At 42.9% G+C, this 115,343-nt stretch carries 106 protein-coding genes and 2 pseudogenes (2 of these 108 cut by a window edge); 57 read left to right on the top strand and 51 right to left on the bottom strand.

From position 1 onward, the window contains the following. The 7 genes from GQR89_RS16660 to GQR89_RS16630 form a co-directional block, all read right to left on the bottom strand. On the bottom strand, positions 1 to 994 hold the 5' portion of the coding sequence (locus GQR89_RS16660) for a methyl-accepting chemotaxis protein (protein ID WP_158771084.1). It extends 1,031 nt beyond the left edge of the window; 994 of the gene's 2,025 nt are visible here — the first part of the coding sequence; the start codon lies at positions 992 to 994; its stop codon lies off the left edge, out of view. A 372-nt stretch (positions 995 to 1,366) separates the two neighbouring features. Next, the gene (locus GQR89_RS16655) at positions 1,367 to 2,167 is read right to left on the bottom strand and encodes a symmetrical bis(5'-nucleosyl)-tetraphosphatase (RefSeq protein ID WP_158771083.1); all 801 of its coding nucleotides are present in this window, start codon (positions 2,165 to 2,167) and stop codon (positions 1,367 to 1,369) included. 14 nt (positions 2,168 to 2,181) lie between these two features. Continuing rightward, complete coding sequence (gene apaG, locus GQR89_RS16650) at positions 2,182 to 2,583, bottom strand: Co2+/Mg2+ efflux protein ApaG (protein WP_158771082.1); 402 nt, start codon at positions 2,581 to 2,583, stop codon at positions 2,182 to 2,184. Then, a complete protein-coding gene (rsmA, locus tag GQR89_RS16645; RefSeq protein WP_158771081.1) occupies positions 2,584 to 3,390 on the bottom strand; it encodes a 16S rRNA (adenine(1518)-N(6)/adenine(1519)-N(6))-dimethyltransferase RsmA in 807 nt (268 codons plus the stop codon). Continuing rightward, positions 3,387 to 4,367 carry a 4-hydroxythreonine-4-phosphate dehydrogenase PdxA gene (gene pdxA / locus GQR89_RS16640; RefSeq protein WP_158771080.1) on the bottom strand — a complete coding sequence of 327 codons (981 nt, stop codon included), beginning with the start codon at positions 4,365 to 4,367 and terminating at the stop codon, positions 3,387 to 3,389. The genes rsmA and pdxA overlap by 4 nt, the downstream gene beginning before the upstream one ends. Before the next feature lie 3 nt (positions 4,368 to 4,370). After that, complete coding sequence (surA, locus tag GQR89_RS16635; RefSeq protein WP_158771079.1) at positions 4,371 to 5,666, bottom strand: peptidylprolyl isomerase SurA; 1,296 nt, start codon at positions 5,664 to 5,666, stop codon at positions 4,371 to 4,373. Between the two features lie 68 nt (positions 5,667 to 5,734). Beyond that, on the bottom strand, positions 5,735 to 7,999 hold the full coding sequence (locus GQR89_RS16630; protein ID WP_158771078.1) for an LPS assembly protein LptD: 2,265 nt from the start codon (positions 7,997 to 7,999) through the stop codon (positions 5,735 to 5,737). Positions 8,000 to 8,096: 97 nt separating this feature from the next. Between GQR89_RS16630 and GQR89_RS16625 the strand changes: the two genes are divergently transcribed. From GQR89_RS16625 to GQR89_RS16600, 6 genes are all read left to right on the top strand, one after another. Beyond that, positions 8,097 to 9,134, top strand: coding sequence for an aminoglycoside phosphotransferase family protein (locus GQR89_RS16625; protein WP_158771077.1), 1,038 nt, complete (start codon positions 8,097 to 8,099; stop codon positions 9,132 to 9,134). A gap of 34 nt (positions 9,135 to 9,168) precedes the next feature. Then, a complete protein-coding gene (gene murU, locus GQR89_RS16620) occupies positions 9,169 to 9,882 on the top strand; it encodes an N-acetylmuramate alpha-1-phosphate uridylyltransferase MurU (RefSeq protein WP_233269004.1) in 714 nt (237 codons plus the stop codon). Positions 9,883 to 9,934: 52 nt separating this feature from the next. Continuing rightward, positions 9,935 to 10,798 carry a co-chaperone DjlA gene (gene djlA, locus GQR89_RS16615; protein WP_158771076.1) on the top strand — a complete coding sequence of 288 codons (864 nt, stop codon included), beginning with the start codon at positions 9,935 to 9,937 and terminating at the stop codon, positions 10,796 to 10,798. 327 nt (positions 10,799 to 11,125) lie between these two features. Next, entirely contained in the window at positions 11,126 to 13,471 is a 2,346-nt protein-coding gene (locus tag GQR89_RS16610; RefSeq protein WP_158771075.1) for a TonB-dependent receptor domain-containing protein, read from the top strand. Positions 13,472 to 13,561: 90 nt separating this feature from the next. Continuing rightward, on the top strand, positions 13,562 to 14,731 hold the full coding sequence (locus GQR89_RS16605) for an alkaline phosphatase family protein (protein ID WP_158771074.1): 1,170 nt from the start codon (positions 13,562 to 13,564) through the stop codon (positions 14,729 to 14,731). Positions 14,732 to 14,736: 5 nt separating this feature from the next. Then, complete coding sequence (locus GQR89_RS16600; protein ID WP_233269003.1) at positions 14,737 to 15,840, top strand: alkaline phosphatase D family protein; 1,104 nt, start codon at positions 14,737 to 14,739, stop codon at positions 15,838 to 15,840. Positions 15,841 to 15,936: 96 nt separating this feature from the next. Here GQR89_RS16600 and GQR89_RS16595 read toward each other — a convergent pair whose 3' ends face one another. Together GQR89_RS16595 and GQR89_RS16590 are read right to left on the bottom strand one after the other, a co-directional pair. Further along, positions 15,937 to 16,323 (bottom strand): DUF2306 domain-containing protein, encoded by a 387-nt coding sequence (locus GQR89_RS16595; RefSeq protein ID WP_158771073.1) that lies wholly within the window; start codon positions 16,321 to 16,323, stop codon positions 15,937 to 15,939. 194 nt (positions 16,324 to 16,517) lie between these two features. After that, positions 16,518 to 17,789, bottom strand: a complete 1,272-nt coding sequence (locus GQR89_RS16590) for an O-acetylhomoserine aminocarboxypropyltransferase/cysteine synthase family protein (protein WP_158771072.1) — start codon at positions 17,787 to 17,789, stop codon at positions 16,518 to 16,520. A gap of 245 nt (positions 17,790 to 18,034) precedes the next feature. On the opposite strand from GQR89_RS16590, the gene GQR89_RS16585 reads away from it, so the two are divergent. The 5 genes from GQR89_RS16585 to GQR89_RS16565 all read left to right on the top strand — a co-directional run bounded on the left by GQR89_RS16585 (position 18,035) and on the right by GQR89_RS16565 (position 22,443). Further along, the gene (locus GQR89_RS16585; RefSeq protein ID WP_158771071.1) at positions 18,035 to 18,559 is read left to right on the top strand and encodes a DUF1439 domain-containing protein; all 525 of its coding nucleotides are present in this window, start codon (positions 18,035 to 18,037) and stop codon (positions 18,557 to 18,559) included. 175 nt (positions 18,560 to 18,734) lie between these two features. Further along, on the top strand, positions 18,735 to 19,577 hold the full coding sequence (locus GQR89_RS16580) for a MipA/OmpV family protein (protein ID WP_158771070.1): 843 nt from the start codon (positions 18,735 to 18,737) through the stop codon (positions 19,575 to 19,577). A gap of 419 nt (positions 19,578 to 19,996) precedes the next feature. Further along, positions 19,997 to 20,359, top strand: coding sequence for a hypothetical protein (locus GQR89_RS16575; RefSeq protein WP_158771069.1), 363 nt, complete (start codon positions 19,997 to 19,999; stop codon positions 20,357 to 20,359). A 107-nt stretch (positions 20,360 to 20,466) separates the two neighbouring features. Continuing rightward, positions 20,467 to 20,862 carry a hypothetical protein gene (locus GQR89_RS16570; protein ID WP_158771068.1) on the top strand — a complete coding sequence of 132 codons (396 nt, stop codon included), beginning with the start codon at positions 20,467 to 20,469 and terminating at the stop codon, positions 20,860 to 20,862. Between the two features lie 489 nt (positions 20,863 to 21,351). After that, positions 21,352 to 22,443, top strand: coding sequence for an acyltransferase (locus tag GQR89_RS16565; RefSeq protein WP_158771067.1), 1,092 nt, complete (start codon positions 21,352 to 21,354; stop codon positions 22,441 to 22,443). Positions 22,444 to 22,725: 282 nt separating this feature from the next. On the opposite strand, the gene GQR89_RS16560 is transcribed toward GQR89_RS16565, so the two are convergent. After that, positions 22,726 to 23,223, bottom strand: a complete 498-nt coding sequence (locus GQR89_RS16560) for a YcxB family protein (RefSeq protein WP_158771066.1) — start codon at positions 23,221 to 23,223, stop codon at positions 22,726 to 22,728. A gap of 164 nt (positions 23,224 to 23,387) precedes the next feature. Between GQR89_RS16560 and GQR89_RS16555 the strand changes: the two genes are divergently transcribed. Beyond that, on the top strand, positions 23,388 to 23,876 hold the full coding sequence (locus GQR89_RS16555; protein WP_158771065.1) for a ribonuclease HI: 489 nt from the start codon (positions 23,388 to 23,390) through the stop codon (positions 23,874 to 23,876). A gap of 180 nt (positions 23,877 to 24,056) precedes the next feature. Here the strand turns inward: GQR89_RS16555 and GQR89_RS16550 are convergent, their stop codons facing one another. Further along, entirely contained in the window at positions 24,057 to 25,094 is a 1,038-nt protein-coding gene (locus GQR89_RS16550; protein WP_158771064.1) for a mechanosensitive ion channel family protein, read from the bottom strand. A gap of 211 nt (positions 25,095 to 25,305) precedes the next feature. Between GQR89_RS16550 and GQR89_RS16545 the strand changes: the two genes are divergently transcribed. From GQR89_RS16545 to arsB, 4 genes are all read left to right on the top strand, one after another. Further along, positions 25,306 to 25,653, top strand: a complete 348-nt coding sequence (locus GQR89_RS16545; protein WP_158771063.1) for a metalloregulator ArsR/SmtB family transcription factor — start codon at positions 25,306 to 25,308, stop codon at positions 25,651 to 25,653. Between the two features lie 88 nt (positions 25,654 to 25,741). Continuing rightward, positions 25,742 to 26,215, top strand: a complete 474-nt coding sequence (locus GQR89_RS16540; protein WP_158771062.1) for an arsenate reductase ArsC — start codon at positions 25,742 to 25,744, stop codon at positions 26,213 to 26,215. Then, the gene (gene arsH, locus GQR89_RS16535) at positions 26,215 to 26,961 is read left to right on the top strand and encodes an arsenical resistance protein ArsH (RefSeq protein ID WP_158771061.1); all 747 of its coding nucleotides are present in this window, start codon (positions 26,215 to 26,217) and stop codon (positions 26,959 to 26,961) included. Before GQR89_RS16540 ends, arsH begins: the two co-directional genes overlap by 1 nt. A gap of 26 nt (positions 26,962 to 26,987) precedes the next feature. Continuing rightward, a complete protein-coding gene (gene arsB, locus GQR89_RS16530; RefSeq protein ID WP_158771060.1) occupies positions 26,988 to 28,025 on the top strand; it encodes an ACR3 family arsenite efflux transporter in 1,038 nt (345 codons plus the stop codon). A 141-nt stretch (positions 28,026 to 28,166) separates the two neighbouring features. Here arsB and GQR89_RS16525 read toward each other — a convergent pair whose 3' ends face one another. Further along, positions 28,167 to 29,063 (bottom strand): DapH/DapD/GlmU-related protein, encoded by an 897-nt coding sequence (locus GQR89_RS16525; RefSeq protein ID WP_158771059.1) that lies wholly within the window; start codon positions 29,061 to 29,063, stop codon positions 28,167 to 28,169. Between the two features lie 132 nt (positions 29,064 to 29,195). Beyond that, positions 29,196 to 30,035 (bottom strand): hypothetical protein, encoded by an 840-nt coding sequence (locus GQR89_RS16520; protein WP_199271335.1) that lies wholly within the window; start codon positions 30,033 to 30,035, stop codon positions 29,196 to 29,198. 430 nt (positions 30,036 to 30,465) lie between these two features. Here GQR89_RS16520 and GQR89_RS16515 point away from each other — a divergent pair, with 430 nt between their 5' ends. Then, on the top strand, positions 30,466 to 31,323 hold the full coding sequence (locus GQR89_RS16515; protein WP_158771058.1) for a PA4780 family RIO1-like protein kinase: 858 nt from the start codon (positions 30,466 to 30,468) through the stop codon (positions 31,321 to 31,323). 98 nt (positions 31,324 to 31,421) lie between these two features. On the opposite strand, the gene GQR89_RS16510 is transcribed toward GQR89_RS16515, so the two are convergent. The 4 genes from GQR89_RS16510 to GQR89_RS16495 all read right to left on the bottom strand — a co-directional run bounded on the left by GQR89_RS16510 (position 31,422) and on the right by GQR89_RS16495 (position 34,682). Beyond that, the gene (locus GQR89_RS16510) at positions 31,422 to 32,606 is read right to left on the bottom strand and encodes a TIGR02281 family clan AA aspartic protease (protein ID WP_158771057.1); all 1,185 of its coding nucleotides are present in this window, start codon (positions 32,604 to 32,606) and stop codon (positions 31,422 to 31,424) included. 81 nt (positions 32,607 to 32,687) lie between these two features. Beyond that, positions 32,688 to 33,152 carry a thioesterase family protein gene (locus GQR89_RS16505; protein WP_158771056.1) on the bottom strand — a complete coding sequence of 155 codons (465 nt, stop codon included), beginning with the start codon at positions 33,150 to 33,152 and terminating at the stop codon, positions 32,688 to 32,690. Positions 33,153 to 33,158: 6 nt separating this feature from the next. Continuing rightward, positions 33,159 to 33,899: a hypothetical protein gene (locus tag GQR89_RS16500; RefSeq protein WP_158771055.1), complete on the bottom strand. Its 741-nt coding sequence runs from the start codon at positions 33,897 to 33,899 to the stop codon at positions 33,159 to 33,161. 51 nt (positions 33,900 to 33,950) lie between these two features. Then, a complete protein-coding gene (locus GQR89_RS16495) occupies positions 33,951 to 34,682 on the bottom strand; it encodes a sugar-binding protein (RefSeq protein WP_158771054.1) in 732 nt (243 codons plus the stop codon). Positions 34,683 to 34,808: 126 nt separating this feature from the next. On the opposite strand from GQR89_RS16495, the gene GQR89_RS16490 reads away from it, so the two are divergent. The 3 genes from GQR89_RS16490 (at position 34,809) to GQR89_RS16480 (ending at position 36,939) form a co-directional block, all read left to right on the top strand. After that, entirely contained in the window at positions 34,809 to 35,432 is a 624-nt protein-coding gene (locus GQR89_RS16490) for an elongation factor P hydroxylase (RefSeq protein WP_158771053.1), read from the top strand. Continuing rightward, positions 35,429 to 36,568 carry an ATP-NAD kinase family protein gene (locus GQR89_RS16485; RefSeq protein ID WP_158771052.1) on the top strand — a complete coding sequence of 380 codons (1,140 nt, stop codon included), beginning with the start codon at positions 35,429 to 35,431 and terminating at the stop codon, positions 36,566 to 36,568. The genes GQR89_RS16490 and GQR89_RS16485 overlap by 4 nt, the downstream gene beginning before the upstream one ends. A gap of 62 nt (positions 36,569 to 36,630) precedes the next feature. After that, entirely contained in the window at positions 36,631 to 36,939 is a 309-nt protein-coding gene (locus GQR89_RS16480) for a YfcL family protein (RefSeq protein ID WP_158771051.1), read from the top strand. A gap of 144 nt (positions 36,940 to 37,083) precedes the next feature. Here GQR89_RS16480 and mnmC read toward each other — a convergent pair whose 3' ends face one another. Next, the gene (mnmC, locus tag GQR89_RS16475; protein WP_158771050.1) at positions 37,084 to 39,135 is read right to left on the bottom strand and encodes a bifunctional tRNA (5-methylaminomethyl-2-thiouridine)(34)-methyltransferase MnmD/FAD-dependent 5-carboxymethylaminomethyl-2-thiouridine(34) oxidoreductase MnmC; all 2,052 of its coding nucleotides are present in this window, start codon (positions 39,133 to 39,135) and stop codon (positions 37,084 to 37,086) included. A gap of 246 nt (positions 39,136 to 39,381) precedes the next feature. On the opposite strand from mnmC, the gene fabB reads away from it, so the two are divergent. Beyond that, positions 39,382 to 40,596, top strand: a complete 1,215-nt coding sequence (gene fabB, locus GQR89_RS16470; RefSeq protein ID WP_158771049.1) for a beta-ketoacyl-ACP synthase I — start codon at positions 39,382 to 39,384, stop codon at positions 40,594 to 40,596. A 72-nt stretch (positions 40,597 to 40,668) separates the two neighbouring features. Here the strand turns inward: fabB and GQR89_RS16465 are convergent, their stop codons facing one another. Further along, positions 40,669 to 41,589 (bottom strand): alpha-E domain-containing protein, encoded by a 921-nt coding sequence (locus tag GQR89_RS16465; protein ID WP_158771048.1) that lies wholly within the window; start codon positions 41,587 to 41,589, stop codon positions 40,669 to 40,671. A gap of 1 nt (position 41,590) precedes the next feature. Further along, positions 41,591 to 43,045 carry a circularly permuted type 2 ATP-grasp protein gene (locus GQR89_RS16460; protein WP_158771047.1) on the bottom strand — a complete coding sequence of 485 codons (1,455 nt, stop codon included), beginning with the start codon at positions 43,043 to 43,045 and terminating at the stop codon, positions 41,591 to 41,593. A 159-nt stretch (positions 43,046 to 43,204) separates the two neighbouring features. Here GQR89_RS16460 and GQR89_RS16455 point away from each other — a divergent pair, with 159 nt between their 5' ends. Continuing rightward, positions 43,205 to 43,948: a 20S proteasome subunit A/B gene (locus tag GQR89_RS16455; protein ID WP_158771046.1), complete on the top strand. Its 744-nt coding sequence runs from the start codon at positions 43,205 to 43,207 to the stop codon at positions 43,946 to 43,948. Here GQR89_RS16455 and GQR89_RS16450 read toward each other — a convergent pair. After that, entirely contained in the window at positions 43,945 to 45,027 is a 1,083-nt protein-coding gene (locus tag GQR89_RS16450) for a putative zinc-binding metallopeptidase (protein ID WP_158771045.1), read from the bottom strand. The two genes, GQR89_RS16455 and GQR89_RS16450, sit on opposite strands and share 4 nt — an antisense overlap. Before the next feature lie 360 nt (positions 45,028 to 45,387). Here GQR89_RS16450 and GQR89_RS16445 point away from each other — a divergent pair, with 360 nt between their 5' ends. Then, positions 45,388 to 46,575: a sugar MFS transporter gene (locus tag GQR89_RS16445; protein WP_158771044.1), complete on the top strand. Its 1,188-nt coding sequence runs from the start codon at positions 45,388 to 45,390 to the stop codon at positions 46,573 to 46,575. Positions 46,576 to 46,827: 252 nt separating this feature from the next. Here GQR89_RS16445 and GQR89_RS16440 read toward each other — a convergent pair whose 3' ends face one another. Continuing rightward, positions 46,828 to 47,670 carry a transglutaminase family protein gene (locus GQR89_RS16440; protein WP_158771043.1) on the bottom strand — a complete coding sequence of 281 codons (843 nt, stop codon included), beginning with the start codon at positions 47,668 to 47,670 and terminating at the stop codon, positions 46,828 to 46,830. A gap of 552 nt (positions 47,671 to 48,222) precedes the next feature. Here GQR89_RS16440 and GQR89_RS16435 point away from each other — a divergent pair. Next, positions 48,223 to 49,089, top strand: a complete 867-nt coding sequence (locus GQR89_RS16435) for a putative RNA methyltransferase (protein WP_158771042.1) — start codon at positions 48,223 to 48,225, stop codon at positions 49,087 to 49,089. Positions 49,090 to 49,210: 121 nt separating this feature from the next. Here GQR89_RS16435 and GQR89_RS16430 read toward each other — a convergent pair whose 3' ends face one another. Next, on the bottom strand, positions 49,211 to 50,740 hold the full coding sequence (locus GQR89_RS16430; RefSeq protein WP_158771041.1) for a DUF3413 domain-containing protein: 1,530 nt from the start codon (positions 50,738 to 50,740) through the stop codon (positions 49,211 to 49,213). A gap of 8 nt (positions 50,741 to 50,748) precedes the next feature. Next, the gene (locus GQR89_RS16425) at positions 50,749 to 50,967 is read right to left on the bottom strand and encodes a DUF1414 domain-containing protein (RefSeq protein WP_158771040.1); all 219 of its coding nucleotides are present in this window, start codon (positions 50,965 to 50,967) and stop codon (positions 50,749 to 50,751) included. A gap of 174 nt (positions 50,968 to 51,141) precedes the next feature. On the opposite strand from GQR89_RS16425, the gene yejK reads away from it, so the two are divergent. The 4 genes from yejK to GQR89_RS16405 all read left to right on the top strand — a co-directional run bounded on the left by yejK (position 51,142) and on the right by GQR89_RS16405 (position 54,702). After that, positions 51,142 to 52,191: a nucleoid-associated protein YejK gene (gene yejK, locus GQR89_RS16420; RefSeq protein ID WP_158771039.1), complete on the top strand. Its 1,050-nt coding sequence runs from the start codon at positions 51,142 to 51,144 to the stop codon at positions 52,189 to 52,191. Positions 52,192 to 52,310: 119 nt separating this feature from the next. Beyond that, entirely contained in the window at positions 52,311 to 53,186 is an 876-nt protein-coding gene (locus GQR89_RS16415) for a 6-carboxytetrahydropterin synthase (protein WP_158771038.1), read from the top strand. Next, positions 53,179 to 53,988: a M23 family metallopeptidase gene (locus GQR89_RS16410; RefSeq protein ID WP_158771037.1), complete on the top strand. Its 810-nt coding sequence runs from the start codon at positions 53,179 to 53,181 to the stop codon at positions 53,986 to 53,988. The genes GQR89_RS16415 and GQR89_RS16410 overlap by 8 nt, the downstream gene beginning before the upstream one ends. Before the next feature lie 177 nt (positions 53,989 to 54,165). Further along, on the top strand, positions 54,166 to 54,702 hold the full coding sequence (locus tag GQR89_RS16405; RefSeq protein ID WP_233269002.1) for a VC2046/SO_2500 family protein: 537 nt from the start codon (positions 54,166 to 54,168) through the stop codon (positions 54,700 to 54,702). 56 nt (positions 54,703 to 54,758) lie between these two features. On the opposite strand, the gene GQR89_RS16400 is transcribed toward GQR89_RS16405, so the two are convergent. The 4 genes from GQR89_RS16400 to GQR89_RS16385 form a co-directional block, all read right to left on the bottom strand. Beyond that, complete coding sequence (locus GQR89_RS16400) at positions 54,759 to 55,688, bottom strand: exopolyphosphatase (RefSeq protein WP_158771036.1); 930 nt, start codon at positions 55,686 to 55,688, stop codon at positions 54,759 to 54,761. 425 nt (positions 55,689 to 56,113) lie between these two features. Then, positions 56,114 to 58,114, bottom strand: a complete 2,001-nt coding sequence (locus GQR89_RS16395; protein WP_158771035.1) for a bifunctional diguanylate cyclase/phosphodiesterase — start codon at positions 58,112 to 58,114, stop codon at positions 56,114 to 56,116. Positions 58,115 to 58,125: 11 nt separating this feature from the next. Continuing rightward, entirely contained in the window at positions 58,126 to 58,713 is a 588-nt protein-coding gene (locus GQR89_RS16390; RefSeq protein WP_233269001.1) for a hypothetical protein, read from the bottom strand. Between the two features lie 41 nt (positions 58,714 to 58,754). After that, positions 58,755 to 59,771 carry a hypothetical protein gene (locus GQR89_RS16385; protein ID WP_158771033.1) on the bottom strand — a complete coding sequence of 339 codons (1,017 nt, stop codon included), beginning with the start codon at positions 59,769 to 59,771 and terminating at the stop codon, positions 58,755 to 58,757. Positions 59,772 to 60,099: 328 nt separating this feature from the next. On the opposite strand from GQR89_RS16385, the gene GQR89_RS16380 reads away from it, so the two are divergent. Beyond that, on the top strand, positions 60,100 to 60,468 hold the full coding sequence (locus GQR89_RS16380) for a DUF1294 domain-containing protein (protein WP_233269000.1): 369 nt from the start codon (positions 60,100 to 60,102) through the stop codon (positions 60,466 to 60,468). Between the two features lie 3 nt (positions 60,469 to 60,471). Here the strand turns inward: GQR89_RS16380 and GQR89_RS16375 are convergent, their stop codons facing one another. The 4 genes from GQR89_RS16375 to GQR89_RS16360 form a co-directional block, all read right to left on the bottom strand. Further along, entirely contained in the window at positions 60,472 to 60,999 is a 528-nt protein-coding gene (locus GQR89_RS16375; RefSeq protein ID WP_158771031.1) for a response regulator transcription factor, read from the bottom strand. After that, positions 60,992 to 62,065 carry an ATP-binding protein gene (locus GQR89_RS16370; protein WP_158771030.1) on the bottom strand — a complete coding sequence of 358 codons (1,074 nt, stop codon included), beginning with the start codon at positions 62,063 to 62,065 and terminating at the stop codon, positions 60,992 to 60,994. The genes GQR89_RS16375 and GQR89_RS16370 overlap by 8 nt, the downstream gene beginning before the upstream one ends. 35 nt (positions 62,066 to 62,100) lie before the next feature. Next, positions 62,101 to 64,263: a TonB-dependent receptor gene (locus tag GQR89_RS16365; protein ID WP_158771029.1), complete on the bottom strand. Its 2,163-nt coding sequence runs from the start codon at positions 64,261 to 64,263 to the stop codon at positions 62,101 to 62,103. Positions 64,264 to 64,412: 149 nt separating this feature from the next. Continuing rightward, positions 64,413 to 65,105 (bottom strand): Crp/Fnr family transcriptional regulator, encoded by a 693-nt coding sequence (locus GQR89_RS16360; protein ID WP_158771028.1) that lies wholly within the window; start codon positions 65,103 to 65,105, stop codon positions 64,413 to 64,415. A gap of 96 nt (positions 65,106 to 65,201) precedes the next feature. Here GQR89_RS16360 and GQR89_RS16355 point away from each other — a divergent pair, with 96 nt between their 5' ends. The 9 genes and pseudogenes from GQR89_RS16355 to GQR89_RS16325 all read left to right on the top strand — a co-directional run bounded on the left by GQR89_RS16355 (position 65,202) and on the right by GQR89_RS16325 (position 76,131). After that, the gene (locus GQR89_RS16355; RefSeq protein WP_158771027.1) at positions 65,202 to 65,954 is read left to right on the top strand and encodes a class II aldolase/adducin family protein; all 753 of its coding nucleotides are present in this window, start codon (positions 65,202 to 65,204) and stop codon (positions 65,952 to 65,954) included. After that, the gene (locus GQR89_RS16350) at positions 65,954 to 66,847 is read left to right on the top strand and encodes an alpha/beta fold hydrolase (protein WP_158771026.1); all 894 of its coding nucleotides are present in this window, start codon (positions 65,954 to 65,956) and stop codon (positions 66,845 to 66,847) included. The genes GQR89_RS16355 and GQR89_RS16350 overlap by 1 nt, the downstream gene beginning before the upstream one ends. Before the next feature lie 226 nt (positions 66,848 to 67,073). Further along, positions 67,074 to 68,198, top strand: coding sequence for a 4-phosphoerythronate dehydrogenase (locus tag GQR89_RS16345; protein ID WP_158771025.1), 1,125 nt, complete (start codon positions 67,074 to 67,076; stop codon positions 68,196 to 68,198). Positions 68,199 to 68,236: 38 nt separating this feature from the next. Next, positions 68,237 to 69,253: an aspartate-semialdehyde dehydrogenase gene (locus tag GQR89_RS16340; RefSeq protein ID WP_158771024.1), complete on the top strand. Its 1,017-nt coding sequence runs from the start codon at positions 68,237 to 68,239 to the stop codon at positions 69,251 to 69,253. A gap of 372 nt (positions 69,254 to 69,625) precedes the next feature. Further along, positions 69,626 to 69,946, top strand: a pseudogene (locus GQR89_RS21775) (FimV/HubP family polar landmark protein); the annotation flags it as partial. After that, positions 69,940 to 69,987: pseudogene (locus GQR89_RS21770) on the top strand (hypothetical protein); the annotation flags it as partial. The pseudogenes GQR89_RS21775 and GQR89_RS21770, both read left to right, overlap by 7 nt. Before the next feature lie 304 nt (positions 69,988 to 70,291). Further along, positions 70,292 to 73,762 (top strand): FimV/HubP family polar landmark protein, encoded by a 3,471-nt coding sequence (locus GQR89_RS16335; protein WP_370461084.1) that lies wholly within the window; start codon positions 70,292 to 70,294, stop codon positions 73,760 to 73,762. A gap of 49 nt (positions 73,763 to 73,811) precedes the next feature. Beyond that, a complete protein-coding gene (locus GQR89_RS16330; protein ID WP_233268999.1) occupies positions 73,812 to 74,456 on the top strand; it encodes a methylamine utilization protein in 645 nt (214 codons plus the stop codon). Positions 74,457 to 74,928: 472 nt separating this feature from the next. Continuing rightward, positions 74,929 to 76,131 carry a hypothetical protein gene (locus tag GQR89_RS16325; protein ID WP_233269163.1) on the top strand — a complete coding sequence of 401 codons (1,203 nt, stop codon included), beginning with the start codon at positions 74,929 to 74,931 and terminating at the stop codon, positions 76,129 to 76,131. A gap of 64 nt (positions 76,132 to 76,195) precedes the next feature. Here GQR89_RS16325 and GQR89_RS16320 read toward each other — a convergent pair whose 3' ends face one another. The 3 genes from GQR89_RS16320 to GQR89_RS16310 form a co-directional block, all read right to left on the bottom strand. After that, positions 76,196 to 76,933, bottom strand: coding sequence for a YdiY family protein (locus GQR89_RS16320; protein WP_158771021.1), 738 nt, complete (start codon positions 76,931 to 76,933; stop codon positions 76,196 to 76,198). A gap of 47 nt (positions 76,934 to 76,980) precedes the next feature. Beyond that, positions 76,981 to 77,694 (bottom strand): DUF481 domain-containing protein, encoded by a 714-nt coding sequence (locus GQR89_RS16315; RefSeq protein ID WP_158772299.1) that lies wholly within the window; start codon positions 77,692 to 77,694, stop codon positions 76,981 to 76,983. Between the two features lie 193 nt (positions 77,695 to 77,887). Next, positions 77,888 to 78,715, bottom strand: a complete 828-nt coding sequence (locus GQR89_RS16310; protein ID WP_158771020.1) for an HDOD domain-containing protein — start codon at positions 78,713 to 78,715, stop codon at positions 77,888 to 77,890. Positions 78,716 to 78,887: 172 nt separating this feature from the next. Between GQR89_RS16310 and GQR89_RS16305 the strand changes: the two genes are divergently transcribed. Together GQR89_RS16305 and GQR89_RS21590 are read left to right on the top strand one after the other, a co-directional pair. Continuing rightward, a complete protein-coding gene (locus GQR89_RS16305; protein ID WP_233268997.1) occupies positions 78,888 to 79,595 on the top strand; it encodes an alpha/beta fold hydrolase in 708 nt (235 codons plus the stop codon). A 12-nt stretch (positions 79,596 to 79,607) separates the two neighbouring features. Beyond that, positions 79,608 to 79,829 carry an alpha/beta fold hydrolase gene (locus GQR89_RS21590; protein WP_233268996.1) on the top strand — a complete coding sequence of 74 codons (222 nt, stop codon included), beginning with the start codon at positions 79,608 to 79,610 and terminating at the stop codon, positions 79,827 to 79,829. Here GQR89_RS21590 and GQR89_RS16300 read toward each other — a convergent pair. From GQR89_RS16300 to ampD, 8 genes are all read right to left on the bottom strand, one after another. Continuing rightward, positions 79,826 to 80,074 carry a DUF1289 domain-containing protein gene (locus tag GQR89_RS16300; RefSeq protein ID WP_158771019.1) on the bottom strand — a complete coding sequence of 83 codons (249 nt, stop codon included), beginning with the start codon at positions 80,072 to 80,074 and terminating at the stop codon, positions 79,826 to 79,828. The genes GQR89_RS21590 and GQR89_RS16300 overlap by 4 nt on opposite strands. Positions 80,075 to 80,258: 184 nt before the next feature. Continuing rightward, a complete protein-coding gene (locus GQR89_RS16295; protein ID WP_158771018.1) occupies positions 80,259 to 82,340 on the bottom strand; it encodes a M13 family metallopeptidase in 2,082 nt (693 codons plus the stop codon). 295 nt (positions 82,341 to 82,635) lie between these two features. Continuing rightward, positions 82,636 to 84,060: a dihydrolipoyl dehydrogenase gene (gene lpdA / locus GQR89_RS16290; RefSeq protein WP_158771017.1), complete on the bottom strand. Its 1,425-nt coding sequence runs from the start codon at positions 84,058 to 84,060 to the stop codon at positions 82,636 to 82,638. A gap of 112 nt (positions 84,061 to 84,172) precedes the next feature. Further along, positions 84,173 to 86,176 carry a dihydrolipoyllysine-residue acetyltransferase gene (gene aceF, locus GQR89_RS16285; protein WP_158771016.1) on the bottom strand — a complete coding sequence of 668 codons (2,004 nt, stop codon included), beginning with the start codon at positions 86,174 to 86,176 and terminating at the stop codon, positions 84,173 to 84,175. 21 nt (positions 86,177 to 86,197) lie between these two features. After that, positions 86,198 to 88,870: a pyruvate dehydrogenase (acetyl-transferring), homodimeric type gene (aceE, locus tag GQR89_RS16280; RefSeq protein WP_158771015.1), complete on the bottom strand. Its 2,673-nt coding sequence runs from the start codon at positions 88,868 to 88,870 to the stop codon at positions 86,198 to 86,200. Positions 88,871 to 88,977: 107 nt separating this feature from the next. Next, the gene (locus GQR89_RS16275; RefSeq protein ID WP_158771014.1) at positions 88,978 to 89,733 is read right to left on the bottom strand and encodes a GntR family transcriptional regulator; all 756 of its coding nucleotides are present in this window, start codon (positions 89,731 to 89,733) and stop codon (positions 88,978 to 88,980) included. A 216-nt stretch (positions 89,734 to 89,949) separates the two neighbouring features. Continuing rightward, on the bottom strand, positions 89,950 to 90,762 hold the full coding sequence (gene ampE, locus GQR89_RS16270) for a beta-lactamase regulator AmpE (RefSeq protein WP_158771013.1): 813 nt from the start codon (positions 90,760 to 90,762) through the stop codon (positions 89,950 to 89,952). A gap of 28 nt (positions 90,763 to 90,790) precedes the next feature. Continuing rightward, the gene (gene ampD / locus GQR89_RS16265) at positions 90,791 to 91,387 is read right to left on the bottom strand and encodes a 1,6-anhydro-N-acetylmuramyl-L-alanine amidase AmpD (RefSeq protein WP_158771012.1); all 597 of its coding nucleotides are present in this window, start codon (positions 91,385 to 91,387) and stop codon (positions 90,791 to 90,793) included. Between the two features lie 67 nt (positions 91,388 to 91,454). Here ampD and GQR89_RS16260 point away from each other — a divergent pair, with 67 nt between their 5' ends. The 11 genes from GQR89_RS16260 to GQR89_RS16210 all read left to right on the top strand — a co-directional run bounded on the left by GQR89_RS16260 (position 91,455) and on the right by GQR89_RS16210 (position 100,869). Beyond that, entirely contained in the window at positions 91,455 to 91,991 is a 537-nt protein-coding gene (locus GQR89_RS16260) for a TIGR02281 family clan AA aspartic protease (protein WP_233268995.1), read from the top strand. A 48-nt stretch (positions 91,992 to 92,039) separates the two neighbouring features. Continuing rightward, positions 92,040 to 92,882, top strand: a complete 843-nt coding sequence (gene nadC, locus GQR89_RS16255) for a carboxylating nicotinate-nucleotide diphosphorylase (protein WP_158771011.1) — start codon at positions 92,040 to 92,042, stop codon at positions 92,880 to 92,882. Between the two features lie 209 nt (positions 92,883 to 93,091). Continuing rightward, the gene (locus GQR89_RS16250) at positions 93,092 to 93,538 is read left to right on the top strand and encodes a prepilin-type N-terminal cleavage/methylation domain-containing protein (protein ID WP_158771010.1); all 447 of its coding nucleotides are present in this window, start codon (positions 93,092 to 93,094) and stop codon (positions 93,536 to 93,538) included. 68 nt (positions 93,539 to 93,606) lie between these two features. Beyond that, on the top strand, positions 93,607 to 94,812 hold the full coding sequence (locus tag GQR89_RS16245) for a type II secretion system F family protein (protein WP_158771009.1): 1,206 nt from the start codon (positions 93,607 to 93,609) through the stop codon (positions 94,810 to 94,812). A 105-nt stretch (positions 94,813 to 94,917) separates the two neighbouring features. Next, a complete protein-coding gene (locus tag GQR89_RS16240; RefSeq protein WP_158771008.1) occupies positions 94,918 to 95,793 on the top strand; it encodes an A24 family peptidase in 876 nt (291 codons plus the stop codon). A 9-nt stretch (positions 95,794 to 95,802) separates the two neighbouring features. Continuing rightward, positions 95,803 to 96,411, top strand: a complete 609-nt coding sequence (coaE, locus tag GQR89_RS16235; RefSeq protein ID WP_158771007.1) for a dephospho-CoA kinase — start codon at positions 95,803 to 95,805, stop codon at positions 96,409 to 96,411. A gap of 143 nt (positions 96,412 to 96,554) precedes the next feature. Then, positions 96,555 to 97,307: a cell division protein ZapD gene (zapD, locus tag GQR89_RS16230; RefSeq protein WP_158771006.1), complete on the top strand. Its 753-nt coding sequence runs from the start codon at positions 96,555 to 96,557 to the stop codon at positions 97,305 to 97,307. Positions 97,308 to 97,335: 28 nt separating this feature from the next. Further along, positions 97,336 to 97,566, top strand: a complete 231-nt coding sequence (yacG, locus tag GQR89_RS16225) for a DNA gyrase inhibitor YacG (RefSeq protein WP_158771005.1) — start codon at positions 97,336 to 97,338, stop codon at positions 97,564 to 97,566. A gap of 158 nt (positions 97,567 to 97,724) precedes the next feature. Beyond that, the gene (locus GQR89_RS16220; protein WP_158771004.1) at positions 97,725 to 98,468 is read left to right on the top strand and encodes a glutathione peroxidase; all 744 of its coding nucleotides are present in this window, start codon (positions 97,725 to 97,727) and stop codon (positions 98,466 to 98,468) included. A 152-nt stretch (positions 98,469 to 98,620) separates the two neighbouring features. Continuing rightward, a complete protein-coding gene (locus GQR89_RS16215; RefSeq protein WP_158771003.1) occupies positions 98,621 to 99,643 on the top strand; it encodes a carboxylesterase in 1,023 nt (340 codons plus the stop codon). Between the two features lie 137 nt (positions 99,644 to 99,780). Beyond that, positions 99,781 to 100,869 carry a glutathione S-transferase family protein gene (locus GQR89_RS16210; RefSeq protein ID WP_158771002.1) on the top strand — a complete coding sequence of 363 codons (1,089 nt, stop codon included), beginning with the start codon at positions 99,781 to 99,783 and terminating at the stop codon, positions 100,867 to 100,869. A 128-nt stretch (positions 100,870 to 100,997) separates the two neighbouring features. Here the strand turns inward: GQR89_RS16210 and GQR89_RS16205 are convergent, their stop codons facing one another. Beyond that, positions 100,998 to 101,726 carry a 16S rRNA (uracil(1498)-N(3))-methyltransferase gene (locus GQR89_RS16205; protein ID WP_158771001.1) on the bottom strand — a complete coding sequence of 243 codons (729 nt, stop codon included), beginning with the start codon at positions 101,724 to 101,726 and terminating at the stop codon, positions 100,998 to 101,000. Positions 101,727 to 101,860: 134 nt separating this feature from the next. Further along, positions 101,861 to 102,019 carry a hypothetical protein gene (locus GQR89_RS21375; protein ID WP_166424774.1) on the bottom strand — a complete coding sequence of 53 codons (159 nt, stop codon included), beginning with the start codon at positions 102,017 to 102,019 and terminating at the stop codon, positions 101,861 to 101,863. A 319-nt stretch (positions 102,020 to 102,338) separates the two neighbouring features. On the opposite strand from GQR89_RS21375, the gene GQR89_RS16200 reads away from it, so the two are divergent. Continuing rightward, a complete protein-coding gene (locus tag GQR89_RS16200; protein ID WP_158771000.1) occupies positions 102,339 to 103,166 on the top strand; it encodes a mechanosensitive ion channel family protein in 828 nt (275 codons plus the stop codon). Positions 103,167 to 103,232: 66 nt separating this feature from the next. On the opposite strand, the gene GQR89_RS16195 is transcribed toward GQR89_RS16200, so the two are convergent. Then, positions 103,233 to 104,039 carry a M48 family metallopeptidase gene (locus GQR89_RS16195; RefSeq protein WP_158770999.1) on the bottom strand — a complete coding sequence of 269 codons (807 nt, stop codon included), beginning with the start codon at positions 104,037 to 104,039 and terminating at the stop codon, positions 103,233 to 103,235. A 172-nt stretch (positions 104,040 to 104,211) separates the two neighbouring features. After that, positions 104,212 to 105,360: a methionine adenosyltransferase gene (metK, locus tag GQR89_RS16190; RefSeq protein WP_158770998.1), complete on the bottom strand. Its 1,149-nt coding sequence runs from the start codon at positions 105,358 to 105,360 to the stop codon at positions 104,212 to 104,214. A gap of 279 nt (positions 105,361 to 105,639) precedes the next feature. Here metK and tkt point away from each other — a divergent pair, with 279 nt between their 5' ends. The 5 genes from tkt (at position 105,640) to GQR89_RS16165 (ending at position 111,614) form a co-directional block, all read left to right on the top strand. Next, on the top strand, positions 105,640 to 107,640 hold the full coding sequence (gene tkt, locus GQR89_RS16185; RefSeq protein ID WP_158770997.1) for a transketolase: 2,001 nt from the start codon (positions 105,640 to 105,642) through the stop codon (positions 107,638 to 107,640). A gap of 109 nt (positions 107,641 to 107,749) precedes the next feature. Beyond that, a complete protein-coding gene (gene epd / locus GQR89_RS16180; RefSeq protein ID WP_158770996.1) occupies positions 107,750 to 108,778 on the top strand; it encodes an erythrose-4-phosphate dehydrogenase in 1,029 nt (342 codons plus the stop codon). A 103-nt stretch (positions 108,779 to 108,881) separates the two neighbouring features. Continuing rightward, the gene (locus tag GQR89_RS16175) at positions 108,882 to 110,057 is read left to right on the top strand and encodes a phosphoglycerate kinase (RefSeq protein WP_158770995.1); all 1,176 of its coding nucleotides are present in this window, start codon (positions 108,882 to 108,884) and stop codon (positions 110,055 to 110,057) included. 106 nt (positions 110,058 to 110,163) lie between these two features. Then, positions 110,164 to 111,063, top strand: coding sequence for a fructose bisphosphate aldolase (locus GQR89_RS16170; RefSeq protein WP_158770994.1), 900 nt, complete (start codon positions 110,164 to 110,166; stop codon positions 111,061 to 111,063). Between the two features lie 212 nt (positions 111,064 to 111,275). Then, entirely contained in the window at positions 111,276 to 111,614 is a 339-nt protein-coding gene (locus GQR89_RS16165) for a hypothetical protein (protein ID WP_158770993.1), read from the top strand. Positions 111,615 to 111,637: 23 nt separating this feature from the next. Here the strand turns inward: GQR89_RS16165 and GQR89_RS16160 are convergent, their stop codons facing one another. The 4 genes from GQR89_RS16160 to ppk1 form a co-directional block, all read right to left on the bottom strand. Next, on the bottom strand, positions 111,638 to 112,231 hold the full coding sequence (locus GQR89_RS16160) for an HD family hydrolase (RefSeq protein WP_158770992.1): 594 nt from the start codon (positions 112,229 to 112,231) through the stop codon (positions 111,638 to 111,640). 73 nt (positions 112,232 to 112,304) lie between these two features. Further along, complete coding sequence (locus tag GQR89_RS16155) at positions 112,305 to 112,568, bottom strand: DUF4282 domain-containing protein (protein WP_158770991.1); 264 nt, start codon at positions 112,566 to 112,568, stop codon at positions 112,305 to 112,307. Positions 112,569 to 112,748: 180 nt separating this feature from the next. Continuing rightward, entirely contained in the window at positions 112,749 to 114,278 is a 1,530-nt protein-coding gene (gene ppx / locus GQR89_RS16150) for an exopolyphosphatase (protein WP_158770990.1), read from the bottom strand. Next, positions 114,268 to 115,343, bottom strand: partial view of a polyphosphate kinase 1 gene (gene ppk1, locus GQR89_RS16145; RefSeq protein WP_158770989.1) — the 3' portion only. 1,009 nt of this gene lie beyond the right edge of the window; 1,076 of the gene's 2,085 nt are visible here — the last part of the coding sequence; its start codon lies off the right edge, out of view — the gene reads right to left on this strand; the stop codon is at positions 114,268 to 114,270. The genes ppx and ppk1 overlap by 11 nt, the downstream gene beginning before the upstream one ends.

The raw sequence follows: 115,343 nt of genomic DNA, 5'->3' as shown, positions 1-115,343 counted from the left end.
ATATTAGGGCAATAAAGATGGTTTTCATATTACCTGAATCGATTGATTCTTTAACCAACTCTTTGGCCACAGAGGCCTTATGATCGGCTAAAGTAGATAGGGTATTTAGTTTTTGAATCGCGAGTTCTATGTTGGCATCGGAAGCTCTATAAGCATCAGTGGCTTCATTTTGTTTGTTAATTTTCTTTATTTGATTTTGCAATAAGCCCGTTGAAGAGCTGATCAAATCTAATACTGACCCGGTCATTTGATATATTTCAGAAAGGGAACCTTCTGGATCATTGCCCCCAGCTGCTTTTTGGATCTCATCCAAGGTTTCACGTATCTGGTTGACCACGAGTTTAACTTCGTTACCTAGGGTGTCGGCTCTGACGAGGTTTTGGGTTTTAGCATATTCCCCGCCTACCGTTAATAGAGACATCAGATTGGTTTCAAGGCGATTTGTTAATTCAGCTGCTTTTTTCAGCTGCGGACTATCTTGAACTTCGTCGAGGTCTGCAAAATCAAGAATAAGTGAGGATGTATCGTCTGCGTTGTCTTCAATATCCCCCAGCTGTCTATTTAGCGCGCTGCGCATGCTCAGATCAGCTTGGCGGCTATCAAATAATTTCATTACGTTTATTTTGTAATCTTCATAAATGGTATCGACTTCAGCTAAAGAAGCGTTTAAATCAGGCTCTTGGCTGACGACGCGTTTGAGTGTGTTGAACTCACTTTCAAAGATACTTTGACTACTGTTAAACGCTGTATTTTTTTCATCGAGTGCTTTTAATTCATTGCCATAATAGGCTTCTGCGGTAAGACGTCCCATGTTCAAAAATGACACTTTAAGCTGGCTACTGCCACTGACTGTGGGAAAGGCGAGATTGCTAACTTCTTCGGTTGCTTCGTCAATATTACTCAAGGTGGTGAGTGAAAATATTCCCATGACGATAAGCAGCGAAGTTATAACGGCAAAGCCACCCACTACGCGCGTAGCTACAGTCATTTTCATTTATGATCTCCAAATAAGCGTATTGATTATTATTATGGTTAGTCGATTATGTTGTTTTCAGCTATTTAAAAAGCTATGCATTAGTTTTGCATACTATTGGTGGCTATCCTATCGGGATAAATTATGTTATTCGCTGGTTACTTATTAAAAACGATACCATCTTGTTTTGTTGTATCGACATTTATTCACGTAACATTAACGAACATTATGCGGTTATGGTAAATATATTTCTAGGGTTGATGACTGCAATAGCATATTGGCAGCGTTTTGTTAAATCATGGGATGCGGCAAGCGAGAAAGCAAAATGGAATTCGCCAATGCGATCAAAGTTGTCGAAAGGTAAAAGCTAAGCCAATGAGCTTGCCAAACAGCCTAATTTTGCAGCCGTTTCATGGTCTTTGTGCAGAGTAATGTCATACAGCCACCCCAAACAAAACCCGTATCCAAAGCAAGAAATTGTTCGTTATTTGTCTCACCATTTAACGCAGCCCAATGACCAAACACTACTTTTTGTGTAGAAGTAATATTGGGGTTTTGCATGCTAAACCACGGCAACAGGGATTTTGGTGCTTCACTGGGCTTGGTTTTACAGTTAAATTCTAGTCGTGCGTCTTTTTCTAAAAAACGCATTCTGGTAAATGCGTTAATGATAAAACGCTTTCTGTCATCGCCACTTAGCTCTTCGTTCCAGCTGTTTGGGTTATCGCCGTACATACTATTTACGATAAGTTGCCATTGTTGTGATTGCAGCACGTCGCTTATTTCAGCACTTAGGGCCAGTGCTTTATCAAAACTCCAAGCGGGATATAAACCAGCGTGAGTGAGCAAAATATCTGACCCGACCAGCATCGCCAGAGGTTTTTGTCGTAACCAATCACAATATTTAGCGAAATCAGGCGAGGAAATAACCCCATCGAGTTTATCGGCTTTTTTTGCACGTCTAGCCCCGCAATGTATTGCGAGCAAATTCAGGTCATGATTTCCCAAGACTGTTTTAAAATTATCGCCCAAGGAGTTGAGATAAGCGAGGGTATCGAGTGCTTCAGGCCCGCGGCCTATTAGATCACCTACTGCGTATAACGTGTCGGTATGGGTGTTGAAATCAACTTTGCTTAACAAGGCTTTTAAACCACTTAGGCAGCCTTGAATATCGCCAACAATATAATCAGCCATAATAAACCTAAGATTTAGTTGATAAGATGGGGAACCGCAAGACGGAAGATATCGATAGGTACACGAAATGTCGCGCCGTCTTTATCTTGCATTTCATAGTAGCCTTGCATGGAGCCGACAGGTGTATCTAGCACTGCGCCGCTACTGTATTGAAAGCTGCTGCCGTTTTCAATATGTGGTTGCTCGCCGACTACGCCAGCGCCTTCGACTTCTGTTTGTTTGCCATTGCCGTCAATTATCAGCCAATAACGATTAATTAATTGCACGTTTTCATCGCTGTTATTGGCAATGTTAATTTCGTAGGCGAAGGCATATTTGTCTACATCATTGGCCGGATGGTCTACCAAGTATTGCGTGTTAACAGTAATATTAATTTTATCGCTGAGCTCGTGACCAGTGCTAAGAGACGTTGTCATCTATTCCTCCTGAAGGTTAACGGCAAGATCCGCTATTTGGCCAAACTGTGCTAACGAAAGGTTCTCGGCTCTTAAGTCAGGATTAATGTCCAAAGATATGAGCTGTGCTTCGCTTAGGCTCTCTTTCAAACTGTTACGAATCGTTTTACGGCGTTGATTAAACGCTTGAGCACAAACCTTATTCAAAGATTCTTCACTTATAACGCTGACCGGCTTTACCTTATGGGGCATAAGACGAACGACCGCTGAATCAACCTTTGGCGGTGGGTTGAAGGCGCTAGGTGGAACATGAATAACAGGCATGATATGGCAATGGTATTGGGCCATAACTGAAAGGCGACCGTAGCTTTTGTTGCCAGGCGAAGCGGCTAGTCTGTTAACCACCTCTTTTTGCAACATAAAATGCATGTCTTGCACTTTATGCGCAAACGAAAATAAGTGAAACATTAACGGTGTTGAAATATTATATGGCAAGTTACCAAAAACACGTAACGGTTGGTCTTCACTGAATAATTCAGAAAAATCATACTTCAGTGCATCTTGTTCAATGATATTAAGCTTGTTGGCAATAAAAGGGTGAGTGCGAAGGCGCTGGGCCAAATCTCTATCCAATTCAACCACGGTCAGTTTGTCAATAATTTCGCAAACAGGTTCGGTTAATGCGCCTAATCCTGGGCCAATTTCAACGACATTTTGCCCAACTTGCGGGTTGATCGCTGAAACAATTTGATCAATAACGTATGCATCGTGAAGAAAGTTCTGTCCGAAGCGTTTTCTGGCTGTATGGCCTAAGTGTTGTTTGCTCATTGTTTACTTTTTGCCAATGAAATGGCTTCCTTGATAGCGATGCCGAAACTACCAGCATCGGCTTTGCCTGATGCGGCTAAATCGAGCGCGGTTCCGTGGTCAACGGAAGTGCGAATAAAAGGTAATCCCAACGTGATGTTCACGGCTTGACCGAACCCTTTGTACTTTAACACGGGTAACCCTTGATCGTGATACATAGCGAGTACTGTATCGGCTTGTGCTAAATACTTAGGGTTAAAAATAGTGTCCGCAGGTAAAGGGCCGGTTAATGTAAAGCCTTCTTGTCGAAGCGAATTTAGCGCTGGAATAATAGTGTCTATTTCTTCTCGGCCAATATGTCCGTCTTCGCCTGCATGGGGATTTAACCCACATACAAAAATGTGCGGTTGGTCGATACCAAATTTGGTTTTTAAATCGTGATCAATAATACGGATAACCTTGTTTAGGCGCGATTCGGTTATTGCGGCTGATACCGCAGTGACAGGAATATGCGTGGTCACCAAAGTGACTCTTAAGCCAGTGGTCGCTAGCATCATTACCACGTCAGGGGTATTTGATTGTTCAGCAAAAAACTCAGTATGACCACTAAATGGGATCCCTGCTTGATTAATAATACCTTTATGCACTGGTCCAGTGACCAATGCATCAAACTCACCGTCTAAATTCTTTTGGCATGCTTGGTAGAGGGTGTCTAATACATAATGGCTGTTATCTTGATTTAATTCCCCAGGCTTTACCTCAGCGCGCAAAGGAATGTCTACTATGTAGAGCGCTCCGGCTTGCTGAATATCCTGACAGGATGAATCGTAAGGTAACAATATAAGCGGCAAACCCAAAGCTTCAGCCCGCGTGCGCATAAGCTTTTCATTGGCAAAAACCACCAGCATGACCGACCATTGGTGCTGAGCCAAGGATATAATCAAATCTGGGCCAACCCCTGCAGGTTCGCCCGGTGTAATCGCAAGTTTAATGGTCATGAATTAGCTATTATCTTTTTTATCAAGCAATTCAACATAAGCACTATCGCGCATTTCTTTTAACCAAGCTTCGGTTTCTTCAGCGAATTTACGTTGGAACAACAACTGATAGGCTTTATCTTCTTTAAGGTTTTCTGTGGCGTCTTTTACGCGTTTGCCCGTAAGCTGCATTAAATGCCAGCCGTGAACAGAGCGCACCGGTTGACTTATTTCGTCTACTTGCAGTGTCTGCAATGTATCTCTAAATTCAGGTACATATTTGTTAGGATCTGACCAACCTAAGTCACCGCCGCGCAAGGCTGAACCAGGATCTGCAGAGTGTTCTTTGGCTAATTCTGCGAAGTCTGCGTCACCAGCAAGAATTTCTTTTCTGAATTCTATGAGCATTTTTTCTGCTTTCTCGTCACTCAATATCACCGAAGGTTTAATCAGAATATGACGTGCGTTAAGCTCTGTGACTTCAACTTTTTCGATCCCACGAACATCTAGAATTTTTAATACGTGAAAACCAGCGCCGCTGCGAATAGGACCTATAAGCTCATCTTTGCTCTTACCTTGAACCGCTTCAGCAAAAAGAGTTGGCATTGAGTTGATGTTCATCCATCCTAAATCACCGCCTTCAAGGGCTTTGGAGCCAGATGAAGAAGCCGTCGCTATTTTACCAAATTCAGAACCATTATTGAGTAACTCCAATACCTTGGTGGCTGTTTCTTTGGATTTATTAACGTCTTCATCCGTTGGGTCGGGCGGGAATCCAATAAGGATATGGCCTAAATGGTATTCAGCTTGTTGACCGCCTTGTTCATCAATGAGCTTAACTAAATTACTAATTTCTTGCGGCGTAATATAAACACGACGACGAACATTGGCACGGCGCACCTCACCCGATATGAGCTCTTTGCGCACTTGCTCACGATAAACTTCATAACTAACGCCTTCAGATGCGAGCTTTTGACGCATTTGGTCAACACTCATGCCGTCTTCTTTAGCAATGTTATCAATAGTTTGATCAAGTTGAGGATCACTAATTTGAATGCCCATACGTTCAGCCATTTGGTTTTGTAGGCTATCAACAATCAAACGCTCAATGGCTTGAGTACGTAGCACTCGGTCTGAAGGCAGAGTTTGATTGTTGGTTAAGGCGTTACGTTTTACGGTACTGACTAATTCATCAATTTGACTTTCAAGAACCACGCCTTGATCGACAATGACTGCGACGTTGTCCAAGCGAGTTTGCTTAGCGAACGTGTTTAACGAAATAAATGCCAAAAGGGCAAAGGTGACTACAGTTAATTTCATATTTATGGTTACTTATTAATTTAAATTTACACCTAGGTGTTTGGGTTATATTTTTATTGTACTTGGGGCTAATCTAACAGATAAGGCTGTCGATAGCCGAACAATCCATCTTCTAACATATCGCGCCCTGAACTATCGCCACCAATTCCTTTAAACAAGAATTGCACAGCGATACCTGAATCAAATTCATCAGTGCTTTGCAAACCATTATCATCAAAACGACTCGTTAACTGACGCTGAGCGACTATGCGCAGTGCCCAACAACAAGACTCATATTGCAATCCTGTATAGCTTTCAATTGTGCGGTGACGGTCCATATCTCTGTACCAACGCCCAACCCAATACCAATCCTGTGTTATTGGCCAACTTGCCGTTAACCCCATCTGACTGATTTTTTCACCAGATAAATCGCGAACATAACGATGGCTAATTTGCACCATTTTGTCATGTGCGAGTCGATATTCAAGGCCAACACTGCTGCGCTCAATTTTGTCAGTTTGAGTTGATACTTGTGCTTCAGTGTGGGCTGACCACTTACTGCCAATACGCCAATCTAACTCTGCGGCTAAGGCAGAACGGTCGTCTTCTTTACTTGCTGCAGTCACTTTGTTGTCTTCAAGATAGAAAATCTGACCTAAGCTAAGTTTAAATTGTTCCCTATTATCTTTATCTATTATTCGCGTAGTGACCCCGAAGGTCACTTGATTCTTGTCACTTATGCGGTCTAGCCCAGTAAACTCCTGGCCTCTGAATAAACCTGCGAAGTCATTAAATAAGCGAGTAGTATCATATAAACCAATGTCAGATTGGTCTTCAAAGCTGGTATACAGATATTGAACTCGTGGTTCTAGCGTTTGTGTCACATCGTTACCTAGCCAATTTGCGTCCCGTTCAAATATCAACGCGCCATACAACTTAGCCTGACCCAAGGTACGTGACGCATTACGCGCTAATGCCGTTCCCTCAATATCTTCCTGACGATAAACCGTGTGCATGATAGACGTTTCGGCTAAAAATTCACCCCAACTGTTTTCATAAGGAAAACTAAGGGTAGGGGCTATGTGCGCCCGAGTTGCTTTGGGGCTAGTGCCGTTAGCGTTATCAAATCTCGCTAATTCAGAATGTATATCGAATTGAAAACCTGCCGGTAGGTCGGTTTGGTAATCTAACTTCAGCTCGGGTAACGCTCGATAGGTGTCTTCGTGGTCGCCTAATATTTCGAAATCCCTAAGTTGCAGGCTCATATTCAATGCATCTGAGTAATAATGTAGCCCTAGGGTGCGATACAGATGTGTATCCGCTGAGCTGTAATAATCGGATCCTAGGTCAGATATATAGTTGTCATCGCTAATGCCATTGAAATCTACGTTGACTTGCCAGTCTTCTGATAAGGCACCTTTGTGAACAAGACGATAAAAGTAACGATCTTCACCAGTGGAACTATCAGAATCATTCGCTAAGTATTCAACGTCAACTTGGCCACTGTTTTGTTCAGTCAAATAACGAAACTCTGTTTTTAACTGCAAGCCCCGATTAGTCATATATCTAGGGCTAATAGTGGCATCGTACTGTGGGTCAAGATTTAGATAATAGGGTTGCTCAAAGTCAAATCCATTACTACTGCTACTGCTGATTTTAGGAAATAACAAGCCAGTTTCACGGGCATCGGTCACCGGAAATGAATAATACGGCAGATAAAAGACAGGAATATCTTGCACATAGAAAAATGCATTGCGTGCCACACCTCGGGTTTCATCAGGCTTTACTTTAATGCTATCGGCATGTACTAACCAATCCTCGTCACCCTTTGGGCAAGTAGAAAAGGTAACCCCGTTTAGCTCTATGCCCTGAACTTGGTCGACCACCAATAGTTCGGCCTGACCTCTGGCATTCATTGTGGTGAATTCGTATTGGGTGTCAGCAATTTCCATGCGATTATTTTGCGTATTCAGCAGAACTTCTTGACTGGTTACGCTCAATTGAGGAGTTTGATAGGTCACATCCCCAGATGCAATCAATTGCTGAGTAGTGCGATTAATTCGCGCTTTGTTGGCAATAATCTGTGAGTCTTGAGATATTATTTCTACATTCCCCTCGAATTCTGCAAAATTATCTTGCTGTATCGAGGTCATATTAGATATAACTTGAATTTGTCCGTTAGGCAGGTGTTTCTCTACCACGAAAGTATTTTTGGGTGCTGGGCATGTTTCTTGAGCTACAGCGCTAAGCGAGCAGACTGAGAGAAAGAGCACGTAAAGAGGTTGCTTAATTTTCATACGGTAGGGTAAAAAGGCAGCCTGATAAAGGTTAAAGTCATGGGAGTTAAGCTCCAATTTTAAGGGTTTCGCACAGATTTACTAGTAAACTTGCAAAAAAAGCTAGATTTCGCCATTCTTCGCTGTCAAATATTACCCCAACACGAGGTCCTAAGTGAGTCCATTGGCACAAAGACAAGCACAATTGATGGATTGGATTAATCATTCCACACCTTTTTTGTGTCAACAATTACACATGGTATACGGTGATGCCAGCTTTAGGCGTTATTTTCGCTTTACCTTTGAAGGGTATTCCATTATTGCGGTTGATGCCCCACCAAAATTTGAAGATAGCCATAAATTCGCGTTAGTCGCTGAGCTACTTGCAGCCAATGGATTAAAGGTGCCTGATATATTGGCCGCTGATCACGATTTAGGCTTTTATTGCCTCAACGATTTTGGTGATGTGCAATTGGCCCATCGCTTAAACGAAAAAAGCTGCCATGAACTTTATCCACAAGCGCTGGCACTTTTGCCAAAGGTACAGCAATGTGTGGCTACATCTCAAGCACCTTTACCTGTCTATGACCACAAACTTTTCAGTGCGGAGTTTGAAATCTTTACTCAGTGGTTGCTCAATGTGCATTTGGAGCTAACGATCACTGCCACGCAACAGACGTTATTAACGAATACATTCAATGTACTTGCCGACAGTTTTTTCGAGCAACCAAAAGTAGGTGTACATCGTGATTTTCATTCACGTAATTTGATGATGTTAGATAATAATGAAATTGGTGTCATCGATTTTCAAGACGCTGTGGTCGGCCCAATTACTTATGATGCAGTTTCCTTGCTACGAGATTGTTATCGTCGTTGGCCTGATGAATGGGTAAGTGATTGGTTGCACGCATTCCACGGGCAATTTTATACACAGTATCCACTTGCGCAGTTCACCCGTTGGTTTGACTTAACCGGTATGCAGCGTCACATTAAAGCCAGCGGCATCTTTGCGCGCTTGCATCATCGTGACGGTAAGAGTGATTATTTGGGTGATATTCCGCGTACGCTTGGGTATTTAGTTGATATAGGCAGGTTGTATCCACAATTAAGTGCCTTCTCTGATTTTATTGAGCAAGACGTTCTACCCAATGTATTAGCGGCCCAGCATTCAGAAAAAACAAAGATTGTATCCCTTGCTAGTGGCAAAGGATAGAAGGTTGGTGTGTGTTGAATAAAGGTAAGTTTCGATGAAACAGATCAATACCGCCATGATATTAGCGGCTGGGCGCGGGGAACGAATGCGCCCTTTAACAGACATTACCCCGAAACCCTTATTAGAGGTCAAAGGTAAGGCATTAATTGAATACCATTTAGAGCGCTTAGCGGTTGCAGGTATCGAACGTGTGGTGATAAACCATGCTTGGTTAGGCGAGCAGCTAATTCAGCGCTTAGGAGATGGCAGTCAATACAATTTAGATATTCTGTATTCCGAGGAAGAAGCTGCATTAGAGACCGCAGGTGGCATTATTCATGCGTTGCCTCTGCTATGTCCAAACCACAAAGAGAGTCATTTTTTAGTTATAAATGGTGATATTTTCACTGACTTTTCATTCGCTGATATGCTCGCTAGTAACCCTTTGAAAATTGCCTGTCAGGGGAATACATTGTCGCTTGCCCACTTGATTTTAGTCCCTAACCCCCCACACAACATAAACGGCGATTTTTATTTGCAAGACCAACACATTCTTAAGCAGGTCCCCGAGAGTATTAACGCGACAAAATACACCTTTAGCGGTATTGGAATATACAGCAGTGCATTGTTTAACCATTTACCACAAGGCAATTTGCGCTTGGCGCCAGTGTTAATCGATGCAATGGCGAAAGGGCGAGTCACCGGCGCTTTATACGAAGGTACGTGGATTGATATAGGTACCCCTCAACGGTTAGCACAATTAAATTAGCGCTATTGAAGTAACAGAACGCAATCATATTCATTTAAATACAGGGTAAACAATGATCGGCAAGATTTTAGGCACCATTTTTGGTTTTATGTTCGGACGTATCCCCGGAGCAATATTAGGCTTTGTGGTTGGGCATATGTTCGACAAAGGTTATAGCCAAGACTTCAACCAAATGGGTGGTTTTAGTGGTTTTTTTACCAGTCAGGATGATTTTAAGAAGCAAGCGATATTCTTTCACGCGTTATTCTCGGTTATGGGGCATATTGCTAAAGCTGACGGCAAGGTCAGCGATGTAGAGATAAAAATGGCTAGCGCCTTGATGGACCAAATGGGGTTAGAAGGTGATACGCGAAAAGAGGCTCAACAAGCATTTCGTGAAGGCAAAGAAGCCGACTTTGCCCTGCGTGAAATTCTCGTAGAGCTAAAAGAGTCGTGCCATGGCCGACGCGATATTATGCAAGTTTTTATCGAAATATTGATCCAAGCTGCCTACGTCGATGGCCGTATGGACAAAGCAGAGCAAAAAGTACTGGAGACTGCAGCACTTCATCTCGGTTTTAAACAAAGTGAATTACTGTATTTGCTATCCGTTTACGAAGCGGAGCTACGTTTTCGTCAACGCGGAGGGCAACGTTCTGGGGCGCACTCATCCCAGCGTGGCCGCGGACAACAAGGCAGTCAATCCACTTATTCTACTCAGCAGTCATTAAATGATGCCTACCAGATTTTGGGTGTTAGCGAGTCAGATGATGATAAAGCGGTTAAAAAAGCATATCGTAAACTCATGAGTGAGAATCACCCTGATAAATTGGTTTCCAAAGGCTTGCCGAAGCAGGCGTTAGAGCTGGCCAAGAATAAGGCGCAAGATATACAGGCTGCCTACGAAATGATCAAAGAAAAACGCGGTATGCGCTAAATCTATCGCCTGAGTCGTTTCTGGTTCTTTTAATGCGTTGCAAATACGCAACGTATTGATGTTGCCTTTGCCTTATCAGGCAGAACGTATTATCCCCTCCATAATCCACCGTTTACCTTTGCGATTAGTCAGCCCAGCCCGATTTTGTCTGGGCTGCTCAAGGGCGAAGTTTTTTAGCCGGATAATTAGCTATCGTCATATTAATATTACCGACTTGTCACAAAAATATCCTATAAACGTCATGTAGTTGTCAAATTTATTCCATGAAACTGTCACAGGAATTCGTCACCTTATTGCGGTCTTAAAACTCCAAGAGAACACACACAAATGAGATCGACAGCTAAAACACACTTAGCATTATGCATCGCCGTTGCCATGGGCAGCCAATCATTGATCAGCACGGCTATTGCGCAAGAAGCGCCGAATGATGCGGCAATCGAAGAAATTACCGTTGTTGGCAAGAGCGTTTCATACGCGAATAACCAAACATCTGATGAGATGGCCAAACAGCAAAGCTCTTTAACCAGCGCCTTGGCTGTGATTGATAACCTTCCGGGTGTTTTGATCAACGAGGGTGATACGTTCGGTTCTGATGATTGGTCAACGACTGTGTCAATTCGTGGTTTTCAGTTAAGCCTAGATGAGCAACAAATCGGTATTACAATTGATGGAATTGCCAACGGTAACTCCAACTATGGTGGTGGCGCGAAGGCCAACCGTTATATCGACACAGAGAATTTAGGTCGTGTTGAAGTATCTCAAGGGACAGGTGATATTGCTTCACGTTCAAACGAAGCCCTTGGCGGTACGTTAAACTTCACCACGATTGACCCAGGCATGGAAGAGTCTATGGTGGTGAGTATTTCTGGTGGCAGTTTTGATGCGCAGAAATATTTTGTGCGCTACGAAACAGGTGAAATTGCCCCAGATACTTATGCATGGTTTAGTGCATCTACCAGCGAAAACACTGACTGGGTAACCCAGACTGCTGAAAACAAGCGCGATCATTTAGCGGCTAAGTTTATGACAGTGGTGAGCGACGTTGATATCAAAGGATATTTCTCTTGGGATGACGTTCATGAAGATAACTATCAACGCGTTAGCCTAGCGCAATTTGAGCAAAACCCAGAGTCAGATGGTTTATCAGGTGAATGGGTTGGCATTCCTTATGTGGATCAGGTTTTTCGTCAAGCCTGGTCAAGTTTGCGTGAAAACATGTTTGCTTATTTAAGTGCCGATTATAAAACCGAAAACTTCGAAGTGTCGGGTAACGTTTATTACCACGACAACGAAGGTCGCGGTGATTGGGTGCCGCAGTATGTTGTCGACGTAACCGCAGATGGGGAAGGCGTTGGGCATTCTGAGCTCACTTCAGGCAACACGGTTTATGGTGGTAGTGCATTAGGTCAATTATTGTTTGTTAACGCTAGTGGCTTAGCAGTTAGCCCTATCGAGGGTTGTGAAAGCTCAATCACTGCTCCATACGGTGGTGCAGGACCTGAGTATGATCCAGGTTGTTACGCTCAAGGCGCTATTCCTGTAGGTTCGTACCGCCACACGCATTATCAAAAAGAACGTTTTGGTTTCGATGCTGATTTCGCGTGGTACACGCAAATAAATGACATGGATAACACGTTACGCGGTGGTATCTGGTATGAAGATTATAACCGTGAGGAGTCTCGCGATTGGCACAAAATCATTGATTCTCGCAGCAGTTTTGAATTCGATCATACTCCTTACTGGGTGCAGTATTCACGTGAATTCCCAGTTGAAACATTGATGGTGTACGCAGAAGACGAACTCGATATGGGCTGGGCAAGTGTGCGCTTAGGCATGAAGCGCTTTTTTGTCGACTTAGAGCGCCAAGATAACTTTGATGCCGCAAACAAAGCTAAGTTGAATTCGGATTCAGACACTTTGTTTTCTGGTGGTATCGTGGCCCAAACTCCTATTGATGGCTTAGAAGTATTCGCGGGTTACGCAGAGAACTTCGCGGCGATTAAAGATACCGTACTTGAGCGTGATGCGTCGACGTTGACCCAAGTAGAGCCAGAAACGGCAGAAAATGTCGATGTGGGCTTACGTTATGTTTCGCAAAACATTAATGCGAGCTTGACCTACTACAGTATCAAATTTGATAACCGTTTAACCTTTATTGCCCCTGATTCACCGGATGGCATCGATTACCTTATTGGTACTAATGGTAGTTACGTCAACGTAGGGGGTATTGAATCATCAGGTTTCGAAGCATCGTTGTCGTTCAATGTGACTGATGAGTTATCTGTATATAGTTCTTACACATACAATGATTCTGAATACACAGACGGTTCAATTGATTTCCCTGAAGGTAATACCGTCTTTGGTTCTCCTGAAAACATGGCTGTTGTATCCCTTGATTGGACACGTGGTAATTACTTCATCGGTGCCTCAACTAAATGGGTTGACGATCGTTTTATCGATGCGGCGAATACCCAAGTTGCTGAAGCTTATTTAGTCACTGACTTTTATGCTGGTGTCAGCTTAGATGCACCGATACAAGGAATTCAATCGATTGATTTACGTTTCACCGTAAACAATATGTTTGATGAAAGTTATCTAGGCGGTATTGCAGGTCAATCAGCTTGGATTGGTGCACCACGCACAGCTGCATTTAACGCACAAGCACGTTTTTAAAAACGTTGTGTGAATGCTAAAAAAGGCGAGCTTAAGCTCGCCTTTTCTATTTATGTTCAGTCCACTCCACTCAATACTGATGAGATCCTTATGAAACAGTTAAAACGAATTGCGATATTGTGCCAAACCTTGCTAGCTATTTTACTCAGTTCACCTGCGTACAGTGCGGATAATGTGTTAATTATCAGTATCGATGGACTACGTTGGCAAGAAGTCTTTCGAGGTTATGAAGCAAGCTTGTTAGAGCAGCCAGAATTTACCAGTCATGCTGAGATAATGGCTCATGAATTCAACGGCCAGACGCTAAACGAAAAGCGTCAAAAACTGATGCCCTTTTTATGGAACGTCATTGCCAAAGACGGTTTGCTTATCGGCAATCGTGATAAGCAATCGGCCATGGAGGTGAGTAATAATTGGTGGTTTTCTTACCCAGGATACAATGAAATATTAACGGGTAAGGCGGACCCACGCATTGATTCTAATAAGCCAGTTGCTAATCCTAATGTGACATTTTTAGAATGGTTAAATACCCAGCAAGGGTACGAAGGTCAAGTTGCGGCATTTGGTAGTTGGGATGTATTTCCAGCCATTATCAATACAAAACGTAGCAATTTGCCGCTCAATGCTGGCTTTATGCCTGCAGACTGGGCTGGCTTAACGCCCTACGTCCAGTGGTTAAATCAATTACAAAGTGATATACCAAGCCCTTGGCATAATGTGCGACTCGATGCGTTTACAGTGGGTTTTGCTCAAGAGTATATTCGCGCTAAGCAGCCTAAAGTCATTTATGTTGCATTAGGCGAAACAGACGACTTTGCCCATGATGGTGATTATCCAGCTTATCTTAGTTCGGCTCATCGCAGTGACCAGTTCATTGCGCGTTTATGGCAGCAACTTCAGTCGATGGCACAATATAAAGATAACACTAACTTGGTCATTACCGTTGACCATGGACGCGGAGAGACTAATGAGACTTGGCAGCACCATGCTAGTCCTAAAGCGACAAGAGGTTACTTAGATAATTTAGCACAATATGAAATGGGAATTGTTGGTTCAAATCAAGTGTGGATGGCGGCGATCGGTCCGGATATAGCACCTAAGGGAGAGCTACAAAACAGCGACACTTTCAGCCTCAATCAGGTTGCAGCAACTGTGTTACAGTTACTCAAACAAAATCCAGCAACATTTGCTAGCGTCAATGGTCGCCCTATTGGTCAGGCCATGCTGATTAGCCCCAGCCCCGTTAATAACAAAAAGTAAAGATGATGAAATCAATTAAAATATGTATTGCGAGTGCATTCTGTCTCACCAGTGTCGCTTGCACCACTACATCAATGCCCATTAGCAGCGATGCACCAGCGCCCAATAGTACTAATGTACTGACAGTCAGTTCTGCAGACAAACATCAATTCAAGGTGTTGATTGGCTCATGCTCACACCAAGATAAAGACCAGCCTATTTGGCAACCGATGCTAGAAGAGCAGGCCGATTTATTAATGTTGTTGGGGGATAATATTTACGGTGATACCGAAGATATGGCTTTGCTGAAGGCTAAATATCAAAAGCAATGGGCTAAGCCCGGCATGCAGAAAATGCTTGCTGCTACACCAACTATTGGTATGTGGGATGACCACGATTTCGGTCAAAACGATGGGGGGAAAACCTATCCGCAGAAAGAAGCCTCACGTCAAATTATGCTCGATTATTTTAACGAGCCACAAGATAGTATCAGACGTACCCGGTCTGATGGTATTTATACTAGCTACATGTTCGGCAGCGCCCCCAAGCGGATACAAGTCATCATGCCTGATTTACGGTGGAACCGAGATGCGTTAGCCCATGTTACGCCTAGCGAATATAGGCAGGTAAAAGCCCCGCAACATTTAGGACCGTACTTGCCGCACACAGATGCAAGTCAAAAAATGCTCGGTAATGCTCAATGGCAATGGCTAGAAGAACAGTTGCAACAACCGGCAGATGTGCGAATTTTAGCCTCAAGTTTACAGCTTTTACCGGAATTTAGTGGATGGGAGTCATGGGCCAACTTCCCAATAGAGCGTCAACGCTTGCTTGATCTGTTAGTGAAGTATGAAATCAGCAATTTGGTCATTGTCAGTGGCGATACGCACTGGAGTGAGCTTAGCCAGGTCCACTTTGAAAACGGTCAAGCTCTTTGGGAAATGACCTCGTCGGGTTTAACGGAAGAGTGGAAGCAAGTGAGTCCAAACAAGCATCGCGTGGGTCAAGGGTTTTCCAAAGCCAATTATGGGGTGCTGGATATTGACTGGAGTGACAAGCATCCAAAAGTGACGATGAGCATTAAAGATGATACAGGCGTTGTAAAAATGCAGCAGGAAGTATCCTTATAAAGTAATCGGATGCTTTGAGCGATACTAGGCCTAAAAACAAAGGGTAACCTAGTATCTCTTTTCTTCTTTTATAGTATTGCTTGTTTTCGCCCGCAATCAGCCAAAAAACCAGGTATGCATCATTCTGCCGGGCATAAAGGTAAAACCGCCAGCGAGGAGTATCGCCCCAACATAGAGCAACACCATACTGCGTTTATGCTTAGCGATATTACCTTTACGAACCGCAATATAAGCGCTGGGTACGGCATATAAAACCAACAAACTGAACAGGTGCACATAGCCAAAGTGACCAATGATCATAGGGCCTACTTCGGCTCTCATAAACAACGTTGAAAGCGCAGTTATTAGCATTAAGCTCATATAAATTTTGCCCAATAAACGGTGTTTTGGCGTGCCTTTACGATTGGCCAGTAAATACGTTCCTATTAAAAATGCAGGCAATACTGTGGCAAGGTGAAAATAGGCTAGTTGCAGGTAGGTCATATTTTTCCAGTTCCGTGGATACGTTTAAGCTTATTTAAGTTGGATTATATGTTGAGCAATTTTTAAATATCATGACTTTTAGATATTTTTTTGTGAGCAAGGCGCTATAAGTTAAACAATTGATAGGGTTCCCTTGCGTGCAAAAGCCGACTGGTTCATTCATTCGAACCAGCGGGCTGATATTGTTAGCGCTTTTACACAGCGTCAAACGCCTGTTCTAAGTCTGCTTGTATGTCATCGATATGCTCAATTCCTATGCATAAGCGCAGCATTTCTGAACTGATACCCGCACTTTTTAGTTCACCTTCATTTAATTGTCTATGGGTCGTCGAGGCTGGGTGGCAAGCGAGGGTTTTGGTATCACCAATATTCACTAAACGTTTGATAAGCTTAAGGGCATCGTAAAACTTCACCCCAGCATCAAAACCGCCTTTGATACCAAAGGTCATTAAGGATGATGGACGACCGTTAAGGTATTTTTGCGCCATGTCATAATACTTATCCCCTTCAAGACCCGCATAACTGACCCATTCTACTTTTGGATGGGCTTTTAAATACCTTGCAACTGCTATGGCGTTATCACAATGACGTTCCATGCGCAGGGGTAAGGTTTCCATGCCTTGCATCAGCATAAATGCATTAATTGGGGATAACGCGGCTCCGGTATTTCTCAAAGGAACGGTGCGCGCTCGGGCAATAAATGCTGCCGCACCAAATTCTCGGGTATACACTACGCCGTGATAAGCAGGCTCGGGCTCATTTAGCATAGCAAAGCGTTTCTTATGCTCTGTCCATGGAAATTTGCCTGAATCAACGATAATACCGCCCAATGAATTGCCATGGCCACCCATGTATTTGGTCAGCGAGTGTACGACTATGTCTGCGCCATATTCAATTGGGTTTAATAGTGCTGGAGTGGCGACGGTGTTATCGACGATTAATGGTACGCCATGTTCATGGGCCATTGTGGCAATGGGCTCAATGTCGACTATGTTACCTGCGGGGTTGCCGATGGTTTCGCAGAAAACCGCTTTGGTTTTATCATCCATTAGCTTGGCTAAATCTTCGGCTTTATCTGAATCTGCGAAGCGCACCTCTATACCTAATTTAGGCAATAAATGCGCGAATAAGGTGTAGGTGCCACCGTATAATTGCGGAGTCGCTACTATGTTATCGCCCGCTTCTGCGATGGTTAAAATAGCATAGTTAATGGCAGCACTTCCCGCTGAAACAACCAGCGCTGCAACACCACCTTCAAGGGCAGCCACACGTTTTTCAAGCACATCCCACGTGGGATTCATAATACGGGTGTAAATATTGCCAGGAACGGCTAAATCGAATAAATCTGCACCGTGTTGAGCATTATCGAACTCATAAGCAACGGTTTGGTAAATTGGGACAGCGCAGGACTTGGTTGTAGGGTCGGTTACATAACCCTCGTGAATGCAGATCGTTTCCTTTTTCATGGGATGCTCCTTATATTACGTCGGTTTAGTTGAGTGATCAAAGGAATTACATTATCAAAGGTTTGCCTAAAAACTAGCCTTTTATCAGAATTTTCTGCGCTAAATTAGACTATTCGACATTATTCAAAAAATGAATGATAACTAACCTTCGTGTTTAAATGAAATGCTGGCATACAACCAATGGCAAGAGGTAGTATCAATGCTAGACAATTTGAAGTGAAAAGTAGCAGAAAAAGGGGTGATGATTGAAGTATTTATTTGGGCTTATAATTTCCTTAACGCTCAGCTGGTCGCAGGCCAATGCCTATACCAAAGAGTTTACTGAAGCCGAACTACAAGAGATGGTAAATACCATCATGCCCATGACACGAACCAAGTTTTTTGTGACCATGACTCTGTCTGAACCGCGTCTCAATTTGCTCGATGCTACTAATGAAATAGGTATCGGGGCAAATATTAAGGCTAGTGCTCTAGGCGCATATGGTGGTACAGGCAGTACCTACATCACTGGTAGCCTGGCGTATAACCAAGAGCAGGGCGCGTTGTATTTTACCAATGCTAAGCTGGTGGAGCTGAACTTACATAAAGTGTCCCAGAGCCAGCAAAATGAGATTAAGAAACTGCTGCAATCTGTGGTGGGGACTATTTTAGAGTCACGTCCTATTTATGTGTTAAATGATGCTGATCTAAAACAAAAATTAGCCAAAGCAACGCTAGAGTCAGTCGTAGTAGAAAATGGCAAGTTGATTGTGACGTTGGGGATGTTTTAATCCCGCTCTCGCCCCGTTATATCCATAGGGCTTTATGGGGTGGGTATACCTATCTTTAACCGTTCCACGTTTAGGAATGTGTTGCAGCCTGACTAAAATGTAATGATTATACGCGCATGATCATTAGCAATCGCCGAATATTATAGCGGGTTTGATTTAGCTTGGAGAACGCTTTATGCCAATACCCTATTTATCCAATATTACTGTATTCAAGCACCGAATAACGTCCAGCACTCTGATCTTGGTCTTGGGATTCTGCGCTCCTGTAATGGCGCTCGCTAACGCTGCTGAATATAGAGGGGGTAGACCAGATAATAATACTTCTCGATGGGGGATTGGAATAGGTGCAATAAGCCAGCAACAGGGCATTACAGGTATTGATAGGAACACCGTTGTCATTCCATTTTTAAGTTACGAAAGCCAATATGTCCGCTGGTTTGGTCCAAGTATCGACATCAAACTGCCTAGCGTGATAATCGATAAGGCTCAGCAAATAAAATTTAGTCTCACCGGTCGTTACGATTTTGGAGGCTACGATGATGATGACATTGATGATACCCCGATTTTACAGGGAATGGACGAGCGAGAAGGCGGCTTTGGTATAGGCGCTAAAGCCCAGTGGCAAAACCCTTGGCTCGATGTGTACGCCCAATGGATGAGCGACGTATCAGGCGACAGAGATGGATATTATTTCAGCCTTGGTGTAGACAAAAGATGGATATTCGACCAGCAAATTATGGTTTCGCCGCGCATTGTCGCTGTTTGGTTGGATGACAATTACGTTGATTTTCAATACGGTGTTCAGTCCCATGAGGCCACTGTTGCTCGCTCAGCTTATACCGGTGAGGCGACCGTGAACATAGAACTCGGCGTGCGCGTGGCATACCTGTTTGATAGAAGCAGTTCGGTTTTTATTGATGGCAGTATCACGAGTCTAGGTGACGAGATAAAAGACAGCCCGTTAGTGGATAGCGCCACCGAAAATAAGTTAATGATAGCTTATTTATATAAATTCTAATGCATATACCCACTCAAATAATAACGAGCCACATGAATGGGTAACTCTTTTTAATGGTAAAAATTTAGATGATAGGGTGGTGAAAATTAATCACCACCCAACAGGGGATAATTATGGTAATACCTTCCGCGTAAAAGATGGGTTGTTGAAAGTCCGTTACAATCAATACGATTTTACCGTTGAGTTTGGCCACTTATTTTACAAAACACCTTTTGAAACTTTCATCCTCGTGTCGATTAGCGCATTAGTGTCCTAAACCTTCGCTTTAAAAGTTGGAAGCTGGCTCGCTTTGCGCTGCTAATTATCACAAAAGTATACCGGGTATCACTATTCATTAACAATAACTGCGACACCCTTTTGTTTGAAAAATAACCTGTCTACACTGCGGTCATTAATTTTTAAGCTGACGGCTATTTCATATGAAATCATTACTGATGCTAGCGATCATAGCGTTGTTCTTTTTGTCAGGCTGTGCGTCAGCCGTAAAGCGCCATGAACAGGTTCAGGGACATTTGAATAAGGCTGTTGATTGTGCTCAAGCTCATCTCGATATTGCGACCCTTGAATTACAAAAAACGACGACGCGAGAAAAATTAGTTAATGGTGTTGCTTCTGTCTTGCCAACTTCAATTTTACTGAACGTTATTTTAGGGGAGTACGGTAGTCGTGCGGCCATTGCAACAGGGGCGTTTGATAGAACGGTCGACAATAAAATAAACGCAATTGAAAGTGACTGTATGCTTGATGATGGGACCCGTGACGTAATGTTAGTAAAGCAATAAATTCGCAACAGTATGTCTGCTGCGTATGAGCTTAGTTTATTTTGCACTGGTGTTTACCCAATATTTTGCAGTAGCATAAGCCCCACAATAATAATAACGGCGGCATTATGAAAAAATCACTTAGTTGGGCAAATTCTTTAGATTGGTTTATGGCGTTGCTAGCTTTAATTACGGCTTTGGGTGTATTGCAAACCTTTGCCATCGGTAAGCATTATATTATTCCTACGATCTTGTTGGTTGTCACTGTGCTGCTTGGGAATTTGGCTTGGTATGGTTTGACTCAAACTAACTGGGCAAAACGGATTAATTTCTGGTGTGGATTTTTGCTGACCGCTCATGGCTTTTTTGCTTTGTTTTGGTCCAAGAAATATCGAGAGATACTTGGGGATCAATTTGAATTAATTTGTGCTGCAGTGGCATTAGTGTTTTTTGTGGTGACATGGATGTATGCCAAGCAGAATCGGTTGTTTACTAAAGCGCTAACACCGATCCCGACGCTATAGAATCCGCGTACTAATGTATATTATATAAGTTTTGCTCGTTGTTATTTATGGTATTTTCCAAACTCTAACTAGGGCGAGCTACTTTCCTGCAAACACTTATGATGCATATACGGTTCACTCGCGACATTTATTTGAATTGTATTAAATCTTGTGCAGGCCTGTGACACTAGGGTGCTGCGAGGAAATAAAATGGTTCGTCAAAATTAATAAAGAGCAACGATTTGTTATTTATTACTTTTTTTGCGTCTTTTTTGTTAAAAAAGTATGCACTGCAGATTATATTTCTGTATACCCAGGTATTCGTTATCTCTAATGAAATTACAAGAATAGAAAAGACTATTTGTAAATAATGCTCTAGTGATTAGCAGCAGGTACCGTCTAAACAAATTTGCTGTCACTTTATTGCACTGACGGCTAAAAAACGTCATCAAATTTGCTTTGTTGCAGAGGAGGTTAACAGTCTTAAATAATTTCAGGTATGAGTGAATAATGAGAATTGATGAATTAACTTTTTTTAGATATATAGCGGCTTCAATAGTTGTTATTTTTCATTTTGGAACTGATGCCACTGGCTTTCGTGGTGCATTAGCCGCAGGACCGCAAATGGTGACATTTTTCTTTGTGCTGTCAGGATTTGTTATGGGAATATCCTATTTTAATAAAGAAATAAATAATAAATCGTACTGGTGGGCAAGGATAGCTAGAATAATGCCAGTCTATATATTAGCGATAGTTCTGATGGTGACTTCATCTTATTTACAAGGGAAAGAGGTAGATAACTTATCCTTGGTTTTAAATTTATCGCTCCTGCAGGCTTGGTTCTCTCCTCACCCTCTATCTATAAATGGAACTGGATGGTCACTTTCTGTAGAAGCTTTTTTTTATCTAACGTTTCCATTTTTATTATATGGCATTAAGTCTCGAAATTTGTCAGTTAAACATATGATGGTAGCTTCATTGTTGGTGTGGGGTGTTACACAAATAATAACTACAGGGGTTTTATCTGCTGGTTTCTACGGTGGGTTCCCGTCGTTTTCACACGATTTAATCTACTATTTTCCTCTCACCCATTTTTGCAGTTTTATCATCGGGATTTATGGTGCAATGTGGGTTTTAGAAAAGAACTATTTGATTACAAATAATACTGTTTCATTTTTTATTGTTGGTGTAAGTACGGCAATATTAGTTATTTTACTAAATAACGAAACTGAAATATCAAACTTTTTTGAGTTGGAATTTGCTTTCAGTTCAAGCTTTTTCGCGCCGTTGTTTCTGCTTTTTATTATTGCAGTGTCTATATGTCGTTCGCAATTAATACGAATGTTTAGTGCTCGGCCACTTTTGCTTTTAGGTGAGGCAAGCTTTTCACTATATATATTACAGATACCAATCCATCAAATTTATGAGAAATACATCGTAGGCGATTTAGGCTTATCGCCACTGAGCAATTTCACGTTATTTTTTGTTATATTAACGATAACTTCGATTGGGTCTTTTCTTTTGTTTGAGAAGCCTGCAATGAACTTCATTAAGTATTCTCTGCCGACTTTCATAAGAAAAACAGCTAGCAGAAGTAATTAGTACGGACAGTTTTAAGAGCGTTTCGGGTTATTGCTGATAACCCTCGGCTGAAATATTAATTGCTTAACCTTGTTCGATATTTCCCAATAAAAGTGACGGCAAGTTTGATGTTCTATATGCGTCAAGGATATGTATTTAGGGCCCGAGCAGAGTGGATCTCTGATACCTTAAAAGAGGGGTATCAATAATTGAGTTATGATGATTATTACAGTACCGAGTACCGAGTACCGAGTACCGAGTACCGAGTACCGGGTACCCGGTGCCTTGAGGTCGGTATTCTTACTAAATTGCTAAAGAGTTTATTAACTGTGTTTTTGTCGTTAAAAACGCTTTGGCTTCATCCGATAGCGCCCTAGAGGATAGGTAGTTTTTGCTATTGTTGTGGTAGAGCAACCAGCCGTTTTTGGTAACTTCTATTTTGCTGATATCGCTCCAGGCTAGCGTGTTTTGAACGTGAATAGATTTACTGCTAATGCCATGTTCGTCAATTGTGAGTGTGAGTTCTGTATTCGCTGCTTTGCTAATTAATTGCCTGGCCAGCCACCACGGTTTTTTAAAACGAATACTAAAGACTTCTAAGCCGCCTAGCGCGATAATAAACCAAGCCACAAAGGCGTTTATCTCAGTCAACATAAGAACAGCCAAGCCTACTAGTGCGAGTAGAACCGCAATCAGATAGACTTTCTTTGAATTATCCGCCGGAACCGATGCTTCGTAGGTTTCAATATAATGGCTTTTATCGAGTAAATAGGTCGTGGAGTAGGTGAACGCTGTGGTCATAAGCTTTTTTATAAATGCAAAAATCCAGTGTAACGGGATGCGGGTCACCTTAATAGATGTATTCTTAAGATATAACGCATTAATTAACCTAACTCGTCGATTATTATATTGCTACAAAAGCTAATGTTAGCGTTGACGCTACCCCACAATCAAACGGACAAATCATGGCCCATTTACGGTTGTTTACTGACGGTAGCGTCAACACTCAGATACAAGTCGGTTATGGCGCTTACCTACTTGTATCTGAGCTGACTATGTCGAATGATACCCTTAAAGAACAGGTTAAAATTAAACGTTTCGAACAAACAAGTTCGACCAAACTGGAATTACAAACCCTGTTATGGGCATTGGCTGAAATAGATGCGTTGGTTAGTGATAAAGACACAAGTTTGACTGTATATACCGACTCACAAAATATCATAGATTTACCGAGCAGACAGGCTCGACTCGAGGATACTGATTTCTTCACTAATTCCAATAAGCGGTTGAATAATTATCAGTTATATAAGGCGTTTTATCGATTTACTGCTGGCAGAACATGCACGTTTGTAAAAGTTATTGGACATCAAACGTCTAGCAAAAAAGATCAAATCGACAAGTGCTTCACGTTGGTTGATAAGGCGTCTAGGCGAGCCATGCGAGAAGAGTTTTAACTTTCTACAGGGTAGTGCAGTGAGGGAAAATGCGTATTAAACATGTTGCAACACTACCTCCAAAGATTATCGAGCATGATGGGTTTACCGTAGGCTTTGTAAATATGTGCTGCTTAGGTCAAAAAAAAATACCTAGTTAGCTGACTCTCAATCCAATTTATCTCGTCACTGACCTTATCACTATTCATCCTCTGGCGTTTCTACTACGTTTTTGATCTCAGCAAGTTCTTGTTTTAACGTGTCGATGCGCTTTTCCATGGCTTTACGTTGATCTTTTTCGGCCTCGGGAATTTTGCTTTCTAGGGTCTTAATTTGCTCTAGTAAATCGACTTTATCGGTTGCTTGCTGTTGAGCTTGTTCGGCTTTGTCAAAGACCACGTCTTCTGCGGTGTTGTCATTTTGAATCTGATTAAACCCTGGAGAGTGGGCAATTTTGCGCTCTACGTCAGGGCCAGCGTGTTGGCTAACAAAGGTAGGTGACATGATTTCTATATCATTGTCGTGTAAGCAATCAAGCACATGACGGTGAAAGTTTGAACGGGCAGTGAGTAGGTTTTTGATTTCCACTAATAGACCACTGACACGGTAAGTAACGGAAAAATCGCCGAGTTGCGTCACATGCACAAAGGGGTCCTCTAAACCAGTTTGTTTGGCAGCTTGTAATAATAACGTATCTATCTTGCTGTGATGCAGATCATAACCTAAGGATAATTCGACGCTAATAATCGTACCTGAACGACGGATCACGCTAAGGGGTTTGTTGATCAACAGATTATTAGGAATAGATACCAGTTCTCGAGTTTCAGTTTGAATTTCACAATCAAACAGACCTAATTCTGTCACGCGGCCAAAGAAGGTATCAAAACTAATAAAGTCGCCAGTACGAAAAGGCTGAGTGAAGCGCATTAATGCGCCGGCCATCAGGTTGCTAAACAAAGTGGTAGAGGAAAATGCCAGTAAACCAGAAAGCACTAAGCCTATTAAACTTAATATTTGTAACTCTAGACTCTCTGATACCGGTAGCATAATGACCACAGTGATCAGGCCCACTAGCATTAGCGTTAACATGCCAAGCTGACGAGCAAATATATTCTCATCTCCCGTGTGTTTTAGCTTATTAAAGAATACGGCTTGCACTAACCAGGTGAGCAGCCCAAAAATAATCAATGTAATAACAACGGGAAGCCAATCACCGATGAAGTTGTTGCTTGTAAACATAGTTTTTCCGTATCAGTAATCGTTTTATCTACGGTATAGGTGTTTGTTATACCTTGTTATTGCAGGCAAATGCCAGCCCCTTACATAAAAGTAACGAATATTATGCTTCGGGTGATCCTTTTAGATCATTCGTTCTATTTGTTTGAATGAATAATTGACATTCGATAAAACATATATATGATATTTCGTATATCAAGCTGCGGAGCGTTTTATGTCTACCCCGATTTTGTCCCCACTTTCGTTTTATAAATGTTTGTCTGACGACACACGACTTAAGGCGTTGATGTTAATTTACCTTGAGGAAGAATTGTGTGTATGCGATTTAATTACTGCTTTGGAATTGAGTCAGCCCAAAGTGTCGCGCCATTTAGCTGATTTACGCCGCTGCCATATTTTGCTTGATGAACGGCGAGGGAAGTGGGTTTATTACTCCATTAATCCAAAAATGCCGGAATGGGCAATGACCGTGCTGCAAACAACTGCACACAATACAGAGGCGTATTTGAATGACTGTATTACCAATTTAAATATTGCCAAGCAAAATGAGTGTTGTGATTGACGGATTGCCCAGTACGGTAGAGCAGCCAATTACGCTAACACTATTAAATCATCATCCGCTAAATAACGGAAAATTGTAGAGCTATATCATGTTAAAAATCCTTTTTATTTGTACCCATAATCGCTGTCGCAGTATTTTATCTGAGGCCATTACCAATCATGTTGGACGAGGCAAGTTTGACGCCCGCAGCGCTGGCAGTCAGCCCGTTGGTGAGGTGCATCCATTGTCGATTAAATACTTACAGGAAGCGGGCATTGCAACCAACGGACTAAAGAGCCAGTCCTGGGATGAATTTGAAGCATTTTCTCCAGATGTGGTCATCACCGTTTGTGACAGTGCCGCCGGTGAGGCTTGTCCATTATGGTTTGGCAATAGTGTTAAGGTGCACTGGGGCTTGTCAGATCCATCAAAATTGGCGGGTAATGACGAGGAAATCGCCCACGCTTTTCGCGCAACAATCGAACAGATTACCCAACGAGTGCAGACCATGTTGAGCATGGATCTAGATGCGAAAAATCCTCAGGCATTGCGTGATGCCTTTTCTGTACTAGGAGCACGATAATGCCCGGTGTCAATCCAATTGGCTCACCAGCGCCATTGGTAAACGTATCTGAAAATATAGCGCCTGAGTCATTCGTCGTCCCGTCTTCAGATAATTTCAAAACCGCTGGATCAAAGCACAAACCACGGATCCTGTTGTTGTATGGCTCACTTCGAGCGCGTTCGTTTAGTCGCTTAGTGGTTCAAGAGAGCGCCAGATTACTCAACGCCATGGGCGCAGATACTCGGATATTTGATCCGACAGGTTTACCCTTACCGGACGCAGAAGATGAAACGCACCCTAAAGTCGTTGAATTGCGAGACCTTATGCTGTGGTCAGAAGGACAGGTGTGGTGTTCACCTGAACGCCACGGTGCTATGACGGGCATCATGAAAAGCCAAATTGATTGGGTGCCTTTGTCGTTAGGTGGAGTGAGACCTACCCAGGGAAAAGCCTTGGCGGTCATGCAAGTTTCCGGTGGTTCTCAGTCATTTAATGCGGTAAATCAGATGCGTATTTTGGGTCGTTGGATGCGTATGTTAACCATACCTAACCAGTCTTCGGTGGCAAGAGCCTTTATGGAGTTCGACGATAATGACCAGATGAAACCATCACCTTATTACAACCGTATTGTGGATGTGTTGGAAGAGCTGATGAAGTTTACCTTGCTGACACGAGATAACGCTGATTACTTGGTAGATCGTTATTCTGAAAGAGTAGAAAGCGCCGAGCAGGTTAGTCAGCGCGTAAATCAACGGTCGATATAATTTAAGCAAAGAATAAGGCAAGTGTTATGGGTTTATTTGAACGTTATTTATCAGTGTGGGTCGCGCTAAGTATTGCTGCTGGCGTGCTGTTAGGCAGTATGCAGCCAGCGTTATTTGCCGTGGTGGCAGGATTTGAATATGCCCATGTTAATTTGGTGGTGGCGGTACTGATTTGGTTGATGATTTACCCGATGATGATCCAAATCGATTTTTCGTCTATCAAAGATGTGGGACGCAAACCCAGAGGCTTAATACTGACATTGGTGATTAATTGGTTGGTTAAACCATTCACCATGGCCGCTTTAGGTTGGCTATTTTTTAAAGGAATATTTGCCGATTGGGTTGACCCTCAAACTGCGAACGAATATATCGCGGGCATGATTTTACTTGGCGTGGCGCCGTGTACGGCCATGGTTTTTATATGGAGCCAACTAACCAAAGGTGATGCAAATTATACTTTGGTGCAGGTATCGGTGAACGACATCATCATGATTTTCGCGTTCGCACCGATTAGTGCTTTGTTGCTAGGAATGAGTGATATTCAAGTACCGTGGGAAACGTTGATTATTTCTGTGGTGTTGTACGTACTCTTGCCTTTAGTGGCGGGAGCGATGACGCGCTTTTGGTTGAATAAACGTACCGTTAGTGGCGAGTCACAAACTGGCGATGCACGGATCGCTAAATTTGTAAGTGTATTGAAGCCTTGGTCAATTATTGGCTTATTGGCGACAGTCGTTCTGCTATTTGGATTTCAAGCGCAAACGATTCTAGAGCAGCCACAAATGATTGTTTTAATTGCGATCCCTTTATTACTGCAAACCTATGGCATTTTTGCTATTACTTACTACGCAGCAAAACGCCTGCGCTTACCCCATAATGTGGCGGCACCCGCGAGTATGATTGGTTCGTCTAACTTTTTTGAATTGGCGGTAGCCGTAGCAATATCGTTGTTTGGGTTACACTCAGGCGCAGCGTTGGCCACGGTAGTGGGAGTGTTAGTCGAAGTACCCGTCATGTTGTCTTTGGTATATTTTGCCAACCGTACACGTCAGTGGTTTGATTGATATAAGCTGGCATATTAATAGTACCAGTCCCCAGAGGGTATCCACGGGGTCTACTATTCCTTCTAAGCACAAAAAAACCAGCTAATTAGCTGGTTTTTTATCCCTCTCTTTATAAATTATTTATCAGAGGGTTAAAGGTACTTAATCGTTGCTGTGCAAGCTGGCGTTGAGCCCGCCCCACTTAGATGAGTCTGCAACAATAGCTTCAACGGAGCCGCTTTGACTGTTGCGACGGAATAACAAGCCGTTCATACCTGATAACTGACGTGCAGATACGATTTCACCATCTGGGGTTTTAACTTTGGTACCAGCGGTAATGTAAAGACCGGCTTCCACGATACAATCATCACCGAGTGAAATGCCGATACCCGCATTGGCACCGACCATACTATTTTTACCAATAGCGTTAATGGTTTTACCACCGCCAGACAATGTGCCCATAGTGGATGCACCGCCGCCGATGTCAGAACCGTCGCCTACTACCACTCCTTGAGAAATACGCCCTTCAACCATAGAGCTCCCTAGTGTACCAGCATTGAAGTTCACGAAACCTTCATGCATTACCGTGCTGCCAGCAGCTAAATGTGCGCCTAAACGTACACGGTCTGCATCACCAATTCGTACGCCCTCAGGAATAACGTAATCGGTCATGCGCGGGAATTTGTCAATAGAGGTAATGCTTAAATGGTGGTGCTCATTGGCAATGGCACCGCGAAGCTCGTCGACTTTGTTCGGTAATACCGGGCCTGCTGAGGTCCAGGCTACATTAGTCAATAAACCAAATATGCCAGTTAGGTTGATGCAATTTGGTTGCACTGTGCCTTCAGATAACAAATGCAAACGCAGGTAAGCGTCTTCGATGGTTTTTGGCGCGCCGTCAATTTCAAGTTCAATTTCAACGAAATCGCTGTTAATCAAGCCGACTTTTTGCGCCAGGCAGCTACGCGCAATTTGGATGTTCGCGCGGGGAAACCACACATCTAACGTTTTACCACTGGCGGCATCGATGTAGCGATGACCAATACGTTTTACAGTCATTTATTTTTCCTAGTTTGTTCGTTTTAAGGACAGAAGCCGAATTATGTCTTGAAACGACACATTTGACAGCCCCATTTTGCTTATAAATTATAATATTCGCGGTTTTTAGTGCCGATAAATAGCTGTCACAGCTTACAAGCTTAACGATAATTCACTTTTGATTTTTTCAGTGGAAGCAATTTTTTCCTGTACTGCAAAATCAATCAATGACAATTCTACCCCGCGATTAGCTGAATTGGCTGCCGATGGGTCGAACGAGCACAACGTTAGCACTTCATTGTAATTCTGTATTTGCCACACATAGCATCGGTTAAAGCCACTGTGCAATACAGCGTACCCGGTATCATCACTGACAAATTTAGAACTGCGTGATACTTCCAACGCTTCGAAGTATTCAATAACGTCATTCGCAACATCTTCTCTTGGGTTTAACGCTGCTATAAAACTATGAAGCGGCACATCACCTTGCTGCGTGCTGATTTGGTTGCGTGCAGTCTCAATCGTGAGAGGTTCTCCATACTTAGAAACCGCTGATGCGAGCACATCTTTTAATACGTCTTTGATGCCTATATAAGCGCTTTCAACGGTATACAGGCTTTTTATTTCATTAATGAAACCGTTAAATTTATTAAAGTGTAGCTCTACTCGTTGTTCTAAGCGTGAGGTTTGGTAGGGTTGATAAAAACTTAAGCGAACTTTATCACTGCGGGTACTGCGGGCAATATGGTGAAGCTTTGCTCCTTGATCATACAGAATTATGGCGCTGGCGAGAGCGTTATCGCCAATATGGATATGTTTTATGTCCATGGTACTGCGGCTATTTTGGTCTATACCTAAACGCTGTGATGCATCAAAGCGTTTTAACCCAGTGGTTTGCTCTAATGGATGAACACTAGCGGCGTCGGCTGCGCCCAAACTTACTAATGAAAGGTAACTAACTAACAAAAAACATTTTGGGATTTTTATCTTCATGGGGTTCCTAATGGCGTGAACAACAAAGCCTAAGGTGCAGCATAGCACTTCGCGCACTCCGGCAACACTGATGCGCAGTTTGTAGTAGAGATAGCTTTAAAATATTGATTTTCAAGCAAGATTAATTGACTTAATGTTTATGGAACGTTTGTTAAGATAAGTTTGTTAGGATCAATGCCAAGGATTTTGTCGAGACGCCGTTTAAGCACTTGATATTGAAACATTAGCAGATTAATCTAATGCAAAGTGTGAGCGTTTCAACCTGCTTTTAATTGATGACGAGATCCTAAAAGTTACCACGACAGAGTCGTAACTCAGCTTTCGTTCAAAGCCAATATCTAACTTCATTTCTAAGGTGTTTCATTGAGTAAGTGTATGACAATCTTTTGCTGCTATTCCAAGCATGCCTTAACTGCTGTATAACGGCGCCATGAAAATACCAAAACGAATCCAACCACTGGTTGATGATGGCCTTGTCGACGAAGTGCTTTACCAGCTAATGAGTGGTAAAGAAGCCACAGTGTACGCTGTACTGTGTGGTAAAGAAATCCGCTGTGCCAAAGTATATAAAGAAGCGATGAAGCGCAGCTTTAAAAAAGCAGCGCAATATCAAGAAGGCCGTAAAGTGCGTAATACGCGCCGTGCCCGTGCCATGGAAAAGGGCTCTAAGTTTGGCCGTAAGCAGCAAGAAGATGCTTGGCAAAATACAGAAGTAGATGCCTTATTTACCCTGGCGAAAGCCGGTGTGCGCGTCCCTGAGCCTTACGGGTGCTATGACGGCGTGCTGCTGATGGAACTAATTACCGACGATGACGGAGATGTGGCGCCGCGTTTAAACGATGTTGCTATGTCTGCTGAGCAAGCCATAGAAGATCACGCAGTGGTAATGGTGTATGTTATGCGAATGCTTCTGGCCGGCTTGGTGCACGGAGATTTATCTGAATTCAACGTCTTAGTTGATGCATACGGCCCAGTTATTATCGATTTACCGCAAGTGGTCGACGCTGCCGCTAATAACAATGCGTTTAGCATGTTGCAGCGTGATGTGCGCAATATGACTGAATATTATGGCCAGTTTGCCCCAGAGTTGAAAGATACGCACTACGCTGAAGAAATGTGGGCGTTGTTTGAATCCGGTGAACTTGAGCCTGATACCCAGCTAACGGGGCATTTTGATTTCCCTGACGATGAAGCTGATGTAGACACCGTTCTAGAAGAAATTAAAGCTGCGTTCGAAGAAGAACAAGAACGTAAGGCGCGTATTGCAGGCCCTAGCGAAGAGGAATAAATGCGGCATTTTACCTGCTAACAAATATCGGCGTCGTCGCGGATAGCGCCAGCTATCCGTGTTAACCGTTTCCTTGGACTAAATCTCACTAATTCAACTCAGCGTAAATACAACTGAGCATTTTGTTGATCAATTCTAAAATCAAACTCCCGCAGAAAATTCATGCCTAACAAGCCATCGCTATAAGCTAGCTCGTCAAGGGGTAACACCATTATGTTGATATTTTTAACGCGAACATTCGCAATCTCTAGTGAGGCAAATTGATACATAGGTGAGCGCACAGTACCATTGGCCGTTTGCACGTTAAATTGCCCGACGAACTTGGTTACAGTCGTTTTAAAAATCTGCTTAAATTTTTGTCGCGAAATTACAGTTGTCGATGCGCCGGTATCGATTAAAAAATTTACTTGATGGCCGCTTAGACGAGTAGGCACCACATATTGGTCGCCATACTTCTGTAGTGCTATGCGGGTACCTCCGCTGAGACGTGAGGAATCTGAAAGTGGCTTAGAAAGCCGCGAGTCACGATTAGGTTCGGTTATTGATTGGTCGGTTCGCTCAATGAGCTGTCGAATACGCATGGCCTGGGGATCATCATAGCGAATGGACGCCAATACATTTTCCATTAGGTTGGCTTGTTGTTGGCGTGCATAAGCAGTTGCAAGGGCCAATATAAGCGAGCGACTAGTAGGACTGACTTGCAACAATGGCTCTACGAATTGCGCTAGAATATCCCAGGAATTGGCTTGTTTGAGTTGAACTATCGTTTCTTCAGTTAAACGGGTAACCGTTTGCTGTACTTGCTCTTGCTGGGCTGCACTTAATGGTAAGCTCAGCAAGCTTTGATAATGAATAATCGCGTCACTTAATAAGCTGGTGTGGATGATATATTCGGCTTCGAGCAATAAAAAGTCAATATCTTGCGGGTGTTGGCGCAGATAAAGCGGCAAAAACTCGTCTATCTTGGCGTATTCCTGAGCCGCTAGCCAATGCTGCACTTGGGCTAAATAAGCCTCTCGGCGATCGAGGGAGAATTTTTTAGTAATATGCTGTTTAGACTCTATTTGGTAAGACTGGTCGCGAGCAAGAAGATCATCAGGGTTATTATTGGCACCTGGGTTTTCCTGCTCGCTAGATTTTTCGCGCTCGGAATCCAGGCCTTCAGCGGTGTCTCTTTCAGATACATATATTGTCGTTGTATCGATTCGTTCTGTGTATTGATAGATATTAATAACCAATGAAGCGATAAGGAGTAACAACAGCGTAGTATGCATTTTAGTCATGCTAAGTTAACTCATCGACTTGAAAGCATCATAATTTGGGTGTCTGGCATAGCTATTTTTACTGCTTATTTCCATTTGGATTTATTCACAGTCATCAGGGATCATTGCGCCAATGTACGTGTCGATAAATATTTTCGGCATTCGCTTAGGTCTACCTGAGCTTAGGGCAATACAGACAAATTCTGTTCTCGCTTTTAGCATGGTTAAGCCATCGCTAAGCCGAATAAATTGAAAGTGTCTGGCCAGTTTTAGTTTGTTATCACAGCTTATTATCCAAGTCGCGCAAGCGAGGGTATCCCCCAGCAATGCTGCGGCAAGATAATCAATTTCGTGACGGCTGATAGCCATGCCTCGATCCAGTTCCTGATATTGCTCGATACTTAGTCCTAATGCATTGGAGTGAGCCCACGCGGTGCGTTCAAGTTGGCTGACATAGGCCACATTATTGACATGATTATAGTGATCAATTTGTTCAGGACTGATTTGCCATTGGCAGATAAAAGGCTTTGAGTGTAGCCAAGCAAGTTGCTCTGAGGGAATTGGCATATTAGCTTATGTCTCGAGTGTAATTTCAGTATTAGGCACATAAGGTAACGGGTTTCCCCCCCGCTGGGCAAATAATAGTGACATAAGGCGCTGCTCTTTAGTCACAATATCTTGCATAAACAACTCACTATTGGGGATTCTCTTAAACGCTTTGAAGCCACTTTGCAAAAATTGATGTAGCGTGTGTAAGCCTTTTACTTTAGCTGGGTGCTTTGACAAAGCAAGCATCAAGGTCACACCTTTTACAGCGACGGCGTCACGCAGGTTAACCCCTAAGGTATTTAATAATGCTATTTGCTCTTGGCGTAGGAGTAAATTATCACCCGCAAGATAAGCCTGTGCGTAGCTCTGGCGGTCAATTAAAATGAGCCTAGACGTAGCTTGTTCTTTTAACTTAACGGCCACAGCGTAATCCAATTCAAAGGACAACGCTTGTAAGCGAAGAGCTGACGCTAACGAACTTAGTGCCTTATCAGGCATATATTTATGCATTTTGGGCACTACCCGGACAATGTCGGCATCTCTTTGGCCAAAATTTTGTGGACCGTATATTTGTTCAACAAAAAAACGCAGTGCGGGTGCATGGTGCGGATCATTGAGTAGGGCCTGATGAGTGGCCTGCATGCGGAGCGTTTGCCACTTTTGTAGGCTCTTAACGAGTGGCAGTAGTCCCGTTTCGAGGGCTACATTTTGAACTTCAGCCACCGTGCGTAAGTGGCGAGAAATTTGTGAGATTAAATCCTGCATGTAATTAACAAGCTTGATTTAGACTTGCTAGAGCCATAGCGAAAATGGGCATTATTTTTTAAGGGTAATTTTACCGAATACGTCGGCGGTGATGAAACCTAGGTTTTTGCTGCCATTTTGCGCGTCAAAGTCATGGTCGCCCATAAAATGCTCTCGGACGTCGCTGCCATCATTGTCACAATAGGCCAGCATAAAACCCATGATATCGCCTGCTTTAAGCAAAATGGGTGCTTTTGGCTTAGCATCGGTATAGTCATTCGGATAACGTTTGATTGCCACTTCCCACAATACAGTATTGGGTGCGTCTAATTGGCGCTTCCAACTGCTGTTGATGTGATCGTTATACAGATGCGCTTTTTCATCATCGCCAATATCAGCTGCTTGGTTATCAAGACCAATGTGATATGCCAATGCAGTGTGGTTGAACTGATGAATTCCACCTGATGCATCGCCATCAACAAAAATCTCAAGAGCATCATCATCCCAGTAACGATCTAGGGGATCTGCATGGGTGTCAATTAACGTATCGTCGGTAATTTCAGCTTGTAAGTACAAGTAATTTTCATCCCACAATAAACGATAACGGCCATTAAAATCTGCTTTTTCAGGCAAGGTGCCGTCCATCAAATACGGCATATCGTGCCACTTTACTTGCTGCCAAATCGCGTCTGGTTGTCCATCGATAACTGGCGCCACAGAAGTATGTTTAACGTCAAATGCCTGAGCAGAAGCAACGCTGAACGCGCAGGCGATTAATAGCGGTTTTACGATACCTTTTAGCATGGTATGTCCTAGTAGATAAGATGAAAAATAGTTCTGTCTATAGCTTGACGCAAAGCAAGAGGTAACACAATAGAACGTTTATCGGCTTGAGTTTATAGCATGGGGTTCGGTAGAATGCCGCCCCTAATGAATACCTTAACTTCCCCAGAACCGTCACGTGATGTAAGTCACTGTGAATTACATCACGTGCCACATCGTTATCAAGATGCTATCGCGTTATTTTATGCTGCCTTTGGTAAAAGTGAAAATACCCGGTTGGTTAAGGGCCTAGATGAACCAGAATATATCCCCGCAGGTGGCAGTTGTGTTTATCACCAAGTGATTTTTGCGCATGGTTATTTTGCCAGTGCGCTGCATGAAATAGCACATTGGTGCATAGCCGGAGCACAACGGCGTTTGCTCAACGATTATGGTTATTGGTATTGCCCCGATGGTCGCAGCGAGCAACAACAAAAACAATTCGAGCAAGTTGAAATAAAACCTCAAGCAATTGAATGGGCATTTTCTGTCGCGGCTAATAAACCATTTCGCGTCAGCACGGATAATTTAAACGGTGCTGAGCCTGACACGAAAGCCTTTACCCTAAATGTGTACAAACAAGTGATGCGGTACCTGCGAGATGGTTTTCCTCCTAGGGCGGCATTGTTTATTAAGTTATTAGCTGAATTCTATGGCTCTGGGGATATCACTTCAGCTAAGTTTACGCTGCCAAGTGATCTCGCTAACCTAATGGAGGAGTCACTACGATGAAGAAAACACAATTTAAGTTAGGTCTTATTATTAATCCGTTTGCTGGTATTGGCGGCAGTGTAGCTTTAAAAGGCAGTGATGGTTTTGATACGCGTGCGCAAGCTTTGGCATTAGGCGCACAAAAGTTAGCAAATAGTCGTACCCGCTTAGCCCTCGAAGAGTTACTTCCTTTTAAGACACAATTACATATTTTTACCGCGGCCGGTGAAATGGGCGGATCCTTAGCCGCCGACCTAGGCTTTGATTACACAGTGGTGTACCAGCAACAAACCTTACAAAGCGAAGCGGCTGATACAGAACGGTGCGCACAAGTGCTAAAAGCACACCATGTCGACTTGCTATTGTTCGCTGGTGGAGATGGTACCGCACGCAATATTTGTCATATTATTGCTGCAACGTTACCTGTGTTGGGCGTGCCAGCGGGCTGTAAAATTCATTCAGGTGTGTATGCGGTGACGCCACAAGCCGCAGGGCGTGTGGTCGCTATGTTGATTCAGGGACAAATTGTCACACTGCAAGACGCTGACGTTATGGATATAGATGAAGTTTTGTTTCGCCAAGGTCGTGTTAACGCTCGCCAGTACGGCGAGATGCGCGTACCCAGTGAGCTACGTTATATGCAGGCAGTAAAAATGGGCGGAAGAGAGTCCAATGAATTAGTGTTAGCGGATATCGCCGCCCAAGTTATCGAGTTTATGGATGAGCATCCCGAACGGTTATTTGTTATGGGATCAGGTTCAACTGTTGACTTCATCATGCAAGAGCTCAACTTGACCAATACCTTACTAGGGGTTGATATAGTGCAAAACGGCCAGCTAGTAGCCAGTGATGTTTCCGCCAATGTGTTACTGAAACATACTGCCAAGACACCTACCACCTTAGTAATTACTTTAATTGGTGGACAGGGGCATATTTTTGGTCGCGGTAATCAACAACTTACTTCAGCAGTATTGCGGCAAATCGGTCGCGAGAACTTTTTAGTTGTCGCGACTAAGGGAAAGTTACAGGCACTGAATAATAAACCCCTTATAGCAGATACCGGTGATATCGCACTAGATGCAAAGCTCGCGGGCTTGATAAGTGTAACCACAGGGTACAAAGACCAAGTATTGTATCCGATTGCTAAATTTGAATAGGTTGAACATATATTTTCGGCCTATGTACTAACTTACATTGTTATAGGACTTTAGAAAGAGTAATGAATGAATCAATAAACAGTGATGTGACAAAACAAGCGTTCGATGACTTTGTAGATTCGACCCAAGCCTACCTCGACAGCGTGGTAATTGACGGCAGCGACCAAGAGTTGTTTATTGCCAGTTATTTAACGGGGCATTTTTCATTAGTGGGCAGCAACGCCTTGGGATTAGATGACTTCTCGCTAGAAACGCTAAATACTTACATGTTAAAAAGCTTAGAAAAGGCATACGCAAAGAATGAAGTGTTAGGCCAGGATCAAATCGAAGTCTCAGCTTTATGGCAACAGTTGTTTAGTCGGGCTGAATGAAGTCTAGGTTGATTAACGGTAAAAATGAGAGCTGGATTGCCCTCAGTTTTATCTCTTTTAGTTAGGCGAGCAGGCGGGGGTTCTCTGTCGCTCGCTTAGATTCTAAGTTCGGTGTTTTGGTGATGTTTTCATCTTTCAACCGCGCTATATTTCTCGGCGAATAAGCTGTCGAATAAGAAAGCGGTTAGGGTTTAAGGTATTTAGTAAATCATTAGGTAAAGGCAATGGCTGACCACTGATTTGGCTGGCCAGTATCTCGGCCATCATTGGGGCAGTCGTTAATCCTCTAGAGCCTAAACCGGTGAGCATAAATAGGTTTGGCAAGTCGCTTCCTTGGGGGTACTGAGTTTGGGGAAATGCTTTATATAAATCCACCAATTCACTTTTTTGCTTAGTAATATCAGCCAATGCACCGACTAATGGTAGGTGATCTGGTGAGCTACAACGCACCGCTGCGCGGCCAGTCCCATTTCCTTCAACATTCTGTGCCCATGGGCATTTTTCAAGAGATTGATAATGAGTCGCCAAGTTTTTTGTTTGTTCTTCAAGTCGATAATCCGACGCCACATCATCTTTTACGTAAGTCGAACCTAAAGCATGTTGCCCTTGATATTCTGGGGTTAAATATCCTTTATGGCACAGTACTGTATTCAGGTTAGCTAAGGCTGGCTGGGTAGGTATCGCTTCAACTTGACCGCGAACCATACGCAAGGGGAAATCACGCAAATCGGTTACACTTTGGCTTTGGGCCCCAGTGGCGTAGATAACAATATCAGCGTTGGCTTGGCATTGTTTGTTATGAGCATTTTCAGCTAAGCAATCAAAGTTTAATTGCCACTGCTTGTTATGTCGTGCAAGTCCGGTCAATGCCTGATTATTATGTAATGTGGTTTGGCTCAAATCCCCTGCAGCGCTAAATAGCGCTTTGACTAATTGGGCGGGGTCAATCCAGCCGCCTAAAGGCATAAACAATCCACTGTAGGGCATATCGCATTTACTTATCTGTTGGGCTTGCTGTGAGTCTACATATCGGACTAATTCTTCGGGCCAAATATTGTTGTCAATTAGTTTTGCGTAGCGTGCTGCCAAAGCGGGCTTGAACCCAAGCTGTAATACTCCGCACCACTGATGGGCAAAATTATAACCGCCAGCTAACAGTTTTCGATAAACACCTGAAGCGTATACGAAGCTATGGGCATTAATTTGACTGCTGTGGCTGGCATCTACATTCAATTGAGGATAAAACCCAGCCTGAGGATTACCGGAGGCGCCTTGTGCGGGAGTTGCGTCGTTGAAATAGATGTCACATTGAAACCCTCTTTGCGCCAATGCATAGGCCGCTGTAGCCCCAGCAATACCAGCACCTATGATGGCAACGGTCGGTTTTGTCTCCGATTCTAAAGACTTCGTAATAGCACCGCTATAGGCCGATCGATGGTAATATTTGGCTTGTTGTCGTTCACTATTTGGATGAGTAATATGTCCCGCGAGCATTTCGCGTTTACGACCATGGCCCTTACGTTTTTCAACGGCAAAGCCGACATCTCGCAAGCCGCGTTTAACAAAGCCAGCGGCTGTAAATGTAGAAAATGTGCAATCGTTGCAGGCAAGTCTGGCCATTTGTTCGAATAACGCTTGAGTCCACATTTGTGGATTCTTGCTGGGCGCAAAACCGTCCAAAAACCACGCATCTACTAATCCCTTTTGATCCACATATATTTGCGGGAGTGAATCATGGATATCACCCAGCCATAAATCTAAAATCACCCGATTATTACAAAAGGTCATTCGATGACAGCCAGTTAAAGGCATGGGATACTGGTTAATAAGTTCATTTGCTAAGTCATTAAATTGAACAAAAGCCCCCAATGCCTGCACTAAGTCTTTGCGGTTTAGCGGAAATTTTTCTGTACTAATAAAATGTAGGTTAAAATGAATATCGGGATTCTGTTTAATAAATTGACTAAAAGCAGCTAGGGTGACTAAAAAATTTAGTCCTGTACCAAAACCAGTTTCGGTTATAACGAACGTATTTTTTGACCAGTGCGACCAACGTTCGAGCAATTGATTATTCAGAATGAAGACGTGTTCGGCTTCGGCCGCGCCGCCGGCAGCGGAAAAATAAATATCGTCAAAATCCGTGGCCAGTGGTGTGCCATCGGTATTAAATTCAATATATGCTGTTTTAATGGTCAATCGGGTGGGTCTCCGCGTATGCTTGGACTAGTCTTCAAAAGCACGATAGTTTAAGGTAACTGTCTGAACAAACCAAACAGTCTATATAAACCAAACTGTATTGCTATTTTAACCGGTGATGATTTGTTGAACTGTAGGCACTATGTATGATTTTTATACACAGAAGAGCAGACCAGTTGCGACGTTAAAATCGTTACCATATGCGGCAATTTTATAAGCAGCAATTTTTTGCTTGAAGGGTTAATCATGAGAAGAGCGGTTATCACCGGACTAGGTATAGTTTCTAGTATTGGTAACAACAAAAATGAAGTCACGCAGTCCCTTAGAGAGGGACGTTCTGGCATCACGTATTCTGAACAGTTTGCCGAAAATGGCATGCGTAGTCATGTTTGGGGTAAAGTTGATATTAACTTAGCTGACCACATCGACCGTAAAACATTACGCTTTATGGGGGATGCGGCGGGCTATGCATACATTGCTATGCAACAAGCGGTGGAAGATTCAGGTCTTACGCCTGAAATGGTATCTAACGTACGCACTGGTATTATTGCCGGTTCAGGCGGCGCATCTTCTCAGCACCAAGTAGAAGCAGTCGATATTTTGCGTGAAAAAGGCTTACGCCGCGTAGGACCTTACATGGTGACGCGCTGTATGGGCAGTACTGTATCTGCTTGTTTGGCGACGCCATTCAAAATCAAAGGTGTTAACTATTCAATTAGTTCTGCATGTTCCACCAGTGCACACTGTATTGGCAACGCGCTAGAGCAAATTCAGCTTGGTAAGCAAGATATTATTTTTGCCGGTGGCGGTGAAGAATTACATTGGACTTTGTCTATGGAATTTGACGCTATGGGAGCACTTTCTACCAAGTACAATGATGATCCAAGTAAGGCATCACGTACCTATGACGCTAATCGTGACGGTTTCGTCGGTGCAGGCGGCGGCGGTATGGTTGTAGTTGAAGAGCTAGAGCATGCATTGGCTCGTGGCGCTAAAATTTACGGCGAAATTGTCGGTTATGGTGCTACATCAGATGGTGCTGATATGGTTGCTCCTTCAGGTGAAGGCGCAGTTCGTTGTATGCATCAGGCAATGGAAGGGCTTGATGAGCCTATCGATTATATTAATACTCACGGCACCTCTACTCCAGTCGGTGATGTAAAGGAGTTATGGGCGATTGGCCAAGTCTTTGGCGATAAAGTACCACCACTAAGCGCAACTAAAGCAATGACGGGTCATGCTCTTGGTGCAGCGGGTGTAAACGAGGCGATCTATAGTTTGTTGATGATGGAAAACGATTTTATCGCCCCATCTATAAACATTGAAACTCTCGATGAAGCCGCAAAAGGTATGGACGTAGTCACTACAACACGTGATGCAAAATTAAATACGGTTATGTCGAATAGCTTCGGCTTTGGTGGCACAAACTGTACGTTGGTGATGCAGCGTTACAAAGGCTAATTATCTAGCGTTAATGATTGATGGAAGCCCGCAAATCAGCGGGCTTTTTTTTGCGCTTAACTATTTGACTCGTTAAAAATAGGTTTCTTCGAGTTGATTAAATACTTGGTGTATTCCTAGCTGCACATCGTCAATAAACTGGTGTAATTTATCTTGAATCAATGTTTGTGGGTTCGCATTCATTAGCATCTTTTCAACATCCTCAATTTCCTTCAACGCGGCTTCATAGTTGGGTAGCGTTTGAACACATTTACTCACTTCTTGCAGCGAGTGTAGTAACGAGCGAGGAAATCTCTCTTCTAGTAGTAAGAACTTTAATACGTCTGAGCGTCGAATTCTAAGGCGTACCTCTCGGCGATACATTTGATAGGCAGTCAACGATTTAAGCACGCTCATCCATTGTAGATTTTCAAAGGCTGACTGTTCCGTTTCTGTCTCAGGGAGTAAGGAGGCTGAGCGCACATCAATAATCCGCGTGGTCATGTCTGCTCTTTCTAAATTTCTACCTATTTTCAAGAAGTGGTAGCCCTCGTCATGGGTCATGGTGCCAGCTAAGATACCGGTTATTTTTTGTACTGACTGAATAACTTCCGTGAGAAAGTCATAGCGGGAGCGTCTAAAAAGCGCTTTTTGACGGTTTTCATCCCCATAAATATACAGTTCGTTAATTTGCTCCCATGCCTCTCTGGGTATGATTTCGCGAATTGTTCTGGCATTTTCCCTAGCATACTCTAACGAGTCGACTATGGATGAGGGATTGTTAGGTCCGGCGAGTAGAAAGCCTAAAACACTCCTTTCATCGGCGATTTCATAGTTTGCATAATACGTTGTTCTATCGGATACGATATCGATTATGGGCTCCCATCCTAGAACAATGCTTTTGGGTAAATCTAACAATAAGTTTGAGTTGACGTTGATGAGCCTGGCAGTGTTTTCTGCCCGCTCTAGATAACGTCCCAACCAACATAAATTACTTGCGACTCGAGATAACATATTAACTGCCCTCCATATCAACAATCCAAGTGTCTTTACTACCACCACCTTGTGATGAGTTGACCACGGTGGAACCCTTAACTAATGCAACGCGGGTTAAGCCACCCATAGTTACGCGAACATCTTGGCCGCTGAGGATAAAAGGACGTAAATCCAAGTGTCTGCCTTCGACCTCGTTTCCCACTATGGTTGGGGCTGTAGAGAGCAGCAACATGGGTTGAGCAACATAGTTTCTAGGGTCATCTTTTATGAGTTGACGAAATTCCTCGTGCTCTTTTGCGCTAGCATGGGGGCCAATTAACATACCGTAACCGCCAGATTCGTTGGCCGGTTTGACTACCATTTTTTCAATATTAGCCAGCACATACTCTTTCTCTTCAGGGTTAACGCATCGGTAGGTCGGAACGTTAGATAGTAAAGGTTTTTCGTTGAGGTAATATTCGATAATTTGTGGCACGTAGCTATACACAACCTTGTCATCTGCTACGCCTGAGCCTGGTGCATTGGCTAATGCTACATTGCCTGCTTTCCATGCTCTCATTAACCCCGTAACACCTAGTGTAGATTCGGGATTGAATACTTCGGGATCGATAAATGCGTCATCTATGCGGCGATAAATGACGTCAACTCTGCTCAGTCCATTGATGGTTCGCATGTAAACACAATTATCGTCATCGACAACTAAATCATCGCCAACTACTAATTCGGCACCCATCTGTTGGGCTAGGTAAGCATGTTCAAAATAGGCTGAATTATAGATACCTGGGGTTAACACCACTATCTCAGGCTCTGGAATATCTCGCGGCGAAAGTGTTGCCAACATGTCGTATAGGTCAGAAGGGTAGTTATCTACCGGTAAAATATCATATTTACTGAACATCTCAGGGAAAACACGTTTCATAACATGTCTGTTTTCGAGCATATAAGATACGCCGGAGGGGACGCGTAAATTATCTTCTAAAACATATACAGTGCCAGTTTGATCGCGTACTAAATCTGAACCACAAATATGAGCCCAGATCCCTAATGGTGGACTAAAGCCCTTACACTCGGGTAAGAAATTTTTTGAATGGGTTAATAAATCCTGGGGAAAAATACCGTCTTCAATGATTTTTTGCTCGTTATACAAATCGTCGATGAACATGTTCAACGCTTTTACTCGTTGTTTTAGCCCTTTTTCAATTTGCTGCCATTCTTTGAGTTCAATCAGGCGGGGGACTATGTCAAAGGGCCAAACTCTATCAATAGAGCCTTCTTCATCATTGTAAACGCGAAATGTAATTCCCATTACTTTAATGGCTGATTCAGCTGCGGCTTTATATTCTTGTAGCTCGGCATCTGAAAGGTCTTGTATGTAGTCACACAAATCCTTTGCATATGCCCTTGGCTCGCCAGGATTTTTAACTAACTCATCGTAAAATGGTCCTGTGTCGTATTTATTCCAATCAATCGGCATAGATAGCTCTCCATCATGTTAGCTGCTTATTTAGTATACGGATTAAGTTAATATATGGAACAAAAACTCTTGACGTTTTCGACCTGTTGAATTCAAATCAATAGCAGTAAAAACATTGTGATAGCAACGTTCCTTTGCGCAAATTTTGGATAGAATTAAATGACATATTGTTTAGCAATAAGTGTGGACGACGGGCTGGTCTTTGCCTCAGATTCACGCACCAATGCAGGTGTGGACTATGTTGCAACCTACAGTAAGATGACACGCTTTGTTTTTGATAATAATCGTGTCTTAGTCTTGCTGACATCCGGTAGCTTGGCTACGTCGCAAGCGGTAGTAAACGGCATTAAGCGCGACTTAAATGATCCCAATGCGGAGTTTGATATTAGTCAGGGACAATACTTACATGAAGTCGCCCAGTACATAGGGAAGCTAAGCCAAAGTGAGCAGCGCTTGCATGCGAAGGCGATTGAAAAATCAAACGCTAGCACTGAGTCTAGTTTTATTTTAGGGGGGCAGATTGAAGGACAAGCATGTGAAATTTTTCTGATTTACCCGCAGGGAAATTTTATTTCAGCGTCAGCTGAGACGCCATATTTGCAAATAGGCGAGAGTAAATATGGCAAGCCCATTCTGGATAGGATTATTAGCGCAGAACTATCGCTGTCAGATGCGGCCCGCTGTGCGGCTATATCGCTAGACTCTACCATGCGAAGCAATGTGTCTGTTGGGCCACCAATTGAATTGGCACTGCATAAGAAAGATGTAATACAAGACCCAGCACATATAGTGTTAAGTGCTAATAGTAGTGATTTTCAATCTTTGCAAAACCAATGGAACGAAGGGATGAAATCAGCTTTTAATCAACTACCGAGATTAGATTGGGATAAATACAACGCTTAGTGCGATTTGTCCGCTATAACCTCGTGCACAAATCGAAGCTTGTCTAATGCGGTAATGGATATAATAAACGGATAAGCGTCGTCTAACCCCATGCTGCGATTCAAGCCATTTAATGCTTTGGTGAGTTGGCACCAATTATCAAATAGATGAGTGAAACTAGATGCGACATAGACTTGATCGTGGGGTTGACTGTCAGGTATGGGGCTAGCTATTTTATTGCCCGCTATCGAGAAATCATAATCATTGGCCGTTTCAAGTGTATCGATCATATGAAGGTAATGAGCCCAAGTTTCGGCCCAGTCTTCCCAGGGATGCATACTCGCATAAGCGCTGATCCACACTGTTTGCCAATTCTGACTTGGCCCATCGCGATAATAGTCCTGCATAGCTTCAACGTAACCTAGACGTTCGTCTCCAAAAAGTCTTCTGAATTCGTCAATTTTGTCACTCTGGGCAATTAACTTATCCCAATAATAATGACCTGATTCGTGCCTGAAATGGCCTACTAATGTTCTGTAACGCTCACCCATTTTTTCGCGCATATCGATGCGGGCACTGTGGTCAGCCTCATTAATATTGATAGTGATAAGCCCGCTCGCGTGTCCGGTGGTTACAAAATTTTTTACGGTGAGTTCATTTCCATATTGATCTTCCACCTCGTCCCGAAGAAAAGAGAAATTAAGACCTGAAGGGTTATTTGTTGCTTTACCGTCAATTGGCAAACCGAGAGTCATTAAGCTATACAGCAAACGGCGCTTGGCTTGTTCTAATCTAAACCAAAGTGTAACGTTTTCGGGATCATCGAGATTTGGAATGGTTTCATTGAGACGACATGATAGACAGTATTCATGATTGTCGTCATAACTTACCATCCAATTGCATACATCGTACTGAGAGTAATTTTTACACTTGCGGTATGTCTTACCATTACAAGATGCTTGCAAATTACCGTATTGGTTTGTGGTAAAAGCACTTAATTTAACTTCATCGGGAACAAAGCCAAGCATGAGGCCACATGCTACACATTTAGAATTGGTGAAATGCAATGTGTTGGCACACTGGCAGGTAAAAGTTTTCAAGCGGGTGCTCCTAGTATTTCGCCACAGGCAATGTGGACGATACTCGATTGTAACAAGCTCGTGGGTTTATCCTAATAATAAACTCGCCTGTCATAATTTAATTTTTTAAGTCGATGTTAAATGTCCTTGTGATAAATCTTTACTCACTCCCATTGTTAGAAAATATAAGATATTTGTGGATATGTGGTTAATGGTATTTTACGAAATTGCTGTTATCAAAAGAATCAAACGAATTATAAAAAATTAGCATTGCACTAGGGACTATAAGTTGGTTACCTTGCGCCATTGATAGCACGTTAAGCCTAGGTCATAGGTTATTTTCAATTGCTGTTTCCCTATTCATTTAAAATTGGAGGGTCTATGGATCGCCGTGCTGCTACATCTGTCATATTTGCTGGTTTTTTCTTTCTTGGAATGGTGTTTATATTATGGGGAATACTACTTCCTGACCTAGCCAAAAGTTTGGCCATGAGCGAGGTGATCAGCGGGGCATTTTTTACGTTGATATCAGTAGGCATGATTTTAGGTGCAATTATAGGCGGGAAGTACGCACAAAAATTTGATTTTATGTCTTTATTTGCTGTCCTGCTGATGTGCGTCATGGGATTGCTGATAGCGATATCGTTTGTGCAACACTGGATTTGGTTACTCATTGGTGCCTTGGTTCTAGGTATTTTCAGTTCAAGTTTATTTACCATAGGGCATACCGTTATTGCCCGACTACACGCCGAGCGTCGTTCAGCCATGATGGGATTCATGGATTTTATGTTTAGCGTCGGTACTTTGGCTGCGCCATTTTATGTGTCTGGACTGTACTTAATTGAGCATGATTGGCGATGGCCTTTACGTATATTAGCTTTAGGCTTGTTGGTTTTAGCTGCTTATACTTGGCGTGTTGCTCATCAAGGCAAGAAACTGATTACGCCCGAAGATTCGTCTAAAAATCGTAAAAGCCTAGCCTATAGTGACATTATTCGCCGTCCGGTATTTATATTCTTGGCGTTAGCTGCCTTCGGTTACGGTATGGTTGAATTTGGTAATGCTAACTGGTTTGTGAGCTATGCGCAGAACGGCCTTGGTTTGAGTGGTGAGCAGTCACGATTAGTGTTCGCTTTTTTCACCGCTGGTATGGTGGTTAGTCGGTTGATATTCGCTTTGTTGTTGCGCTGGTTATCTAGCCACAGGTTAATGCTCATTTTAGCCACTATCATGGTCGTGGGTAGCTTTATGGTTAAGCTAACGGTTGATCCTGTGGTGATGTCTTGGGGCAACTTTATGCTGGGTTTAGGCCTTGGTGGCATATTCCCACTGATGCTCTCAGCAGCTATGGATGTGGACAGTGATAAAGGGCCGGTTATTTCTGGCTTGTGTGTTATTGGTTCATCGATTGGGGTTCAAGTTGCCTCATTCGGCACAGGTCTGTGGGCGCACTTTGCGCCACTTACCACCGCATTTTGGATGATCCCCATTGGCGGCGCGTGGTTATGGGGGATGATATGGGCTTACAGTCGTTTCGTTAAACAGCATATTGCCAGTCAAAATAACTAGTTTATTTATGAACTGGCGCTTTGGGGTAAAGACGAAAACGTTAGATTTAATTTACTCAGGTTATTGCAATAAAACTGCTTTAACGGCACCGCGACCGATGTAGGGCACGTGGTAGAAGTTTCTGACACTAAGCGCGAGCGTTTAATGCACTTCGTAAGTAGATAGCTGCATGGGTCTGAGTATCGCTAGGGCACGCTACATGGGTGATAGTGTCTCTGTGAGTAAATATACAGCTAAAATCGAATCTACAAACTACTGCTTTATTATCGTTAAATTAGTCGTTAGTTTTGACGTTGCACTGCCCCGAATGCCACCAGAAACAGGCATAGTGTTTTCCGGAATAGCACTGGAAGCAACTGCAAAATGCGTATTTCCGGTTAATATTCCATGGCTAGGGTCAAACCCTAACCAGCCAGTGCCAGGTATAAATACCTCTACCCATGCGTGTAATTCATAGATTGGTTTTTCCATATCAAAATAGAAATATCCGCTGACGAAACGCGCGGCAATACCATAATTTCGCAACAGAGCAATTTGCATCCAAGATAAGTCACGGCAAGAGCCCCTTTTCATTTTAAAGGTGCTATTGGGTGATAACGGTGGTCCATCTTCGCGATATTCCACGATAAAATCTTGGTGTATTTGGCTCGTAAGATTGGTGACAAAAGCGATGGTATTAAAATGTGAGGCATCAAGTATCGCATTGGCATAATCAACCAGTTCTTGAGCAATTGCTTGTTTCTGTAAAGAGGCAAAAAGAATTTGCTGCTGATGAGCAGAATAGGCAAACGGTAGCGTATTAAATGAGTCAGGATGAACAATAAAATTAAAAGGATTATGCTCTTTGGTTTGCAAGCAGCTTTGTACATGGATAGTTAGGCTTGTTGTTAGTTTTTCAAACCAGTAAAAGTCTATCGTATTATGCTCTTCATCTTCAATCACGCTATGTCCTTCCGGTTCGGATTTTAGGGCGATAGAAAAACTGGTGAGCTCAATAAAAGCCGTTTGCTTGGGACGAAATCGTAAATAATGTGGCTCTAAAAAAACGTCATCATCAAATATATACGTCGTCTCATGGATTATCTTGTAATTCATGTTGCTCTCCCTGATTAAGTGAACAGCTGCGTGATTGTGTGGCAATTAACGCTGTAACAAATTAAATCGCTTTATACCAAACGAGAAAAAGGATTTCTACAAAGCGCAAACTACGTCGATGGAATTGATATACGCACTCATTCATATTTTTACCAGCAATACTTTCATCCTGTACATGCCATTGGCGACATTTCGGCTTGTAAATATTTAGTCAAAATCCTAATAACGAACCGACTGCGCGCAAAGTGAAGTTGAATAATAGCATGTATAAAATGTGCGAATGGGATAACGAATTCATCATTTTGGCCAATCTATTTGTTAGCTATGCATGTATATAAAAGTTCTCTTTACCATGAGTTCATCTCTAAATGAGGTCTTACTTTATAACGTACATTTCCTTCAAGTGTCGCAACTTATCACAATGCGACGATTTGCGTAATATCTGAAAAAATGTAGCTTTTTAGCAGCAAACAGCGTTAAACGTCGAGGGTAGCAAAACAAACTCAGTGCAAACTCTGCTACACTGCGCTTTTTTGTGAGCTGAGAATATTTATGTGGATTTGTCCTGCCTGTCAGTCGCCTTTGACATTAGTCGAACGTACTTATAAATGTGCCGCAGGGCATACTTATGATGTGGCGAGAGAAGGGTATGTAAACCTACTACTTGCTCAACATAAACGCAGCAAAGAGCCAGGTGATAACAAACAGATGGTGAATGCTCGGCGTAGTTTTTTAGAGCAAGGATATTATCAGCCGTTAGCAAAACGTATGGCTGACGTGTTGCAGCAGTTTTCTGGTTCCGTGCCGGTGAATGATATTGAATGTCCAGCGGCAGAACGCCTGATCAACCTATTCGATGTTGGCTGCGGGGAAGGTTATTATCTGAACTATGTCCTAACAAGGCTCAACGGGGATCAAAAGTCGTTCGTGGCGAAGGGGGCTGGTCTTGATATTTCCAAAATTGCAGTGCAAAAAGCAGCCAAAAAGTATTCAGTTAGTGAGTTTTGTGTTGCGAGCAGTTTTGCTATTCCTTTACCTGATGCAAGTCAGCACAGTGTTATTCAGGTGTTTGCTCCTAGCAGTGAGCAAGAGATATTACGTGTGCTAAAGGATGATGGCGTTTGGCTGCAGGTTAATCCAGCAGCGGAGCATTTAGCTGAGCTTAAAGCCTGTGTTTATGCTGCCCCAGCGGAACATAAACCCGCTCTGCCAGTGCCTGAAGGCTTCGAATTGTGCCATGAAGAAACGGTCACTTTTCGTTTTACTTTAGACACATCTGATATGCGCATGAATTTATTGATGATGACGCCTTATTATTGGTCTACTTCTGTACAAAACGCCCAGCGAATTAAAGATTTGTTAAGTGACGTGAGCGCGCATTTTTCACTAAGGTTATTGCGTAAAACTGCCGTCAGGTAACCATGGCTATTTAAAAGTAGGCTCGAAAGAGCCGAAGTTTACTCGATTTTTCAAGACAGACAAAAAAGCCTGCAGACGCAGGCTTTTTTGTCTGTGGGTAAGGGGTGCCTACAATAGCGAGTTAATTTTTAGCTGCGAAGCTACTCAAGCGTTTGATTGCCTGACTCAGCAAACGTGTGTCTGCGTCATCTGGAAGCTCTTCACCCGTTATTACGTTATAGACCTTACTACTGCCATTGCTGGAAACTTCAATGCGCTGGTCATTTTGCAGAACGACTACCATGCGATCTTGTGTGGTTACTAACCAATCACGCCCAGGCTGACTTAAATCACGCCCTGTGCTGTAATTCTGAGTCGGTGCGTTGCAACCTAGCATATTGAGCATGGTGGGCGCTAAGTCTTCGCTGCTAGAAAAGTCTGCATGAAGTTCAGTATTACTATAGAGGTAATGCTCACCGGATTTAGCGCTTTTTACCACCAGTACTTGATAACGCTGTAAAACAAGCGGGTCAAGAATCAAACTATTGAGTTGCTCAGTGTCGACGAAGCCGATCGCAAGGTTTGTAGTTGCAGAGGTTAAACCCTGTTTAAAGCCGTCCCAGTCTTGCGAAAACGGCTTACTTTGCTTGCCCGCTTTGAGGTCACCAGCGTAAATACCGACTTGTAGTCCAAGGGCGGCGGGCAAATCTAATAAGATAGGCGTTTTTTTACTTAGGGCTTGATGATAAAGCGCCGGTAGACCGAATAAATAGTTACGTTGGGTGTCAGCAAAAGATGCTTGCGCGGCATAATGCATAATTTTGCTGCGCAATTTCGCCTCAGCCGTTAGCTCGGTTGGGTCATTGTTAACCAGCAACAAGACTTTTTTCTGAGCGGAGACCGAACAGTAGAGAGGCGATAATGGATAGTTTATCTGGCTAATTCGGTCGTCAAACTGCAACTCTCGGCGTTGTTCATAATTCTCTTTATCTAGTAAGTCATAGCGTGACATCAATGTTTTTGCCGTTGCAGGGTAAGATAAAGGGAACAAGTCGTCTTGCTGCACGATAGGGTGATATAAGTTGGCATCTGCCCAGATATGCAGGGCATGGCTTGAAACAAAGCAAACGACAAAAAAACTGCTAATGGGCAAGGCTAATTTACGCTTTTGCAAGCGCGCGACTCGCTTCCAAAGGGCGTTAGCTAAAACAAGTTGCGTCGATAACCAAAATATAAATATAAGGAAAAAGAACGCCCATTGCTGCCAACTGAACAGCGTAATTGCGTTGTTTGCCTCGCTGCGAATAAGTTGAGCTGTTGAAAAGCTTAAATGCACACCGTATTTGTTGTACAGCAACGCGTCAAACCCCAGCATGGCCAAGGCAACGGCAGCTAAAACTGCACTGACCGCTTTGACCGTTCTGGCGTTAGGCACCAGATAACAAAGAGGGAGTATGAGAATGATAAATCCAAAGAAAGTCAGAAATCCAATATGACTGATCCAGTTGGACAGTAGGTATATTATTCCCAGAGGAGTTTCAGGAGATGGCGAGCTAAATATGTAGACACTAGCGATAGCAATCGCCAGTATCATATTGGAAAGTGCGAACCAATGTCCCCATGTAACTAACTGGGTGACTAATTTACGTCTAGGTGTTTCTGTTAAGATCATGAATTTATCTATTTAGCATTGATACTTTTTAAAAGTACTTGTGTAAACTTATCAGCCATTTCACTGCGCTGACTTGCGTTAACTTGTTGCATGAAAATATTAGTGATGACATTACCTAACACCATCAATGATAAATCTCGACTAGCTTGATGCTTTTCTAGTGCAATAATGATGTCGTGCATAACGTCTTCAAATTGACTGTCTGAATATTTAGAGTTTTGAGGCATTTTTTTTCTCGCAAAGTTTATGGCGAGATAGTAACAATGGTCTGCTCAAAATGCGAGTAATGCGCAATGTGGACGTGTAAATAGTCAGTTCAACGTAGTGAATATGCCTAACAGTATTAAATTAGGTTTGTGGTTTTTAGTTCACAAACCGTCAACCGAATTAAAGGAGCCAACGTGAGCGCACTCATTCGTCACTTTGTGGTACACCAACTTGCGATAAATGATCAACAACAGCTAACACTCGTTCCGCGTAACAGCTGTTTTTCAGTTTCGCCTGAAATCGAGGATCTTGCCCAGCAAATTAACCATGCCTTTAATACTAAGCCAGGTAAAGGGGTAGGCGGGTTCGTAGAACAAGGCGCAGAAACCATTCAAGATGGCGAGAATGAGGTTGTGCCCGTTAGCCCGTTCCAAGACAAACTCAAAGTGATGTTAGATGATCCTGAACAGTTTGTGCATTTCAGTATACAAAGCAGTGAAATGTTGAAGAAAACCATGACCGATATGGCGAGTATTGAAACCGGATTTGTGGTTTTTAGTCATTACGAGTTCTTGGCAACTGAGTATCTAATGATAGCGATTTTAAATACCAAGCAGCACGTAGAAATAAATCGTGATTTAGAGCTAAGCAGCAGTGATCACCTTGATCTAGCTAAGATGCAACTTGCTGTGCGCATCGATTTGACCCAGCTTTCGACCACGCCTGAGCAAAATCGCTACGTCAGTTTTATTAAAGGACGCATGGGCCGTAAGGTGTCAGACTTCTTCATGCATTTCCTGGGCTGTGAAGAATTGGTTGATATTAAACAGCAAAATAAACAGTTACTTAGTTCGGTAGATGATTACTTAGCGGCAGAGCAGATGGACGCCACTGAAAAGCAGGCTACGCGCAAAACTGTATCTGAGTATTACAAAGAGAAGCTCGACGCAGGTGAAGATATTCAACTTAAGGAATTAGCCGATAAACTGCCGAAAGAGCCCGATGGCGACGATTTTTATCAATTTGTTGCGAACAGTGAATCACCTATCGAAGAGACATTCCAGGCCGACCGTAGTGTTTTGAAAACGTTAGCAAAATTTAGCGGACAAGGAGGCGGGATTAGTCTTAGTTTTGAGCGTAATCTATATGGTGAACGGGTGCATTACGATGCGGGCTCTGACACTTTAATGATTAAAGGTATTCCTCCGAATCTCAAAGACCAGCTGCTAAAAGCACAAAAGTAATTGTTTTTTTGGGTTAACACTACACCGGCTTGTTTATGCTCGCTGGTGTAAACACATGATAAAGTTTCATACTCGCGATATACTGCGCGTGGTCTCAACAAAGGTATTCAGTCTGTTTTATGCAATTATTCGTTAACGATTTAACCGTTATGGATTTCTCATACCTATGCCCAAAACGCGGCATGGTTGGTGAAAGTTGGATAGTCGATGTCGTTTTAGATGGCGATTTAAATGAAGAGAGCATGGTGCTCGATTTTTCAAAGGTTAAAAAACAGCTAAAATATTTGATTGACGAATATGTCGATCACAAATTGCTCATTCCCGTAGAGCATGAATATAGTCATATTTTGCGGGACGAAAAAAATGATCGGGTAAGTGTTGATTTTATGCGTCCTGACGGCCGTTCAATTCACCTTAATTGCCCATCTGAAGCGTATGGTTTTATCTATTCAAAACATGTGACCATGTCTTCTGTGAGCCAATATTTAAAGCAAGTCATCGCCACTCATTTGCCTGAAAACGTCGCTGGTCTTGAATTGACCCTGCGTGCTGAAGTGATTAGTACACCTTATTACCACTATACCCATGGCTTAAAAAAGCACGACGGAAATTGTCAACGTATTGCCCATGGTCATCGTTCGAAAATTACGATTATTGAAAATCAACATGAAAGTAATGAATGGCAGCAGTATTGGTCTGAGCGTTGGTGCGATATCTACGTGGGATCAAATGAAGATTTGGTCGGGCCAGACAAGGTTAATTTCGCTAAAAGTGACGTTAATTTTAGTGAGCATTATTTGTTTGGCTATGAATCGTCACAGGGATGGTTTGAATTGGCTATTCCAAAAGCAGAAACCGAAATGGTTGATACTGACACTACCGTCGAATGTTTAGCTCAATATATCGCAAATGAACAAAAACGTCTTGAACCTGAAAGCGAATTCAAAGTATATGCATTTGAGGGAGTAGGTAAAGGGGCAATCGCTTATGGGTAAGTTCTTTTTTGGCGCTTTTGTGAATCTGATGTTTATGGTTGGCGCCCAAGCTGAAATGTTAGAGCTGCGTGGAGAGCTTACTCAAGGTAGCTTAATCAGAGGCAGTGCGCCATCAGGTAGTGAAATATGGTTAGACGGTAAAACGATTCTTATCGGCGAGGACGGTAATTTTGCATTCGGTTTTAGTCGTGATGATGAATTAGAGCATCATATTAAATGGCGAGATCCTCAAGGTGAAAGCCATGAGAAAAGTCTTACGTTAACACCCAGAACATACGATATTCAACGCATCGAAGGTTTGCCTAGTAAAATGGTTTCGCCGCCAAAAGAGGTACTCGATAGAATTAAACGAGATAATATACAGGTCGCTCAAGCCAGAGCACGTCGTGATTCTCGTAGCGATTTTGCTCAAAACTTTATTTGGCCAGCACAAGGCCCTATCAGTGGAGTATATGGCAGCCAGCGCGTACTCAACGGGCAACCTAAACGACCTCATTATGGTGTTGATGTAGCAGCGCCCACGGGGACAACGGTTTATGCCCCTGCAGATGGCGTGGTGACTCTTTTTGTGCCGGATATGTATTACTCTGGAGGCACAATGATAATCGATCATGGATTAGGTGTTTCTTCAACCTTTTTGCATTTGAGTAAAGGTCTCGTCAAAGCGGGAGAGCAAATCAAACAAGGTCAGCCCGTGGCTGAAATTGGCGCCACAGGACGTGTCACAGGTGCACATTTAGATTGGCGAATGAATTGGATGAGCGTACGTTTAGATCCTGCCCTGCTGGTGCCTAAACGTTAATTTCAGGAACATAGCGGTTGAAACTCAGGCATCTCAAGATGCCTGCCCACGGTGTTAAATACCGGACTTATATCTGCCTGCATTTTATATACTCGCGCACATACGTCGATTTGCCCTAAAGCAAAACGTTTTTTCTGCGATAACCTAACTAATCAATCATCTTAAACACGCCCGCCGTTGGGCGAGTTGTTTATTGGTAGTGAAGGTTTGCAGCAGACTCAGTCAACACAAAACAGTCACACGGTTAATGCCGCTACGCAGGATATTGAATTCAGCGGGCTACTTAATCGTGCGTCTAATCAAGGCGCGAAGTTCGCTTTGCTGCTGGCGATGTTGCAACAAGATGTGCTGGCTCGCCCTAATATTGGCCAAGCAAGAGAACCCGAAAGCCAAGAGACGGGTGACGTTCCAACTTATTACCCTGAGACTCATTTACAAGCCCACGCTCAGGACTGGCTTTTGGCCGATACTGCCAGTGATATTTTGCATCATGATGGAATTCGAAGTGCTCAGTTATGGTTAGTGATGCATCCTCAACCATTATCCTTGCATAATGATCCTTACCATATCGATGATGAAATTTATGTAAATTGCGATACCTATACACAAGCGCGTTACTCAAAAACGACGCCTCAAGAGAATAGTGAAATAACAGTAGATGAAACAGGGATCTTTGATTTACTCGAAGAAATTGGTCTGAAAATGCAAGCCTAAATAGAAAGCCGCACTGCTATGTAGCAGTGCGGCTTTGGTTTTTTGGATTACTACAGTTAACCGTCTTGGTTAATTTTTTGCGTTATTTCATGTAATACAGCCTCTGCTTGAACTGTTGCAACTTGACACGTCCCGGCATTTTCGTGCCCACCTCCTTCATATTGCAAACAGACTTCACCAATATTGGTGTTCGAGGTTTTATTCAAGATAGACTTACCGATAGCCAGTACAACGTTTTGTTTTTGAAACCCCCACATCTTGTGGATAGAGATATTACACTCTGGAAAAAGTGCGTAAATCATAAAGCGATTGGTTGCATATATCGGATCTTCATCTTTTAGGTCGAGGATCACCAAGTTGTTTTTTACTGTCGCGCAGCGCTTTATTTGTTCAATAGCTAAAGAACGATGTTCTTGGTAGATTTTAATGCGTTCTTGAACATCAGGCAGTTGAATAATCTCATCAACGCTAAGATCCAAGCAGCAATCAATCAATTTCATCATCAAGTTATAGTTTGATATGGTAAATTCTCGAAAGCGTCCTAGGCCGGTACGAGCATCCATTAAGAAATTCATTAGATCCCATCCTTGTGGGTCTAATACTTCTTCTTGGTTAAAGGCTGCTGAATCGCCTTTATCAACAGCGTTCATTAGTTCATCAGAGATTTTGGGAAATTTATTTTTACCGCCATAGTAGTCATAGACAACACGAGCTGCTGAAGGGGCGTCTGGGTCAATAACGTGGTTGTTGTAAGCCTTGTTGCGGACCGTTTCACTGTGGTGATGGTCGAAACACATGTGACAACCTTCCACGTAAGGTAAGTTGGTTAAAATATCGCGGGGGCCCACTTCAATTTTACCGTCTTGCATATCTTTTGGATGAACAAATTTAATATCGTCAATCATGTTCATATCTTTAAGCAAAGCGGCGCACACTAAGCCGTCGAAATCGCTTCTGGTAATGAGTCGAAAAGTACTATTAGACATAATGCTCTCTTGGTTGTGTGTTTTTGAGTGAGCCAGAACGCATGCTTGACCAACTCAATACTGGTAATTTTGGCTATCGCACCAAACTTGATTTTAAATCAGTCTAAATGTAACAGAGCTATATTCAAAAAGTAAATCGCTGAAAAATATTGATATTTCGTTAAATGACTAATTTAATTAACATTATTAGGAGTGAAAATATTCCCACATATTAGCTTGCAAATACCTGATAAAATATCGCTTTAAAATTAAATTTTAAATTCTTTTAAACTTTTTACCTGTTTATGGCGACTAACATTAAGACAGCCTAGTGAACTGTCGTGTAATCCCTGGGCCGCCACATGTTTTATGTCGCGGCTTTTTCATGTCACTTTCTATCAATTATACTTCGCACCCTTGCACGATTATAGAATTTATAACGCTGATTAAATCAGCTCAGTGGGTTGGCAAAAGTAGTAACCTTGAGCGTAATCTACGCCTAGCTTTGTTAGAGCTTCCATTGTTTTTTTATCTTCTACAAATTTAGCGATCACTTCTTGATTAGCCGCCTTAGCAAGATCACATATAGATTTTACCATTGTGTAATCTAGCGGATTTTCCAGCATCCCGGAGATGAATGAACCATCAATTTTTATTTTTTCAGTGGGAAGTTCTCGAATATTTGTATAGGACGAATGTCCGCGGCCGAAATCATCCAAGGCGAAACTACAGCCCAGTGCTCTGATGTTATCCATAAACTGGCGGGCGCGTTTAACATTGGTGATCGCCACTGTTTCGGTTATTTCGAAGCATAATTTTTCAGCGGGAATATCTCCGTTCGCAATTTTATCAATAATGAACTGTTCTAGTTCTCCATCATTCATAGAGTGACCCGACAAGTTGATGGAAATGGCCTGAATATCCTCGAGTTGTTCTTGATGACTAACAAAGTGTTGGAATAGCGCATTAACTACCCAGCTATCGATTTTACTCGTGAGTCGATAACGTTCGGCAATTGGGAAAAAGTTAACTGGACTTATAATACCGCCGTCTGGGCATTTCATACGTAATAGAATTTCAAAATACTGACCCCCATTCGAATTTTGCAATGGGGTAATATCTTGTTTATATAGGATAAAATGATTGTTATCGAGGGCATTATTGATTTGATGCACAGACAATATATCTTGCTGTTTATCGCAGCTTTGTTCTTTAGTTGCGTCATAAAGGTGCACAGTATTGCGTCCCGCGTTTTTTGCTAGTCCGCAGGCCACATCGGCTGAATTTAATAACTCAGTAGTGGTGCTATTATACATTTTTGTGGCAACACCTATGCTGGCGCTCAAATGAAACGTTTCGCCCTCCCAGTGATAGGTTAAGCGACGGATATTGTCTTTGATATTAGTGGCAATTTTCAGCGCTTTATCAAAAGGACAGTCTTTGATTAAAACCGCAAATTCGTCACCGCCCAACCGGGCAACGATATCATGGCCTCGCACATTATCTTTTAAAATACGTGCAACGCTGACTAATATTTCATCACCAGCGGCGTGACCACATGTGTCATTGATTGTTTTAAAATAATCTAAGTCAATGAAGAAAAGAAAGTAATTGTGTTGCCGATCGTGAATAATCTCGTTGAGGTTACGCTCGAATGCTCGCCTATTTTGTAACTCAGTTAGCGGATCGTGAGAGGCTTGATGGAATAGGGTTTCAGTTAAATATTTGAAGTCGTTGCTTAACTCAATTATTTCTGTAGGGGCGCGATCAGTGGCCTCAAAATCGTGACCCGATAAGGCACGGTGTGATGAATAAATTAAGCTATTTAGCGGCTTACAAATGCGCGTATTGGCCCACCACCATAATACAATGATCACAATGAAAAACGCTATTCTGGTTGCCCAGCTTATTAGCTCCATTCGTTTCTTTTCATCTTGCAGAAACTGAGCTTCTGTTTGCACCATAATGGCGGTTTGCTGCGTTAGAAATTGAATGTTTCGTGAAAGCGCTAGACTGATAGGATCGTATTGAATTAATAATTGACTAAGGCTTCGTTGCAATTTGGTTGGGGGAAGGTCGGCAATAATATCGAGTACGCCATTAATACTCTTTACCAATGTTAAGGATTCATGAATTTTTGATGTTAATGTTGAAAAGGGGCTGTTAGATTGCATTAAATCGAGTTCATTTGTCAGATATTCGCCCATATTTTTCGCCCCGAAAATAAGATACGTATTACCCGAACCTATGACTAAATCTGATGAGATCAAAAATTGAGAGGCAGTATTTTCAATTCGTTGTAAATCTTTTTGCCATAATAAACTGTCACTATGCTCTTGGGCTAAGGTTTGTACACTCGTGAAGCGGTAGGCTAAGACTTGCTCCAAAACGTAAGCACCCAATAAACAGGCACATACCAATAGGGCTAAATAGCTTCTTATTCTCATTTATTTCTTGCCTATTGGCTTGCAGATAAATTATGAATTTCTTTTTTCCAGCTAATATCCGTTATCGCTAGCGTTTTCAGGGCAGAGTGAAGGGTCAAGAGCGCCAAATTTTGCGCTATTGGAAAGGCCGCCACGCCTTGCTGTGAAAGGCTTGTTCCGTCATCACTTAATAATCTTCTTAATTGTGTGAAGGACTTACCTCCGAGCGTTTGGTTAATACTTGCTAAAACGGTTTCGTTGCATTGAGGGCTTCGGCAGCGTTGAAAATAAAAACCTTTGAGGCTTCTATCTAGATTAATCGCCCACGCTAACTCTACCAACCCCCATTTTGCCCATTCAGAACGGGCTTGTAAAAAGCCCTGAGGTTGGTCGTCTTTGTATAACACATATAGGGTATGCTTACTCACTTCGCTTTGGTGGATAGTAAAAGGTAACAACTGTTTTAATTGTTCTCTATCGCCCTCTGTCACGTCGCTAACCACAGTGCGGAACTGGTAATCTTCTGTGTACAGGGCTTGTATCGCGGAAACAGGATCGCGCAATGAGCAAAACGCCGCATTGGTATGCAACGAAACAATCGCCAATAATAATACTGGCATTCTTAGGTATTTCACTACGGATATTTGGTTAAAGCCTATCATCACAATCTGTATCTCAGTTGTATACTTAAGTTAGGATCAGTATTGAGTGTAGGTGATGCATTCAATTTATGTTTGTATTGCGCGCTTATGTCTAGCCCGTTGGTATTTTGCCACTGGACTCCAGCAACCCAATAGCTAGCGGAGTCGGTTTGATCGATCTGCTCTATATCCTGATAGCCGATCTGTAGGTAGCTTTTTAACTGTTCTTTGGCATTCATCCAAGATACCTCTGCAAAGCTGTTGCGGGTGTTGTTTCCTGCTGTTTGGCCAATCGATGACTCAAACATAAATTGCCATTGATAAAGAAAATATGAGGCATCGATTCCTAACTTTTTGCGCTCTGTGACCCCAGCTTCTGTTAATACGTCTCCGTAAAACCACGATAGCCCGCCAGTAAGATTCTTTTGACTGGGGGTGCCTATACGACCTGAAAAAATATGCGGATTATGCGTGCTTGATATTTCATTACCCGAGCCACGTGTCAATGCTATCTCATATTCTAAAAAGGGAAAGATACCGTTTACAGACAGGCCCCAATCCGCTTTTATGCCTCGATCACCAAACGTTAATTGACGTAATGTGCCGTTGGTATCTACTTGGTATTCTAAGCCATAAGGAATTTCAAAATGACCTAACCTGATATTTAGTTTGCCTTGAGTAAGGGCGGTATAGTTGAAGTTGGCAATTCGCCAAGTTAGCTCGGTATCATCCCCATCATCGAAGTAAAAAGAAGGGGACTTGACGTTATTTAATTTGACTAGATAAGGTTGGAAAACTAGCGTACCAATATCTCTGTTGCTTCCACTAAAGACTTTATGAACATCTAACCCCAATGCAAAGACATTCGCATTATTTTTACTCTGGGTATTGCGGCTCACTCTTGCTGATGCATCGATTGCCCAGCGGCTATTCTCACCTAAGAGTGACGTATCGAATGCGTCCGCCTGTACATAGAGTGATGGGAAAAGCAGGCTGAAAGCCATGATTAATTGGAAGAGTGAATGACGATTTTTCATGTACTATAGCGTCCTTAGTTAACCTTTCGTGTGCACTTTCTTTTAACCGTGCCTTGGGTAAGAAAATTGCAAACTTGGTTTGTGTTCATCTGGCTTGTAAACCAGATTGTTGAGACATTCCATGATGTATTGTCTAAATGTTATAGGGTATTTTACCTGCCAGTTAAAATTTTCATATTAGACATAGATATGATTTTTCCCTGAGCTTTCATTTGCTGTAAACCGATTCCATCAACTACAAGAGCCTCGTTTGAATTATCATTACATTTGGATTTATTTATTGATTTTCGGGTTAACTGGGTCTTACGGACTCGGATTGACGCCGCTAATGCTAGCCTTGCTTTACGTTATGCTAAGTTTAGGGGCTTATGTTTTTTACAAAAAAGATAAGGCTGCCGCAATAAAGGGTACTTGGCGCGTACCAGAAAAAACATTGCATCTATTGGCTTTGCTTGGTGGATGGCCCGGGGCGATTATTGCGCAGCAGCGCTTGCGGCACAAAACCCAGAAAGTGTCATTTAGAGTAATATTTTGGCTGACGCTCATGTTGAATGTTGGTCTACTAGCTTGCTTGCATACAAAGCAAATACATGAGGTCTTTTCTCAAGGGCTGGTCGTGCTCAACCACAATCTGGACACACTGTTCAATGATGGGCATAGCAAGCGATTCGTTTTATTTTTTACCATGCTTAGGTAGTTTTTAATTTTTACTGGGGGAAAATTTTTGTAATTTACGTTGTAAGCTGCGTCTGTGCATGCCCAGAGCTTCAGCCGTAGCACTGATATTGCCATTGTGGTTAAGCAATACTCGCTGAATATGTTCCCATTCTACTTGAGCTGGAGTCATCGGTTTGGCTGGCGGGACGTTCCTTGCGTGGGACACATTTTGAAAACGCTGGACCAGTTCTTGGAAACCCACCGGCTTAGTTATGTAGTCTGTTGCGCCTCGGCGCATTGCTTCAACTGTTGTGGCAATGCTGGCATAACCGGTCAGCATAATAAGATGGGTCGGTTGGTAATGAGTCTTTAGGGCGACGATGCTGTCGAGCCCTGATTTACCGCCTAGCATCATGTCGAGCAGTATACCGTGGGTTATTGATGAGGGTTCTGTTAAGGCATCATTGACATTGGTATAGGTATTAACAGTAAATAAACCAGTTTGCTGTAAGCGTCGCTGCAATACTGTTAAAAACGCATTATCATCATCAATGAGTATTAGATTATGCATGGCTGCTGTCCAAGGGTAGATAAACTGTAGTTGTCATAGTGCCCAGTTTAAATTGCCAGTTTACTTCCCCTGAAAATTTCTCAATGGTGGCATTGGTTAGAACTGCGCCGATACCGTGGCCGTGATGACTGGGTAAAAATTGACTTCCCAAGGATGCAAGTGTGTCCGCTGGCAAGCTCTGTCCTTGATTGTCTATTTGCAAATACCAACCCATCTTACTTATTTTCGTGGTTACAAGCACACGTTTGCTCGTACTATTTAACGCGGCTTCGCAGGCGTTAATAATGACACTGGTAAGGGCAGGCAGTAGCGTGCGATCGGCTAAGATAAAGTGTAATGCGTTTTCTTGTGGTGATTGCCAGTGAATTTCTGCCTCTGGCCGGGCTATTTGCAGCAATTGACGCAACGAATGGGTCAGTTCATCTACCTTGTAGCGATGTAAACGTTGTTCTCGCACATCGTCGGCGATTTCACGCCAATTACGTAATTGCTGCTCGATGCGTTGAAATTGCAGATCTAACGCGTGGAGCCATTCTTGCGAACGTTGTTGCTCTGCACCTTCTTCTAATAACAGACGGATAGATTGGGCAGGCGTGGCCACATCGTGTGTTAACTGCGCCGCAGCGGTTCCTATTGCCAGTAGTTGCTCGTCTCGCAGTTGACGCTCTCGTAGTTTCTGCAACGTACCGTCACGATCGGCAATTTGATAATGGAAGTAGCACACCACGATGGCGATAAGTAGACTGGTTAAAATAAAACTGCCGACCATGGCATAAGAATGCTCTTGCATCATGCCTTGATGATGACCTTGCTCAGGTAGCAATAGCACTTGTATTATTTGTGCGAGTATACTTAACAGTAACAACCCAGCAGCATGCGCTAAGGGAAGTAACATAAATGCCAATACTAAGGGAACCAGCAAAACAGCATTAAATGGGTTACTTGCGGCACCATTGAGCGCGATTACGATATTAATGCCAATGACTTCTAACGTTAACATGCTCAGCATTAACCAAGGGTTTAAGCGTAATTGGCGTTTAAATGCCATTGCCATTAGTAACAACATTTTCTATTTTCTCTTAGCTAAAGAGCATGAGAGTACTAGAATGCGTAACTCACGCCAATGTTAACGGACCGCCCCGCACCTGCTAATTGGTTGAAACCTTGGCTATTGTCCATTTTATATTCAGCAATGCTAACGCCACCCATAGGTAATTCATAATAAGCGTCAAGCACATTGTTGATGGCAAATGATAGTGTGATGTTTTGCCAATTGAGTTTGCTGTGTAAATTAACTAAATGGTAGCTTTTGGTGGTATTTTCTAAACGTCGATCATCAATGTCTTTTTTACTTGCCACCCATTGCCATTCAATCGAGTTTTGCCAAGCACCAGATTGTTGTTCAATACTTATTGCCGATTTAAGAGGTACGATTTGGTATAAGTCTCCGTTATTATTATCTCGTTTTCCACGTGTACTGGTGATATCGGCATTCAATTGCCATTGTCCCCAAGCCCTAGAATCGCTTAGTTGTAGTGAGCCGGCCAGTTTAACCCCATACAAGGTTGCATCTACGTTTGTAAATTGCAGAATATTTCGCGTACCTATATCAACCGAGGTATTGTTAAATGAATCAACAACGTGGGCGTCAATATAATCTTTTACCGATGTGTACCAGAGGTTCGCACTAAGCTGCCAATCATTATTTATTCCAGAGTCAATATATGTTGCGCTTAGGGTGTGGGCTGTTTCGGGGGCGAGATTTGGGTTACCGATATAGCCGTTACCATCACCGAACCATCCTATCATGGTGGTGGCCATTGTACTGACGCCCCAACTGTAACGCTCGTACAAGTTAGGCGCGCGATTTTTACGGGCGAAGCCAAACTCTATTTGTTGATTAGCATCAATCAGGTAACGTGCACTAAGCGTCGCATCGAGCAATGTGTCGCTGCGCTTTCTGCTCATTGCATTGAAGATATCTGCCGCATCGTTATTGTTTAATGTGCTTATGGGCATGTCAGAATCCATAGACATACTCATAGAGCTCGTGTCCATACTCATTGATGAGTTCTCGGTATAGGCCTGTACTTCACCTGTATTCGTGCTGACATGCTCTAGACGAATACCTGCTGATAACCACCAACTCGAACTCAGTAATTGGGTTGTTTCGGCAAAAACAGCCATTCGTTGACGCTTGCCATCATTAATATTGAGGTAATCGTTAGGTCCCATCATCATCGAGTTTTCTATAGCTGGCCACCAATCATCCAAATGATAATCAAAGTATTCATGGCCAAAGTTGACAGTATTGTTTTTGCCGGTAATAAATTGCCAGTTCAGCCGATAACTATAGTCATCGGCATCTGTTTTCATGGGCATCATACCGGTTTTTTCATCACTGAAAAAACCCATCTCATGTTTAACACCGTGCCAGTTGACTTGGGCTTCAAATTTTCCGTCATCTAGTTGGCGCTGATATAAACTGGTAATGCCGTAACTTTTGTTATCGGTCATATCCATATACTGATTTGGAAATCCCTGAAACGGAATATTTTGATGAGTAAACTTAATGGCAAGTTGTTGTTTATCGTCTTTTATTGCAGCGGTCAGCGCATGGTTTTGTGCTCGGTATAACGAATCTAATACCTTGTCACTATGACCATCTTCGTAACTTTCAGCATCTTCATATGCACCTTGGTAATCAAGACTAAAATATTGGTTTGCCATACGAGCACCGAAGCCAATCGAATTTGCTTGATTATTACTGCGGTATTGGGCCGATGCGTAACCTGAATGCCAACGTATATCACTACCTTCAATATACAAGGGCGCTATCTCGTTTACGCTTATAACACCGGCAATGTTGTCGCCGCCTGCGCTCACTGGGCTGATCCCCGCGACCACATTTAATACTTGTACCTGATTCGCTGATACATACGACAGCGGTGGGTTCATGTGATTAGCGCAAGAAGCTGTGATATCCGCGCCATCAATTAACACTTTCACTCGATCGCCCATCATACCGTTTAATACCGGTAGGCTCGACATACCTCCTGCCGCAGAAAAATCGACACCTTGTTGTTTTAACAACTCATCAACTGAACCTAGTTGGCTAACGTTATTCTGTTGATGACCACTGACTTTCACCACTTCTATTGGTTCTTCGGCGTGTATGGCAAGTGAGAAAATAATGCTGATGGTCAGCGCAAGAGGAGAAAAAGAGCACCGGTAGGATGACGACATAGAGGATGAAATTTGCATTATCTATCTGAATGTTACGTGATTTGCGTCCGAGTATATAAAGTACAAGCTGTGTTTAAAACGCGACAAATTGTCGCAGCAACGAAGATATTAATATATTACCGGTATAGCGAGATATTTGGGGCATACTCTTTTATGGGAAAAAGAGACTATATCTGACACAAGGTCTTTAGTTTTGCGTGATCCAATATATAAAGTTGGCCATAGTGAACTTTAATAACGGCTTGCTGTTGTAGTTCTTGCAGCAGTTTATTTACTGTCTGACGTGAGCTGTGCAACATTAGCGCCAAGGATTCCTGAGAAATACGTAAACTGGCGCCTTTTTCAATGGGGGCTTGGTGCTCTAATCCTTCCGCTAATAATAGAATGCGTCCACATAATTTACCCTTGAGAGACAAGCTGCCAGTTTCATCGATAAAAGCAAACGTGGTGCGAATTCGCTGACATAACAAGCGCATAAAATGCGGGTAAAGGTCAGGACGTTGCTTGAGAAGTATTTTGAAATCGAGACTGGATATTTTGAGCAGTTCGCAGGGCTCGTCTGCATGTGCGTCGTGCGCGCGAGGTAATCCATCGAATAGTGATATTTCACCAAACCAATTACCCGGCTGCATCCAAGTGAGTATTAATTCCTTACCTTCAAGCGTCACATTACTTAGGCGCACTTTTCCGGACATCACACAGTATAAGCCATCACCTAAATCATGCTTTTGGTAGACAAGCTGCCCTGCATCGACTCGTTTAAATTTTGCCGCATTGACGAGTTGTTCAATAACGTCCTGAGGAATAGATTTAAACCACGGACTTTGGCTCAGGATAGGACGTAAAGTATCAAGTTGCATAGGAATTATCGGATGATTGTCGTATTGGCGACAGTTTGTAAGGTAGAGGTAGACTAAATTGTTGACACAAAATTAACAATCAATAGAAGTGAATCTATGCAGTCAGTTAAACAACAAGTAAGCGAGCAGGAATGGAAAACAAGAATTGATTTAGCGGCAGCATATCGCATGGTGGCCTATTACGGCTGGGACGATTTGGTTTTTACGCACATTTCGGCTCGCATCCCAGGACCTGAACATCACTTTTTAATCAACCCCTACGGTATGATGTTTGATGAAGTCACTGCGTCGAACTTGGTTAAGGTTGATTTGCAAGGCAACAAGGTGATGGAATCAGAGTATGACGTTAATCCAGCCGGCTTTGTTATTCATAGTGCTGTGCACGAAGCACGAGAAGATGCGCAGTGTGTCATGCATTTGCATACAACTGCGGGGATTGCTGTGTCCACTCAAAAAGAAGGCTTGTTACCGCTAAGTCAGCAATCGTTGTTTGTACTTTCTTCGTTGTCCTATCACGATTACGAAGGCGTTGCTTTGAACCCTGACGAGAAAAAGCGCTTAGTAGCGGATTTAGGTACAACCAACTTTATGATATTACGTAATCATGGCTTGCTGACCTGCGCTGATACGATTGCAGATGCATTCCTAGGTATGTTTTTAATGCAGCGAACCTGTGAAATTCAACTCCAGGCACAAGCATCAGCGCAAGAATTAGTCTACATTCCTGAGAAAATTTTAGCAGGGATAAAAGCCCAGGCGAACCAAGTGACTCGCTCTGCGGGAGGCGCATTAGCTTGGCCTGGCATTTTGCGTAAACTCGATCGTACTAACCCAGGTTATGATCAATAATGAGCGCCTTTCCCAGTATCGAGCAGTACCAGAAAAGCGCAAACTACGCTCAGATAGGCGAATATAAGATTGCCTATTGGACTGCCCAGGATGAGACCGCCGCTAAAAGTGAGGCGCCTTGGATTGTAATGATCCATGGCTTTCCTAGTGCTGCTTGGGATTGGCACGGTCAGTGGAAAACGTTACGCAAAGATTATCGTTTGCTAAGTTTTGATTTACTGGGCTTCGGCTTATCGGATAAGCCCCACATACATAATTATAGCTTGATAGAGCAAGCTGATGTGATCGAGGCTCTATTAGATCAGTTGGGCATAAAGCAATGTCATATTCTTTGCCACGATTATGGTGATTCAGTCGCACAAGAGTTGTTAACTCGGCATTTTGATAAGCTAACAAGCGTTGATATTCAAAGCGTTTGTTACCTAAATGGTGGGCTGTTTGCGGATTATCATCGACCCTTATTGACCCAGAAATTGCTTAAAAGCCCAATCGGACCATTCATAGCACGCTTCATGAGTCAGCGTAGTCTGCAGCAAAGCTTCAATAAGATTTTTGGACCTAATAGTCAGCCTAAAGCTTCACATATCGAAGTGCTATATGGATTGCTAGAACATAAGCATGGGAGACGAGTATTACCGCGTTTACTTACGTATATAGATGAGCGTAAGGTTCATAATTTACGATGGATAAACGCGATGCAGCATACACAGGTTGCCCAGTGTTTTATAAATGGTGTACATGATCCTATATCTGGCCAGCACATGTTGACGCAGTTCAATACACTTTTGCCGCAAGCAACTACGCACGCTTTAGATGTAGGGCACTATCCTCAACTTGAAGCCCCTAATAAAGTCGCTGCGTTATACCAAGCATTTGTGCGCGTAAATAGCTGATTTCTATCTCGTTAGCTTCCTGCTATTGGGTAGCAAATCTAACATGGGCACCTAACGACATCTCAAAAAATGAACTTGGTTTAGTCATCAAGTGATTAGACCATTAGTCATTGACGATAAAAAGTCTCTACAGGGCATTTCGGTTATGGGTTCACCGTGGCATACTTGCGCTCTTTTTTTAGGTGCTGATACGGCGCTTTAGCGTTTAAGTTAGGGATAGAGCCAATTGAAAATTTATTATGAAGACAGCTTGCCCTACGCGGACGAATTTTTTTCTGAACTGGGCGATAGTCAAGTTTTTTCCCATAAAGACGTTGATGCAAAACGTGTTGCCGATGCTGATGTGTTATTGGTCCGTTCGACCACAAAGGTCAATGCACAGTTATTGGATTTGAATAAAAACATTCGTTACGTGGGTACCGCGACTGCTGGCACCAACCATTTGGATGCGAATTATTTACGTAGCCGAGGGTTAGGTCTTCATTCTGCTGCAGGTTGTAATGCCGTTGCGGTTGCTGAATACGTGTTAAGTGCGCTATACGTAATGGCTGAGAAACTAGACTGGCAGTTAACCGAAAAAACTGTCGGTATTGTTGGTGTTGGGCATGTGGGTAGTAGCTTAAGTGCCAAATTAACGGCCTTAGGGATACAACATTTGTTATGTGATCCGCCGTTAGATGATGCCGGTGACTCACGTGATTTCATTGATATGTCGCAAATTATGCAATGTGACATAATCAGTTTACATGTCCCATTGATTGAAGGTGGCAAATACAATACGGCCCATCTGTTCGACGCTAAGCGTTTAGAAATGCTAAGTGAAACGCAATTGTTAATTAATGCCTGTCGCGGTGAAGTGGTTGATAATAAAGCACTATTAGCCAATTTCGAAGCCGGAAAAAAGCTAAACGTAGTGTTAGATGTGTGGGAAAATGAACCGAATATTGACCAAGCGCTTGTACCTTTTATTGCGCTTGCCACTGCCCACATTGCTGGGCATACCGTTGAAGGGAAAGCTCGGGGTACCGAAATGCTTTATCAACAGGTGTGCAAGCAGTTCGGTTTGACCCCAACCAAAAAACTTAGTGACTATTTGCCTGTTCCGCAACCTGATAGTATTCGTGTTGACGAAACGTTGCGCGGGCAAGCGCTATTTAGCGCATTAGTGCTCAGTGTGTATGACATTCGTAATGATTCAAAACTGTTTAAAGAAAGCATTCATCAGCCGGATCAGTTTAGATATATCCGAAAAAACTATTCTATTCGAAGAGAATTCGCTGCACTAAGCGTAAATGCTGGAAATTATCCTGAATCAGAGGCAATCTACGCTCTCGGATTTAACCGTAAATAATATATAAACAAACATTCACTTTTTAGGAGTTATGCTACATGTCTCGGTCTTTTGATGTCGCCGTGTTGGGTGCTACAGGTTTAGTAGGACAACATATGATAGAAATTCTTCAGCAACGAGGATTTCCGGTCAACAAACTTTATCCATTAGCGAGTTCACGCTCAGCAGGAGGTAAGGTGACGTTTAAAGGTGAAGAGATTACCGTATTAGACGCAGACACCTTTGACTGGAGCTTAGTCCAATTAGGTTTCTTTTCAGCTGGTGGCAGTGTTTCTGAAAAGTTTGCTCCTATAGCAGCTGAAGCCGGTTGTGTAGTGATCGACAATACGTCTCACTATCGATATGAAGCCGATATTCCACTCGTGGTGCCTGAAGTTAACCCGCACGCATTAGCCGATTTTCGTAATCGTAACATTATCGCTAACCCAAATTGTTCAACTATTCAGATGATGGTTGCATTGAAACCCATCCACGATGCAGTTGGCATAGAACGTATTAATGTTTGTACCTATCAGTCGGTATCGGGTGGCGGTAAGGAATCTATGGACGAGCTCGCGAAACAAACAGCGGCGCTGTTAAATGGTCAAGAAGCAAAGCCAGAGGTGTTTAGTCGTCAAATCGCGTTTAACGTTATTCCACAAATTGATGTGTTTTTAGATAACGATTACACCAAAGAAGAAATGAAAATGGTCTGGGAAACTCAGAAAATTTTAGGTGATGAAAGCATTCGCGTAAATGCAACGGCTGTTCGTGTACCTGTTTTCTATGGTCACGGCGAAGCGATTCATATTGAGACTCGTACCCCAATTGATGCGCAAGATGCCAAAGCACTATTAGCCAATGCCCCAGGTGTTGTATTGAAAGCTGAAGCGAGCGAATTTCCTACCCAGGTAGGCGATGCAAGTGGTAAAGATGAGGTATTTGTTGGTCGTGTACGTAACGATATTAGCCATCCTAATGGATTAAATATGTGGGTTGTATCTGACAACGTACGTAAAGGTGCAGCAACTAACAGTATTCAAATCGCTGAGGTGTTAATCCGCGATTATATGTAATCGCTGGCTACCTCTTGATAACCCACGGTGCGTGTTTGGCGTCCGTGGGTTATTTGTTTATAGGCTCATTATTTATAAGCTAATTGTTTATAAGAGCGTGCCGATACTATTTGATAGCGTAACGTTAAATAATTAGGTGTTTACAGCGTTAATCTGCAACAAGCAGACTGGACGAAGACCCTTAATACCTTTCTAGATCATCTTAACCTTCTGGTTTATAGTAAGATACGTTGGCTTAAGTCCACGCAGTTTATGAATTAATGGAATACTTTTTGCTTTTTATATTCAAGTGCGTGTATTGATAATAATAAATGACGTTGTAAATAACCTCGTAACAGCTTATTTACCCTAATTTTGAGGCATAAAGGATCAATGAATTTGCGAACGCTAGCCCTATTGTTTGTAGCGAGCCTCAGTTTAACGTTTTCTCTTGGCCTACAAGCGCAAGCGGCCGATTTTCAGCAAGTACGTATCAAAGGGCCTAAAAGTACAGACTCTGATTATTCGGGCCAAACTTATGGGCCTATTACCTCAGCAGATACGCTTTGGCGTATTGCCAGTCAGTCTCGTCAAAACTCAAGTCATTCTATCTACCAAGTTATGTTCGCAACCTACGAACTCAACCGGGATGCGTTCGAACGCAATAACATCAATTTACTCAGAGATGGCGCGATACTCCGGTTACCGGCCACGCAATATGTAGGTCGTGTAAGCGAAGGGCAGGCCATTGCTAAAGTTCGTTATGATAATCAGTTACTCAACATTGGTGGTGAAACTGCTGACAGCGGCATTAGCACCAATAAAAAATTGGCCAGTAAAACTGATTTAGATGAAACCAAAGAAATTCTTGAAAAGCGTTTAGGCGCTATCAATGAGGAACAAAGTCGCCAGTTCCAAGAAATACGGCAGCAATTTGCCGAGTCTATTCTCAGTGTGCAAAGTATTATCAACGAAAACCAACGGGTCTTTGAAAGTCTAGATTCGGTCAATAAAGATTTAGCGGAAATTCGCAGCCAAGAAGCATTGCGAGATGAGCAAATGCTGCAAATGGGTAAAAGCATTGAAGAGCTGTTGGCCAAGTCTCGTGAAGATGCTGCTAAAGTGCTAGCCGCCGAGCAAGAAGACGGGTTCAGCGATTGGTTAATGAAGCCACTGACACTCATTATTTCCTCCATATTATTTTCCTTGCTACTACTCGGAGGTTTCGCTTACTGGTTAGTCAAACGCAAAAAGCCAGCTGAGATGGATCTTGATTTGCTGGCGACTAAAGACGAGCCCGCGGATACTTACGTTGCCAGCGAAATGGACGACTTGTCTGACGCATTGAGTGAAGAGCTCAGTTCTGAATTAGACGACGACAGCTTATTTGGTGAACAAGATGTGCCTGATGATGTATTGGCTGAAGAGCTCAAAGAATCGTTCGAGGAAGAAACAGACGACTTTGATGATCTTGGCGACGATATGTTGGTGCCGGATAGCGAGCTCAACCCCACTGAAAACTTTGAAGCAGGAAGCGACGAGCTTGATCAAGATGATTTAGATAATCTATTTGAAGATGAAGACGATCTTCTCGCCGAAATCGATGAAGAGATGGACAACATCGATTTGTCCGAAGACGACTCGGTTCAAGAAGCACCCACAGAAACGACTGCTGCGGATATCGATCCTCAAGATCAACCAGAGAGTGACGCACCTGAAGTTCAAGACGAGTTGCAGAACGAAAATCTTGATGATGATGACTTCGACTTAGGCGATTTAGAGGATGAGTTGGAGGTAGATGAAGATGTTGAGCTAACAGTCGACGACGATATCATTGAGACTAGTGTCAGCAGTGAAGAAGAAGCACCTGCTGATGCACTTGACGATTTGCCAGTGGATAATGCTGAATTATCTCCCGTTGAGGATATTGACGAGCAGCCTGAAATCAGTATCGATGAGCTGTTAGTTGAACCTAAAGCGGAGCTTCCTGCATCGTCCGAAGTCAATGCAGATGATCCCATTAATGAAGACGTACTGGAACAACTCGATAAAGAGATAGCATCACAAAGTGAAGAGCTAGATAACATCACCAGCAACTTGATCGATGAACTCGAGCAAGTTGAAATGATGCAAGACATGTTGCCTGAAGGTGAAGACGAAGATGAGCCTGAGTTTACTGGTACCCCGCAACATGGCATACAAGAACTGGATAAAATCACCGAAGAGTTAGGTGATATATTTACCGAAATAGACAATGGTAGTTCAGAGCCCGAGTCGTCAGAGGATCATTCATCAACAAGCATGGATGAACAGACTCTTGCGAATGACACTGCGCCAATAAGTGAGTCCCCTCAAGAAAACGTAGCGACTTCTAGTGATGAGTCTGGATCTGCGCCCGAATTGGACGCGGCACTGGAGCAAAGTACTGCCGAGCAAATCCCTGCAACTAATGAAACAGATGATGCTCAGCAAGAACTTGTTGAACAATCAGCCGAGCAAGAAAAGAGCAGATTTAATGTAGAGCAAGAGGCTGGCCATGCTGATGATGGCAACATCGCTGACAGCCCAGACGATGTCTCAACTGATGAACCCCCTTATGCTGAAGAACCTTCTGTTGAAGAGCTTAGCGACGATGAAATTAGTGATGGCAATGGTATTCCCGATGCACAAAAAGCCCTCGATTTACCGCAAGATAATGATGACTTAGACGTTGTCGATCGTACCCTCGATGAGTCTAATAAATCAGAAAATCACGGTGAACAGCAAGATGAACTTCAAGATTCAAATGCTTTATCGACTCCCCTAGACGATAAAGACGCAGAGCTAACATCAGCTCCTGAACAAAATAATACAGAAACAGAAACAGAAACAGAAACAGAAACCGATGACTATTTATCGGAGGAGCCGGCATCATCTGAGGCTATTGATGATGAACGTCAAGATACAAATGCCTCATCAGCTTCGGTAGTCGATAGCGACGAAGAGCTAGCCTCAGCTGCTGAACAAAGTAATTCTGACACTGACATCGATGATCATGTACTAGAAGAGCCGGCATCATCTGAGGCTATTGATGATGAACGTCAAGATACAAATGCCTCATCAGCTTCGGTAGTCGATAGCGACGAAGAGCTAGCGTCAGCTGCTGAACAAAGTAATTCTGACACTGACACTGACACTGACACTGACACTGACACTGACATCGATGATCATGTACTAGAAGAGCCGGTATTATCTGAGGCTATTGATGATGAACTTCAAGATACAAATGCCTCATCAGCTTCGGTAGTCGATAGCGACGAAGAGCTAGCGTCAGCTGCTGAACAAAATAATGCTGACACTGGCACCGATGATCATGTACTAGAGGAGCTGGCATCATCTGAGGCTATTGATGATGAACGTCAAGATTCAAATGTTTCATCGGCTTCGCTAGACGATAGTGACGAAGAGCTAGCGTCAGTTGCTGAAGAAAATAATGCTGACACTGACACTGACACTGACACTGGCACTGGCACCGATGATCATGTACTAGAGGAGCTGGCATCATCTGAGGATATTGATGATGAACGTCAAGATTCAAATGTTTCATCGACTCCGCTAGACGATAGTGACGAAGAGCTAGCGACAGCTGCTGAACAAAGTAATGATGACACTGACACCGATGATCTTCTAGAATCAAATGATCAATCAAGCAGATCAGATGATAGCGAGATAGATGATGCATTAGAGCAAGCATTAGCTGATTTTGATGATATCGAGTCTGACGCATTAACAGATACCTCAGAACGCAAAGATGAATCTAGCAGTGCTTTGGATTTAGATGATATCGGTACGTTAGAGGATTTTGATGATGACGAGTTAGAAAGTGCACTGCAAAGCTTCGCGTTGGATGATGAACAAAGTGAGGATGCTGAGCAAACATCAACTGAATATGCACGACCTACGGCTGTTACAGCAACTGAAAATAATGATGAATTAGATGATTTTCCTGAGCTAGAAGACTGGCTAAGTGAAGCTGACGTACAAGACGTCGAAACAATCGATGACTTAGAGTCGGCCTCTTTTGATGACATGTTACAAAGTCTAGATGATGACTTAGATGAAGAGTTAGGGCAAGCATCGGCCGACGAGTCGTTGCAAACCCCAGATAGAAAAGTTGCGCAAGACGATGCGGTTGATATAGCCACCTTACTCGAAGGGAACGAGCTGGATGACACCGATGACCAAGACAATGATTTTTTAGATGTTGATGAGTTACTTAACGACAGTATTACCGCCGATCCATCACCTGAAAAGGCGCTAAATTTAAACTCTGTTATGGGGGAGTTCTCTGGTGCCCAAGGGGATGCAGATCATGTAGATGTTGATAGTGATGATGGTTTTGGCGCTAAGCTTGATTTAGCACATGCCTACATAGAAATCGGTGAGATTGAGTCTGCCACTGAGTTACTTGAGGAAATAATAGAGTACGGACACCCACCTCAATCTGATGAAGCTAAACGTGTGTTGGCCAGCTTGAATGGCTACGCGTAAGTTAGTTGACTAAAAAACGGTTAGTGTTTATTAAAAATTTGGGGTAGTGATGCGTATATTCAGCATGGGTTTACTGTTAGGTGTAACGAGTTTTATGAGTTACGCAGGAAATATAGAAATAACGGTGGTAGATAAGCAAAATAAGGGATTGTCTAATGTTGTTGTATATCTAACATCTGAAAATCTAGCCCCCCAAGAGCCTGTCGGTAAGATGGGCATAATGGATCAGGTCAACACCCAATTTTTACCGCATATTTTAGCCGTGCAGCGTAATACCCAAGTCAGCTTTCCCAATTCAGATTCTATTCAACACCATGTTTACTCATTCTCGCCAGCCAAAGTATTTGAATTAGAATTGTATAAAGGTCTTAGGGCAAACCCATTGTTATTTGAAAAAGTTGGTGTGGTGGAACTAGGCTGCAACGTGCACGATTGGATGCTCGGTTATATTTACGTCGTCGATACCCCCTATTTTAAACAGACGGATACAGCAGGCAAGGCGATGATTGTTTTGCCTGATGGCGAGTATTCGCTCAAGGCCTGGCATCCACGTATTCAAGACTTACCTGAATCCTTCGAAATAAATCTGTCTGTTCAAGGCGATGAGCAAATAACGTTGGAAATTCCTTCAAGTTTGCTTCCGGACGTTAAAGCTTACGAAAATAGTGACAATGAATTTGGTGACTATGAATAAGCTGTTTTTCACAACATTCCTGCACGCACGATTATCGTTTCAAGCCCTATCATTACTGAGTAATATTTTATCAGTCATCTTCTACTTCCCGTCAAAATCAGTTTACCAACAACTACATACTCAACGCTTGTTTGGCATTCTCATTGGGAGAACACTCGCTTGACTCAGCTAAAAAAAATATCAGTAGTAAAACGCAAGATTGATAAGCTTGTGTCAGTGGATTTAGGCAATAACCAACATGCTAAATTGATGGTGAAAATATTGTGGGTTTAGCTTATAACTCAGTTTTAGCTAGCATTGTCGAAAGGGCAAATGATAGCGCAACTTTGACGTTTATGCAGATCCTCGGCCGGACTAAGGCCCACGCTCTCTTGTTAACCAAAAGCTTAAGTGTCGACGAGTTTGTGCTTTCGGCCGAGAATCTTACCGGTGGTCGTCTAGTAGCATGAGTGAAGTGTTTTTTAAGCGAGTCATGTTGGGCCTGTTGGCTGTATTCACTGAGCTGACTATGGTCAATGCGCAACAATTTAGCGGATTAGTACAAGCTAATGTTGTTAAAGCGGACGGTCAGCTTCCTTGGCTTGATGGTGGAACCGGTATAGTTCAATATCAAGATGACGGCTTGAATTTACAGCAAGGCTTGGCGAACGTTAAAGGTAAATTTACCTCTAGTTTGTCTTATAACGTAGTAGCCAACGTTTATCAAAACGGTGAACAGCATCTGGGGGTGACTCAAGCCGTTGTGAACTATAAACCCTTGTCTATTGGTTCTGCGCGGTTTAAAGCGCGGGCCGGATTTTTTTATCCCAGGATGTCTCTAGAAAACGTTGATATTGGCTGGTTATCTCCATATACCTATACACAATCGTCTATTAATAGTTGGGTAGGCGAAGAACTACGCGTCGCAGGCGTTGAGGTGTCGTTGTATAACTCGGGTCGAAGCAGTCGAAGCCCGTTATCCTGGGAAGTACTCGTAGGGGCATTTAAGGGAAATGATACATTAGGTACAATTTTGAGTTGGCGAGGGTTCGCCATGCACGACCGACAAAGTCTACAAAATGACAGGCTGATATTTGCCAACTACCCAACCGTAAATGACCCGGATGGTATTTTTCATCCATCTTACGTTGAGCCTTTTCATGAACTTGATGGGCGCGTTGGATTTTATTTAGGGGCACATCTTAGCTATTATAAAAAAACGCAGTTGCGTTATTATTTGTACGATAATCAGGCCGATCCAAATGTAGTGAATCATCAGCGCTTATACGCTTGGCGAACGAAATTTCATTCGTTGGCTTTCTCACATGATTTTACTTCGAACGCGAGGCTTATTGCTCAGTGGTTAACTGGCAGTAGTGTGATGGGTCAGCGCTTTGTTTATATCAACTTTGATGCATGGTACTTGATGTACAGCCATAAGCTTGGTGCACACCGTGTAAGTGCCCGTATTGATAATTTTAGGGTAACTGAAGACGATATTTTCCCCAATGATATTAATAAAAGTAACGGCAGGGGTTTGACCATCGCTTGGCGTTACAATATTAATAAAAGTTGGCAATTAGGGTTAGAACAACACGTTAACCACAATCGCGCCTACAATCGTGCAACATTGGCCGAGCAGCCAAAGCAAGACCAACGACAGACCCTAGGTGTCGTTCAATTTAGATGGCGTTAAGTAAAATAACAGGCACAAAAAAAGGCAACCTAAGTTGCCTTTTTTTGTGCTTAAATATGCTCGTTTAGAAGAACGTGTAAACGATGGTTGCGGCCGTTTGTGTATCTAGCTTCTCTGTATCGCTCGTCACGTTGGAGTTGTGATCCAAGGTGAAAGTCAACTTCATCGACAAGGAGCTGTTTATCTTTGCTGATAGCGAAGTAATTGATTTTGACTTGGTGTTATCTTCACCGACTTCCGTACTCATTGTTTGTTTAAATGTGGCCGTATCAGAAATTTTCCAATTGAAGCCTAAAGCACCACGAACAATGGCGCTGTCTGCGTCTTCGCCTTCAGCAGTTTCAGCAAATGAGTAACCAGGACCCACACTGTATTCAAATTTTGTGGTTTCGTTGTCCCACAACTTTTGGCTCCAACCAGCTGCAACCGTTGATTGATAATTAAAGCTGCTGAAACGGTCATCTTCGTACGAACCGAATGCGAATAAACGGTGATCAGGGTTAGCTAACTTGTAGTTACCTTGACCCGATATAAAGAATTTTTGGGCGGTGGTTTGTTTTTCGCTGGTATCGTCGTCAATGGCGACATCGTCATTCTTGTATAACCCTTCAAACAAGAAATCATTGCTCCATTGTTCTAGCTCTTGGTGAGCAGACAATTTTGCATTTAAAGAGGTGGTTTCAGTATTACCCGACGTAGCGATAAAGCCTAGCTCGCCATCCATAGTAAATGGTTTAACTTCTTCTTGGGCGAAGGCATTTCCGGTGAGTAGTAGTCCGGTGGCGATAAGCGTTTTTTTCATAAAAATATCCTAAAGTTGAAAATTAAATTTGTTAGGGCAATGGCGAATTAAAAAAAATGGTAAACAAGCGTCACAGCAGTTTCCGTGTCTAAGCTCTCTTGGGACACTTCTGCATTACTATTGTGTTCCATAATAAACGATAACTTCATGGCTAATGAGCCAAAAATTTTAGTGGAAAGTGACGTCTCAGATTTTGTTCTGGTGTATTCGGGGTCGGTTTCAGTGCTGATAAACTGACGAAACTGTGCCGACTTTGAAATTTCTAAAGTGTACTCCAAAGCGGTCCGCAGGATGACACCTTGCAAGTCATCATTCTCTTCATCATTTCTTGCTTCAGCAATGGCGTAGCCCGGCCCGACGCTATACTTAAATTCACTGAATTCATCGCGCCATAAGCGTTCACTCCAGCCACTAGCGACTAACGTTTGGTAATCATAAACATCGAAACGATCATTTTCGTATTCAGCATAGATGAATATACGTTCATCAGGGGAAGCAAGTTTGAAATCAATTTGAGTTGAGATAAAGTTCTTCTGTGCAGTTGTCACATCATACTCTTGCCCGTCATCGTCCTCTTCAGAGGTTTTATAACGGGTACTGGCGATAGCTTGATAACTCCACTTTTCTAGTTCGTGACTAATGTTAAATTTGGCGTTTATACTCGAGGAGTTGGTGTTGCCTTTGTTGGCCAGTATACCTAATTCACCGGTAGCTGAAATATTGCTACCAGATTCTGGAAGCGAGCCAACGCTGTCCGACATATAGAGAGAACGCATAATGTTAATCTGAGCATGACAGGGGAAACACAGAGCCAGCAAAATTAGGTATCTGAACATTATTCTTCGAAGTAAGATGAGTATATGTAGGATGATGCACGGCATTATAACTAACTGGAGTATAAAATGCATCCCTATACGCGGCCAATGTCTAGAACTTTAGGCTAGCTTTTGGCAATTAAGAGCGTAGTACACTTATCAGTGTTGCAGCTTCCATTTGAGCAAATTTCATGCTGTCGATAATGTCTTGTTCCGTTAGCCCCATCTTTTGCAGTAACGAAAGGGGAATTAAATTCGAAAAATTAAATTTCTCAGGTTCAACCAATACTAATGCCGCTCGGTACACTATAAACATCAATCCATCTGCTTGACTGCAATCAACCATTTCAGTGTGGGTCTTAGGCAGTCCTTGGTACAAATTCAGCGGTAGGTTCCATTGCTTTAGTAACGCATGAGTACAGTCGGTGTAACAGAAGCCAAGTACAAGCTTTTGGCGTTCCCAGGGAGGTACCTCGGTACTATATTGAGAACATTGTGCCGCAAAATTAGGCGTGTTGACTGCCACTATCAGCTCTCCAATATTATGCAGTAAACCGATTACAAAATAACGTCCACTGGTGCGAATACCAGCAATTTTGGCCAGATGTTTTGCAACTAACCCAGCGTAAACACTTTGCAGCCAAAAACGTCGTAAATCGATCGCATCATTGCTGAAGTGCTCGAATGCAGAACTGGCGGTTTCTGCCATCATTAAATTGTACAGGGCTTCTCCCCCTACAACAGTTATCGCTTTGTCAATATCGTCGATTTGATATTCGAAGCGAAATAGAGCGCTGTTGGCTAACTTAAGGAGCTTTGCACCAAGAGCTGGATCATTAGATATTATCTTAGCTATGTCGTTGGAGTCGGATTTATCATTATCAAGCAGACGTCGGAGCTGAACACACGTTTGCGGTAGGGTGAAAGATTGAGTGGCGTGAAGGGCATATTCTTCAGCAGATAACATGTAACGTTCCCTTTTAGTGTTTTAGGTTCAGTATAAGCATGGAATGAGATATGCGGAACTAAAGTCATTTTGCATAGCCAGAAAGATAACAGTGTTAAACGTTATTCTATCTTGGTATGGCCATATTTTTGCGCATACCATGGGCTAAAAACTGATTTAGGTTACAATTTTTATGACAAAGACCCAGTTAATCGAACTAAATTGCAAAAACAATACAGTACCTCTTCAGATTGCATACGATACTTTCGGCACCAAACAGAACATACCTTTGGTGTTGATTATGGGACTCGGCGCTCAGCGTATTTTCTGGGAAGATGAGTTTTGCCAACTAATTGCAGAACACGGTTTTTGGGTTATCCGTTTCGATAATCGAGATGTAGGGGAAAGTACATACATCGACGACCAGTTTACGCCAAATTTATTGCAACTTATTGCAAGCGGTTTGCTCGGTGCGCAGATACCTATTCCTTACACGTTACTTGATATGGCGAACGACGTTGTTTGTTTAATGGAATACTTAAATGTGCCTAAAGCGCATATTGTTGGTGCGTCTATGGGTGGCATGATTGCTCAAATTTTAGCGATTGAATATCCACAAAAGGTATTAAGTCTAACGTCAATTATGTCCAGTACAGGTAATAAAAAGTTGCATAAACCGAATAAGGACGTCGTCCTTAAATTACTTAAACCCATGCCTAAAAAACGGGATAAAGGTATTGCTAGTGGCATTGAATTTTGGCGAACCCTACATGGAAATTTCTATACATTTGATTGGTTACGTACGTCTAAATTGATTAACAAAGCATATGACCGAGGAGTTAGTTCACAAGGTGTGTTGCGACAATTTGCCGCAATATTAGCTGCCAAAGACAGAACATAGGCGTTAAACGCGTTGTCACTTCCTACGTTGGTTATTCATGGTGATGCAGATCCTATGTTGCCAGTCAGTAACGGGCATGCAACTGCTAGTGCCATTTCAGGCGCAAAACTTCGGGTTTATGCCGGCATGGGACACACCTTGCCGACTGAGCTATGGCAACAGATAGTTGGTGATATTGCTCAAGTCGCATCATTGACAAACAATGATCTTGAGCCGAACCAAAGAGTCGTTTAATCGAGCAAATTGCCTTGAACAGGATCTTCAGAGACAACGGTTTCTGTGCTGCGCTTGCGGGCAAATGCGCGCTTTTTACGTAATGCACACGCTTTAACGATTTTGCTCTTAACGTGATCGTCCAAGTTAATCCAGTGCAAACGTTCCTCTCTAGAACGGTAACACCCTAGACAATACCCACGAGGACCCGACTGGCATATACCAATACAAGGGCTGTCTATGTGGAATATTTCGAGTTGTTGCAATACAGGGTTCTCAATCACTTGATTGATTAAAGTTTACGATGAGCTGAGGTAAAATGGTACTGCTAACAATGATGGAGTGTTAAAATTAACGTACCAACACAAATGCCTAGCACAAAGCCACGCATAAAAAAGCCAACTCAGATGTGATATCCGAGTTGGCTATGATGTTGGTATTTAATTTATATTACCAAATTTTAACGCGGTCTTCTGGCGACAGATACATCTTATCGCCTTCTTTAACATCAAAGGCTTGATAAAAGGCATCTACGTTACCTACGATACCATTCACACGGTACTCGCCAGGTGAATGAGGGTCGCTCAGCAAACGAGCACGTAATGCATCCTCACGCATTTTGCTACGCCATACTTGGGCATAACCCATAAAGAAGCGCTGGTCGCCCGTTAAGCCGTCAATGACTTTACCCTCGTCATTTCCAAGAGACATGTGATAGGCCTTATACCCAATGGTTACACCTGCTAAATCGCCGATATTCTCGCCAAGGGTAAGCTCACCATTCACGTGTTGATCAGGGATGGGCTCAAAGGCATCAAACTGAGCAACGAGTTTTTTGCCCAAAACATCAAATGCACTGCGATCCGCATCACTCCACCAACTGCGTAAATTACCATCACCATCGTATTTAGAACCTTGGTCGTCAAATCCGTGACCAATTTCATGCCCTATAACAGCACCTATAGCACCGTAGTTAACTGCGTCGTCAGCAGTCATGTCGAAGAAAGGTGATTGTAGGATCCCTGCGGGGAAGACAATTTCATTGCGCACTGGGCTGTAATAGGCGTTGATGGTTTGCGGCGTCATGCCCCAATCTGCTTTATCAACAGGTTTGCCGATTTTAGCAACGTCAACTGCATGATCAAATTCGAAATAACGAATGTAATTGCCAACTAAGTCATCCGCATGAATTGTTAAATCATCGTAACTGCGCCATTTATCAGGGTAACCAATTTTAGGTGTAAACTTAGCGAGCTTTTCACGGGCGGCTTTTTTGGTTTCAGGCGACATCCAATCTAATGTATCGATGCTTTCACCGTAAGCTTTGGTTAGATTTTTAACTAACTCATCCATTTTTGCTTTAGCTTCAGGCGTAAAATGACGTTCAACATATTGTTGGCCTAGCACTTCACCTAAGACACTACTGGTAGCGGCAACGGCGCGTTTCCAGCGAGGTTGTTGTTCTGGAATACCATTTAATGTTTTTGAATGAAAATCAAAATGCAGGTTTACCAGCTCTTCGTTTAATTGCGATGCATATGCATCAACAAGGTTGTAAGTAAGATAGTTTTTCCACACTTGCACGTCATGATTCGCGTAAATTTCACCAACGGCTTCAAAATACGGCATATTGCGCACGATGATTTCCTCAACACTACCAATGCCACTCGCATCTGCATATGCCTGCCAATCAAAGCTACTACCCATTAGGCTCTTTACTTCTTCGGCACTGCGCTTGTTATAGTTCTTTTCTGCATCGCGACTTTCAACACGAGAAATGTGTTTAGAGGCAATGTCTTTTTCTAAATCCATTAAGTCGCTAGCGGCCATTTCAGAGTCTTCAGCGCCAGCGGTGGTAAGCAAGTCAGCCATATACTTTTGTGTAGCTTCGCGAAATTTCACAAATTTATCTTCGTTTTTGCTGTAATAATCGCGATCAGGTAGCGTTAAACCACCTTGGATTAAGTACATGCCCACCACTTCAGGATTTTTCGCGTCCGGAGATACATAAAAATTGAATATACCACCAATACCTTTTGTATATAGTTCACCAAACTTAGCTGATACTTGTTTCATATCACTGATATTATTGATGCTATCAAGCTCGGCTTGCAAGGGAGAAAGGCCTAATTTGTTAGCGAGATCAACATCCATATAGCTGTTGTACATGTCGCCTAACTTTTGAGTGTTAGACCCTTTTTTGGTATCAGTGTCCGCAGCTTCTTGGATAAGCGCTTTCAGATTATCTTGCGTGTTATCGTATAAGACATTGAATACACCGTAGGTCGACTTATCGCCGGGGATCTCTGTGTTTTCTAACCAAGTACCGTTTACATGACGAAATAAATCGTCTTGTGGACGGACAGTTTCATCGATCGCGGTTAAATCAATACCAGATAGTACAGGGGCTTTCTTCTCAACAACTTTCGTTGCCTCTTGCTTGTTTTCTGATTTTTGTTCTGGCGCAGGACTGCATGCGCTAAGACCCAAAGCAATGCATACGCTCATTGCTACTAAAGATAGCTTTTTCATATTTTTCCTTGTGAAGTGATGATACACGATTATGCCTAAAGTACCTTTAGGGGGCGGTGTACTCACTTTTTTTCTGTCGTTTTTAGCAGTCAGCAGTCTAATGACAACTTGAGACGAGTGCAAAAACCTTGGATGAATAAGTGTGAAAATTTGTAACATAAGTCGTTTAGCTGAATAACTTGCTATTTCGACGCAGCTGACGATAAAAAGAGATATTTTTCAGGTTCAAAGGCAATAAAAAAGGGCCTTCGAAGGCCCTTTTTGGCAACGGAACTAAGCAGTTCCTCGGCCGTATTTACTTCTTCTTCTTCGCTTTTGGATTAGGCAAATCTGTAATGCTACCTTCATACATTTCAGCGGCTAAACCAATAGACTCATTCAATGTAGGATGCGCATGGATAGTTAATGCGATATCTTCTGCATCAGCACCCATTTCGATAGCAAGACCGATTTCACCCAACATTTCACCCGCATTCGTTCCAACAATGGCACCACCGATAATGCGGTGTGTGTCTTTATCGAAAATAAGCTTAGTCATACCGTTAGTGGCAGCAGAGGCAATCGCACGACCAGAAGCCGCCCAAGGGAAACTAGCTGTTTCATAGCTAACACCTTGTTCTTTTGCTTCTTTTTCAGTTAAACCAACCCATGCCATTTCTGGTTCGGTATAAGCAACTGACGGTATACATTTAGGGTCGAAGTAATGCTTCATACCAGAGATAACTTCGGCAGCTACATGGCCTTCATGTACAGCTTTATGGGCTAGCATAGGCTGACCTACTAAATCACCGATCGCAAAGATACTGCTAACGTTGGTACGCATTTGCTTATCAACATTGATAAAGCCGCGCTCATCGACCGTTACGCCTGCTTTGTCAGCGTCAACTAACTTACCGTTAGGGCGACGGCCAACAGCGACTAATACTTTGTCGTATTTAACGGGTTCTGCTGGCGCTTGTTTACCTTCAAACGTGACATACAAACCGTCATCTTTTGCTTCAACCGCTGTTACCTTGGTTTCAAGCATGATGTTGAATTTATCTTTAACGGTTTTTTGATAAATTTTAACGATGTCTTTATCAGCCGCTGGAACCAATTGGTCCAAGAACTCTACCACATCGATTTTTGACCCTAGCGCGCTGTATACCGTGCCCATTTCAAGACCGATAATACCACCACCCAATACGAGCATTTTTCCAGGGATGTCAGCCATCTCTAGTGCGCCAGTTGAGTCAATTACACGAGGATCATCTTGTGGGATAAAAGGCAAACTAACAGGCTCAGAACCAGCCGCGATAATTGCATTATCGAAAGAAATGGTTGTTTTGCCATCGTCGCCAACAACTTCAAGAGTATTAGCACCAGTGAATTTTCCGTAGCCTTGAACATGCTTAACTTTGCGCATTTTAGACATACCAGCAAGACCACCGGTTAGTTTGTCAACGACACTGTCTTTCCAACCACGAATTTTGTCTAGATCAAATTTTGGTTCACCAAAATCTACGCCATGAGCAGATAATGCTTTAGCTTCTTCTATGACTTTCGCGACGTGAAGCAATGCTTTGGAAGGTATACAACCTACGTTCAAGCATACGCCACCCAGTTTGCTGTTTACGTCAACAATTACAGTTTCGATACCTAAGTCGGCTGCACGGAAAGCTGCGGAATAACCACCGGGGCCCGCACCAAGCACTACCAACTGAGTTTTTATTTCGCTCATTTTGACCTCAATCTATTGATTTTCTTCCAGACTCGGCGAAATTCTACCTAGCCGATGACTGGTTAGCAAAGAAAAGGCGATAACTTTTTGCACATTATCGCCTCGCTATTCGTTACAGTAACATTTCGCGTAAATCACCCAAGACTTTACTCAAGTGCACAGCAAAGCGTGCGGCAACTGCACCATCAATGACTCGGTGATCGTAAGACAGCGATAAAGGCAACATTAGCCTTGGTTCAAAGTCTTTACCGTTCCATTTCGGCTTCATTTCACTCTTAGATACACCTAATATGGCGACATCCGGAGCATTTACAATAGGTGTAAACGCAGTTCCACCAATTCCGCCTAAGCTAGATATAGTGAAACAGCTGCCTTGCATGTCAGTGGATTTAAGTTTGCCGTCTCGGGCTTTGATACTTATTTCCATTAACTCTTTCGATAAGTCGTATATGCCCTTTTTATCGACATCACGCACTACCGGAACTACAAGACCATTTGGCGTTTCAACAGCAATACCCACGTGGAAATACTTCTTCTGGATCAAACTTTCGCCAGAGGCAGATAATGAAGAATTAAATACAGGGTAAGCTCGCAGCGCATCGGCAACGGCTTTCATCATAAACACCAACGGTGTTATTTTAAAGCCAAGCTTTTTCTTTTCAGCGACAACATTTTGTTGCTTACGGAAGGCTTCTAAATCTGTGATATCAGCTTCTTCAAACTGAGTAACGTGTGGGATAGTTACCCAGTTACGATGCAAGTTTGGACCAGAAATTTTCTGGATACGGGTTAATGGAATTTCTTCTATTTCGCCGAATTTACTGAAATCAACTTTAGGTGGCGCAAGTACTTGTAAGCCACCACCGCCACTACTGACAGATGAGCCTGCGGTCATTTTAGGACGAGACAATTCGTACTTAACGTATGATTGTATATCTTCTTTCAATACGCGATTCTTTGGACCTGTCCCCTTAACCTGAGATAAGTCTACGCCAAATTCCCGCGCCACACGGCGCACTGAAGGTGATGCATGTACTTTACCTGCTTTAGTGCGCTCACCAGCCGAAGGATGGTGGGGTACGGGAGCAGATCTAGGTGTGTTTTTTGCCGGAGCAGCAGTTTGAGCTGCTTGGGGTTCAGGAGCCTTTGGTGCTGCTTTAGGGGCTGCCTTTGGTGCACTACCTGCTACTTCCAACAATAATACAACTGAACCTTCCGATACCTTGTCACCGACATTGATTTTCAGCTCTTTTACCACACCCGCTTTAGGAGCAGGAACGTCCATGGTCGCTTTATCAGTTTCTAGGGTAATTAAACCAGTTTCTTCGTCGATTTTATCGCCAACTGCAACCAATACCTCGATGACGTCAACATCAGTATCTCCACCAATATCAGGAACCTTTACTTCAATAATTTCAGGCTCACTAGAGGCTTGCTCTTCTTCCACAGCAGGAGCACTTTCAGGCTGACTTTGTTGTTGAGCTGGAGCCGATTGCGCTTGAGGTGCAGCGTCAGCTTTCGCCGGGGCACTTCCTGCTACTTCTAACAACAATACCAAAGAGCCTTCAGATACTTTATCCCCTGTTTTGACTTTAATTTCTTTAACGATACCCGCTTTAGGAGCGGGCACGTCCATGGTCGCTTTATCAGTTTCCAAGGTAATTAAGCCAGTTTCTTCATCAATGCTGTCACCTACGGCAACCAGTATTTCAATGATCTCAACATCAGTGTCTCCACCAATATCAGGAACCTTTACCTCAATGACTTGAGCCTCCGCTGCCCCTTGAGGCGCTTCTTGCTCAGCCTTTGGTGCCGCGGGTGCTTGCTCTTCCTGAGCTGGCGCAGGTGCTGGTGTTTTGTCTTCTTGCGGCGCACTGGCACCACTAGACAACTTCATAATGAGCTGGTCTTGGCTGATTTTATCGCCTACGTTGACTGAAATTTCACTGATTTTTCCAGCGAAAGGAGCAGGGATATCCATGCTCGCTTTGTCGCTTTCTACTGTAATAAGTGATGTTTCAGCCTCTACGTCGTCGCCAACGGCGACAAGTACTTCAATGACTTCTACTTCATCGCCACCAACATCGGGTACCAATACATCTTTTATATCTGACATTTTGATTAAATCCTCTAATGGTTACGCGTAAAGCGGGTTAATTTTGTTTTGGTCAATGCCAAACTCTGCGATGGCGTCTAGCAACACTTTTTTGTCAATATCGCCAGCGGTCACCAACTCACGAAGCGCTGCAATAACGACAAATTTCGCATCTACTTCGAAATGATGACGTAAATTATCGCGGCTATCAGAGCGGCCAAAACCGTCAGTGCCTAACACTTTATATTGACCAGGAACAAAAGCACGAACTTGATCTACATAGCTCTTGATGTAGTCCGTAGCGGCAATTGTTGGGCCGTCAAAGCCATCATTCAATACGGTTGTGATGTAAGGAACGCGTTGGTCTTTTTCAGGGTTGAGTAAGTTAAAATGCTCACAATCAACACCGTCACGGGCCAGTTCATTAAACGAAGTGACGCTATATACTTCTGAAGCGACAGAATATTTATCATGCAAAATTTTCGCTGCTTTACGCACTTGTTCAAGTATGGTGCCAGAACCAAGAAGCTTAACTTTCTTCTTGTTGTTTGCATTACCTTGATGTTCAAGCTTGTAAATACCTTTCACGATACCTTCAGTAACGTTCTCCGGCATGGCTGGTTGAACGTAGTTTTCGTTCATAACCGTCAGGTAATAGAACACATTTTCTTGCTCTTCGAACATACGACGCATGCCGTCTTGTACGATAACTGCAATTTCATACCCATATGTAGGGTCGTAAGAAACACAGTTTGGGATTAAAGCCGCTTGAATGTGGCTGTGTCCATCTTGATGTTGCAAACCCTCGCCATTAAGCGTTGTTCGACCGGCGGTGCCGCCTACTAAGAATCCGCGTGTTTGGCTATCGCCTGCAGCCCAAGCCATGTCGCCAACGCGTTGGAAACCAAACATTGAGTAGTAAATGTAAACCGGGATCATCGGTAAATCGTTCGTTGAATAAGACGTACCAGCAGCAACAAAAGATGCCATTGCACCTAACTCGTTGATACCTTCTTGCAGTACTTGGCCTTTTTCATCTTCACGATAGTAAGCCACTTGGTCTTTATCTTGTGGAACGTACTTTTGACCGCCATTAGAGTAAATACCTACTTGACGGAACAAACCTTCCATACCGAACGTACGTGCTTCATCAGGAATGATTGGCACTACGCGTGAGCCAACTTTCTTGTCCTTTAACATTACGGTTAATACGCGCACAAATGCCATAGTGGTCGATATTTCACGATCACCAGATCCTTTTGTAATCGCCTCAAAAGCTTTAAGCGGCGGTGCCGGTAAATCTTCTGTGCTTTTCGCTAAACGAACAGGCATATAACCATGTAATGATTCACGACGAGAGCGTAAGTATTTCATTTCATCGCTGTCTTCAGCGAACTTGAAGTAAGGCAGGCTAGCGATATCTTCGTCAGCAACAGGGATATTGAAACGGTCGCGATAGTGACGCACTGATTCGATATCCATTTTCTTAACGTTGTGCGCGATGTTTTTACCTTCGCCTGCAGCACCCATACCGTAACCTTTTACGGTTTTAGCTAGGATAACCTGAGGACGACCTTTCGTTTCAGTTGCGCGTTTATACGCAGCATAAACTTTAACGGGATCATGTCCGCCACGGTTCAAGCGCCAAATATCATCGTCAGACATATTCGACACCATTTCTTTTAGTTCAGGGTACTTACCAAAGAAGTTCTCACGGGTGTAAGCGCCACCTTTAGCTTTGTAATTCTGGTACTCGCCATCAACGGTTTCGTTCATAACATCAAGTAACTTACCTGATGAATCGCGGGCCAATAATGGATCCCAATAGCGACCCCAAATAACCTTCAATACTTCCCAACCAGCGCCGCGGAACGTGCCTTCAAGCTCTTGAATAATTTTGCCGTTACCACGTACCGGTCCGTCTAAACGTTGCAGGTTACAGTTAATAACAAACGTTAGGTTATCGAGTCCTTCACGTGAAGCAAGGCCAATAGCACCTAAGCTTTCTGGCTCATCTACTTCACCATCACCCATAAAGCACCACACGCGCTGATCTGAACAGTCTTTCAAACCACGGCTTGTGAGATACTTAAGGAATCGGGCAAGGTAAATAGCCTGCATCGGACCAAGACCCATTGATACCGTAGGGAACTGCCAAAAATCAGGCATAAGTTTAGGGTGCGGGTAAGACGAAATACCTTTGCCATCCACTTCTTGACGGAAACCATCAAGCTGATCTTCGCTCAAACGACCTTCAATGAAGGCGCGAGAGTAAATACCCGGTGATACATGGCCTTGAACGAACAAAAAGTCGCCGCCGTCTTTATCATTGGGTGCACGGAAAAAGTGGTTAAAGCCTACATCGTAAAGCATGGCTGATGAGGCAAAACTTGAAATATGGCCACCTAGCTCTAAATCTTTCTTAGAGCCACGAAGCACCATCATCATCGCGTTCCAGCGGATGGCTCTGCGGATATTTGCTTCGAGGGTTTGATCACCAGGCATAGTTGGCTCTTGGCCAGCTGGGATCGTATTGATATATGCTGTGGTCGCATCATAGGGCAGGTAGGCACCATTGCGACGGGCTTTATCTATTAAGCTTTCTAGCAAATAGTGCGCACGGTCAATGCCTTCCTCTTCTAGTACTGCGTCAAGGGCATCTAACCATTCTTGCGTTTCTTGTGGATCCACATCCGGATGCATCATATCAGCCATGGTGCTCTCCTATATTTAAAGTTGTTTATTAAATTTACTCTTCACTTCAGTAGTACAAACATTAGGTGAACTGAAATCAAAAGCGATTCATTGTTTACTTAAAACTATTACTCTTTTACTTCTATTCTGCGTAACGCTCTTTGCATACGCATGTCTTGACGATTTATGTCTAATAAAGTCTTCTCTATGTATGCAAGGTGTTCGTTACTCGCATCACGAGCCAATTTAGGATCGCGTTTGATAATTGCTTGTACAATATTTTTACGCTGCGAATTAATCATATGCTGTGCATCTGGGTGAGCAGCTAAAAAAACTAAGTTTCGGTGAATGTTATCTTTCAGTAGCGCTTGAAAGCTGCGCATAACATGCAATAAAACCACATTATGGGCTGCAACAGCCATTGTTAGATAAAATTCAACCAGAGCTTCAGCTTCTCGATTGTGATCAATTTTCTGCGTAGCACTGGGTAAATTTGACAGTGCATCTTGCAGGGCGTCGTAATCACTCTGCTGTCCTCTTAGCGCAGCGTAATAAGCTGCCATTCCCTCGAGTGCGTGACGAAATTCCAGTAAATCAAATTGGGTTTCAGGCCGAGTGGTTAATAAGGCCATCAACGGGTCAGTGACCAAGGTATTCATCCGGCGTTTTACAAACGTTCCGCCGCCTTGCTTGCGCTCAACTAATCCTTTGGCTTCCAGTTTTTGAATGGCTTCTCTGACGGAAGGGCGAGACACGGCAAATTTGAGCGCTAATTCACGCTCTGACGGCATTTTTTGTCCAGAAAGAAAAGTGCCGTCTATCAACATGGATTCAATACGCTCCATTATTTCATCGGACAATTTTTTTGTACGAACATGCTGCATGTCGTGTAACCACTCCTGTCTTCTAAAACCGTATGTTCGAAAGCAAAACATACGAATTGGCCAATTGGTAAGACCAATTAGCCCAATAGCTTAGAGCAGTATTGCAATTGGGTAAATGTCTATTTGTATAAAGCGTGTTAAATATAGTAATAAAAAGCGAATGGACAACCCAAATCGCGGGAGACTTAGCGGATTCGGGGTGACTGGTCTGAGGTGTTAGTTAAGCCAACCCACTAAGGTTAATCCTGAAATAACGGCCATTAAAAAGAGCATGTTGCGCTTAGCTAAGCGAACCAATGTGCATGGTTCTTCGGTACAATTGAGTTCATCGGGCTCAACATCCTCAGCAGCTCTGGATACATCTGTGAGTAGTTTTTTCGCCGAAATATTGGGCGTCAAGAAGTGGCCTAGCCAAACAGGCAGTGCATGTGAAAAATGCCCGACCAACAAGAAGCCTAATGCTGTTATCCGTACAGGTAGCCAATCTAAAAAGTACATAATCTTGTTAGCTGTATTATTTTCATGACCTATACGTGATTGGGTGGCTCGCGCTAAAACGTATAGAACCGCCCCTGGGGCACCCAAAATTACAAAAAATAGTGCCACGGCAGCATAATGACGATAGTTCTGCCAGACTAGGTTTTGTCCAAACGTAGTAGAGCTTTGATTATTCTCAATTATTTGGTCGGCGTAGAGATTGCAGGCTTCCATGTCACCACGGTTCGCTGCTTGTAAATAACATTTATAGGTGGCCCGAACGCTGGGGCAACCAACACAGACCATCAGTATTGCGGTACTGATAATAAAAGCGATAATTTGTCCGACGGCAAATGTGAGTACGCAAAAGATAAGTAAAGAAGGCAACGCGATAATCATGGTTAACAACAGGAACGACGATTCACCTGACAACCAATCGCGGTTCTGCCATCTGTCTAGGTATTTGGTGCTGTAAAAGTCCGCTTGCCAGTAACGCGACTTAGTTGTTACACGCTCCACAAACAGCACCAGCAATAAACTGATTAATGTCATGCTTTATTCCTCATTGTTATCGTTATTATTATAGGTTTTTCTTCGGCTGTATGCCTTGTCTAAGGCGCGGCCAATCAAAAGCAAGACCTGGATCGGTTTTACGGCCTGGAGCAATGTCATTATGCCCTACGACCCTGCCAAGACTAATCTTAGGATAGGCATACATAATGGCATTACTTAGCTCGGTTAGCACGCGGTACTGAGCCGATGTGTAAGGAATATAGTCTGCCCCTTCTAACTCAATGCCAATAGAGTAATTATTGCAGATAGATCGGCCTTGAAAACAAGATTTCCCAGCATGCCAAGCGCGTTGGTTGAAGGGAACAAATTGAACTATTTCTCCATCACGTTTGATAACGCAATGTGCCGATACGCGTATTTTATGTATTTCCCTAAAGTAAGGGTGTGCATCAGCGTTTAGTTTGCCGACAAAAAAATCTTCTATATAACAGTTATCAAATTGATTCGGAGGTAAAGAAATATTGTGTATAACCAACAATGAAATATCAGTGGGGTCGGGACGCTCATCCTTATGGGTAGTGAATATTTGACGAGCACCGTTAATTATATGCTGATTAATTAGCGAATCAACGGTCATATCGTTAGGTAATAATGAAGACAACACAGCAACCCTGTTAAATCTCAGTGAGGTTGGTATTATTTAACGTCACATAGTAAAAGTCGAATCGAATATGTCAAAAGATGGAACACCAGAGGCAACTGAACCGAATCAAAGTGCTATGGGGAAGTGGATGTTGATACTTGCTTGGGGCGCGGGTTTAGGTCTGCTAACCTTGTTATTTCACAAGCAGTTAGCCGAGCAACTTAACCCTAATACAGCGCCCCACAGTCAAGCAACCGGCGACCGGATCGAGGTACAGTTACAACAAAATCGCTATGGGCATTACGTAACCAGCGGCTTAATTAATGCTCAGCCTGTGGTTTTTATGCTTGATACTGGCGCAACTGACGTGTCTATTCCCAGTGAGTTAGGGCCCAGTCTAGGGTTAAAACCTGGAATGAGGGCCTGGGTACAAACGGCCAATGGTCGGTTGCAAGTTGCCCGTACTGTTATCGCTGAACTGCAAATTGGCGGCATCGTATTGCGAAATGTTACCGCTCACTTAAACCCGGGCATGATGGGCAATGAGATATTGCTTGGGATGAGCGCATTGAAACAAGTAGAATTCGCCCAACGAGGGGATATGTTGATCCTACGTAGTGAATAAATATTTCCTAATTTCCTAGAATTTAATTTACAAAGATAAAGAGTGAATATGTTACAACAAGCAATTCAAGACGCGGTTAAAACAGCATTACTGGAAGATTTAGGCGGCCCTGACTGCACGGTGGGTGATATTACGGCCAATCTTATTCCTGAACCTCAACATATAACTGTGAATATAATCACCCGTGAAAATTGTGTTGTTGCTGGTAAAGAATGGGTGAATGCAACCTTTTTGTATCTTGATGAAACGACCGATATTAAGTGGTATGTCGAAGATGCTCAGCACGTTAAAGCGGATACCGTTTTATGCCAGATCTCTGGTAACGCTCGAGTGATTTTAACCGCTGAACGAACCGCGTTAAACTTTTTGCAAACGCTATCGGGCACTGCCACCGTCGTGGCTGATTATGTGCAAGCTTTAGGCGCCAGCAAAACTAAGTTGCTAGATACGCGCAAAACTTTACCTGGGTTACGACTAGCGCAAAAGTATGCAGTGGCTTGTGGTGGTGGTAAAAATCATCGTATCGGTCTGTTTGATGCCTATCTTATTAAAGAAAATCATATCTTAGCGTGTGGCTCTATCGCTAATGCCATAGGTAAAGCACGGGAGATGCATCCTGATATTCCTGTTGAAGTGGAAGTGGAAAACCTTGATGAGCTTCAGCAAGCTTTAGACGCGAAGGCAGATATTGTTATGTTGGATAACTTCTCATTAGAAGATACCCGCAAGGCCGTAGCGTTAACAAACGGCGCCAGCAAATTAGAAGTGTCAGGCAATATCACCAAAGAACGTATCGCCGAGTTGGCTCAAGTCGGGGTTGATTATATCTCCAGTGGAGCTCTCACCAAACATGTGCAAGCCATTGATTTATCGTTGAGAGTCATTGGCTGATTATTGTTCTCCCAGTCTTTATCTTGAGGCGTTCTTCTGCATTAAAGTGTTAAGTTGGTAATTCCATACACCTAGGTATAGGCCCACATACTTGTCAGTTGGTCGGGACGTTCTATACTGAAATGGAATTAGCAACACGCCTTGTTACATATTCGTGACTAGGGCGTCACTTAACAAAACATGCACCGCACAAGTGCAGGAGAAGCTCCATGAACACAACTGACACGAATACAGCAGCGACAACAAAACAAGGTGGATTTACCCTAATAGAATTAATGATTGTGGTTGCCATTATCGGTATTTTGGCCATGATTGCATTACCTGCATATCAAACCTATACAGCAAAAGCGGGTTTCAGTGAAGTGGTCTCGGCTGCCGGCCCTGCGAAAACAGCGGTTGAGATATGCGTACAAACGGGTATTCCCGCTAACTGCGATACTATAACAGATCAGCCCGGTTGGGCTTCAGGTGATCTAGTCAATACGGTTGTTATCTCTGGTACTGAAGCTGACGGTTATGTTGTTACAGTCACGCCAAATGCAGACGTACAATCTGGTGTTACCGCTGATGAAACCTATGTGCTGACGGGTACGGTTTTGAACGGCTCTGTCAACTGGGCCACATCAGGCGGTTGTACCGCAGCTAACTTGTGTTAATACGCTAACTTAGCCAAATGCTGCCCAGCTATTTATGCTGGGCTTTTTTATTTAAGAGACAGCCACTTATGCCAAAAGCCACCACTACCTTTGTATGGAGCGGAGCAAATCGTAAAGGTCAAACCGTTAAAGGGGAGATCAGTGCGGTATCGGTATTAGAGGCCAAAAACCTGTTACGTCGTCAGGGCGTATCGGCTAAGAAAGTTAAAAAACTCCCTAAACCGTTATTCGGTGGACAAAAAATAAAAGCGGTTGATATCAGTATTATCTCCCGCCAAATTGCCACTATGCTCAGTGCTGGCGTCACGCTAATCCAAACTATAGATATGATCGCCGGCGGACATAACAATCCTAATATTCGTAAAATGTTGGGTGAAATTGGCAATGAAGTCAAAGCGGGCAATCCGCTGTCGGTGGCGCTGCGCAAGCATCCTGATCAATTTGATGACCTGTATTGTGATTTGGTGGCGACCGGAGAGCAATCCGGTGCACTTGAAACCATTTACGAGCGCATTGCTACTTACAAAGAAAAAGCGGAAGCCCTGAAATCGAAAATTAAAAAAGCCATGTTTTATCCCGTGGCGGTCATCGTGGTCGCTTTTATTGTGACGACAATATTGTTAATTTTCGTAGTACCACAGTTTGAAGAAATTTTTAGTAGTTTTGGCGCTGAGTTACCCGCCTTTACTCAGTTTGTGTTGGGTATTTCTCGTTTTTTTCAAGACTATGGTTTGTTTCTTGCCGCTGGCCTAGTTGTAGCCAGCATTGTCTTTAGCAAGAGTTATAAAAAATCAAAACGTTTAAGAGATAGCCTCGATGCGAAGCTACTTAAAATTCCTGTTATCGGTTTGATCTTAAAAAAAGCTGCGGTGGCGAGATTTAGTCGTACTTTAGCGACGACCTTTGCAGCCGGTGTTCCGCTGATCGGGGCATTAGATTCTGCTGCGGGTGCCTCAGGTAATGCAGTCTTTCGCGACGCAATTTTATTCGTTAAGAAAGAGGTCGCTGGTGGTACGCAAATGAATACGGCGATGAGGGCAACGGCCGTGTTTCCCGATATGGTGACGCAAATGGTGGCCATTGGGGAAGAAGCTGGTGCGGTTGATGATATGCTCAGTAAGATTGCCACTATTTACGAGGCAGAAGTGGATGATATGGTCGATGGGCTGACTAGTTTACTCGAGCCGATGATCATGGCTGTACTCGGTGTGGTTATTGGTGGCTTAATCGTGGCAATGTATTTGCCTATTTTTGAAATGGGCAATGTTGTTTAAATCTAATCCTAACATTCTGCTCGGGGAATGCCCTTCAAGGCCTAGTTTCGGTTGCACTTTTCTGGCAAGCTAGCGGCCTTTAATCGCCGATAAAAGCTTTTTGTAATGCACGCAACTCTTCAGCTGATGGCTGACTCCCCAGCATTTTTTCTCAGTTTCGTTTTTATCGTCAGTCTAATGATCGGTAGTTTCCTTAATGTGGTTATCTACCGCTTACCTGTCATGATGGAACGCAGTTGGGAGGCTGATTTTCAAGCTCATTTCAACCCTGATGAACAAATTACCCAAACGAGCCCATTCAATTTAGTCAAACCCGATTCTACCTGTCCCAAATGCCAGCATAAAATTCGTGCGTGGGAAAACATTCCCGTTATAAGCTGGTTGCTACTGCGCGGGAAATGCAGCCAGTGTCATAATCGTATTTCTATTCGTTATCCCTTAGTCGAGCTTTTTACTGCGTTTTGTTCAGTTTGGATTGCTTGGCATTATGGTTATTCGACATCAGCATTAGCTGGGATATTCCTAACTTGGTTATTGATAGCCCTAATTTTTATCGACATTGATACTATGTTATTACCGGACCAATTAACGCTGCCACTACTATGGATGGGGTTATTATTCAGTGTTGTTAATCCATCCGTTACCAGCGCCGACTCAATTATAGGGGCGTCGGCAGGATACTTGAGTTTGTGGTCGGTCTATTGGGTATTTAAACTATTAACCGGTAAAGAGGGAATGGGTTATGGCGATTTTAAATTACTTGCCGCGCTTGGAGCGTGGATAGGCTGGCAATATTTACCGATTGTGATCCTGCTGTCTTCACTAGTAGGCGCGATAATCGGCATCTGTATTTTAACTTTGCAAGGTAAAGATAAAGGGCAGGCGATACCGTTTGGTCCCTATTTAGCCATTGCAGGCTGGTTGACGTTGTTATACGGAGATTGGATTGCGGCACAATATTGGCAGTGGGTGAGATTATGAGTAGCTATAATGAGTAAATATGTTGTGGGTGTCAGTGGCGGAATAGGCAGCGGTAAAACGACCGTAACTAATGCGTTTGCCAAGTTAAATGTTGATATTATTGATGCCGACGTGGTTGCCAGAGATGTGGTTACGCCTGGGAGCGACGGCTTGCGTGCGATCATCGAAAAGTTTGGGACAAGTATTCTAGATAAAGGTGAATGCCTTAATAGACGCGCTTTACGACAGATTATTTTTAGTGACGAACAGGCCAAAGAATGGCTGAATAATTTATTACATCCGCTTATACGACAAGAAACGTTGCGCCAAACCATCGCGGCTACATCCCAGTATTGTATGTTGAGTGTACCGTTGCTTATTGAAAACGGCAGTTACAAAAATGTTGACCGTGTTCTGATTGTAGATATACCAGAAGAAATGCAATTAGCCCGCAGTATGGTGCGGGATAATGCTGATGAAAAAATAATTCGCTCTATTATGGCCGCACAAGCGAGTCGAGAACAACGACTTGAGGTTGCCGATGACGTGATAGATAATAGTGGCGATGAAAGTGCGCTGATTGGGCAAGTTAGTCGCCTTCATCATCGCTATCTTGGATATGCGGCCGCTCTCGGCTAATCTTGATTTAACGCTATTAATGACGTTTTTTTAGCTGTGTCGATGCAATAAATCTAATCTAATGATAAACAATTTGTGTTTTTTGCTGTCTAATTGTTTGTGCTTTTTTTCTTACCAACTTTTCACATAACTTTGAGAGAGTAATGCCCCAAGCAATTTATGAATTTCCGCTCAACGAAAAAGTCAGAACTTATCTGCGTCTTGAGCAACTTTTTCAACAATTAAACCAAGTGAAGCATGCCACTGAAAGTTGGCAATACATTCATTTTTTATCGTCTTTATTCACTCTTTTAGATTTACTTGAGCGTCTTGATTTACGTACTGATGTATTAAAAGACCTAGAAGCTCATGAGAAAAACTTGGTTTTGTGGTCTCAACATCCGAATATAGATAACGACGCGTTGCAATCTGCACTGCAACAGATTTTGCGTTTGCGGGAAGAGTTTAAAGGTGCCAAAAAATTTGGTTCTGATTTAAAAGACGACCGTTTTTTGGCCGCAATCCGCCAGCGGTTCTCCATTCCAGGAGGTACTTGTAGCTTTGATTTGCCGAGTCTACATTATTGGTTGCAACAACCCCATGAGCAAATTCAAAACGATATCAAAGGCTGGATGTCAGATATCAATTTAATTGACCGTGGTTTGCAAATTATTTTGGCGTTTTTACGTGAACGGGGTCGATTTAACACAATGGAAGCGGCTAAAGGATTTTATCAAGGCATAGCAGACGACAAAAACGAGTTGATTCGGGTTATTAGCGCGACAGACCAAGGGTACTATCCAATGTTAAGCGGTAATAAATATCGTTATGCGATACGCTTTATGTTGTTCACACCCAATGTAAACGGTGGCACGGCGGTAGATGAACACGTCGTGTGTAAGCTGGCATGTTGTTAGGAATAGAAATTTAAAAGAGGAGCACGTGGTGGAAGTAGACTGTCCTTCATGTAAGAAGCGTGTTGAATGGGCTGAAAGTAGCCCATATCGGCCATTTTGCAGCAAAAACTGTCAGCTTATTGATTTAGGTGAGTGGGCAGATGAACAAAAAACGATTCCGAGTGGATCATCAAAAGATGCTGAAACGTCACAATTACCTGATATTGAAGATATCGAGGCAATGTTGAGCCAACAAGGTGATGACTTTTTTAAAAGTTGATCAGTTTTTCGATTCAAATAGTAAAACCCTAATGTAAAAAATGTTTAATCGTTTTTATAGATTTAGCTGATAGATTTTAATTACTTATTATATTTAAGTACGTGCGCTATATTAGTTCCATCGAAAAATGATTAACCCACTAAACAACTGGAGATATTATGTCTAATCCAAATTTTGCAGATAAAACTGGCCAAAAAGTTCCTAACGTTACGTTCCCTGTACGTGTAAATGACGAATGGCAAACACGTACCACTGACGAGATTTTCGGCGGTAAAACAGTTGTTGTTTTCTCATTGCCGGGTGCTTTCACGCCTACTTGTTCATCAACACATTTACCGCGTTATAACGAATTAGCGAAGGTTTTTAAGGCTAACGGCGTTGATGAGATCGTTTGTATTTCAGTCAATGATACATTCGTAATGAATGCTTGGGCCGCTGACCAAGAAGCACAGAATATTAGTTTGTTGCCAGACGGTAACTGTGAATTCACTGATGGTATGGGTTTACTTGTTGATAAAGCTGACTTAGGTTTTGGTAAGCGCAGCTGGCGCTATTCTATGTTGGTAAAAGATGGCGTGATAGACAAAATGTTTATCGAACCAGATTTACCAGGTGACCCGTTTGAAGTTTCTGACGCTGACACTATGCTTGCGTACATTGCACCAGATGCTCGTAAACCTGCACCTGCGGCTATTTTCACCAAGCCTGGCTGCCCATTCTGTTCAAAAGCAAAAGCATTGTTAACAGAAAAAGGCTACGAGTTTGAAGAACTAGTGATGGGTAAAGAAATTACGTTTACGGGTATGAAAGCTATCTCTGGTCGTGATTCATGGCCGCAAGTTTTCATCGATGGTCAACACATCGGTGGCAGTGATGATTTGGCAGAATTTCTTAATAAGTAATTTTTCCGTTCGTTAAAATACCAAAAGGGCTAACAGTGTTAGCCCTTTTTTATGGATGATAGTTAACTAATCTGTAACGATCATATGTCCATAGCAATCAGCTGTTTTGCCAGATATTATGGGCATACACAAATAGCGCAGATGCTTACCCTATGATACATAAACGATTACTGATAACTTTTTCTATTCTAATTTTTTCTTTTGGGGCCAATGCTTCAATTGCAGTGGGCTTGGCAAATTTTGATGCACTCTATCAAAGTGAGTTGGGAGATATCATAGATTGTGAAGCGCGATCTGAATATCGGCATCGCGTATGTTCGAAGCAATTAAAAAATGAAGGTAATGCCCCGTTTATTTTGCACCATGGTCATAAAACCCCGAAAGTGTTTGTATTATTTCACGGCTTAAGCGACTCGCCTTTCTTTTTAACGTCTATCGCACAAGCATTATATGATCAAGGTTATAACGTCATGGTGGCACTTCTACCTGGCCACGGCAGAAAAGATGCCGACCAAGATATGCAGGATCCTAAGCTAGCGGCTAGGTGGCACGCTAATATACAGAAAATGGTTGCTATAGCCCCTTCATTTGGAGACACACTATATATAGGAGGGTTTTCTACCGGCGGTACACTAGCAGTACAGTATGTACTAGAAAATCCCAACAGAGCTAAAGGGTTACTGTTGTTCTCAGGTGCGTTGGCATTGGATTCAAGTGTTGAAACTATGGCTAACATTTGGGGAATTAAATGGTTAGCTAAAACGTTAGACGGCGATTATCAATCTATCGGCCCTAATCCGTATAAATATCCTAGCGTGGCGCGCTATTCGGCATTCCAGCTAACGGATGTGATTTTTTCTGTACGTGAATTGATGGCGCAAAATCAGCCATTAGATCTTGCTATTTTTGCCGCACATTCGGAGGCGGATGTTACAACTCCCATCGTTGGCGTGAATGATCTATTAGCGTATAACAAGGGCAAAAATACCTTGTTTTCGATCCCCGAAGACTTAGATGTATGTCATGCAGATTTAGTCGTCAATAAGGCGCAAATTGCGCAGATCAATTTTGATGAAACTCAGGTGATAGAAATTTTGCCCTGCAGCGTACCGAAGGCTAATCCACAACATCTAGAAATGCTTCAAGCACTGAAAATATTTGTGAGTAAGCATTAACGTTAATTGTTATTGATGGTATTCCTTGTAGGGTCTGCTGGTATACGCTTATATTTGTGTATCATTGAACAAAATGGTCGATTACCCACTGGAGTATTAGTCTAGACCTAATGTTTCAATTGGGGATCGTTCCTTTTATGTATACCTTATATGGCTCTGAAGTGTCTTTGTACACGGGGAAATTACGCGCTTATTTGCGCTACAAACAACTGCCTTTTAACGAAGTGTTATCCACAGTGGGAGTGTACAAAAAGACGATCCTTCCCAAAACTGGTGTGGCATTTATTCCTGTTGTGAAAACCCCTGATGGGGAATATCTGCAAGACACTGCGCGTATCATCGACCATTTAGAAATGCTGCACAGTGAACGTTCAGTGGTGCCAATTGGAGCAAAACAACGTTTAGTAAGTGAGCTATTTGCCCTGTGGGGAGATGAATGGTTGGTGATCCCCGCGATGCATTATCGGTGGAATAAAGATAATTTTCCGTTCATCTATCAAGAATTTGGTCGAGTGGTATCGCCAAACTCACCTGCTTTTATACGCGCTTATTTTGGAAAGAAATTAGCCAAAAAATTTAGTGGCTTCGTGCCAGTTCTGGGTATAACGGAACATTCAATCCCAACGATAGAAAAGTGGTATGAGAATACCGTGTTACATCATTTGAATAAACATTTCGCAGATCATGATTACCTATTGGGGGGACGTCCATGCATAGGTGATTTTGGATTAATGGGCCCCTTATATGCACATCTGTATCGAGATCCGGCGCCAGGGAATCTGATGAAACGCATTGCACCTAATGTAGCAGCTTGGGTGGAACGCATGAATCAGGCTTGTGTTACTTCTGCGGATTACGTTGAGCACGATGAAATCCCTGATACCCTTCTACCCTTGCTCAAAGATATGTTTGAACAACAGTGGCCGGTACTCAATAGTACGGCGACAGCGTTGAGCGCGTGGCGGCGATCGCACCCTAAAGAGCGATTTATACCGCGTAGCGTAGGTGAGCATAGTTTTGCAATGGGCGGTATCAGCGAGAAACGTTTTATTTCAAGTTTTCATCAATATAAGCAACAAAGGGTGCTCGATACGTACCAACAAATAAATGATGAAAATAACGCACAACTCGCTGCATTTTTAGTCGAAATAGGCGGGCTTGAGCATATGCAAATGACAGTTGAGGACCCCGTCACGGTTGAAGATAATAAATTAGTTTTCGCCTAATAATGTTTACGTTTCTATGCGTAAGTTTGATGGGTATAAAAATAAGGGAACTGGCGAGTCACTCAAGCATACGACTCGCCAATTCAACGTCTATCACGCATTATTTTCTGGTAATACTGATGCGCTTTTTATAAATCTCCGTAAATCGCTTGTAGGGCACTAATGGCGGTTATTGCAGCCGTCTCTGTGCGCAATACTCTTGGTCCAAGTTGCACGGTTTGAAAGCCACCCTGTTCTGTTTGGTAAATCTCTTGATCTGAAAAACCACCTTCAGGGCCGATCAATAATCTCACGCCGTCTTTCCCCACATTGATATGACGGAAACTTTTGTTGGCTCGAGGATGCAACGTTAAGCGTAACGCCTGTGTCGATTGATTCACCCAACTTTGAAATTCTGTCGGCATATTTAAGATAGGCAGCACGTTACGACCACATTGTTCACAGGCCGCAATTATGATCTTTTGCCATTGCGCGTGTTTTTTTTGCCAACGTTGCTCATCCAGTTTGACCCCACAACGCTCGGTGAGCAGAGGCGTAATTTCGCTGACGCCTAATTCGACAGATTTCTGTAATACTAAATCCATTCTGTCGCCTCTAGACACAGCTTGTCCAAGGTGAATAGGTAGTGGCGATTCAACACTAATACTGATTTTCGCGTCTATTTGCACCCGCACTTTACGCTTTGAAACATCAACAAATTCACCACTGTACTCGTTGCCATCACCGTTAAATAACACCACGGGTTGACCTATTTTCGAGCGCAATACATTCGCCACGTGATTGCTTGCTTCAGGGGTTAATTCAAGCTCTTGATCAGAGTGGAGGGTATCAGGATGGTAAATTCTGGAAATTCGCATAGCTCAAATAATTGGACAATTTGCACTATGGTATCAAGGTATATCTACATGAGGGAAGTTTTAGCGTGACAAAGAGCAGGCTAATAAAATATAACAATACTCGATAGGGGGTTCAGGCCTATCGAGTATTTGATTTAGTTTATTTGTGCTACGTTACCAGTATCTATTGTAGGCGCCTGAGCTATAGCGTTAGCTCCCTTGCGTGCATACTTTGTGTTCTTACCCGTATCTCTAAAAAGAGAGTAAGTAAATAGAACGGCAACGATCATCGCTAGTACTACAAGTAGCAACATTTTCAATTCCTTTAAAAATATTATGCCAAGTCGAATAAGTCGACCTGACAAGTATATCACCAAGATTACTGCATGTTCAAAAAAACAACAGAGTTTCGCGTATCGCTTACAACTAAAGGGTAGTAGCCAAAAGTTGTACGCAAAAACAATATATTTTTTTTAAATTACAGGTATATTAACCCAGCGTTGAAAAGAGCTAAATTCGTATTATTTAATCAATCTGTAATATTAAATAATCCCTACATAGCCATGCTAGGCGTGATGGTTAGAGGAATCGGAGTAGCCATCGAAAAATATAATGAAATAAATGGAGAAATACATGTTTGAATTTGACTCAGAACAAATGTCGCAAATGATCGACACTTACGTAATCCCTTGGGGTATCAATATCGTGATGGCGATCTTGATTTACATCATCGGTAAAATTGTTGTTGGTATTATCGTTAACTTGCTAGGCAAGGTAATGAAACGGTCTAAATACGACGACATGCTCGTGGACTTTATTAAAGCGATAGCGAACGCAATATTAATGCTATTCGTTATCATTGCATCGTTAAATGAATTAGGCGTCAATACAACCTCACTTGTGGCTATTTTAGGTGCAGCAGGTTTGGCTATTGGTTTGTCTTTGCAAGGTTCTTTACAGAATTTCGCAGCTGGCGTTATGTTATTGGTATTCCGTCCGTTTAAATCGGGTGATTTTATCGAAGCTGGCGGCGCAACTGGTGTAGTGAAAAGCATTAGTATCTTTACAACAGTAATGACCAGTGGTGACAATAAAGAAATTATTGTACCTAATGGACAAATTTACGGTGGCACAATCACTAACTATTCTGCGAAAGAAACGCGTCGTGTAGACATGATAGTGGGTATTGGTTACGACGCTGATCTTAAACGCGCTAAAGAAGTGCTTAAAGAAATGGTTGCTGCTGATTCACGCATTTTACAAGACCCAGCTCCAACCGTAGCGGTTGCTGAACTTGCCGATAGCAGTGTGAACTTTGTTGTTCGCCCTTGGGTAAATGCTGCAGACTATTGGGGTGTTAAATTCGACTTTACTGAAGCGGTTAAACTACGTTTCGATCAAGAAGGCATTTCAATTCCATTTCCACAAATGGATGTGCACCTTCACAAAGATCCAGAGTAACTGTCTTTGGATTAAAAAAATGCCGCTTTAAGCGGCATTTTTTATGTCTATGATTTAATGGAAATACTATTTTTTGCACTGAGGACGGTCTTTTGCCTGACGGTATAAGCTCATCGCTGGGGCCATATTTTCACTGAGTTTTTCAATGCGGCTTTGGGGAGCGGGATGAGTTGATAATAGCTCAGGCTGCCGATTATCACCGCTAGCTTTCGCCATATTTTCCCACAAATTCACCGACTGCTGTGGATTGAAACCAGACGTAGCCATTAATTGTAAACCAATTAAATCAGCTTCGGTTTCGTGTGTGCGGCTGAACGGTAATTGCACACCGACCTGAACGCCCATACCGATGGCGGCCATGATCATACTGTTATTGGCAATTTGATTCGCTTGCAATAACTGATTGGTTGCTTCCATCCCAATTCCAATAAGTGTGCTACTGGACATACGTTCGTTGCCATGTTCAGCAATCACGTGACCTATCTCATGGCCTATAACCGCCGCTAGTTGATCTTGATTTTCCGCTACCTCAAGCAACCCAGTATAAACACCAATTTTGCCGCCAGGAAGGGCGAATGCATTGACCTGAGGGTCATCGAAAACGACTAATTCCCATTCACCAGCAAACACCGATTTAGGCACATGCTTCGTAATGGCATCAGCCACACAAGAAACAAATTGATTAGTAACGGGGATTTTAGATACTTTTTGCTCTGTCTTCATGCCATCAAAGGTTTGTTGTCCCATATTGGCCAGTTGATCCGAAGAATAAAGTTTAAGTTGATTTCGCCCCAGTGGTGATTTTGCGCAGCTTGTCAACAGCAAAGTAGAGACACAGACGGCGGTGAACACTTTACTCAAAGAAAATGGCATGACGTACTTCCTGTGAAATAATTTAGTTATAATGTTAAGGATACTACCCTGTTCTCGTTGTTCAGTTAATACTTAACTTAAGGTATAAAAAAACGCATTGAGCGTTAGCGCAATGCGTTTTTTGGTGATTAAACGCGCAATATATAACGTATCGCGGCACAATAACCCGTTGTTACTTAGCCCCTGCACGCAAAGCTTCGGCTTTATCGGTTTTTTCCCATGGGAATTCTTCGCGGCCAAAGTGACCGTACGCGGCCGTCGCTTTATAAATTGGGCGCTCTAAATCAAGCATCTTGATTAGGCCATAGGGGCGTAACTCAAAATGTTCGCGTACCAATGCAGTTAATGCTTCATCTGAAATTTGGCCTGTGCCAAAGGTATCAATATTGATAGAGGTAGGTTCAGCAACACCAATAGCATAAGAAATCTGAATCTCACAGCGTTTGGCGAGACCTGCCGCAACGATATTTTTGGCCACATAGCGTCCAGCATAGGCTGCACTGCGGTCAACTTTAGAAGGATCTTTACCAGAAAACGCTCCACCACCATGACGTGCCATACCGCCGTACGTATCAACAATGATTTTACGTCCAGTCAAACCACAATCACCCATTGGTCCGCCGATAACAAAACGACCTGTTGGATTAATAAAATATTTGGTTTGCGCCGTTAACCATTTCGCTGGCAATACCGGTTTAATGATTTCTTCCATTACCGCTTCACGCAATTGTTCAGTGGTAATTGAATCACAATGCTGGGTTGATAATACCACTGCATCAATACCCACAGGCACATTGTCTTCATAAATAAACGTTACTTGGCTTTTTGCATCTGGGCGTAGCCAGTCTAGTTGACCACTTTTACGCACTTCAGCCTGTCGTTTCATCAAACGATGGGCATAAGTCACGGGTGCTGGCATGAGTACGTCGGTTTCGTCACTGGCGTAACCAAACATTAAGCCTTGATCACCAGCTCCTTGGTCTTCAGGACGAGAGCGGTCTACCCCTTGGTTAATATCAGGAGATTGTTTACCAATAGCGTTTAGAACGGCACATGAATCGGCATCAAAACCCATATCTGAATGGGTGTATCCAATTTCACGTACGGTATTACGTGTGAGCTCTTCAATATCAACCCAAGCATTGGTAGTGACTTCGCCACCTACCATGACCATGCCGGTTTTTACGTACGTTTCACAGGCCACGCGGGCCTTGGGATCTTGCGTTAGAATGGCGTCAAGTACCGCATCAGAAATCTGATCTGCGATTTTGTCTGGGTGCCCTTCGGATACCGACTCGGAGGTAAAAAGATGCTTTGCCATGTAGGATCCTTATTAAATAAAAAAATACTAATTAATATAGTGACATTTTACTGATTAAGATCAAAAATACCAGTCTTTACTTCTAGACGTCCAAACGGCTGGGCGTAAACGAACCGTTCCAGTAAAAAAAAGTCAATGACAAATGGAGTTTCGTTATGTTTTGTCGTTGCAGTTAGGCGAGGCCTAAGCCAGAATATAGAGCTAAATCGATCGCTATCTTACTATTCTAAGCAATTTTGACCGCGACCGTAAACCAGCCACTAATAATCAGGAGACCACATGCCTTCACGTCAACAACTCGCTAACGCAATCCGTGCGCTTAGTATGGATGCAGTACAACAGGCTAATTCAGGACACCCAGGCGCCCCTATGGGCATGGCCGATATTGCCGAAGTATTGTGGAATGATTTTTTAAAGCACAATCCTGCTAATCCGAAATGGGCGAACCGTGACCGGTTTATTATGTCCAACGGCCATGGCTCGATGTTAGTTTACTCGCTATTGCATTTGACGGGTTATGCATTGCCAATTGAAGAACTGAAAAATTTCCGTCAGTTACATTCTAAAACTCCTGGTCATCCAGAGTATGGTTATGCACCAGGCGTTGAAACAACTACTGGCCCACTAGGTCAGGGTATTAGTAATGCTGTGGGCATGGCGATTGCGGAAAAGGTGCTCGCTGCACAATTTAACCAAGAAAAATTCGATATTGTAGATCATTTTACCTATTGCTTCTTGGGTGATGGTTGCTTGATGGAAGGTATTTCACATGAAGCTTGTTCGCTAGCGGGTACGTTAGGGCTAGGCAAACTTGTGATGTTTTGGGATGACAATGGTATCTCTATCGATGGTAACGTAAAAGGTTGGTTCACTGACAACACGCCTGCACGATTTGAAGCCTATGGATGGCAAGTCATTGCACATGTTGATGGTCATGATCCAGAAGCAATTAAAGCGGCTGTTGAAAAGGCGAAAGCCAATACTACTCAACCGACCTTAATCTGTTGTAAAACCGTGATCGGTTTTGGTTCACCCAATAAATCAGGTAGCCATGACTCACACGGCTCGCCTTTAGGCGTGGATGAGATTGCCGCAACCCGTGAATTCTTAAAATGGCCTTATGCTCCTTTTGAAATTCCAAATGATATTTATGCAGGATGGGACGCTAAATCAGCTGGTTCTGAACGTGAACAAGCTTGGAATGAGCAATTTTCAGCTTATGAGAAAGCACACCCTGAATTAGCCGCAGAATTAACACGTCGTTTAAATGGCGATTTGCCAGCTGATTTTGCTGAAAAAGCACAAGCTTTTATAGAGCAATCTCAAGAAAAAGCAGAAAATATTGCTAGTCGTAAAGCATCTCAGAACTCTATCGAAGCCTTTGCTTCTATTATGCCTGAAATTCTAGGTGGTTCAGCGGATTTAGCCGGTTCAAACTTGACTTTGTGGTCTAAATCTAAAGGTGTAACCGCAGATGATGCCAGTGGTAACTACTTATACTACGGTGTACGTGAATTCGGCATGAGCGGTATTATGAATGGCCTTGGTCTGCATGGCGGCTTCCGACCTTTCGGCGCAACCTTTTTAATGTTTATGGAATATGCACGAAATGCCGTACGTATGGCCTCATTGATGGGTATTCCTAACATCTTCGTTTATACCCACGACTCAATTGGTCAAGGTGAAGATGGCCCAACGCATCAACCGATTGAACAGATTGCTAACTTGCGCTTAACGCCAAATTTAGACACGTGGCGTCCTTGTGACGGTGCTGAAACTGCCGTCGCATGGAAGTCAGCTTTAGAGCGTAAAGATGGTCCAAGTGCATTAGTATTTAGTCGTCAAGGTTTACCTGCACAAGCGCGTAATGCACAGCAATTAGCTAACGTGGCTAAGGGCGGTTACGTTCTGAAGGATTGCGATAGCACTCCTCAGGTTATTTTAATTGGTACAGGTTCTGAAGTAGGCGTTGCTATGGATGCTGCTGAACAACTTAGCGCTAAAGGTGTTGCTGTTCGCGTGGTGTCTATGCCAAGTACATCTGTGTTTGACCAGCAAGATGCTGCATATCGAGAAACTGTATTACCTCGAGCAGTGACTGCTCGGGTTGCAGTTGAAGCAGCTCATGTGGATTACTGGAGCAAATACGTTGGGCTTGACGGCGCAGTGGTGGGTATGACTACTTTCGGTGAGTCAGCACCTGGTGGCGTATTGCTGAAACACTTTGGTATAACAGCCGATGCAGTAGCCGAGAAGGCACAAGGTTTATTGAATTCTTAGGAAATGCCTTCCAGTTGAAACAATAAAACTATAATCTAAGGCGCTCTCAAGCGCCTTAGTTGTTTTAGCGAATTAATAATAGCGAATATACTTTTTCAATAAGAGTCGAATGATACGAGTAGCAATAAATGGGTTTGGTCGTGTTGGACGCAACGTATTACGTGCGCTATACGAAACTGGACAGAACAAACAGATTCAAATTGTGGCGATCAATGAACTCGCTGAGCCTGAAGGCGTGGCACATCTTTTAAAGTATGATACTGCCCATGGGCGTTTTCGCTTTCCAGTGGTACTGGACAATCAACAGCTTGTTGTTGCTGGTGATCGCATCACGCTTTTACAGCAGGGAAATATCGGCAAGTTGCCTTGGTCTGAGCTGGATATCGACGTGGTATTAGAATGCACAGGCGTAAATAACGAGCGCAGTCATGGTGAACAACACCTTGCTCAAGGCGCTAAAAAAGTGCTGTTTTCTCAGCCATGTGGCTCAGATATGGACGCCACAATTATTGTTGGTATTAATGATGATACGTTAAGAGCGAGCGATACAATTGTATCTGCTGGCTCATGTACCACTAATTGTATCATTCCAGTTATCCAAGTGCTTGATGAAGCTTTCTCAGTTTCAAGTGGCACTATTACCACTATCCATTCATCTATGCATGACCAACAAGTGATCGATGCTTACCATCCAGATTTACGCCGAACTCGAGCCGCCAGTCAATCGATTATTCCGGTCGACACTAAGCTTGCACGGGGCATAGAACGGGTTTTACCTAAATTTGCTGGTAAATTTGAAGCGATAGCAGTACGTGTACCGACCATCAATGTTTCTGCTATGGACTTAAGTGTCACTCTTGAAGCTAAGGTCACTATTGAAGAGGTTAATCAAGCCTTAAAAGCAGTCAAAAATGGTCGCTTAAACGGCATATTAGATTTTACTGAAGAGCCTTTAGTCTCAGTGGATTTTAATCATGATGCACATTCTTGTATTGTTGATGGTACACAAACGCGTGTTAGCCACAAGCAACTCGTTAAGTTGCTTGTTTGGTGTGACAACGAGTGGGGATTTTCTAATCGTATGATAGATATTGTGCAGGTTATGAACAGACTGACATTAGGTAGCGCGAGTCATTAACTGATGGTTCACTTTAGTACAAGCTAAAGTGCGAAAAATAGAAATCAAATAAATACATTTTTTTATGAGTAATACACGTTTTAACACGCCAATTGGGGGAAATATGTCAATAGTCAACATGACTGATTTAGAGTTAGCAGGAAAACGAGTTCTTATTCGTCAGGATCTTAACGTACCGATTAAAGACGGTAAAGTGACCTCAGATGCGCGTATTAAGGCCTCGTTAGGTACATTGAAAATTGCTATTGATGCGGGTGCTAAGGTGATGGTTATGTCTCACCTAGGCCGGCCAACAGAAGGGCAGTTTGCACAAGAATTTTCATTGCAACCAGTGGTAGATTATCTCAACAACGTATTAGATTGCCCCGTGCGCCTTGCACGCGATTATTTGACCGGCCTAGAGGTTGAAGAGGGCGAATTAGTCGTACTTGAAAACGTACGCTTTAATCCTGGTGAGAAAAAAGACGACGAAGCGTTATCAAAACAATACGCTGCATTATGTGATGTATATGTAATGGATGCATTTGGTACCGCTCACCGTGCTCAAGCATCAACCCACGGCGTAGGTAAATTCGCGCCTGTTGCGTGTGCTGGTCCTTTGCTTGCTGGAGAGTTAGAAGCCTTAGGTAAAGCGCTGCATAATCCTGCTCGTCCGCTCCTAGCGATTGTTGGGGGCTCTAAAGTATCCACTAAATTGACGGTACTTGAAGCGTTGTCTAATAAAGTTGATCAGCTAATAGTTGGCGGGGGTATCGCGAATACCTTTATTGCCGCAACAGGTAATAATGTGGGTAAATCCCTTTACGAAGCGGACTTAATCCCTGAAGCAAACCGTTTGCTGGCGGCAGCGAAAGACGCGGGCGGTAATATTCCCGTACCAGTTGACGTAGTCACGGGTATCGAGTTTTCGGAACAAGCCGTAGCAACACTTAAAGCAGTGGGTGATGTGGCTGATGACGATATGATTTTTGATATTGGTCCGCAAACGTCAGCTGAATTAGCCACGCTTATTAAACAAGCTGGCACCATTGTCTGGAATGGCCCCGTTGGCGTGTTTGAGTTTGATCAATTTGGTGAAGGCACAAAAGCCATTGCTATGGCTATAGCTGAAAGTAACGCATTTTCTATTGCTGGTGGCGGTGATACGTTGGCGGCAGTAGACAAATATGGTATCGAAGATAAGATATCGTATATCTCCACTGGTGGTGGAGCATTTTTAGAATTTCTGGAAGGCAAAGAGCTACCTGCTGTCACTATGTTAGAGACACGGGGCGCATAATAGCCTTGCAAAATGAATAATAAGAAAAGCTTAAGCTTTCAATAACCTTTGTAACCTACAAGCCGTTATGCCCATCGGCTTACAACACAATTAAGGAGTGTTGCTCATGGCATCACAAGCACAATTAGATATGCTAACAAAAATAAAAAGTGATAATGGATTTATTGCAGCGCTTGATCAAAGCGGAGGCAGCACACCTAAGGCTTTACTTTTATATGGTGTTGAAGAAACGCAGTACACAAATGATGAAGAGATGTTTACTCAGGTTCATTTAATGCGTACGCGAATTGTAACTAGCCCTGCTTTCAACGGCAAACGTGTGGTAGGTGCGATATTGTTTGAAAATACGCTTGATCGTCAGATCGGTGGAAAATCATCAGCACACTTTCTATGGCAAGAAAAGAATGTCGTACCTTTCTTGAAAGTAGATAAAGGTCTGCTTGATGAAGCTGATGGCGTTCAGCTAATGAAGCCTATTGCTGATTTAGACAAATTACTTGCCAAAGCCAATGCCCAAGATGTTTTTGGCACCAAAATGCGCTCAGTGGTTAAGTTAGCCAATAAAAAAGGCATCGACGCCATTGTTGCTCAGCAGTTTGAAGTGGGTAAGCAAATTTTGGCAGCAGGCTTGATGCCTATCATCGAACCTGAAGTTGATATTAACAGCCCCGAAAAAGCCGCAGCTGAAGCATTGCTAAAAGCAGCTATTTTAACGGAGCTTGATAAACTAGATACCGATCTAAAGGTGATGTTGAAACTCACTTTACCGGTGGAACCGAATTTCTATCAAGAGCTTGTTAAGCATCCGAAAGTTCTGAAGGTTGTTGCGTTATCTGGTGGTTATAACCGTGAAGAAGCAAACCGTCGCTTGTCTGAAAATAATGGCATTATTGCTAGTTTTTCTCGTGCATTAACGGAAGGTGTTAGTGCTCAGCAATCTGATGATGAATTTAATGCTGTCTTAGACAAAGCAATAGAGTCTATTTATCAGGCGTCTATTAAATAATTACTCGTTAGTTTTTGTGTTAAAAACCAAGCCCCGTGCTTGGTTTTTTTTGGGGTGAAACAAATAATATCTATACCTTTGCCTAGTAGATTTTCCAGATAGGGGCTTGGTATTATAATTTTTTAACTAGAATTGATAGCCAATATTTCATGCGTTATTTTCATCAAGCGTTATGCTTAATAGTTGATTTATGAGGAAGTGGTGACGTTGTTATGCATGAATCTTTACCTTTGCCATTATACAAAAAACTTACCGTTACCTTTAGAGTCGAGCCAGGTTGTTTAGGACCTGATGGCCCGGTTCATATCGAAGGTTTTTGTCAATACGCCAAACAACACGTTGCAGCTTTGCACAGTGATTTTGTGCGTTGGCGGATTGTACCGCGTTATGATAAAAGCTTACCTGAGACTGAATATAAAACGAATAATAAGCGCTTGGATCACCTAAAGGCTAGGCAATACTTGGGCGTATTTGATCAAGAGCTAGATGCCTTTGAAGCCCATTTTCAAGACGAGCTAGCGAGACTAATTGATTTGTACTTGGGGCGTTAACTGGCTGATTGAAAATGCGCGAGTTATCGGTTCTGTAACCAACCATTCTTTACGGCTTCATCCACTTGCTGTTCCACATATTCCCAAAGTTTAGGAGCGCTGCTTCTTAGATAGCTATTGCGTTTTAGTACCTGTGTTTTGTGTACATTGTGGGCTTTCCAACTCCCACCGTTATTACTCATATTTTGAAAAATAGGTAATACGCAATCCATACCTTTAGCAAACTGAGCATCAACGCTGTCTGCTTTCTCAAACTCTAACCATAAGTTAAGCATTTCTTGTCCTGACGCTGTTGGCAATAAACCAAAAATACGTTGAGCGGCGTCTAACTCTTTTTGTTCTTGGGCTTGATGCGCTTGTTCATCGGCAAAAGCAAATAGGTCGCCAGCATCAATCTCGACAATATCGTGTATAAGTAACATTTTTGTGACGCGTAAAATATCAATAGAATGCTCTGCATACGTCACCATTGTTTGCGCCAACAGCGCAATATGCCAGCTGTGTTCAGCACTATTTTCATGGCGGTTGTCATCCGCTTTAACCATGGTTTTACGATACACCGCTTTAAGTTTGTCTATTTCGAGAATAAAGGCGATTTGAGCCGATAGGTCGTGCATGGTTAATGATCCTGAATGTAGAAATAGGCTGGGGTAATGAAACAACTGCCCGCGGGCAGTTGTCGTTCACTACTTATAACTCGTTCGTAACGTCTTGCTTGTCGGCTATTTTTTTCAAATTTTCATGGATTTTAAATAAAACTATCAACAATTCACACCAAATACGCGCCCCGATAACACCCGCGATCAAAATGCCGGCACCAGCGAAAAAGCCTCCGCCGTATGAGTTAAACATAGTACCTACGCCTGAAATTACCGCTGCGATAAGCATCAACCAATATACAAAGGTGATGATTTTAGGCGTTAACATTGAGTCGAAAAAGAATAGATCTTTCATTATAGCTTCCTTGTTATTACGTTATGTAAGTATACAGATGAACCTTCTCGCCATACGAACGATAGCGGAAGGCTGAAAACTATAAAGTTTTTTCACTAATTAATACAGTAACTTATCGTTAATTTAGTGAATTTAATTATTGGACTGACGTTACCATCTGCGTTCGTCCTAACCCGGGCATCATTCAAAACGCAGTTGTAGATCTAGCGCTTGAATATATTGTGCCTCATTGGTTAAATCTGCACTGAATATAGGTTTGTTCTCAAGCCAGCCTTCGGGAAAAGTTAAGCGAATGGTATTGTTTTTTACCTTGATTTCAATATTCGGCAGGATATCGTCTTGGCGTTTAATATTCAGTAGTACACCCAGACGTAAAATAGCAATTAATTTATAAACCTGCTCTGACGGTAGCAGTGTAAAGTCAGGAATATCTCCTGGACGGACTTTTTTACGATAATAGCGCACAAGTGTCGCCATCAAGGTTTGCTGTTCTTGATTGAACCCCGGTAAGTCTATGTTATGTAGTATATAGGCGGAATGGCGTTGTGTACCATGGGCATTAATTTGCAAACCTACTTCATGAAGCAAAGCAGACCAGCCTAGTAACCCTTTGAGCTCTTTATTGGCGATATTCCAGTCGTCTTTGCAGCTCTGGTAAATACCCATTGTAACGCTGTGCACACGTTGTGCTTGCTCAACATCTACATCATAACGGGTCGCAACGCTTTCGGCGGAGCGCTGACGCACATCTGGGCGAGTAAATTGCGTTTCCATTTCGTAAAGTACGCCCTCGCGCAAAGCGGCAGGGGAGAACACCATACTGTCGATGTTTAAACTCTTAAATATGGCGATTAGAATAGCTAAGCCAGCGGCAAATACGGGCTTACGATCTTCACTCATTTGACTAATTTGTAGTTTATCTAAAGAGCCTGCCTCACAACAAACTTTCATTAAGCGCGTCAGTTGTGTCAACGTGACTTTGCCTTCTGAGTCCTTAACACTTTCATTTTGCGCAATTTGAATAATATTGCGTATTGTGCCTGAGGTGCCTATGCAGGTTTTCCAGCCTGCACGTAAATAGGCTTTATTGATCATTTCTAGTTCTTGCTGGGCTGCAGTGATCGCACGATCGAATGACTTGCTCTTTAGCTCATCATTTTTAAAAAATATTTTGGTATAACTGACGCAACCCATTTGTAAACTGCGTAACATTTTGGGCTCAAATCCTTGACCGATAACAAACTCGGTCGAGCCACCGCCAATATCAACGACAAGACGTTGGCCATCATCATGATTGGTGTGCGCAACGCCTAAGTAGATTAAACGGGCCTCTTCAGCACCACCTATGACTTCTATAGGGTAGGGGAGTATGTCGCGAGCCGCTCGAATAAAAGCTTTTGCATTGTGGGCTTTGCGCAAAGTGTAGGTGGCAACAATACGTACATTTTCCGGTGGAAAATCTTGTAAGCTTTCTGCGACGACGTTTAAGGCATCAAGGCCTCTTTTTTGCGCTTCATCGTCAAGATAATAATCGCTGCTTAAGCCTTGAGCTAAGCGCACTTTTTGTTTCACTCTGTGCAGAATCTGAACCGATCCTGCGACTACGCGCGCAACGACCAAGTGAAAACTATTAGAACCAATATCTAATGCGGCAATTTTGCTGGTGTCTCTTACTTCCACACCATCAAATGGCGCATTATCATTGGGCATCTTTTTGCTTTTCCCGGTGTTTTATATATTCGTACGTTTCGATTTGTGAGCGCAGCTTTTTGCGGTTCCCACGGCGCACATATTTATTAGATTGTGTTTGATCTATGATACGAGCTTTTACCGTATCTTGAAATTGAATTTCGAGTATATCTAAAATCTGTTTAATCAACGATGGTTCATAAATTGGACAACCCACCTCGATACGAAAATCCATATTTCGGGTCATCCAGTCAGCAGATGAAATAAATACCCGTTTATCCCCAGCGTTTTCAAATACCATGACCCTCGGGTGCTCTAAGAAACGATCCACAATACTGATGACCGAGATATTTTCGCTTAAGCCTTTAACGCCAGGGATCAGCGAACACATTCCGCGTACTATTAAGCGCACCTTTACACCTGCTTGACTCGCTTTATATAGATCATCTATTAGTAAGTGGTCATCTAGGTTATTTAACTTCAACGTAATACCAGCGCTCAAGCCTTCCTTAACATTTTGAATTTCCTGACGGATCAGTAACTGAATTTTTGTTCGAGCATTGATCGGTGAAATTTGTAAATGTTGAAATTTATGTCGACGATAAGGCTGTTGAATAAAATTAAAGACGTATTCAGCTTCAAGGGCAAGTTCTTGATTACGAGTGAATAAACTGAAATCAGTATAAATTTTTGCCGTTTTCTCATTGAAGTTACCGGTGCCAAAATGAGCGTAGTTTACCAATTCGCCTTTTTCTTCGCGGCTAACCAAGCACAACTTACTGTGAATTTTTAGGGCATGCATACCAAAAACGACTTTAATGCCTGCATCGGTCATTGTTTTCGACCAGCTAATGTTAGCTTCTTCATCAAATCTTGCTCTTAGCTCGACGACAACGGTCACTTTTTTGCCGTTATCTACCGCATCGATAAGTGAATCGATAATTCGTGAATTTTTGGCGACTCGGTAAATGTTGAGCTTAATTTGTTTTACTTTGGGATCGAATGCCGCCTGACGAATAAATTCAGTCACGTGTAAAAAACGGTGGTACGGGTAGTAAAGTAGTATGTCTTTTTCAGTAATTGCAT

The sequence above is a fragment of the Paraglaciecola sp. L1A13 genome (assembly GCF_009796745.1).
Classification (GTDB): Bacteria; Pseudomonadota; Gammaproteobacteria; order Enterobacterales; family Alteromonadaceae; genus Paraglaciecola.
The sequence above is the reverse complement of the archived record's forward strand: the minus strand, read 5'-3'. Positions and strand labels throughout refer to the sequence as shown.

What these genes read in the sequence shown, in the direction of transcription:
- GQR89_RS16655 (WP_158771083.1), bottom strand. Translation starts at nt 2,167, where the DNA reads ATGGCTGATTATATTGTTGGCGATATTCAAGGCTGCCTAAGTGGTTTA.
- apaG (WP_158771082.1), bottom strand. Translation starts at nt 2,583, where the DNA reads ATGACAACGTCTCTTAGCACTGGTCACGAGCTCAGCGATAAAATTAAT.
- rsmA (WP_158771081.1), bottom strand. Translation starts at nt 3,390, where the DNA reads ATGAGCAAACAACACTTAGGCCATACAGCCAGAAAACGCTTCGGACAG.
- pdxA (WP_158771080.1), bottom strand. Translation starts at nt 4,367, where the DNA reads ATGACCATTAAACTTGCGATTACACCGGGCGAACCTGCAGGGGTTGGC.
- surA (WP_158771079.1), bottom strand. Translation starts at nt 5,666, where the DNA reads ATGAAATTAACTGTAGTCACCTTTGCCCTTTTGGCATTTATTTCGTTA.
- murU (WP_233269004.1), top strand. Translation starts at nt 9,169, where the DNA reads ATGAAACAGATCAATACCGCCATGATATTAGCGGCTGGGCGCGGGGAA.
- djlA (WP_158771076.1), top strand. Translation starts at nt 9,935, where the DNA reads ATGATCGGCAAGATTTTAGGCACCATTTTTGGTTTTATGTTCGGACGT.
- GQR89_RS16610 (WP_158771075.1), top strand. Translation starts at nt 11,126, where the DNA reads ATGAGATCGACAGCTAAAACACACTTAGCATTATGCATCGCCGTTGCC.
- GQR89_RS16605 (WP_158771074.1), top strand. Translation starts at nt 13,562, where the DNA reads ATGAAACAGTTAAAACGAATTGCGATATTGTGCCAAACCTTGCTAGCT.
- GQR89_RS16600 (WP_233269003.1), top strand. Translation starts at nt 14,737, where the DNA reads ATGAAATCAATTAAAATATGTATTGCGAGTGCATTCTGTCTCACCAGT.
- GQR89_RS16595 (WP_158771073.1), bottom strand. Translation starts at nt 16,323, where the DNA reads ATGACCTACCTGCAACTAGCCTATTTTCACCTTGCCACAGTATTGCCT.
- GQR89_RS16590 (WP_158771072.1), bottom strand. Translation starts at nt 17,789, where the DNA reads ATGAAAAAGGAAACGATCTGCATTCACGAGGGTTATGTAACCGACCCT.
- GQR89_RS16580 (WP_158771070.1), top strand. Translation starts at nt 18,735, where the DNA reads ATGCCAATACCCTATTTATCCAATATTACTGTATTCAAGCACCGAATA.
- GQR89_RS16575 (WP_158771069.1), top strand. Translation starts at nt 19,997, where the DNA reads ATGAAATCATTACTGATGCTAGCGATCATAGCGTTGTTCTTTTTGTCA.
- GQR89_RS16570 (WP_158771068.1), top strand. Translation starts at nt 20,467, where the DNA reads ATGAAAAAATCACTTAGTTGGGCAAATTCTTTAGATTGGTTTATGGCG.
- GQR89_RS16565 (WP_158771067.1), top strand. Translation starts at nt 21,352, where the DNA reads ATGAGAATTGATGAATTAACTTTTTTTAGATATATAGCGGCTTCAATA.
- GQR89_RS16560 (WP_158771066.1), bottom strand. Translation starts at nt 23,223, where the DNA reads ATGACCACAGCGTTCACCTACTCCACGACCTATTTACTCGATAAAAGC.
- GQR89_RS16555 (WP_158771065.1), top strand. Translation starts at nt 23,388, where the DNA reads ATGGCCCATTTACGGTTGTTTACTGACGGTAGCGTCAACACTCAGATA.
- GQR89_RS16550 (WP_158771064.1), bottom strand. Translation starts at nt 25,094, where the DNA reads ATGTTTACAAGCAACAACTTCATCGGTGATTGGCTTCCCGTTGTTATT.
- GQR89_RS16545 (WP_158771063.1), top strand. Translation starts at nt 25,306, where the DNA reads ATGTCTACCCCGATTTTGTCCCCACTTTCGTTTTATAAATGTTTGTCT.
- GQR89_RS16540 (WP_158771062.1), top strand. Translation starts at nt 25,742, where the DNA reads ATGTTAAAAATCCTTTTTATTTGTACCCATAATCGCTGTCGCAGTATT.
- arsH (WP_158771061.1), top strand. Translation starts at nt 26,215, where the DNA reads ATGCCCGGTGTCAATCCAATTGGCTCACCAGCGCCATTGGTAAACGTA.
- arsB (WP_158771060.1), top strand. Translation starts at nt 26,988, where the DNA reads ATGGGTTTATTTGAACGTTATTTATCAGTGTGGGTCGCGCTAAGTATT.
- GQR89_RS16525 (WP_158771059.1), bottom strand. Translation starts at nt 29,063, where the DNA reads ATGACTGTAAAACGTATTGGTCATCGCTACATCGATGCCGCCAGTGGT.
- GQR89_RS16520 (WP_199271335.1), bottom strand. Translation starts at nt 30,035, where the DNA reads ATGAAGATAAAAATCCCAAAATGTTTTTTGTTAGTTAGTTACCTTTCA.
- GQR89_RS16515 (WP_158771058.1), top strand. Translation starts at nt 30,466, where the DNA reads ATGAAAATACCAAAACGAATCCAACCACTGGTTGATGATGGCCTTGTC.
- GQR89_RS16510 (WP_158771057.1), bottom strand. Translation starts at nt 32,606, where the DNA reads ATGACTAAAATGCATACTACGCTGTTGTTACTCCTTATCGCTTCATTG.
- GQR89_RS16505 (WP_158771056.1), bottom strand. Translation starts at nt 33,152, where the DNA reads ATGCCAATTCCCTCAGAGCAACTTGCTTGGCTACACTCAAAGCCTTTT.
- GQR89_RS16500 (WP_158771055.1), bottom strand. Translation starts at nt 33,899, where the DNA reads ATGCAGGATTTAATCTCACAAATTTCTCGCCACTTACGCACGGTGGCT.
- GQR89_RS16495 (WP_158771054.1), bottom strand. Translation starts at nt 34,682, where the DNA reads ATGCTAAAAGGTATCGTAAAACCGCTATTAATCGCCTGCGCGTTCAGC.
- GQR89_RS16490 (WP_158771053.1), top strand. Translation starts at nt 34,809, where the DNA reads ATGAATACCTTAACTTCCCCAGAACCGTCACGTGATGTAAGTCACTGT.
- GQR89_RS16485 (WP_158771052.1), top strand. Translation starts at nt 35,429, where the DNA reads ATGAAGAAAACACAATTTAAGTTAGGTCTTATTATTAATCCGTTTGCT.
- GQR89_RS16480 (WP_158771051.1), top strand. Translation starts at nt 36,631, where the DNA reads ATGAATGAATCAATAAACAGTGATGTGACAAAACAAGCGTTCGATGAC.
- fabB (WP_158771049.1), top strand. Translation starts at nt 39,382, where the DNA reads ATGAGAAGAGCGGTTATCACCGGACTAGGTATAGTTTCTAGTATTGGT.
- GQR89_RS16465 (WP_158771048.1), bottom strand. Translation starts at nt 41,589, where the DNA reads ATGTTATCTCGAGTCGCAAGTAATTTATGTTGGTTGGGACGTTATCTA.
- GQR89_RS16460 (WP_158771047.1), bottom strand. Translation starts at nt 43,045, where the DNA reads ATGCCGATTGATTGGAATAAATACGACACAGGACCATTTTACGATGAG.
- GQR89_RS16455 (WP_158771046.1), top strand. Translation starts at nt 43,205, where the DNA reads ATGACATATTGTTTAGCAATAAGTGTGGACGACGGGCTGGTCTTTGCC.
- GQR89_RS16445 (WP_158771044.1), top strand. Translation starts at nt 45,388, where the DNA reads ATGGATCGCCGTGCTGCTACATCTGTCATATTTGCTGGTTTTTTCTTT.
- GQR89_RS16440 (WP_158771043.1), bottom strand. Translation starts at nt 47,670, where the DNA reads ATGAATTACAAGATAATCCATGAGACGACGTATATATTTGATGATGAC.
- GQR89_RS16435 (WP_158771042.1), top strand. Translation starts at nt 48,223, where the DNA reads ATGTGGATTTGTCCTGCCTGTCAGTCGCCTTTGACATTAGTCGAACGT.
- GQR89_RS16430 (WP_158771041.1), bottom strand. Translation starts at nt 50,740, where the DNA reads ATGATCTTAACAGAAACACCTAGACGTAAATTAGTCACCCAGTTAGTT.
- GQR89_RS16425 (WP_158771040.1), bottom strand. Translation starts at nt 50,967, where the DNA reads ATGCCTCAAAACTCTAAATATTCAGACAGTCAATTTGAAGACGTTATG.
- GQR89_RS16415 (WP_158771038.1), top strand. Translation starts at nt 52,311, where the DNA reads ATGCAATTATTCGTTAACGATTTAACCGTTATGGATTTCTCATACCTA.
- GQR89_RS16410 (WP_158771037.1), top strand. Translation starts at nt 53,179, where the DNA reads ATGGGTAAGTTCTTTTTTGGCGCTTTTGTGAATCTGATGTTTATGGTT.
- GQR89_RS16400 (WP_158771036.1), bottom strand. Translation starts at nt 55,688, where the DNA reads ATGTCTAATAGTACTTTTCGACTCATTACCAGAAGCGATTTCGACGGC.
- GQR89_RS16395 (WP_158771035.1), bottom strand. Translation starts at nt 58,114, where the DNA reads ATGAGAATAAGAAGCTATTTAGCCCTATTGGTATGTGCCTGTTTATTG.
- GQR89_RS16390 (WP_233269001.1), bottom strand. Translation starts at nt 58,713, where the DNA reads ATGCCAGTATTATTATTGGCGATTGTTTCGTTGCATACCAATGCGGCG.
- GQR89_RS16385 (WP_158771033.1), bottom strand. Translation starts at nt 59,771, where the DNA reads ATGAAAAATCGTCATTCACTCTTCCAATTAATCATGGCTTTCAGCCTG.
- GQR89_RS16380 (WP_233269000.1), top strand. Translation starts at nt 60,100, where the DNA reads ATGCTAGCCTTGCTTTACGTTATGCTAAGTTTAGGGGCTTATGTTTTT.
- GQR89_RS16375 (WP_158771031.1), bottom strand. Translation starts at nt 60,999, where the DNA reads ATGCATAATCTAATACTCATTGATGATGATAATGCGTTTTTAACAGTA.
- GQR89_RS16370 (WP_158771030.1), bottom strand. Translation starts at nt 62,065, where the DNA reads ATGTTGTTACTAATGGCAATGGCATTTAAACGCCAATTACGCTTAAAC.
- GQR89_RS16365 (WP_158771029.1), bottom strand. Translation starts at nt 64,263, where the DNA reads ATGCAAATTTCATCCTCTATGTCGTCATCCTACCGGTGCTCTTTTTCT.
- GQR89_RS16360 (WP_158771028.1), bottom strand. Translation starts at nt 65,105, where the DNA reads ATGCAACTTGATACTTTACGTCCTATCCTGAGCCAAAGTCCGTGGTTT.
- GQR89_RS16355 (WP_158771027.1), top strand. Translation starts at nt 65,202, where the DNA reads ATGCAGTCAGTTAAACAACAAGTAAGCGAGCAGGAATGGAAAACAAGA.
- GQR89_RS16350 (WP_158771026.1), top strand. Translation starts at nt 65,954, where the DNA reads ATGAGCGCCTTTCCCAGTATCGAGCAGTACCAGAAAAGCGCAAACTAC.
- GQR89_RS16340 (WP_158771024.1), top strand. Translation starts at nt 68,237, where the DNA reads ATGTCTCGGTCTTTTGATGTCGCCGTGTTGGGTGCTACAGGTTTAGTA.
- GQR89_RS16335 (WP_370461084.1), top strand. Translation starts at nt 70,292, where the DNA reads ATGCTGCAAATGGGTAAAAGCATTGAAGAGCTGTTGGCCAAGTCTCGT.
- GQR89_RS16330 (WP_233268999.1), top strand. Translation starts at nt 73,812, where the DNA reads ATGCGTATATTCAGCATGGGTTTACTGTTAGGTGTAACGAGTTTTATG.
- GQR89_RS16325 (WP_233269163.1), top strand. Translation starts at nt 74,929, where the DNA reads ATGTTGGGCCTGTTGGCTGTATTCACTGAGCTGACTATGGTCAATGCG.
- GQR89_RS16320 (WP_158771021.1), bottom strand. Translation starts at nt 76,933, where the DNA reads ATGAAAAAAACGCTTATCGCCACCGGACTACTACTCACCGGAAATGCC.
- GQR89_RS16315 (WP_158772299.1), bottom strand. Translation starts at nt 77,694, where the DNA reads ATGTCGGACAGCGTTGGCTCGCTTCCAGAATCTGGTAGCAATATTTCA.
- GQR89_RS16310 (WP_158771020.1), bottom strand. Translation starts at nt 78,715, where the DNA reads ATGTTATCTGCTGAAGAATATGCCCTTCACGCCACTCAATCTTTCACC.
- GQR89_RS16305 (WP_233268997.1), top strand. Translation starts at nt 78,888, where the DNA reads ATGACAAAGACCCAGTTAATCGAACTAAATTGCAAAAACAATACAGTA.
- GQR89_RS16295 (WP_158771018.1), bottom strand. Translation starts at nt 82,340, where the DNA reads ATGAAAAAGCTATCTTTAGTAGCAATGAGCGTATGCATTGCTTTGGGT.
- lpdA (WP_158771017.1), bottom strand. Translation starts at nt 84,060, where the DNA reads ATGAGCGAAATAAAAACTCAGTTGGTAGTGCTTGGTGCGGGCCCCGGT.
- aceF (WP_158771016.1), bottom strand. Translation starts at nt 86,176, where the DNA reads ATGTCAGATATAAAAGATGTATTGGTACCCGATGTTGGTGGCGATGAA.
- aceE (WP_158771015.1), bottom strand. Translation starts at nt 88,870, where the DNA reads ATGGCTGATATGATGCATCCGGATGTGGATCCACAAGAAACGCAAGAA.
- GQR89_RS16275 (WP_158771014.1), bottom strand. Translation starts at nt 89,733, where the DNA reads ATGCAGCATGTTCGTACAAAAAAATTGTCCGATGAAATAATGGAGCGT.
- ampE (WP_158771013.1), bottom strand. Translation starts at nt 90,762, where the DNA reads ATGACATTAATCAGTTTATTGCTGGTGCTGTTTGTGGAGCGTGTAACA.
- GQR89_RS16260 (WP_233268995.1), top strand. Translation starts at nt 91,455, where the DNA reads ATGTCAAAAGATGGAACACCAGAGGCAACTGAACCGAATCAAAGTGCT.
- nadC (WP_158771011.1), top strand. Translation starts at nt 92,040, where the DNA reads ATGTTACAACAAGCAATTCAAGACGCGGTTAAAACAGCATTACTGGAA.
- GQR89_RS16250 (WP_158771010.1), top strand. Translation starts at nt 93,092, where the DNA reads ATGAACACAACTGACACGAATACAGCAGCGACAACAAAACAAGGTGGA.
- GQR89_RS16245 (WP_158771009.1), top strand. Translation starts at nt 93,607, where the DNA reads ATGCCAAAAGCCACCACTACCTTTGTATGGAGCGGAGCAAATCGTAAA.
- GQR89_RS16240 (WP_158771008.1), top strand. Translation starts at nt 94,918, where the DNA reads ATGCACGCAACTCTTCAGCTGATGGCTGACTCCCCAGCATTTTTTCTC.
- coaE (WP_158771007.1), top strand. Translation starts at nt 95,803, where the DNA reads ATGAGTAAATATGTTGTGGGTGTCAGTGGCGGAATAGGCAGCGGTAAA.
- zapD (WP_158771006.1), top strand. Translation starts at nt 96,555, where the DNA reads ATGCCCCAAGCAATTTATGAATTTCCGCTCAACGAAAAAGTCAGAACT.
- GQR89_RS16220 (WP_158771004.1), top strand. Translation starts at nt 97,725, where the DNA reads ATGTCTAATCCAAATTTTGCAGATAAAACTGGCCAAAAAGTTCCTAAC.
- GQR89_RS16215 (WP_158771003.1), top strand. Translation starts at nt 98,621, where the DNA reads ATGATACATAAACGATTACTGATAACTTTTTCTATTCTAATTTTTTCT.
- GQR89_RS16210 (WP_158771002.1), top strand. Translation starts at nt 99,781, where the DNA reads ATGTATACCTTATATGGCTCTGAAGTGTCTTTGTACACGGGGAAATTA.
- GQR89_RS16205 (WP_158771001.1), bottom strand. Translation starts at nt 101,726, where the DNA reads ATGCGAATTTCCAGAATTTACCATCCTGATACCCTCCACTCTGATCAA.
- GQR89_RS21375 (WP_166424774.1), bottom strand. Translation starts at nt 102,019, where the DNA reads ATGTTGCTACTTGTAGTACTAGCGATGATCGTTGCCGTTCTATTTACT.
- GQR89_RS16200 (WP_158771000.1), top strand. Translation starts at nt 102,339, where the DNA reads ATGTTTGAATTTGACTCAGAACAAATGTCGCAAATGATCGACACTTAC.
- GQR89_RS16195 (WP_158770999.1), bottom strand. Translation starts at nt 104,039, where the DNA reads ATGCCATTTTCTTTGAGTAAAGTGTTCACCGCCGTCTGTGTCTCTACT.
- metK (WP_158770998.1), bottom strand. Translation starts at nt 105,360, where the DNA reads ATGGCAAAGCATCTTTTTACCTCCGAGTCGGTATCCGAAGGGCACCCA.
- tkt (WP_158770997.1), top strand. Translation starts at nt 105,640, where the DNA reads ATGCCTTCACGTCAACAACTCGCTAACGCAATCCGTGCGCTTAGTATG.
- epd (WP_158770996.1), top strand. Translation starts at nt 107,750, where the DNA reads ATGATACGAGTAGCAATAAATGGGTTTGGTCGTGTTGGACGCAACGTA.
- GQR89_RS16175 (WP_158770995.1), top strand. Translation starts at nt 108,882, where the DNA reads ATGTCAATAGTCAACATGACTGATTTAGAGTTAGCAGGAAAACGAGTT.
- GQR89_RS16170 (WP_158770994.1), top strand. Translation starts at nt 110,164, where the DNA reads ATGGCATCACAAGCACAATTAGATATGCTAACAAAAATAAAAAGTGAT.
- GQR89_RS16165 (WP_158770993.1), top strand. Translation starts at nt 111,276, where the DNA reads ATGCATGAATCTTTACCTTTGCCATTATACAAAAAACTTACCGTTACC.
- GQR89_RS16160 (WP_158770992.1), bottom strand. Translation starts at nt 112,231, where the DNA reads ATGCACGACCTATCGGCTCAAATCGCCTTTATTCTCGAAATAGACAAA.
- GQR89_RS16155 (WP_158770991.1), bottom strand. Translation starts at nt 112,568, where the DNA reads ATGAAAGATCTATTCTTTTTCGACTCAATGTTAACGCCTAAAATCATC.
- ppx (WP_158770990.1), bottom strand. Translation starts at nt 114,278, where the DNA reads ATGCCCAATGATAATGCGCCATTTGATGGTGTGGAAGTAAGAGACACC.